The organism is Kitasatospora sp. NE20-6, from assembly GCF_045862635.1.
The window spans coordinates 1-112,469 of record NZ_BPRL01000011.1 but is presented as its reverse complement, the minus strand read 5'-3'; the positions used below and the strand labels follow the sequence as shown (position 1 = coordinate 112,469).

Below are 112,469 nucleotides of genomic sequence, written 5' to 3'. Positions count from 1 at the left end.
CGGCGTTGCCGAGCTCGGCCGGTCCGGGGAAGCGGGTGCCGGCGAGCAGCGCCGCGGGGACGAGCACCGCGGCGGCGCCGCCGAACAGCACGGCGAGCGACACCCCGCCGTGCGCGCCGAGGCCGGCCACCGCCGCACCGGCGATGCCGCCCAGGCTGAACGCGGCGTGGAAGCCGAGCATGATGCTGCGCCCGTAGCGGTGCTGCAGGCCGACGCCGAGCATGTTCATCGAGGCGTCCAGGGCGCCCACCAGCAGGCCGAACGCGGCCAGGGCGAGGGCGAGCTGCCACAGCTCCGAGCCGAGCCCGACGGCGGCCAGGGCGAGGCACACGGCGGGCTGCACGACCCGCAGGACGACGCGGGCACCGACGCGCCCGGCCAGCCGCTCGGAGGCGATCGAGCCGGCCCCCGCGAGCACCGGGACGGCTGCCAGGAAGACCGGCAGCAGGGCGTCGCCCAGCCCGTACTGCCGCTGGATCTCCGGGATGCAGGTGACGAGCAGGGCGAAGGCCACGCCCTGCAGCAGGAAACTCGCGGCGAGGGCGGCACGGGCCTGCCGGAGGCGTCCTGCGGTTGCTGCCTGCATCAGAACCCCGCTGCTCATGGGTACGGCGATGTTGGCGAGAGCGTAGGTCCTGCGGCCCGGTTCCGGGAGGGGGTCAGGGCTGCGGGTTTCGGCGGGCCGGCGGCCGGGGGCTCAGCGGTCCAGCAGGGCGAGCACCTGGGCCGGGTCGGTGAACAGCCCGGTGGCGCCCGCGGCGGTGAGGCGCGCCGGGTCGGTGAGGGCGGCGTAGCCGTACACGTCCATCCCGGCGGCGCGGGCGGCGAGGACGCCGTTGGGGCTGTCCTCCAGGACGAGGCAGCGCCCGGGCGGCACGCCCAGCGTGCGGGCGGCGTGCTGGAAGAGGTCCGGGGCGGGCTTGCCGACGCCGACGTCCTCGGCGCTGAAGATCCGCTCCTCGGCGAGGTGCCCGCGCAGGCCGGTGAGGTCGAGGGCGGTGCGGATCCACGTGTGCGCGGCGGAGGACGCCAGGCAGTACGGGACCTCGCGCTGCCGCAGCTCCTTCAGCAGCTCCCCGGCGCCGCGGACCGCCACGAGCTCGGCCTCGAACGCCGCGAAGACGCGGGCGTGGAACAGGTCGTCGAAGCCCTCGGGCAGCCGGGCGCCGTGCCGCTCCAGGATCACGTCGTGCACGCGGTGGGAGGCCGTGCCCATGAAGTCACGGTAGGAGTCCTCGACCGTGGTCGGGTGGCCGAGCTCGGTCAGGTACTCGGCGAGCACCCGGTTGGAGATCGGCTCGCTGTCCACCAGCACGCCGTCGTTGTCGAAGATCACCAGGTCGTAGCTCACCGGGCGAGCCTACCGGGCCGGGCCGGACGGGTGTCCGCCCGCTACTTCCCGCCGGCGGCGAGCTCGCGGGAGCGGTCGCGGGCGGCCTCCAGGGCGCCGAGCAGGGCCGCGCGGACGCCGTGGTTCTCCAGCTCGCGGATGGCCGCGATGGTGGTGCCCGCCGGGGAGGTCACCGCCTCGCGGAGCTTGACGGGGTGTTCGCCGGAGTCGCGGAGCATGACGGAGGCGCCGATCGCGGACTGCACGATGAGGTCGTGCGCGACGTGCCGGGGCAGGCCGAGCAGGATGCCGGCGTCGGTCATCGCCTCGACGAGGAAGTAGAAGTACGCCGGGCCGGAGCCGGACAGCGCGGTGGCCGCGTCCTGCTGCGACTCGGGCAGGCGGATCGCCTTGCCGACCGAGCGGAAGATCTCCTCGGTGCGCAGCAGGTGGGCCTCGGAGGCGTGCGAGCCGCCGGAGATGACGCTCATGCCCTCGTCCACCAGCACCGGGGTGTTCGGCATGACGCGGACCACCGGGGTGCCGGCGGCGAGCCGCTCCTCGAACCACGCGGTGGGGATGCCGGCCGCGGCGGAGACGACCAGCCGGTCGGCGGCGACGTGCGGGGCGAGCTCGTCGAGCAGGGTGCCCATGTCCTGCGGCTTGACCGCGAGGATCAGGGTGTCGGCGAGCTTGGCGGCCTCGGCGTTGGTGACGACGGTGACGCCGTGACGGGCGGCGAGCTCGACCGCGCGCTCGGGGCGGCGGGCGGTCACCAGGACGTCGGCCGGATCCGTGCCGGCCCGCAGCAGGCCGGAGAGCAGGGCCTCGCCGATCTTGCCGGTGCCGAGGAAGGCGATCTTCTGTCCGGGTGCGCTGGCCATGGGTCCGCTCCTTCGTACGGTGCTTGCGGCCATCCTCGCACCGGCACCCGCGGGCGGGCCGAGCCGTCCGAACGGTGGGCAATGTGGCGCGCCGCCACCCGGCGCGGCCCGCGGTGTCCGCCGGTACCGTGCCGGGCGGTCCGGCCCGGCTCGTACGGTCGCCTCCCCCCACCTGTGAGGAGCCGCACGACCATGACGACGTACGACGTGAGACAACGGTGGCGGGCGGCGCTGGCGCTGCTCGCCGTGGCCGCCGCGGCGGTGCTCGGGCTCGGCCACGGCACGGCCCGCGCCGCCGGCACCGTCCAGGTCACCGGGTTCGGCTCGAACCCGGGCAACCTGCTGATGTACCGCTACACCCCGGCCGGTCTGCCGTCGGGGCGCCCCGTCGTGGTGGCGCTGCACGGCTGCACGCAGAGCGCCTCGTACGGCGACGCGGCCGGCTGGACGCGCTGGGCGGACGCCTGGGGCTTCGCGCTGGTGACGCCGCAGCAGCAGGCCGCCAACAACTCGTCGCAGTGCTTCAACTGGTTCCAGCCGGGCGACTTCTCGCGCGACCAGGGCGAGGCCCTGTCGATCCGTCAGATGGTCGCGAAGACCGTCGCCGACCTCGGCAGCGACCCGGGCCGGGTGTACGTGACCGGGCTGTCCGCGGGCGGGGCGATGACCGCCGCGCTGCTCGCCGACTACCCGGACGTGTTCGCGGGCGGCGCCGTGGTCGCCGGCCTGCCGTACCACTGCGCCACCTCGACGGTCGAGGCGTCGGTGAACTGCATGACGCAGGGCACGGTGAAGACCCCGCAGCAGTGGGGCGACCTCGCCCGGCAGGCGTACCCGTCGTGGACCGGCGCCCGGCCGAAGGTCTCGATCTGGCAGGGCACCGCGGACTCGGTCGTGAAGCCGGTCAACCTGACCGAGCTGATGAAGCAGTGGACGGACGTCACCGGCACCGGCCAGACCCCGGCGGTCAGCGAGACCGTCGGCGGCTTCCCCCACCAGGTGTACCGCGACGCGTCCGGCGCCGACCGGGTCGAGACGTACGCGATCACCGGCATGAACCACGGCCAGCCCGTCGACCCGGGCAGCGGGGCGCAGCAGTGCGGCACCGCGGGCGCGTACGTGCTGGACGTCGACCTCTGCGCCTCGTACCGGATCGGGCGCTTCTGGGGCCTGGACGGCGGCACCTCCTCGCCGTCCCCGTCGCCGTCGCACTCCCCGTCGCCGTCGCCGACCGGTGGCAGCGGCAGCGTCACGCTCACCGACGACACCGCCCGGGACGGCTACGTGAAGGCCGCGGCCGACGGGAGCTCCCCCGCCCTCGGCACGCTGGCGGACAGCCTGGGCCTGGCCGTCGGCCGCGGCACGGACGGCAGGCAGAACCGCGCGCTGTTCTCCTTCGACACCTCGGCCGTCCCGGCCGGCGCCACCGTCACGGGGGCCCGGCTGACCGTCGGCTACGGCAGCGGCAGCGGAAACCCGTGGGCGTCGGCGCAGTTGGCGGTCGACGTGCGCAACGGCTGCTTCGGCGCGGCCTGCACGACCGGGACGGACGACTGGTCGGCCGCCGCGAGCGCCGCGTCGGTCGCCACCGTCGGGGCGTTCGGCTCCGGCAGCACGGTGTCGAGCGGCTTCACGGCGGCCGGTCTGGCGGCGATCACCCCGGGGTCGACGGTGCAGCTGCGGCTCGCCTTCGACCAGGCGCCCGCCTCCACCGCGTACGTCTTCCTGAAGCGCGGTGCGGGCGCCACGCTGACGGTGGACTGGACGCTCTGATCCGGCGCGGCCGCCCGGGGAGCGGACCCCGGGCGGCCGGCGCGGTCAGCGCTTGGTGCCGTCGACGATGACCGGGCTGCCGACGGAGCCGCACGGGCTCGCGTAGACCGGGTTCTTCTCGGCGGCGGCCTTGAAGGCGTCGATGCACTGGCTCATGAGCATGCGGTCGGTCAGCGAGTCGGCGATGGCCCGGTTGGCGGCGGCCGTGCTCTCGGAGTCGATCTTCCGCTTCTCGGCCTCGGCCTTGGCGGTGCGCACCGCGGCCTCGGCCTGGGCGGTCGCCTGGTCCTGCTGGATCTTCTGGTCGATCGCGTGCTGCAGGCTGTCGCTGGGCTTGACGTTGCGCAGGTTGACGCCGTTGACGAGGATGCCGCGCGGGGCCAGGCGGGCGGTGACGAGCCGCTCTATCTCGGCGCTGATGGCCTCGCGCTGGGAGCTGTACCCCTCGACGCCGGTGTGCCGGGCGAAGACGTTGCGGACGATCTCCCGGGTGTCCGGGTAGACGAGGCGCTGCTGGACGGCGTCCGCGCTGCCCGCCAGCCGGTAGAGCGCCAGGGTGTGCTGCGGGTCGATGGACCACTTCACGGTGAGGTCGGCGTAGAGCACGCCGCCCTCGGAGGAGCGGACCTCCACGGTGTCCTTGCCGGTGAGGTCGAGGTCGGCGGGCCGGGTCGAGAAGGTGGTGACGCCGGTCAGCGGCGACTTCAGGTGCAGCCCGGGCTTCCAGGTGCCCCCGACCTTGCCGAGCGTGGTGGGCACGGCCACCTCGTACGGCGCGACGACGTGCACGAGGGTGGTCAGGCCGAGGACGAGGCCGACGAGCGCGCAGACCACGCCCGACACGGTGGCGGCGAGCGAGTCGACGACCCGGCGCCGGCGCAGGACGAGCAGGACGACGCCGGCGAGCAGCAGCAGGACGGAGAGGTAGAGCATCAGGGTTGGTCCCTCGGGCCGTAACAGCAGGACGGCCGGAGCCTAGGGGCCCGCGGGCCGCCCGGAGCCTTCGTTCGAACGATGTTCGGCCGGAGTTGGCCGGACGTCCACCGACGGGGTGTCACCGCTCCGCCCCGCCGGGCCTGCAGACGCACCACACGACCTTGCCGACCCCGCCCGCCCGGGCCCGCACGCCCCACTCCGCGGCGAGCGCCTCGACCACCCGCAGGCCGCGGCCCGACTCGTCGGCCTCGCCGGGCGTGCGGAGCACCGGCTCGTCGGCGCAGGCGTCGTGCACCTCGATGCAGAGGGCGCCGCCGGTGTACTCGAAGGCGACGAGGACGAGCCGGCCGGGCGGGACGCTGCCGTGCCCGACCGCGTTGGCGACGAGCTCGCCCACCAGCTGCTCGGCGGCGTCGGCCAGCGGCCCGCTGCCGGGGCGGGCCGCGAGGTAGGCGCGCAGCCGCCGCCGCGCCGCACCCGCGGACTTGCGGTGCCGGGGCAGCCAGCACTCCTGGCGCGCGGCGCCGGGCAGGGCGGGGGCCGCCGGGGCGGAGGTCGACGGGGCGGGCGCCGGGCAGGGCGTCGGGCAGGGCAGGGGCGGGGTGAGCGTTTCGGGCATGGCACGGCCCCTCTGGGTCACGCCGGGATGCGGCCCGGCGGCACGGCGGTCGGTCATGAGCATGATCGACCCCGCGCCGCGCCCGGCGCGCCGCTTGTCGTGTTCCGCTGCCGCACGGCCCGCCGGGCGGGTACGGTGGCGGGCTGCCCGCCCGCGCCCCTGCGCCCCCGCGGCACCGCGGGTGCCGCGTGCACACCCGCCGGCCGCCCCCGGCGTCCGGGGAAACTCGGGGATGACCCCTATGGATTTCCAGGGCCCCACGGGCGCACCGTGGAGGTATGACCAACGGAGATTTGTCGCGAAGTGAAAGCCGTCAGGTCGCCGTCGCCGCGGCGACCCTGGGTCCGTGGCGCACGGCCGCGGCCGTGGGCACCGTGGTCGGCGGAGCCGCCCTCGGGGTGAACGTCGTCACCGGCAACTGGTCGCTGGACATCCTGGCCGGTCCGGTGGGCCTCGGCCTGTTCTTCTTCTTCCTCGTCGGCACGGTCGGCGGCCGGCTCCGCCGGGACACCGGCGACCGGCGGCTGCAGCGCTGGGCCGACGCCCACCCGTGGGAGTCCGCCCTGCCCGCGGCCGGGGCGCTGTGGGTGACCACCACGCTGGCGATGACGCTGCTCGGGAGTTCCGGATTCTTCGGGGCGCTGTTCGCGTCGCTGCTCCCGGCCGGGCTGCTGCTGGTGATCGCCGGCGTGGTCGGCTCGGTGAAGCGGTCCCGGAAGCGCGCCTGACGGACGGACGTACGGGGTGAAATCCCCCCGGACCGGCGGCGGTCCGGGGGCCCGTGCGGCACCCCCCGGGGAACGTGTCGGCGCGGCTCTGCATACTGGCGCGCGTGCCGATAGTCGATGAGCCCGGGCCGCGCCCTGACGACCCGTTCGAGAACCTCGTGCTGGACGAGGACTTCGTCCGCGGGGCCGACGTGAAGGAGCAGTCGGGCCGGGCCCGGATGCTCGCCGCCCGCTGGAAGCAGCAGCCGCCGGACCCCGAGCCGTGGCGGGCGTCCGCCGACCGGGCACCGGCCCCCCGCCGGCGCTTCGGGCGGCGGCCGAAGCCGGTCGACCCGTGGGGGCGCCGCCGGAAGCGCACCTGGCAGACGCCGGTGTTCGTCGTGCTGGCCGCCGCGGTCACCCTGGCCGCGCTCAACGTCGACCGGCTGAACGGCTGGTACGAGGGACGCCGGGAGTCGTCCGCGCTGCCCGCCGTCGCCCCGGAGACCGCCTCGCCCACCGCGGCGCCGCCCGCCGTCGACCCGGACACCCCGACCGCCGACCGCCCGTGGGCGGGCTCGCCCGCCGAGGCGTGGCCGTCCGGCGCGAACGGCATCGAGCTGCCCCCCGCCCAGGCCCTCGGGGTGTTCGACAGGACCCAGGTCGCCGCCCAGCTCAAGGCGGTGAAGGACTACCTGGTGCTCGCCCACCTCGACCCGGCGACGCTGGCGGGCGGCACGCCGGCCGCCGCCCTGGCCCTGCTCGACCGCAAGGACCGCGCCGAGCTGGAGGCCGCGCTCGCGCACCCCACCGCGGAGCACGACCCGGTGGTGTGGCTGAGCCGCTTCGACCCGCGCCTGGCCGTTCCCGTCACCGAGGTGGTCAAGGTGCTGGGCCGGACGACCTTCGAGAGCGACGGCGACCGCGGCGTCCTGGTGCACACCGACTACACCTACGTCTACGCGCTGCGGCCGGGCCCGGACGTCGGGCGGGCCCCGGCCTCGCCCGCCGCGGGCGCCACGGCCAGGCCGGTCGGCTGGACGACCGCGGGCGGCGACGTCCGGGTGGAGCGCGAGATCGTCCGGCGTCAGCAGGACTTCCGCTTCTACAACCCGGCGCGCTACCAGGTGCAGCGCGGCAAGCTGGTCCTCGACAAGGGGCAGAGCGCCTTCGGCAACAACGTCTGCACGATGGGCAGCGGCTACCTGGTGACCAGCTTCCCCGGGTCGGCCGAGGACGACGGGCCCTCGGGCGCCCCGACGGGCGGCCCGACGACGGACCCGTACGACCGCAGGACGCCGCTGGAGGAGGGCGACGGCGGCTGCGGCGCGCTGTCGCGCACCTGAGGCCGCCGGACGGCGGTCAGGCCCCGGCGGTGGCCGGCGCGTCGCCGCGCAGGTGCCCGAAGATCAGGCTGGTCTCGGTGTGCTGCACGGCGGGGTGCGCGGTGAGGTGGTCGAGCACGAAGTCGCGCAGCGCGTCGGTGTCGGCCACGGCGACGTGCAGCAGGTAGTCGTCCGGCCCGGCCAGGTGGTAGGCGGCGACGACGCCCGGCATCCGGGGGATGCCGCCGGCGAAGCTGCGGATCTGCTCCTTGGTGTGGGCGTGCAGGCGCACCGCGATCATGGCCTGGATGCCGAGCCCGACGGCGGCGGGCTCGACCTCCGCGTGGAAGCCGCGGATGACGCCGCGCTCGCGGAGGGCCCGGATCCGGCCGAGGCAGGTCGACGGCGCGATGCCGACCGCCTCGGCGACGGCGTTGTTGGGCATCCGCGCGTCGGCCACCAGCAGGCGCAGGATGGCGCGGTCGACGGGGGCGAGTTCGCGTTGCGGATTCTTCGGCACGGCGCCCACGATCGTGCGCCGGTCCGCACATCCACAAGGTCTACCGGCCGGTAGCCGAATGTTCTGCGGACCGGTGGCCCCGGCCCGGCCGGGTCTTCACGATGGGGCCACCCCCCACCCCGCCGAGGAGGCCACCCATGCCCCACGCCGACACCCGGGCCGTGCACGCCGGCAGAACCGACCTGCGCGGCCTCGGGACGCACGTCCCGCCGATCGACCTCTCCACCACCAACCCGCTCCCCGGTGTGGAAGCCGGCGGCGACAGCTACGAGGCGCTGGCCACCGGCGGCCTGCTCCCCGAGGGCGGCAGCGCCGTCTACCAGCGGCTGTGGAACCCCACCACCGCCCGCTTCGAGCAGGCCCTCGCCGAGCTGGAGGACTGCGCGCAGGCGGTGGCCTTCGCCTCCGGCATGGCCGCCCTCTCCGCCTGCCTGCTGGCCGCCCGCGCCGAGGGCCGGGGCCACGTCGTCGCGGTGCGCCCGCTGTACGGCGGCACCGACCACGTGCTGGCCACCGGCCTGCTCGGCACCGAGGTGACCTGGGCGGCCGCCGGGGAGGTCGCCGCGGCCCTGCGCCCCGACACCGGGCTCGTCGTGGTGGAGACCCCCGCCAACCCGACCCTCGACCTCGTCGACCTCGCCGGCGTCGCCGCGCAGTGCGGCGGGGTGCCGCTGCTGGTCGACAACACCTTCGCGACGCCCGTCCTGCAGCAGCCGGTGCACCACGGCGCGACGCTCGTCCTGCACAGCGCCACCAAGTACCTCGGCGGGCACGGCGACGTGCTGGCCGGCGCGGTCGCCACCGACGCGGAGTGGGCGGCGCGCCTGCGCCGGGTCCGGGCGGTGACCGGCGGCATCCTGCACCCGCTGGCGGCCTACCTGCTGCACCGCGGGCTGCAGACGCTGCCGCTGCGGGTGCGCCACCAGGCCGCGAACGCGGCGAAGCTCGCCGCCTGGCTGGGCGCCCGGCCGGAGGTGGAGCAGGTCTTCTACCCCGGCCTGCCGGAGGGCGACCCGCTGGGCCTGGTCGGCCGTCAGATGACGGGCGCGGGGTCGGTGCTGGCGTTCTCGCTGCGCGGCGGCCACGAGGCGGCGGCGCGCGTCGCGGACGGCTGCGCGCTCGTCACGCACGCCGTGTCGCTGGGCGGCGTCGACACGCTGATCCAGCACCCGGCCTCGCTCACCCACCGGCCGGTCGCCCCGGAGGCCCGGCCGCACCCGTCGCTGCTGCGGCTGTCGGTCGGCCTGGAGGATCCCGAGGACCTCTGCGAGGACCTCGGCCGGGCCCTCGCGCGGAGCTGACGGCGCGGGCGGCCCCTTTTCAGCGGCGCCCGCGGCGGGCGCGCTCGTACGCGGCCCGGTGCACGGCCTCGCCGGGCGCCTCGACGAGGCTGCGGAAGAAGTACGCCGCGAGCGCGCCGACCCCGCCGATCAGCCAGACCGCGCCGAGCGAGCGGTCCTCGGCCATCCAGCCGTCGAGGGACTCCCGGCCCTCGGTGAGGCTCTTCCAGGTGCGGATCCCGGCGAGGCAGGTGCAGACCGCCACGGCGCCGATCAGCAGCACGTCGACCAGCCGGCCCGCCTCGGAGAGCGCCACCCCGGCGACGGCGAAGCGCAGCAGCAGGGCGCCGGCCGCCGTGCAGAGCAGCGCGCCGAGCGAGACCAGCACCCGGCGGAGCCAGTAGCCGCCGCCGTGGTCGACCCAGGTCGTGCCGAAGAACCGGATCGGCTCCGGTCCGGGGCCGCCGGGGGGCTGTTCGCGGGGTCTGCGCTGCTCGTCCACGGCCCGATTATCGCCCGGCGGCGGCGTACGACGACGCAGGGAGCCGCCCCGGCGTGACGGGGGCGGCTCCCTGCGGTGGCTGCGGCCGGATCAGCCGAGCTTGGAGACGTCGCGGACGGCGCCCTTGTCGGCGGAGGTCGCCATCGCCGCGTACGCCTTCAGCGCCTGGCTGACGTGGCGCTCGCGGTTCTTCGGCCGGTAGCCGCCCTCGGCCTCCAGCTTGAGGCGCCGCTCGTGCAGCTCCTCGAAGGAGACCTGGAGGTCGATCGTACGGCCGGGGATGTCGATGGCGATGATGTCGCCGTCCTCGACCAGCGCGATGGTGCCGCCGGACGCCGCCTCGGGCGAGGCGTGGCCGATGGAGAGGCCGGAGGTGCCGCCGGAGAACCGCCCGTCGGTGACCAGCGCGCAGGCCTTGCCGAGGCCGCGGCCCTTGAGGAACGAGGTCGGGTAGAGCATCTCCTGCATGCCGGGGCCGCCCTTGGGGCCCTCGTAGCGGATGACGACGACGTCGCCCTCCTTGATCCGCTTGGCGAGGATCGCCTCGACGGCGTCCTCCTGCGACTCGACGACGACGGCCGGGCCGCTGAACGTCCAGATCGACTCGTCGACGCCCGCGGTCTTCACGATGCAGCCGTCCTCGGCGAGGTTGCCGTACAGCACGGCGAGGCCGCCCTCGACGGAGTAGGCGTGCTCGACGCTGCGGATGCAGCCCCGGGCGGCGTCGGTGTCGAGGGTCTCCCACCGCTCGGACTGCGAGAACGCCTCGGCGGAGCGGACGCAGCCGGGGGCCGCGTGCCACAGCTCGACCGCCTCGTCGGACGGCGAGCCGCCGCGGACGTCCCAGGTCTTCAGCCACTCGTCGATCGAGGCGGAGTGCACGGTGTGCACGTCCTCGTGGAGCAGGCCGCCGCGGTAGAGCTCGCCGAGGATCGCGGGGATGCCGCCGGCCCGGTGCACGTCCTCCATGTAGTACGAGCCGTTGGGCGCGACCTTGGAGAGGCACGGCACCCGGCGGGACACCGCGTCGATCGCCCGCATGTCGAAGTCGACCTCGGCCTCCTGCGCGGCGGCGAGCAGGTGCAGGATCGTGTTGGTGGAGCCGCCCATCGCGATGTCGAGCGCCATGGCGTTCTCGAACGCGGCGCGGGTCGCGATGTTGCGCGGCAGCACGGACTCGTCGTCCTGGTGGTAGTGCCGCTCCGTGATCTCGACGACCGTCCGCCCGGCCCGCTCGTAGAGCGCGCGGCGGGCGGTGTGGGTGGCGAGCACCGAGCCGTTGCCGGGCAGCGACAGGCCGATCGCCTCGGTGAGGCAGTTCATCGAGTTGGCGGTGAACATGCCGGAGCACGAGCCGCAGGTCGGACAGGCGTTCTCCTCGATGATCGCGATGTCCTCGTCGGAGACGTTCTCGTTGACCGCCTGCGAGATCGCGTCGACCAGGTCGAGCTTGCGCACGGTGCCGTCGACGAGGGTGGCCTTGCCGGCCTCCATCGGGCCGCCGGAGACGAAGACCGTCGGGATGTTCAGCCGCAGCGCGGCCATCAGCATGCCGGGGGTGATCTTGTCGCAGTTGGAGATGCAGATCAGGGCGTCCGCGCAGTGCGCGTTGACCATGTACTCCACCGAGTCGGCGATCAGGTCGCGCGAGGGCAGCGAGTACAGCATGCCGCTGTGCCCCATCGCGATGCCGTCGTCGACGGCGATCGTGTTGAACTCGCGCGGGATGCCGCCGGCCTCCTTGATCGCCTCGGAGACGATCCGGCCGACCGGCTGCAGGTGGGTGTGGCCCGGCACGAACTCGGTGAAGGAGTTGGCCACCGCGATGATCGGCTTGCCGAAGTCCTCCCGGGCTACGCCCGCCGCCCGGAGAAGGGCACGGGCGCCCGCCATGTTGCGGCCGTGGGTGACGGTACGGGACCTCAGCTCGGGCATGCGCTCCACTCCTTCGGGGCCGGCGTGCGGCCGCTGCGCTGGGCAGAGGGTGCAGGGCCGCTGTCCTACCGAGGTTACGCCTCCCGGTCCGGGCCGCGGACGCGATGTCCGCGATGCGGTCAGGCCGGTCCGTCAGGCGGAGGGCGCCCGGGCGACGAAGAGGTCGAGCACGTACGGCTCGGTCAGCACACCGTCCGGATGCCCGGCGAGCAGGGCCTCGCGCTCCGCGGCGAGCACCGGCGCCTGCCGCTCGGCGGGCAGCACCGCGAAGTACGACCGCGAGCCGAGGTCGGCGAGGTGGCTGTCGACGCCGACCTGCCGCTCCCAGCGCAGCCTGGCCGTGCCGACCTCCAGGCCGCGGGCGGCCAGCGGCTCGGCGAAGGCCGCCAGGCTGCTGCCGTAGAAGTGGTACGAGGGCAGGGCCGCGGAGAGCCGCCGCTCCTGTGCGGCGATCCAGTCGGCGGCGCGGTCCTTGACGTTCCACCAGAGGGCGAGCGCCCCGCCGGGGCGGAGCACCCGCAGCGCCTCGGGCACCGAGCGCTCCGGGTCCGTCCAGTGGAAGGCCTGCGCATAGGTGACGAGGTCGGCGGAGCCGTCGTGCAGCGGCAGTTCGTCGCCGACGCCCTTCACCACCGGCACGTCCGGGGAGACGGCCCGCAGCCGCGCCGCCATGCCGGGGCTCGGCTCCACCGCGAGCACCCGGGCGCCGCGGGCGGCGAGCAGCCGGGTCGCGATGCCCGTGCCGGCACCGACGTCGACCACGTCGGCGCCGCGGAGCGGGCGGCCCGCGAGGCGCTCCAGCGCGTCGAAGAGGGCGTCGGGGTACGAGGGCCGGGCCGCGTCGTACTGCTCGGCCACCGGACCGAAGGACAGCGCGTGCGCCTGCTGCTGAAGATCCGTCATCGGTTTCCCTCCGCGTACGACCTGGCGCCGCTCAGCCTACGCCGCCGGGCCGGTGCAGCCGGGCGGGGGTCGCGAGGTGCAGCCGGGTGAAGGCCAGCGCCTCCGCGAGGTCGGCCTCGCGTTCGGCGGGCGACCCGGAGCGCCGGGTGTTGACCTCCAGCACCACGTGGCCGTCGAAGCCCGTGCGGGCGAGCTGCTCCAGCAGCACCGCGCACGGCTGCGTGCCGCGGCCGGGGATGAGGTGCTCGTCCTTGCCCGAGCCGGAGCCGTCCGCGAGGTGCACGTGGGCGAGCCGGCCGCCCATCCGGGCGACCATCTCCAGCGCGTCCACGCGGGAGGTCGCGGCGTGCGACAGGTCGACCGTGAAGTGCCGGTACTCCTCCTCGGTGACGTCCCAGCCGGGCGCGTAGGCGAGCATCTCGCGGTCCTTGTACCGCCACGGGTACATGTTCTCCACGGCGAAGCGGACGTCCGTCTCCCCCGCCATCCGGCCGATGCCGGCGACGAACTCCCGCGCGTACTGCCGCTGCCAGCGGAACGGCGGGTGCACCACCACCGTGTCGGCGCCCAGCTTCTCGGCCGCCGCACGGGCCCGCACGAGCTTCGTCCACGGGTCGGTGGTCCACACCCGCTGGGTGATCAGCAGGCAGGGCGCGTGCACGGCGAGGATCGGCATCCGGTGCGCGTCGGAGAGCCTGCGCAGCGCCTCGACGTCCTGGCTCACCGGGTCGTTCCAGACCATCACCTCGACCCCGTCGTAGCCGAGCCGCGCGGCGAGCTCGAAGGCGGTCGCCGTGGTCGACGGGTACACCGAGGCGGTGGAGAGCGCCACCTTCGTGTCCGGCACGTGCACGCCCGGGTGCGGGGGCAGCACGAGGCGGTCGGTGGTGCGCAGCAGCGGTGCCGGGCGGGACTCCTTGCGGCGGGTCTCCTTCACCGCCCGGGCCACCTTGGCGACCTTGGCCACCTTCGCGGTCTTCGCGGCGGTAACCGACCGGACGGTCCTGGCTGAGCGGGCGGCCGCGCCCTTCGCGGTGCGCGACGCGGCGCCCCGGGCGGTGCGGGGGCCGTCGGCGGCCTGCTCCGCGGGACCGCCGTCCTGATCCTCCGTACGGCGCCGGGGCGGGGTGCCGGCCTTGGCCCGGCGCGTGCGGGGGGCCCGCCGTGCCGCGCCCTCGGCGGCGCGGCCGGCCGGCGCCGCGTCGTCGTCCGCTGCTTCCGCCACGGGAGACAGGGTATGCGGCGGGGCGGACGAATGGTGGCAGAGGCGGAGGAAGCGTGGCCCGGATCTCACCCCGGGCGGGCCGGCGACCGCCCGGGGAGGGTTCAGGGGGCGAGCGCGGGGCGGCGGTCGGCCGGGCTGTCGAGGGCGTCGAGGCGGCGCAGGATGATGCCCTCGCGCAGCGCCCACGGGCAGATGTCGAGCTGCTCCAGGCCGAAGAGGTCCATCGCGGCGTCCGCCACGACGGCCCCCGCGAGGAGCTGCCGGGCGCGGCCCTCCGACACGCCGGGGATCCTGGCCCGCTCGGCGACGGTCATCGCGGCGAGGCGGGGCAGCCACGCCGCGAGGCCGCTGCGGGTGAGCCGCCGCGGCACGCGGGGCCCGGCGTCGGCGGGGGCGGCGCCGGTCATGCGGGCCAGCTGCTTGAAGGTCTTGGAGGTGGCGACCGCGTGGTCGGGCGCGCCCTGTCTGGCGAACTCGCCGACCACCCGGGCGATCTCGGCCCGGACGTGGCGGCGCAGCTCCCGGACGTCCTCGGGGTCGGCGGTGTCGCCGGGGAGGCGGGCGGTCAGCCGGCCGGCGCCGAGCGGCAGGGAGGCGGCGATGTCGGGCTGCTCGTCGCGGCCGCAGGCGATCTCCAGCGAGCCGCCGCCGATGTCCAGGTTGAGGAGCCGGCCGGAGGACCAGCCGAACCAGCGGCGCACGGCGAGGAAGGTCAGCCGGGCCTCGTCCTGCCCGGCGAGCACCCGCAGTTCGATGCCGGTCTCGTCGGCGACGCGGCGCAGCACCTCCACGCCGTTGGCGGCCTCGCGCACGGCGGAGGTGGCGAACGGCAGTATCTCCACGACGCCCTTGTCCTCGGCGACGGCGATCGACGAGGCGACCATCGACACGAGGCGCTCCACACCCACCGGGGAGATCGCCCCGGTGTCGTCGAGCAGCTCGGCGAGCCGCAGCTCGGCCTTGTGCGAGTACGCCGGGAGCGGGGCCGCACCGGGGTGCGCGTCCACCACGAGGAAGTGGACCGTGTTGGAACCTACGTCGAGGACACCGAGTCGCATAGCGGTCCACGCTACGCGATGCGGGCCGCTCACCTGCCCGGATCGGGCGGGACGGGCGCCCGCCGCGGTGCCGTCCGGGCGGCCCGGTTCCGGCGCCGGGTCACAGCAGGCCGTGCCAGAGCTGTTCGACGATCACCGCCCACCAGTTCTCCGGGTCGGTGAAGACGGTGCGGTCGATCGCGGCCAGCGCCCACTGGAGTTCGGCGACGGCCGGGCCCGCGGCGTGCGGGTGGAGGCCGCGCAGCGCCGGGAGGCGCTCGGCGAGCAGGGCGAGGCTGCGGGTGAAGGCGGTGAGGTCGGCGTTGCAGTAGCGCGCCCCGGCGGTGTCCGGGTCGATCGCGCGGACCCTGCCCTGCAGGGTGTCGACGGTGATCAGGGCCCGGCCGTCGGTGCCGAGCACGACCTGGCCGAGCAGGCCCTGCCGGGCCGCCGCGGTGGCCCGGGTGCCCCGGCCGAGGGCGGCGAGGTGGCCGGCGGCGTCGGGCAGCACCGGGGCGGTGCGGACGCCGTCATGGACGCCGTCCGGTCCGGGGTGGTGGAGCGTGAAGAAGCCGTCCAGGGCGACCGGCAGGCCGACCTGGAGCAGCGGCCGGGCCAGCGCCTCCGGCAGGTCGGCCAGCACGACCGCCTCGGTGTCGAAGCGGCGGACGCCCTGCGGCCCGAACCGCTCCGCCAGCCGGGCGGCGAGGGTGCGGCCGTCCTCGGGCTGCGCGGGCGGCACCGCCCGCGGGAAGGGCACCCGGTTGGGCCGGACGCCCGCCGGTGCGGGCAGGGCGCGCACCGCCCGGGCGCGGAGGTCGAACCACGGCCCGTACGCGTGGTCGTGGGTGACCGGCACGCCGGGCAGGGCGGCGGCGACGGCGTGCGCCGCGTAGCCGCCGGGCAGGTCGGAGAGCTGCAGGTCGGTGTGCACGCCGAGGACGTCCTCCGCCGGCACGCCCTGCTCCCGGAGGCGGTCCCAGGCCCGCAGCACGGGGTGCGGCAGGCCGGTGACGGAGTGCACGACGAGGCTCTGCGTCCCGCCGAGGGCGTCGCGGTGGCGGAGTTCGGCGCGGAGGCCGGGTCCGGTGGCGGGCGGCAGCGCGGGGTCGTGGTCGCCGGCGCCGAGGAAGTCCCGGTACATCCGGACGACGTCGGGCACCGGGACGGACGGCCAGACGGTGAGGCCGCCGCCGAGGCGGTCGACGACGCCGCAGGCGGCGCCGATCTCCTCCGGCGCGCGGCGCACCCCGGTGAAGGGGTCGACGTGCACGGGCGGCGGTTCCGGCCAGACGACCCAGCCGTGCTCGAACTCGAAGCTCCGGACCTGGCGGACGCCCTCCGCGGGGAGGCCGCCGTTGATCCAGTGGTGGGCGGCCTCCAGGGCCTGCTCGCGGGTGGTCATCGGCGGGTGCTCCCGGCAGCGGTGCGGTGGACGGTGAGCCGCGACCGGGGCGGTACGGGCTCGGCAGGACGGGCGGGCTCGGGGACGGCTTCGGGTGCGGTGGCGACCGGCTCGGGGACGACCGGCTCAGGAGCGGCCGGCTCGGGGACGACCGGCTCGGGGGCGGGCGGCTCGGGGGCGGGCGCGGCGGCCGGCCGGACGGCCGGGGCCGGGCGGGTGTCCGCGAGGTCGAGCGGCCGGCAGCGGGCGTCCAGGGCGATCGCCCACAGGCCGTGCTCGGCGCTGTGCAGCGGCTCGGCCGCGGCGGCGCCGGTCTGGTGGTCGAGCCAGGTGAGGCGGTCGGCGTGGTGCACGACGTTCCACAGGTGGGACCGGCGGAAGGCGTCCAGGGTGAGCAGGACGGCCTGCGCGCCGGGGCCGGAGCGCCGCAGCGCGTCGGCGATGCGCGCGAAGGCGCCCTCGCCGTCGCCCAGGTCGAGGAAGTGCGTGCCGAGTTCGCGTTCGGCACGGTCCCGGCCGCCGTACTCGCCGAAGGGGCCGTCGGGCAGCCGGGGGGCCGCGCAGACCGGCAGGCCGGCGAACGTGTCGACGCCGGAGAGGGCGAGGTCGACGCCGGTGTTGGCGCGGCCCGGCTCGCGCGGGCCGCCGCCGTTCAGGGCCTGCGCCCAGCCGCCGGCGGACGGGTCCGGGTGCGGCGCGGGGGTGCCGTCCGGCTGCCGGGGCACCAGCCGCTCCACCTCCGCCTGGTGCGCGGGGTCGACGGGCCCCAGGCCGCCGGGGCGCCCGTAGGGGCGGCCGTCGGCGAGGCTGCGGACCGGCACGTGCGCGCCGGGGTTGTCGGCGGGCCGTCCGGCCCGCGAGGCGAGGTAGGCGGCCGCGACCTGTCCGGGGTGCAGCACCGCCACCACCGCGGGTCCGGTGTGCGGCTCGGCGCCGAGGGCCTCGGGGCGGCGCCGGAGGTCCGCGGTCGGCTCGCCGAGGCGGACCGGCAGCGGCACCGCACCGGCTCCCGGGGCGGCGGGCGTTCCGGGGGCACCGCCCGCGGGGGTGCGGGAGGCGGCGCCCGGTGTGCCGACCACGGCGCCGACGACCCCGGCGGAGCCGCCCTGCGCGCCGGGCTGGCCCGCCGCGCCGGGGACGGCCGTGCCGCCCGGTGCGCCCGGTGCGCCGGACGCGCCGGACGCGCCGGGGCCTCCGGCGGGGGCACCGGCGACAGGTGCGCCGCCGACCGGGCCTGCGGCGGGAACGCCGGCCGTCGGGACGGCCCCGACCGGTGCGGCACCGGTGGGGGCCCCGCCGACCGGGCCGAGCGGGAACCCGGCCGCCGTGCCGCCGGACACCGGCCCGGCGGGCTCGCCGCCGTGCCGGACACCGGGCACCGGCAGACCGGGATCGGCGGTGCCGCCGTAGGAACCGCCGGAGGAGGGCTGCGGCGCGAGGATCACCGAGTCGGTGTGCACGCTGACCGGGCCGGAGGGCCTGGAAACGGAGGGGGGCAGGTCGTGGACCGGCTCGTACGCGGGCGCCTGGGAGAAGTGGCCGGCCGACGGGGCCGGGAGGTGGCCGACGGCCGGGCCGCGGTGCCCCGCGCTCTCGTGGGCGGCCGGCAGGGACGGGCCGGGCGCGGCGGCGGCCTGCACGGTGACGGGGCCGGCCTGCACGGTCACCGGTCCGGTGGCGCCGGGGCCGGTGACGGCGTCGGGCAGCGGGTCGCCGCCGGGACGGCCGTGCCCGCCGTGCCCGCCCGGGACGGCCCCGGGGCCGGTCGCTTCCCCGAGGTCGGCGGCGGCCACCGGGAGGCCGTCCACGCCGAGTCGGACGCCGTCCGGGCCGACGGCCGCGTCGACGAGCGGGCGGCCGTCGCGGCCGACGCCGGCGACGACCGGGCGGCCCTCGCCGTCGGTGAGGATCCGGCCGTCGGTGCCGACGGCCAGGCCGGCGGCGGGGTTGCCCTCGGCGTCGAGCATGACGGGCCGGCCGTGCCGGTCGAGGAGGGGGTGGCCGTCCTTGCCGACGGCCAGGGTCAGACCGGTGTCGCCGACCGCGCCGTCGGCGGTGACGGTCAGGGGCTTGCCGTCGGCACCGGTGAGGAGCTTGCCGTCGGCGCCCAGGGCGAGGCCGGCGATCTCCTTGCCGTCGGCGCCGACGACGACGGGCCGGCCGTCCTCGCCCAGCAGCGGTTTGCCGTCGGCGCCCACCGCGACGGTGACGCCGTCGAGGCCGCCGAGCGGCTTGCCGTCGGCGCCGAGCAGCACGGGCCGGCCCTCGGCGTCGGTGAGCACGGTGCCGTCGGGGCCGACGGCGGCGGAGAGGGTGCGCACCCCGGCCACGGCGGTGGCGCCGCCGACGGCGCTGCCGACGAGCTCGCCGGTGAGCGTGCCGCCGGAGCGGGCCGCGCTCAGGGTGCGGAGTTCGCCGTGCCGGCCGGCGCCGTCGGCCTGGGCGATGCGTTCGAGGGCGGTGACGGCGGGCTCGCGGAGCGCCGCCTGCAGGCCGTCCTTCATGGCGCGGCCGAGTTCGGCCAGCAGGGCGGTGACCCTGGCCTTGGCGGCTTCGACGGCGACGGCCTCGCCGGCCTCGGCGACGGCCCCCTTGACCGTGCCGGCGACCCGGCCGACGAGGCCGGTCAGGCCGTCGTCCGCGGCGGCCTTCACCTGGGCGTCGGCGGCGGCCTCGGCGGCGTCGGCCTTCCTGATCTCCTCGGCGAGTTCGGTGAGCACGGCGACGATGTCGGCCTTGCAGCTGTCGGTGGCGGCGGCGGCGCGGTCGAAGGCCCCGGCGACGGCGTCCGCGGCGGCGTGCGCGTCGTCGAGGTGGCCGCGGCCGCCGCCGGAGAAGCCGCGCCAGTGGTCGGCGAAGGCCTCGACGGCGGGCCCGGAGTTCTCCCCGGTGACGCGCTGCGCGGCGGCGACGCCGCGCCGGCCGATCTGCTCGGCCTCGGCGCCGAACTCGCGCCAGAGGCAGGCGGCGCGGCGCAGCGCGTCCTCGTCGGCCTCCGGCCAGTGGCGGCCGAGCCGGGCCATGACCGGGGCCAGCTCCTCGGGCAGGTTCCTGGGCATGTGGTCCCCCTTCGGTGGTGCGGCTTGACGGTCCGTCGGATCAGACCGCGGACGGGCCGGGGCCGGTTCCCGGGCGGATCGCCCGGAAGGCGTCGCGGTTGCCCCGGTCGGTGTGTTCGGCGTTGTCGGCCATGGTGTGGAGGCCGGAGCCGACACCGCCGAGACGGTCGGCGAGGCCCTGCAGGCCGGCGAGGACGCCTTCGCGGGCGCCTTCGTAGGCGGTGCCGAAGCCCTGGCCGGGCTCGTCCCGGCCCCAGGGGGTGCCGAGGGCCGCGAGGCCGTTCTCCAGGTCGAGCGCGGCCCGGGCGAACGCGTTCGAGACGGTCTCGAACTCCCGCCCCTCGCCGTGCAGTTCCCAAGGATTGATCAGGACCTTGTCGGTCATCGCCGTCCCCCGTCGTCCGTTGCGTCCCCGTACGCGCCGTCTGCAGCCCGTCATCCTAGGGCCCGCGGGTGAGGCCGCCGCGGGCGCTGCGGGCGTTTTCACCCTGCCTTCACGAGCCGCCGCGGGCCTGCGCACACCGGGCCCGGGCGGTTCCGGGCCCCGGTACTGCGGGGATGCCGCTGCAAGGCCATACCCTTGCAGCGTGGCAGCAGCAGAGACCGAGAAGCGCAAGAAGCCGGGAAAGAGCGGTCCGGGGGCCGCCCCGGCGGTCGTCGACCTGGCGATGCCGACCGTGCGGCCGGAGGTTCCGCTGGACTTCCCGCGGGCCTGGGCGGAGTTCACCGACCCGGCCGACGACGAGCAGGTGTTCCGCTGCGACCTCACCTGGCTGACGTCGGGCTGGGGCTGCATCTTCGGCAAGGGGTGCCACGGCATCCGGGAGGGCCGCGGCGCCTCGGACGGCTGCTGCACGCTGGGCGCGCACTACTCCGACGAGGACGACGAGCAGCGCGTGGCCGGGCACGCCGCCCGGCTGACCCCGCAGATGTGGGAGAACCACGCGCACGGCACCGACGCCAGGGGCCGGATCAGGCTCGACGGCGGCATCACGATGTTCGACGAGGACGGCGACCGGCAGACCCGCCGGATCGACGGCGCCTGCCTGTTCCGCAACAGCCCGGACTTCGCCGGCGGCGCGGGCTGCGCGCTGCACATCCTGGCGCTGGCCGAGGGGCGCGAGCCGCTGGAGACCAAGCCGGACGTCTGCTGGCAGCTGCCGGTACGGCGCACCTACGACTGGATCGACCGCCCGGACGACACCCGCTACCTGCAGGTGAGCATCGGCGAGTACGACCGGCGCGGCTGGGGGCCGGGCGGCCACGACCTGCACTGGTGGTGCACCGGCAGCCCGGAGGCGCACAACGCGCCCGACCCGGTGTACATCGGCTACCGCGCCGAGCTGACCGAGCTGATGGGCCCGGAGGCGTACGCGGTGCTGGTGGGGCTCTGCGAGCAGCGGATCGCCTCGGGCGGCCACCGGAACCTCGCCCCGCACCCCGCCGACTGACGGGCGGGCCGGGCGGGGGCGCCGCCCGGCCTGCTTGTCGGTCTACTTGTCGATGTCGCCGACGACGAAGAACATCGAGCCGAGGATCGCGACCATGTCGGCGACCAGGGTGCCGGGCAGCAGTTCGGTCAGCGCCTGGATGTTGTTGTACGACGCCGAGCGGAGCTTGAGCCGCCACGGCGTCTTGTCGCCGCGCGAGACCAGGTAGTAGCCGTTGACGCCGAGCGGGTTCTCCGTCCACGCGTAGGTGGCGCCCTCGGGGGCCTTGAGCACCTTGGGCAGCCGCTGGTTGACCGGCCCGGGGGCGGCCTGCGCGAGGCGGTCGAGGCAGGCGTCGGCGAGGGCCAGGGAGTTGGCGGTCTGCTCCAGCAGGCACTCGAAGCGGGCGAGGCAGTCGCCCTCCTCGCGGGTGACGACGGTGAGCACGTCCTGCAGCTCGCCGTAGGCGAGGTAGGGCTCGTCGCGGCGGAGGTCGAAGTCGACGCCGCTGGCGCGGGCGATCGGGCCGCTGACGCCGTAGGCGTGCACCTGCTCGCGGGTGAGGGCGCCGACGCCGGCGGTGCGGCCGCGGAAGATCTCGTTGCCGAGCACGAGGTCCTCGTAGACGGGCAGCTGTCCGCGGACGGCGGTGACCGCCCGGCGGACCCGGCCGAGCCAGCCGGCGGGGAGGTCCTCCTTGAGGCCGCCGACCCGGTTGAACATGTAGTGCATGCGGCCGCCGGAGGCCTCCTCCAGCACGTGCTGGAGCTCCTCGCGGGCGGTGAAGGCGTGGAAGATCGGCGTGATGCCGCCGAGCTCCAGCGGGTACGAGCCGAGGAACATCAGGTGGTTGAGCACCCGGTTGAGCTCGGCGAGCAGGGTGCGGGTCCAGACGGCCCGCTCGGGCACCTCCATGCCGAGCATCCGCTCGACGGCGAGCACCACGCCGAGCTCGTTGGAGAAGGCGGAGAGCCAGTCGTGCCGGTTGGCCAGCATGATGATCTGGCGGTAGTCGCGGGCCTCGAAGAGCTTCTCGGCGCCGCGGTGCATGTAGCCGATGACCGGCTCCGCGGCGACGATCCGCTCGCCGTCCAGCACCAGCTTCAGCCGCAGCACGCCGTGCGTGGACGGGTGCTGCGGGCCGATGTTGAGCACCATGTCGCTGGTGCCGAGCTCGCCCGTGAACTGCTCCGCGCCCGCGCCGATGCCGACCGTCGTCTCCCTCATGGCATCAGAGTCTGCCACCCCGCGGGTGCGGGCAGGCCCGCCAGGCTCCGCGGTACCGGCATGCGGACGGCCTGCACGAGCCAGCCGAACCCGCCCAGGCCGGCCGGGTCGGTCAGCTCCGCCGCCTCCCCGGCGCCGCCGAGGGCCCGCAGGTAGGCCGCGGGGTCGGTGGAGGCGAGGGCGAGCGGCGGCCGTCCGCCGTGCACGCCGAGCGCGTGCAGGGCGGCGCGCTGCGTCGTCCACAGGCTGTGGACGGCGGGCGCGGCCGCGGCGTCGAGGGCGACGTGCGCGGTGACGTCGCAGCTGCCGTCGGGGACGGGCCTCACCTCGCGGCCGGCCCGGAAGCCGGCGAGGGTGCCGAACGGCGGGCGGTCCCCGGCGCCGTGCGCGTAGTCGACGGCGACCGCGAGCCCCTGCGCGAGGCTGCCGACGGCCCGCGCCCAGGCCTCGTCGCGGGGGCGGCCGATCTCGACGCGTCCGCCGCCGGGCCACCAGCGGGCCGCCCACGCGGCGTCGGCGGCGTCCAGCGGGCCGCCCGGGCGCTCCTCCCCCTCCGGCGACACCTCGACGTAGCGCAGCACGCCGTCCCCGCCGGGCTCGGCGACGTCCAGCGGCACGTTGTCGAGCCACTCGTTGGCGAACAGCAGCCCGCGCACCCCCGCCGGCGGCCGGTCCGTCCACACCACCCGCTCCGGCAGGCCGGCCGGGCGGTCGGCGAGTTCCACCGCGTACGGGCGGACCCGCGCGGCCGTCGGCGGGTCGAGGGCGGCGAGCACGCCCGCGGTGAGTTCGCCGCGGCCCGCCCCGACGTCGACGAAGGCCAGCTCCGCCGGGCGGCCGAGGGCCTCGTCCACCTCGGCGAGCAGCCGGGCCACCGCCCCCGCGTACCCAGCCGAGGCGTGCACGGACGTCCGGAAGTGTCCGGCCGGGCCCTCCGGCCTGCGGTAGAAGCCGTCGGGGCCGTACAGCGCGCGTTCCATGGCGGGCCGCCACCGCATCCACGTCATGGGGCAGGACGCTACCTTCCGGAGGGGGCGTCTCCACCCTGCGGCGGATACCGGATCGCCCTCGCGGCGGACCTGGGGCCCTCCGCGACTGCCTACGCTTGAGAGGTGCATCGACTCAACGCCTGGCTCCGCCGCCACCCGATGGTGGTGGACTCCGCCTGGGCACTGGTCGTCCTGCTGCTGGGGCTGCTCTCGGACTTCACCACCTCCGGCTGGCAGCGGTACGGCGGCGTGGCGGTCTCCTTCGCAATCGCGGCCCTGATGGCCGTCCGGCGCCGCCGCCCGGACCTCGCCGCGGCCGGCGGCACCGCCCTGGGGCTGGGCCAGCTCGCCCTGCACATCGAGCCGGGCGGGTCGTCGATCGGCTACCTGGTCTTCGCCTACACGGGCGCCGCCTTCGGCTCGCCGTGGGCGTCGCGGCTGGTGCTGGCGGTGGGGCTGGCGGCCGGGCCGCTGACGCTGTGGCGGTTCGACGGGAGCGGCGGCGGCCCGGCGGAGTCCGTGGACGCGCCGCCCGGCCCCAGCGCGTGGCAGACGGTGTTCATCGGGGTGCTGATGTCGACGCCGTTCGTGCTGTGCTGGGCGTGGGGCCGGCTGACCCGGGTCCGGGCGGCGTACCTGGTCGAGCTGGAGGACCGGGCCGCCCGGCTGGAGCGCGAGCGGGACGCCCGGGCGAAGGTCGCGGTCGCCGCCGAGCGCGCCCGGATCGCCCGCGAGCTGCACGACGTCGTCGCGCACAACGTCTCGGTGATGATCGTTCAGGCCGACGGCGCCGCCTACGTGCTGGACAACTCGCCGCAGCAGGCGAAGGAGGCGCTCGCCACCATCGCCGGCACCGGCCGCCAGGCGCTGGTCGAGATGCGCCGGCTGCTCGGGGTGCTGCGCACCTCCGAGACGGCCGGGGAGTACGTGCCGCAGCCCGGCGTGGAGGAGCTGCCGGAGCTGCTGGAGCAGGTCCGCACGGCCGGCCTGCCGGTCGACTTCGCCACCTCCGGCGACCAGCGGGAGCTGCCGCGCGGGCTGGAGCTGACGGTGTACCGGATCGTCCAGGAGGCGCTGACCAACGTGCGCAAGCACGGCGGTCCGGGCGCCCGGGCGCGGGTCGCCGTCGACTTCGGCGCGCACGACCTGGAGGTGCTCGTCGAGGACGACGGCCGCGGCGCCGTCGGCACCCGGGCCGACGACGGTGGTGGCGACGGCACCGGCCATGGTCTGATCGGCATGCGCGAGCGCGTCGGCATGGTCAGCGGCAGCCTCGACGTCGGCCCGCGGCCCGGCGGCGGCTTCCGCATCCGGGCCGTCCTCCCGCTGAGGGCCGCCAAGTGAACCCGATGGTCCCGCCGACGAAGGAGTGCCCGACCGTGCCCATCCGCGTGATGCTCGTCGACGACCAGGAACTGCTGCGGACGGGCTTCCGGATGGTCCTGCAGTCGCAGGGCGACATCGAGATCGCCGCCGAGGCCGGCGACGGCGCCCAGGCCCTGGAGGTGCTGGCGCACGCCGAGGTCGACGTGATCCTCATGGACGTCCGGATGCCGCGCATGGACGGCGTGCAGGCCACCCGGCAGATCTGCCTGGACGCCACCGGCGCACCCCGCCCGGGGGCGCCGCACGTGCTCATCCTCACCACCTTCGACCTCGACGAGTACGCCTTCGCCGCCCTGAAGGCCGGGGCCAGCGGCTTCCTCCTCAAGGACGTGCCGCCGACCGAGCTGGTCACGGCGATCCGCTCGGTGCACGGCGGCGACGCGGTGGTCGCGCCGACGACCACCCGGCGGATGATCGACCGCTTCGCCCAGGTGCTGCCGACCCCCTCGTCGGTGCCCGGCACACCCGTGCTGGAGCCGCTCACCGACCGCGAGCGCGAGGTGTTCCTGCTGGTCGCCCAGGGCCTGTCGAACAGCGAGATCGCGGCGCGCCTCGGCCTGTCCGAGGCGACCGTGAAGACGCACGTCGGCCGGATCCTCGCCAAGCTCCGCCTGCGCGACCGGGTCCAGGCCGTGGTCCTCGCCTACGAGAACGGCCTCGTCCGCGCCGGCGCCGCCGACTGACCGCGCCCGCCTGCCGCCCGGCCCCACGCGGGCGCGCGGCGGCCGACCCGTACGATGGACCGGTACGTCTGGTACCTGCACAGGACTGGAACGGGAAAGCAATGGCGAGGGCCGAGCGGTGAGCGCGTCCGACAATGCCCCGGCCCTCGGGCCGACCGATCCCTTCGGCGATCCGCTGGACCCGGAGAACCGGCCCGCCCGCCTCGCGGTCGGCGTGGTCGGCACCGGCCGGGTCGGGCCCGCGCTGGGCGCCGCCCTGCAGCTCGCCGGGCACCGGGTGGTCGCCGCGTCCGGGGTGTCCGCCGTCTCCCGGCGGCGCGCCGACGCGATGCTGCCGGGCGTGCGGCTGGTCACGCCGCCGCAGGTGCTGGCCGCCGCCGACCTGGTGCTGCTCACCGTGCCCGACGACGCACTCGCCGGCCTGGTCGCCGGGCTGGCCTCCACCGGCGCCGTCCGGCCCGGACAGATCGTGGTGCACACCTCGGGCGCGCACGGCGTCGCCGTGCTGGAGCCGGCCACCCGCGCGGGCGCGCTGCCGCTGGCCCTGCACCCGGCGATGACGTTCACCGGCACCTCCGTCGACCTGGACCGCCTGGCGGGCTGCCCGTTCGGCGTGACGGCGCCGCCGGAGCTGCGGCCCGTCGCCGAGGCGCTGGTGGTGGAGATGGGCGGCGAGCCGGAGTGGGTGCCCGAGGAGGTGCGTCCGCTCTACCACACGGCGCTCGCGCACGGCGCGAACCACCTGGTCACGCTGGTCGCGCAGGCGATGGAGCTGCTGCACGCCGCCGGCGTCGCCGAGCCGGGGCGGCTGCTCGGCCCGCTGCTCGGCGCCGCCCTGGACAACACCCTGCGCTCCGGCGACGCGGCGCTCACCGGCCCGGTCGCCCGCGGCGACGCCGGCACCGTCCGCCGTCACCTGGGACAGCTGGGAGCGGTGTCGCCGGACATCGGCCAGGCGTACCGTGCGATGGCCCGCGCCACCGCGCAGCGGGCGGTCCGGGGCGGATCGCTCAAGGAAGAGGCGGCGGCGGCGCTGCTGGACGTACTGAACGAGGAGACCACCTGATGGCACGCGGCAAGCAGCCGAAGGCGAAGGCCACCCCCACGACCGTGCTCACCCGCACCGTCACCGAGTTCGAGGCGGCCTTCTGGCCCGACGAGCAGCCGGTGGACAACGCCGTCGTCATGACGATGGGCGCGCTGCACGCCGGGCACGCCGCGCTGATCCGCGCCGCCCGCAAGCAGGTCGGCCAGGACGGCCGGGTCGCGGTGACGGTCTTCGTCAACCCGCTGCAGTTCGGCGCGGGCGAGGACCTGGAGCGCTACCCGCGCAGCCTGGACGCCGACCTCGCGCTCGCACAGGAGTTCGGCGCGGACGTCGTCTTCGCCCCCACCGCCGAGGAGGTGTACCCGAACGGCGAGCCGCAGGTGCGCCTCTCCGCGGGCCCGATGGGCGCCGGCTTCGAGGGCGCCTCCCGGCCCGGGCACTTCGACGGCATGCTGACCGTCGTCGCGAAGCTGCTGCACATCACCGACCCGGACTTCGCGTTCTTCGGCGAGAAGGACGCCCAGCAGCTGGCGCTCGTCCGCCGCATGGTCGCCGACCTGGACTTCGACGTGGAGATCGTCGGCGTCCCGACCGTCCGCGAGGAGGACGGCCTGGCGCTGTCCTCGCGCAACCGCTTCCTCTCCGACGCCGAGCGCGTGCAGGCACTCGCCCTCTCGAAGGCGCTGTTCGCCGGCCGCGACGCGGGCGCACAGGGCCCGAAGGCGGTCCGCGACGCGGCCGCGGGCGTCCTGGACACCGCCGACGGTGTCACCCTCGACTACCTCGCCCTGATCGACCCGGACTCCTTCACCGAGGTGCCGGACGACTTCCAGGGCGAGGCGGTGCTGGCCGTCGCCGCGAAGGTGGGCCCGGCCCGCCTGATCGACAACACCGGCATCATCGTCCGATGAGCAGCACCACCGCACCGCACCATCCGCACCGTCCGTAGTAGGCATGCACTCACAGGAGGCGTGACCAGATGCTCCGCACCATGCTCAAGTCCAAGATCCACCGGGCCACCGTGACCCAGGCCGACCTGCACTACGTCGGCTCCGTCACCGTCGACGAGGACCTGCTCGACGCCGCCGACCTGCTCCCCGGCGAGCTCGTCCACATCGTCGACATCAACAACGGCGCCCGCCTGGAGACCTACACCATCGCCGGGCCGCGCGGCTCCGGCGTGATCGGCATCAACGGCGCGGCCGCCCGGCTCGTGCACCCCGGCGACCTGGTGATCCTCATCGCCTACGGGCAGATGGACACCGCCGAGGCCAAGGGCTACCTGCCGAAGGTGGTCTTCGTGGACGGCGACAACCGGATCACCGGCACGGGCGGCGACACCGCCCACGCACCCGAGGGCAGCGGCCTCGTCCGCGGCGACCTGGTGGCACCCACCCCGACGGCAGGGGGCGCGTACCGTGATGCGGACGGCGCGACCCCCACCGCCGCGCGCTGAAGGAGCATGTGAACGCCATGTCGTACCGCCTGACCGCCCCCGTCCCCGGCTGGACCACGACCACCGACGTCGTCGTGGTCGGCTCCGGGGTCGCCGGCCTCACCGTCGCGCTCAACGTCCGCAAGGCCGGCCTGCGGGCCATGGTGGTCACCAAGGCGATGCTCGACGACGGCTCCACCCGCTGGGCCCAGGGCGGCATCGCCGCCGCCCTGGGCGACGGCGACACCCCCGAGCAGCACCTCGACGACACCCTCGTCGCCGGCGCCGGCCTCTGCGACGAGGAAGCCGTGCGCACCCTCGTCACCGAGGGCCCGGACGCCGTGCACCGGCTGATCGGCATCGGCGCCGCCTTCGACCAGGACGCCGACGGCGCGATCCTCCTCACCCGCGAGGGCGGCCACCACCGCCGCCGGATCGCCCACGCCGGCGGCGACGCCACCGGCGCGGAGATATCGCGCGCCCTGGTCGCCGCCGTCCGCTCCGACCCGGGCATCGAGCTGATCGAGCACGCCCTCGTCCTCGACCTGCTCACCGACGCCGACGGCCACACCGCGGGCCTGACCCTGCACGTCATGGGCGAGGGCCAGCGCGACGGCGTCGGCGCGATCCGGGCCCGCGCCGTGGTGCTCGCCACCGGCGGCATGGGCCAGGTCTTCTCCGCCACCACCAACCCGGCGGTCTCCACCGGCGACGGCGTCGCGCTGGCGCTCCGCGCCGGTGCGGAGGTCACCGACCTGGAGTTCGTCCAGTTCCACCCCACCGTGCTCTGGCTCGGCCCGGACGCCGAGGGCCAGCAGCCGCTGGTCTCCGAGGCCGTTCGCGGCGAGGGCGCGTACCTCGTCGACGGCGCGGGCGTGCGGTTCATGGCCGGGCAGCACGAACTCGCCGAGCTGGCCCCGCGCGACATCGTCGCCAAGGCCATCACCCAGCAGATGCAGCTGCAGGGCGCCGAGCACATGTACCTCGACGGCCGGCACTTCGGCGCCGAGATGTGGGAGCAGCGCTTCCCCACCATCCTCGCCTCCTGCCGCTCGCACGGCATCGACCCGGTCACCGGCCTCATCCCGGTCGCGCCCGCCGCGCACTACGCCTCCGGCGGCATCCGCACCGACCTCACCGGCCGCACCACCGTGCCCGGCCTGTACGCCTGCGGCGAGGTCGCCTGCACCGGCGTGCACGGCGCCAACCGGCTGGCCTCCAACTCCCTGCTGGAGGGCCTGGTCTTCGCCGAACGGATCGCCGCCGACCTGGCCGAACGGCACCGCACCGGTGACCTCCCCGAGCGCTCGGTCGACGTCGCCGCCGCCCGTTCGGCGCGCACCGCACCGCTGCTCGCCCCGGAGACCCGGGCCGAGATCCAGCGGCTGATGACGCACGGTGCGGGCGTGCTGCGCTCGGCCGCGTCGATGGCCGCCACCGCCGAGGGCCTCGCCGCGCTCGGCCGGGAGGCCGGCACCCACCTCGACGAGGGCAAGCCCGCCGACCCCCGGGTGGAGACCTGGGAGGCCGCCAACCTGCACCTGGTGGCGACCGCCCTGGTCGCCGCCGCGGTGCTGCGCGAGGAGACCCGCGGCTGCCACTGGCGCGAGGACTTCCCGGAGCGCGACGACGCGCACTGGCTGCGCCACCTGGTCACCGTCCTCGGCGCGGACGGCACCCCCGAGGCGTCCGCCGGCCGGCCCTGACCTGCCCCGTCCACGACCGACCCGCGCGGCCGACGGCCGCCGCACCCTCCGCCCGGCCCCCGCCGGACGTCAACGCTCAAGGAGCACCCGATGACCCACGACGAACTCCCCCTGGCCGGCGGCTGCGGCGACGGCTGCGCCTGCGGCGAGGGCGAGGCGTACGAGACCGGCCTCGACCCGGCCCTGGCCGGGCTGCTGGAGGAGGCCGGCCTCGACCCGGTCGAGGTCGAGGACATCGCGATGCTCGCGCTCGGCGAGGACCTGGCCGGCGGCGAGGACGTCACCTCCGTGGCGACCGTCCCGGCGGACGCCGTGGCCACCGCCGACTTCACGGCCCGCCAGGCCGGCGTCGTCGCGGGCCTGCGGGTGGCCGAGGCCGTGGTGTCGCTGGTCTGCGAGGAGGAGTTCGAGGTCGAGCGGCACGTCGAGGACGGCGCCCGGGTCGAGGCCGGCCAGGTGCTGCTCTCGGTGCGCAGCCGTACCCGCGACCTGCTCACCGCCGAGCGCAGCGCGCTGAACCTCCTCTGCCACCTCTCCGGCATCGCCACCGCCACCCGTGCCTGGGCGGACGCCCTGGAGGGCACCGGCGCGACCGTCCGCGACACCCGCAAGACCACGCCGGGCCTGCGGGCGCTGGAGAAGTTCGCGGTGCGCTGCGGCGGCGGCGCGAACCACCGGATGGCGCTCTCCGACGCCGCGCTGGTGAAGGACAACCACGTGGTGGCGGCCGGCGGCGTCGCGGAGGCCTTCCGGGCCGTCCGGGCCGCGTACCCGGAGCTGCCGGTGGAGATCGAGGTCGACACCCTGGAGCAGATCCCGCCGGTGCTGGAGGCCGGGGCCGAGCTCGTGCTGCTCGACAACTTCACGGTGCCGCAGCTGAAGGAGGCCGTCGCCCTGGTGGCCGGCCGGGCGAAGCTGGAGGCCTCCGGCGGGCTGACCCTGGCCACCGCCCGCGAGGTCGCCGAGACTGGTGTCGACTACCTGGCCGTCGGCGCCCTCACCCACTCCTCGCCCGTCCTCGACATCGGCCTGGACCTCCGGGCCTGACCCCACCTCGACAGAAAGCCATCCCGTGCTCCTCAGCATCGACGTCGGCAACACCCAGACCACGCTCGGCCTGTTCGACGGCGAGGACATCGTCGAACACTGGCGGATCTCGACCGATCCCCGCCGCACCGCCGACGAGCTGGCGGTGCTGATGCAGGGGCTGATGGGTGCCCATCCGGTCGCCGGCACCCCGCGGGCGGCCGGCACGCCCGCGGGCGACGACCGGGTGTCGGGGCTGGCGATCTGCTCGTCCGTGCCCGCCGTGCTCCACGAGCTCCGCGAGGTGACGCGCCGTTACTACGGCGACGTGCCCGCGGTGATCGTGGAGCCGGGGGTGAAGACCGGCGTGCACGTCCTCATGGACAACCCCAAGGAGGTCGGCGCCGACCGGATCGTGAACGCGCTCGCCGCCAACCACCTCTACGGCGGCCCGTGCATCGTGGTCGACTTCGGCACCGCCACCACCTTCGACGCGGTGAACGCCCGGGGCGACTACGTCGGCGGGGCGATCGCGCCCGGCATCGAGATCTCGGTGGAGGCGCTCGGCATGCGCGGCGCGCAGCTCCGCAAGATCGAGCTTGCCCGCCCCCGCAACGTCATCGGCAAGAACACCGTCGAAGGGATGCAGTCGGGCATCCTGTACGGCTTCGCCGGGCAGGTCGACGGCCTGGTCAACCGGATGGCCCGGGAGCTCTCCAAGGACCCGGACGACGTCCAGGTCATCGCCACCGGCGGCCTGGCGCCGCTGGTGCTCGGCGAGGCGGAGACGATCGACGTGCACGAGCCCTGGCTCACGCTGATCGGTCTGCGGCTGGTCTTCGAGCGCAACAAGGCCTGACGGGCCGGGCGGAAAGCCTGCTGACGGCCGGTCCGGTCCACCGGGCCGACCGTCAGCAGGTCGGATCAGCGGCAGATGCGCCAATCGTGACAACTGCGGCGCCAATCGCCCGAAATCGGACGTACGCCACGTACTGTCACCTCATGCCTACGCCACACGGATCGCGCGGCGGCATGGCCTTCAGCGCCGACGAAGTCCGCGTGCTGCGCCGCGCCCTCGCCCAAGCCCTCCACCCGGCCCTCCACGAGCGGCTGCACCCGCCCGGGCCGTCCGCCGCGCTGTGGGCGGAGGACGTCCAGGACGCGCTGCGGCTCACCGAGTCGATCGACGAGGCCGCCCGGGAGGGCGGACGGCTGCGCAGCTTCCTGCTGGCCGACCTGTCCCGCTACCGCGCCGCGCTGCCCGGCAGCGCCTGCGGCTACCTCGAACGGCTGGAGGAGGCGGTCGCCGACGGCTACCTCCCCACCCCGGACGACCTCTCCGCGCTGCGGTCGCTCTCCCGGCAGCCCTGCGGCCCCGCCGAGCGCTCGCGCCGCTCCCGCCTGGCGGGCCGCTGCCACGCCCTGGCCGAGGCGGAGGTGCGCGAGCGACTGTCCCTCACCTCGGGGCAGCGCCACCTGACGGCCGTCCCGAACCCGGCGTCCGAATCCCTGCCCGCCATCACCGTTGGAGGACGCATCCCCATGAGCACCCCCAAGTCCCCGGCCCCCGCCGAGCGCCCCCAGCCGCGCCGGATGCCGACCCCCGCCGAACTCTTCGGGCGACGCACCAAGGCGAACCCGCAGAACGAGCCGCCCGCCCCCGAGGACGACGACACCGAACTCGCCACCGGCACCGGCTGAGCACCCCGCACCCGGCGGCCCCGGCGCCTCCGCGCGACGCCCGGGGCCGTCGCCGTCATCCCGTGCCGGACCAGGCCGTGCCGGTGGCTACCCTTGTGGGGTGAGCGATCAGAGCACCGTCCTTGCGACCGACGACCTCCCCGAGCAGATGCGCGTCCGGCGCGAGAAGCTGGACCGGCTCCGGGCGGCCGGCGTCGACCCCTACCCGGTCGGCTTCCCCCGCACCTCCACCATCGCCGACCTGCGGGCCAAGCACCCGGACCTCGCCGCGGACACCGCCACCGGCGAGCGGGTCGGCATCACCGGCCGCGTCATCCTGGCCCGCACCGGCGGCAAGCTCTGCTTCGCCACGCTGCGCGACGGCTCCGGCGACCTCCAGGTGATGTTCTCCCTCGACAAGCTCGGCGAGGAGCGGCTCGGCGCCTGGAAGACCGACATCGACCTCGGCGACCAGGTCGGCGTCGAGGGCGAGGTCATCACCTCCCGCCGCGGCGAGCTCAGCGTGATGGTCGACCGCTGGGAGCTCACCGCCAAGTGCCTGCGGCCGCTGCCCGACAAGCACAAGGGCCTGACCGACCCCGAGGCGCGGGTGCGCCAGCGGTACGTCGACCTGATCGTGAACCCCGAGGCGCGCGAGATGCTGCAGCTGCGCAGCAAGGTCGTCCGCTCGATCCGCCGCACCTACGAGGACCGCGGCTACCTCGAGGTCGAGACCCCGATGCTGCAGCCGATCCACGGCGGCGCCAACGCCCGCCCCTTCACGACGCACATCAACGCGTACGACATCGAGCTGTACCTGCGCATCGCCACCGAGCTCTACCTCAAGCGGCTGGTCGTCGGCGGCGCCGAGAAGGTCTTCGAGATCAACCGGAACTTCCGCAACGAGGGCGCCGACGCGACCCACAACCCGGAGTTCACCGCCCTGGAGTCGTACGAGGCGTACGGCGACTACGACACCCAGGCCGAGCTGATCCGCGCGATCGTCGTCAACGCCGCCCGGGACGCCCTCGGCACCACCGTCGTGCGCGGCCTCGGCCCGGACGGCCAGGAGCACGAGATCGACCTGGCCGAGCCCTGGGAGGAGGTCTCCGTCTACCCGGGGATCTCCGCCCGGATCGGCACCGAGATCACCCCGGACACCACGGTGGACGAGCTGCGCCGCCTCGCCGACGGGGCCGGCGTGCCGTGGGAGAAGGAGTGGGGGCACGGCCAGATCGTCCTGGAGATGATCGAGCGGCTGCTGGAGCACCACGCGATCCGCCCGACCTTCATCCGGGACTACCCGACCGAGGTCTCCCCGCTCACCCGGCAGCACCGCTCGGTCCCGGGCGTCGCCGAGAAGTGGGACCTGGTCATCTTCGGCACCGAGATCGGCACCGCCTACTCGGAGCTGATCGACCCGGTCGAGCAGCGCGCCCGCCTCACCGCGCAGTCGCTGCTGGCCGCCGGCGGCGACGTCGAGGCCATGCAGGTCGACGAGGACTTCCTCCGCGCCCTGGAGTACGCGATGCCCCCGACCGGCGGCCTCGGCCTCGGCGTGGACCGCCTGATCATGCTGCTGACCGGCAAGAACATCCGCGAGACGGTGCTGTTCCCGCTGGTGAAGCCGGAGAAGCAGACCACCACCACCTCCGAGGAGGAGTGACCTGATGGACTACGTCAGTGCGATCGTGCCGCCGCTGGTCATGGCGATCGGCTTCGGCTTCCTGGTGCGGGCGATCATCCGCAGCCAGGGCGGCTCCCAGAAGGGCAAGGAGGACGCCGCGGCCGACGCGATGGCCGCCTCGGCGGGCCGTACCGCCGAATAGCCAGGCGCTCCAGGTGCCCCCTCCGGCGCGCCGCCCCCCCGCCCCCCCGGGGCCCCCCCCCCCCCCCCCCCGGGGGGGGGCCCCCGCGCCGGTTCGCTTGCCGAATCGCCAATTTTGTCCGATTCAGTTCCTATCCTGGCCGGACTATGGTGCGGCAACTCGGAGAACTCGAGAACGACATCATGACCAGGGTGTGGCGGTGGAACCGCCCGGTCACGGTTCGCGAGGTTCTGCACGATCTGCAGGCGGAACGCGAAATCGCCTACACGACCGTGATGACGGTGCTCGACAAGCTCCACAGAAAGGGCTGGCTGCGCCGGGAACAGGTCGGCCGGGCCTATCGATATGAGCCGGTCTCCTCCCGCGAGGCGTACACGGCGGCGCTGATGAACGACGCCTGGGCCACCAGCGACAATCCGGCGGCGGCCCTCGTGCACTTCTTCGGGCTGATGTCGCCGGAGCAGCGGGAGGCCCTCCGGGACGCCCTGCGGGTCACCGCGGTCCTCCCCGCGGAACCCGATCCGCCGGAACGGGCCGGTCCTTCCCTCGGAACCGGGGAGACCGGGAGCGGTGCGGCACGATAACGTCCCGGCATGGAGGTCACCATCCGCCGGGCGCGGACCACCGACGTGCGGGCCGTGCGGGCGCTCATCGACGCCTATTCACGTGACGGCATTCTGCTCGACAAGCCGACCGTCACCCTGTTCGAATCCGTGCAGGAGTTCTGGGTGGCCGAGCGCGACGACACGGGGACCGTCGTCGCCTGCGGCGCCCTGCACGTCATGTGGGAGGACCTGGCCGAGGTCCGCACGCTCGCGGTCCATCCGGCCTGCAAGGGGTTCGGCATCGGGCACGCGCTCCTGGAGAAGCTGGTACAGACCGCCCGGTGGCTCGGCGTCCGTCGGATTTTCTGCTTGACGTTCGAGGTGGCCTTCTTCGCGAAACACGGTTTCGTCGAGATCGGCGAGACCGACGACCGCACGTCGGACCCGGCGGCCGTCGCGGCGGAAGTCTATGAAGAACTCCTGCGCTCGTACGATGAAGGTGTCGCGGAGTTCCTTGACGTGGAGCAGGTCAAGCCGAACACGCTGGGCAACTCACGCATGCTGCTGCACCTCTGAGCGCTCCCCCCGTGCGCCCCGCGGACCCGACTCCGCGCGGCAGGGGTTTGTGTTTTCCGGGAAAAGGCGGTTTCCTTTGCCTAGGCAAATGGTCGTTTACTCGGAAAGGGAAGCCCGTGGCACAGAGGGTGCAGGTCATTCTTGAAGACGATCTCGACGGTGGCTCCGCGGACGAGACGGTGACGTTCGCGCTGGACGGCGTTGCCTACGAGATCGACCTGAAGAGCGCCAACGCGGACAGGCTCCGCGATCTGCTGGCCCCGTACGTCGAGAAGGGCCGCAAGCAGAGCGGCCGCATCGCGGGGGCCCGCCGCGCCACGAGCAGCCGGAGCGCGGGTCGTCCCGCCGCCGCGGCCTCGGGGCCGGACACCGCGAAGGTCCGCAGCTGGGCCAAGGAGCAGGGCCTGGAGATCAACGACCGGGGCCGCGTCCCCAGCGAGATCAAGGCGCAGTACGACAAGGCGCACGCCTCCTGACGGCCGGCGGTGCCGGAACCGGGCCCGCCCCGGGAACGGACCGGGCCGATCGCGCACCATTGTCATGGCAGGTGCATGATCGGCCGGTCCGATGACGGGCAGCGGGACCGGGCCGTGCTGTGCAACGCTGTAGGGGAGCGGAGCGGCCGGCGGGACGCGTCCGACCGACGGAACCCGCAGGCCCGGCCGACGCCCCGACCAGGGCTGTCGTCCTGATGCGGCGTCATTCCGGCCGCCGCGGCCGGCCCCTCCCGGGGCCGTGCTCCGGGCGGACTTCTCGCCAGGCGAACAGCGCCACCCGGGAAACAGCGCGAATCTCCCCCGAATACCGGGTATGAATGCAGGTGGGCGGGGTCGACAGGGCCCCCGCCAGGGCAGTTCGCGCGGCCGGCCGTCCCCGCACGGGGGTGCCTGTTCGCCGATGGCGTAGCGGCCATCGGGTGCATCAGGGCCACCTGTGGGAACACCGTCTCCCAACATCAGGTTGGGAATGGTGTCGGCTGGTCGCGCAGCATGATGTCCCCACGCGAGTGGGGCTGTCCGTGGGCCGCGCCGCTGAGCGGGACTAGCATGCGGAAGGACAGGGCGGGGACGGACCCCGCACTGGCCGACCGCTCTGAGGAGCGAAAACGATGTTCGAAAGGTTCACCGACCGCGCGCGGCGGGTTGTCGTCCTGGCTCAGGAAGAAGCCCGGATGCTCAACCACAACTACATCGGCACCGAGCACATCCTCCTGGGCCTGATCCACGAGGGTGAGGGTGTCGCCGCCAAGGCCCTGGAGAGCCTCGGGATCTCGCTCGAGGCGGTCCGGCAGCAGGTCGAGGAGATCATCGGCCAGGGCCAGCAGGCCCCGTCCGGTCACATTCCCTTCACCCCCCGGGCGAAGAAGGTCCTGGAGCTGTCGCTCCGCGAGGCCCTTCAGCTCGGTCACAACTACATCGGCACCGAGCACATCCTGCTCGGCCTGATCCGCGAGGGCGAGGGCGTCGCCGCCCAGGTCCTGGTGAAGCTCGGCGCCGACCTCAACCGGGTGCGCCAGCAGGTCATCCAGCTGCTCTCCGGGTACTCGGGCGGCGGCAAGGAGTCGGCCGCGGCCGGCGGCCCGGCGGAGGGCACCCCCTCCACCTCCCTGGTCCTCGACCAGTTCGGCCGCAACCTCACCCAGGCCGCCCGCGAGGCCAAGCTCGACCCGGTGATCGGGCGCGAGAAGGAGATCGAGCGGGTCATGCAGGTGCTGTCCCGCCGCACCAAGAACAACCCCGTGCTGATCGGTGAGCCCGGCGTCGGCAAGACCGCCGTGGTCGAGGGCCTGGCCCAGGCGATCATCAAGGGCGAGGTCCCGGAGACGCTGAAGGACAAGCAGCTCTACACTCTCGACCTCGGTGCCCTGGTCGCCGGCTCCCGGTACCGCGGTGACTTCGAGGAGCGCCTCAAGAAGGTGCTCAAGGAGATCCGCACCCGCGGCGACATCATCCTGTTCATCGACGAGCTGCACACCCTGGTCGGCGCGGGCGCCGCCGAGGGCGCGATCGACGCGGCGAGCATCCTCAAGCCGATGCTGGCCCGCGGCGAGCTGCAGACGATCGGTGCCACCACGCTCGACGAGTACCGCAAGCACCTGGAGAAGGACGCCGCGCTGGAGCGCCGCTTCCAGCCGATCCAGGTCGCCGAGCCGTCGCTGCCGCACACCATCGAGATCCTCAAGGGCCTGCGCGACCGGTACGAGGCGCACCACCGCGTCTCGATCACCGACGCCGCCCTGGTCGCCGCCGCCACGCTGGCCGACCGGTACATCTCGGACCGCTTCCTGCCGGACAAGGCGATCGACCTGATCGACGAGGCCGGCTCCCGGATGCGCATCCGCCGGATGACCGCGCCGCCGGACCTGCGCGAGTTCGACGAGAAGATCGCCGACGTCCGCCGCGAGAAGGAGAGCGCGATCGACGCGCAGGACTTCGAGAAGGCGGCCTCCCTGCGCGACGACGAGAAGCAGCTCCTCACCGCGAAGGCGAAGCGGGAGAAGGAGTGGAAGGCCGGCGACATGGACGTCGTCGCCGAGGTGGACGAGGAGCTCATCGCGGAGGTCCTGGCCACCGCCACGGGCATCCCGGTCTTCAAGCTCACCGAGGAGGAGTCCTCCCGGCTGCTGCGCATGGAGGACGAGCTGCACAAGCGCGTCATCGGCCAGAAGGACGCCATCAAGGCGCTCTCCCAGGCCATCCGGCGCACGCGTGCGGGCCTCAAGGACCCGAAGCGCCCCGGTGGCTCGTTCATCTTCGCCGGCCCGTCCGGCGTCGGTAAGACCGAGCTCTCGAAGACGCTGGCGGAGTTCCTCTTCGGCGACGAGGACGCGCTCATCGCCCTCGACATGTCGGAGTTCTCGGAGAAGCACACCGTCTCCCGGCTCTTCGGCTCGCCCCCCGGCTACGTCGGCTACGAGGAGGGCGGCCAGCTCACCGAGAAGGTGCGCCGCAAGCCGTTCTCCGTCGTCCTCTTCGACGAGGTCGAGAAGGCCCACCCGGACATCTTCAACTCGCTGCTGCAGATCCTGGAGGACGGTCGCCTGACCGACTCCCAGGGCCGCGTGGTCGACTTCAAGAACACGGTCATCATCATGACCACCAACCTCGGCACCCGGGACATCTCGAAGGGCTTCAACCTCGGCTTCGCGGCCGCGGGTGACGCCCAGAGCGGGTACGAGCGGATGAAGGCGAAGGTCAGCGAGGAGCTCAAGCAGCACTTCCGGCCGGAGTTCCTCAACCGTGTCGACGACATCGTCGTCTTCCACCAGCTCACCGAGGAAGACATCATCCAGATCGTCGACCTCATGATCGACAAGGTGGACGGCCGCCTCAAGGACCGCGACATGGGCCTGGAGCTCAGCATCGAGGCCAAGAAGCTGCTGGCGAAGAAGGGCTACGACCCGCTCCTGGGCGCCCGCCCGCTCCGCCGGACGATCCAGCGCGAGATCGAGGACCACCTGTCCGAGAAGATCCTCTTCGGCGAGCTGCGCGCCGGCCACATCGTGGTCGTCGGCACCGAGGGCGAGGGCAAGGACGCGAAGTTCACCTTCCGCGGCGAGGAGAAGTCGCCCGTGGCGGACACTCCGGCCACGGTCGGTTCGCCCGGCCCGGACCTGACGAAGTAACCCGCAAAACCCGAAAAACGCTCCGGCCCCGACCATCCGTCGGGGCCGGGGTGTTTTCTGTTTCAAAACTGTTTAGACATCCATAACCTGTGATCCCGGCCGCCGCGGGGCCCTCCCGGCGCGACACGCGGGCTGGTACGGGTGCGATGCATGCCCTGAACTGGGGCTCAGGCTTTAGTCTTGACTGATCATCAGTTGATCACGAGCGCCGGAGGATAGCGGTGTGATCATGCATGGTCAAGGTCTTTCTTTTTCATCTGGGCTTGGATCCAATGTCGTCCACCTGTCTTTCATTGGTTCGCCGGCGGGCCAAGAGCCCGGCCGGTAAGGGGAGGACGTCACCACGTTGAAGATATCCAAGAGGGTCGCTGCAGCCACTGCCGCCGTCGCGGTCACGGCCGCGCTCGGCGCGGGCCTGCTGCCCGGGACGGCCACCGCCGCCACGCCGACCCCTGTCTCGAACGACCCTGCCGACGCGCAGGCGCTCAAGGTCGACCACGACCTGCCGGGCCCGCTGACCGAGAAGGTCGAGGCCGAGCAGAAGGCCGCCACCGAGCAGCTCCTGGCGGGCACCGCCAAGATCGAGAAGCACGGCAGCAGCACCTCCGTGAAGCTCGGCCGCGACAAGTACGTCGAGCTCGCCCGCGAGCGCACGGACAAGATCTTCACCATCCTGGTGGACTTCGGCGACCAGGTGGACAACACCACCACCACCGCCGACGGCAAGGTCAAGTACGGCGGCCAGCCCGGCCCGGGGCACAACCAGATCGCCCAGCCCGACCGCGCCAAGGACAACTCCACCGCCTGGCAGGCCGACTACAACCAGGCGCACTACCAGGACCTGTACTTCTCCAAGACCGGCGACTCGCTGAAGACCTTCTACGAGAAGCAGTCCTCCGGCCGCTACTCGGTCGACGGCCAGGTCACCGACTGGGTGCGCGTGCCGTGGAACGAGGCCCGTTACGGCTCGGACTACTGCGGCGCCCACGTCTGCAACAACGCGCAGGACCTGATCCGCGACGGCATCAACGCCTGGGTCGCCGACCAGAAGGCCAAGGGCCAGACGGACGCTCAGATCAAGGCCGCCATCGCGCAGTACGACCAGTGGGACCGGTACGACTTCGACGGCGACGGCAACTTCAACGAGTCCGACGGCTACATCGACCACTTCCAGATCGTGCACGCCGGTGAGGACCAGTCCGCCGGTGGCGGCGTCCAGGGCACCGACGCGCTCTGGGCCCACCGCAGCTACGTGTACGGCGCCCAGGCCGGCAAGACCGGCCCGGACAACAACAAGCTCGGTGGCACCCCGGTCGGCGCGTCCGGCATCTGGGTCGGCGACTACACCATGCAGCCCGAGAACGGCGGCCTGGGCGTCTTCGCGCACGAGTACGGCCACGACCTCGGCCTGCCCGACCTGTACGACACCACCGGCGCCGACGACAACTCGGTCGGCTTCTGGTCGCTCATGTCGTCCGGATCCTGGCTCGGCGACGGCAAGACCGAGATCGGCGACAAGCCCGGCGACCTCGACGCCTGGTCGAAGCTGCAGCTCGGCTGGCTGACCTACGACAAGGCCACCGCCAACAAGCTGTCCTTCCACCTGACCGGTCCGGCGGAGTACAACACCAAGCGCCCGCAGGCCGTGGTGGTCGACCTCCCGAAGAAGACCGTCACCACCGAGATCAACACCCCGTACGCGGGTGCGAACGAGTGGTGGAGCGGCAGCGCCGACGACCTCAACGTCTCGCTGGTGCGCGACGTCGACCTGACCGGCAAGTCGGCGGCCACGCTGACCGCCAAGGCCTGGTACGACATCGAGCAGGACTACGACTACGGCTACGCCGAGGTCTCCACCGACGGCGGCGCCAACTGGACCGCGGTCGACGGCACCTTCAACGGCACCCCGCTGCAGAAGGACGGCGCCGACGCGCCGGCCCTCACCGGCACCTCGGGCGGCGCGTGGGGCGACCTGTCGTACTCCCTCGACGCCTACGCCGGCAAGGCCGTCAAGGTCCGCTTCCACTACACCACCGACGGCGGCCTGCACATGAAGGGCCTCGCGCTGGACAACATCGCGGTCACCGCCGACGGCTCCGCGCTGTTCAGCGACGACGCCGAGCAGGGCGACAACGGCTGGACCGCCACCGGCTTCTCGCGGATCACGGGCAAGTTCTCCAACGAGTACGCCCAGTACTACATCGTCGAGAACCGTCAGTACGTGTCCTACGACACCACGCTGAAGACCGGTCCGTACGTCTTCGGTTCCGCGGCCCGCCCGGACTGGGTGGACCACTACAAGAACCAGGACGGCATCCTGATCTGGCTGTGGGACACCTCGCAGTCCGACAACAACGTCACCAACCACCCGGGCTCCGGTCTCGTCCTGCCGGTCGACTCGCACCCGACCCCGATCAAGTGGGCCGACGGCACCCTGATGCGCTCGCGCATCCAGGGCTACGACTCGACCTTCGGGCTGGAGCGCACCGACGGCCTGCAGCTGCACCGGGCCGACGTCCTCACCAAGATCCCGAGCGCCTCCGCCGTCGGCACCTTCAACGACAGCAAGGCGTACTGGGACGCGTCGACCCCGTACAGCAGCGTGAAGGTCCCGAACACCCACACCGCGATCGACGTGCTGTGGAACAGCTCCAACAAGCTGGAGACCATTCTCATGGTCCGCCCGGTCAAGTGACCCACGAGGTCGTCTGACCGCATCCGTCGGCCCGCTCTCCCCTCACCCGGGGGAGCGGGCCGATCCGCGTCCCGGCCCGTGGCCTGCGGCGGGCGACGGATGCCGGGGAGCGCGCAGGACAGGGTCAGGACAGGGTGCGGACCAGCCCCAGGAACTCCGTCACGGCGTCCGTGACCTCCTGCGCCGACCAGGCCAGCGCAGCACTGCCGACGGTCACCTCGGTGACGGACGTCCCCGGCACGCCCGGCTCGTCCCAGAAGCCGAACAGGCCGGTGCCCCGCTCCTCCGCGAACCGCAGCGTGGCCTCGGTGAGCAGCACCGCCGGGTACGGCAGCCAGAGCCGGAACTGGTGGGTGTGCGGCGGCGCCGGGTGCACCCGGGCGCCGGGCACCTCGGCAAGGGCTGCCGCGACCGTCCGCGCGTGCGCCACGTAGCCCGGCAGGCGCGGCAGTTCGTGCTCCAGACCGGCCAGCGCCGAGAGGGCCGCCGGCCACTGCTGGAAGAGCTGGCCGCCGTACCGGTGGCGCCAGACCCGGGCCTCCCGGACGAAGTCCTCGTCGCCGGCCAGCAGCGCACCGCTCAGCCCGCCGAGGGACTTGTAGCAGGAGACGTACACCGAGTCCGCGAGGGCCGAGATCTCCGCGAGCGTGCGGCCGAGGTGCACGGTCGACTCCCACAGCCGCGCACCGTCGAGGTGCACCAGCGCACCGAACTGACGGACCGTCTCCACGGCCTCCACCAGCTCCTGCCAGCTGGGCAGTACGAAGCCGGCGTCGCGCAGCGGCAGTTCCAGCATCAGGGTGCCGAACCGCTCCTCGCAGGAGCGGAGTTCGTCCGGGGTGGGAAGCCGGGGGGCCGTCGTCGGCCAGACCGTGTGCAGCCCGGTGAGCCGGGAGACCGCCCGCCGCTCGTGCACCTCCGGGTGCGCCAGCGGGTGCATCGCCACCACCTGGCTGCCGGATCGGTCCGCCCAGAGCCTCAGGGCCACCTGCTGGGCCATCGTGCCGGTCGGGAAGAAGGCGGCACCCTCCCGGTCCAGCAGGCCCGCCACACGCTCCTCCAGGGCCCGTACGACCCCGTCACCGTAGACGTCCACCCGGCCGTCGAGGTCGTACATGCCGTCGGACTCGGACACCAGGGCGGCCATCCGCTCCCGCAGGGACTTCGGCCGGCTGCCGGACAGGACCCGCTCGCACGAACGGAACGCCGCGAACCGGCGCTGCTGGATTTCTTCGTTCACCCCCCGATCTTCGCGCAGAACCCCGCCCCGCACGGCGCGGGACACCGCCCGGCGCCGGATCCGCACCGGACCCGCACGCGGCTGTGGCCCGGGTCACGATTGGCCTCCCCCGCCGAGGGGTACCGCGGTGGCAGTGGTCACAGGCCCACCCCGCCCTACGAGGGGCGGTAGTAGCCGCAGGCCCGCCCGCCGCCCCGCCTTCGCAGGGGCGGGGCGGCCCGCAGCGGGCTCCTCCTACGACGGCCCGTCGTACGTCACACCGTTTGGGGCCCGCCGACCCAGCGATTACACCGGAGAAGTCCCCGCCAGGGAGCCCCGCGGCTCCGCTGCGCACCGCCCCCTTCCGCGAGGTTCTGCTCCGATGCCTTCGTTCTCCGACGCCGCCCGTCGTCTCACCCGCACGGCGACCGCCGGCACGGCCACCGCCCTGCTGAACGCCCGCTCGCTGACCTCTCGCGCGTTCTCGGCCCGCTCGCTGACCGGCGTGCTGCCGGGCGCCCCGGTCGTCACCGGCCTGCGGAGCGGCGGCCCGGCCGTCAGCGGCCTGCGGACCGGCGGCCACGGGATGCTGCACCAGCACCGGGCGAAGGTGGCCTCGGGCGGTGTCGCGGCGCTGGCGCTCGGCGTGCTGATGCTGCCCGGCCACGCGGCGGCGCAGACCACCGTCAGCCCGACGGTGCCCGGGAGCTCGGTGTTCACCGCGGCCGCCGCGCCGCACCAGGAGGCCCGCGTGGTGCAGCTGGCCGAGCCCAGCACGTACAAGCAGCCGCGCTCGGCCTCCGCGCAGGACGCCGTCGCGGTGGCGCGCAACCTCACCCAGCCGGCCCCCGAGCAGCCCGCGGCCCCCGCCGCGCCGGAGCAGCAGCCCGCGGCCCAGCCTGCCCAGCCTGCCCAGCCTGCCCAGCAGCAGCCGGCCGCGCCGGCCCCGCAGCCGCAGGAGCAGCCCGCCGAGCAGAAGCCGGCGTGGTCCTCCCCGGCGCCCGGCGCGCGGACCAGCAACCCGTACCACAAGACCAACCACAGCTACGCGGCCGGATTCCACACCGGTGTCGACTTCGCCGTGAAGGTCGGCACCCCGCTGGTGGCCGTCGGCGACGCGACCGTGGTGTCGGCCGGCTGGGCGGGCGCGTACGGCAACCAGGTCGTCCTGAAGCTGGCGGACGGCCACTACGCCCAGTACGCGCACATGTCGAAGCTCGGCGTGCACGCCGGGCAGAAGGTGCAGGCGGGCGACCGCGTGGGCCTCTCCGGCAACACCGGCAACTCCACCGGGCCGCACCTGCACTTCGAGATCCGCACCGCCAACCGGTACGCCGCGGTGATCGACCCGGTCGCCTACCTCTCGGCGCACGGCGCGAACAACTTCTGACCGCACCCGAGCGCCCTCGGGTCGCCCCCGCGCGACCTGTGCGCGCCCTCCGCGCGACCCGCACGTACGGCGGCGCCGGCTCCCCGGGAGGGGTGTCCGGCGCCGCCGTACGTGCGGGGTGCCTCAGGCCGTCGGCTCGACGGCGGGGTCGATGCGGGCGGCGATCTCCAGGGCGAGCTCCACGGCGGCGTCCATCGCCTCCACCAGGGTCACCGGCTGCGAGGCGGGCGCGGCGGGGTCGGCACCGGAGCCGCACGGCTCGGAGTGCTCCTGCTTGAGCAGGAAGAACGCGGAGTTGATGGCGAAGAGCGCCATGGTGGCGCGGAGCCGGTCGTGGAACGTGGCGTCCGGGCCCTGGACGAGCTCGATCATCGCCAGCATCCGGTTCTTGAACTCCAGCCCGGCGGCGGACTCCCGCAGCGCCGGCTGGTTCTCGTGGAAGAAGCGGAGCAGCGGCGCCCGTTCGGCCATGCCCGCCGCGAAGCGGCGCACCAGTTCGTCGCGCAGCTCCGGCGACCAGGCCTGGCCGCGGCCCCAGGCGATGGCTTCGTCTATCGGCGCGGCCATGCTCTCGACGATGCCGTGGACGATGTCGTCCTTCGTCTTGAAGTGGTAGTACAGCGCGGCCTTGGTGACCCCGAGCCGGTCGGCGATCTCCCGCAGCGAGGTCTTCTCGTAGCCCTGCGAGGCGAAAAGTTCCAGGGCGACGTCGATGATCCGCGCGCGGGTGTCACTGCGGGGGCTCTGCGTCGTACTCATCGCTGACTGGCCTGCCTCGTGGCTGCGGTGGTGGCGGGTGGGACCGGCTTCCGGCACACTCCCCAGGTTCATTGTCCCTGTCCCTGAGGTGTCCTCGGAAACCGGCTTGACGCCCGGCTGGGGAACAACTTACCGTGCGACGCGACGGGTAACTAGCCGGTCGACAAGTAAGTAGGTCGCGAACGGCGCGGCCACGCCGCTCTCGGGGAGAAAACCACCCATGTCACAGCAACAGGTCGAAGCCGCTGCGGACGGACCCGCAGCGGAGTCCTCCGACCCCGCCGACCCCGCGCAGCGCTCGCCGCGCGAGATCCGTCTGGTGATGGTCGGCCTCGTGGTCGCCATGCTGCTCGCCATGCTCGACAACCTCATCGTCGGCACGGCCATGCCCACCATCGTCGGAGACCTCGGCGGCGCCGAACACCTCTCCTGGGTCGTCACCGCCTACACCCTCGCGACCGCCGCCTCCACCCCGATCTGGGGCAAGCTCGGCGACATGTACGGCCGCAAGGGCACGTTCGTGATCTCCATCGCGATCTTCCTCGCCGGCTCGGCCCTCTCCGGCCTGTCCAGCACGATGGGCCAGCTCATCGCCTTCCGCGCCATCCAGGGCCTCGGCGCCGGCGGCCTCATGGTCGGCGTCATGTCGATCATGGGTGCGCTCGTGGCGCCCCGCGACCGCGGCAAGTACCAGGGCATGTTCGCCGCCGTGATGGCGCTCGCCACCATCGGCGGCCCGCTCGTCGGCGGCTTCATCACCGACCACCTCAGCTGGCACTGGACCTTCTACATCAACCTGCCGCTGGGCATCCTCGCGCTCGCGTTCATCGTGGTCACCCTGAAGCTGCCCACCACCCGCTCCACCGCGCGGATCGACTACGCGGGCGCGGTGCTCCTCACCGTCGGCATCACCTCGCTCGTCCTCATCACCACGTGGGGCGGCCAGGAGTACGACTGGACCTCGAAGCAGATCCTCGGCCTCGGCGCGCTCGCCGTCGCCACGCTCCTCGGCTTCGGCTACGTCGAGCAGCGGGTCGAGGAGCCGATGCTCCCGCTCGACCTCTTCAAGAACCGCAACTTCGCCCTCGTCTCGGTGATCGGCTTCATCGTCGGCTTCGCGATGTTCGGCGCCGTGACGTTCCTGCCGCTCTACCAGCAGACCGTGCAGGGCGCCTCGGCCACCAACTCCGGCCTCCTGCTCATGCCGATGATGTTCGGCATGCTCGTGATCTCCCTGGTCGTCGGCCAGGCCGTCACCAAGACCGGCAAGTACCGCATCTACCCGATCATCGGCACCGCGGTCATGGCCGGCGGCTCCCTGCTGCTCTCCACCCTCTCGACCGACACCAGCCGCTTCACCTCGGCCTGTTACATGGTCGTGCTGGGCGCCGGCATGGGCTTCCTCATGCAGATCACCATGCTGGTCTCGCAGAACAGCGTCGAGCTCAAGGACATGGGCGTCGCCTCCTCCACCGCCACGCTGTTCCGCACCATCGGCGGCTCCTTCGGTGTCGCGCTCTTCGGCGCGATCTTCAACAACCAGGTCACCTCGACCATGAAGGACCGCCTCGGCACCGCGGGCGGCAGCCAGGGCACCAACCTCAGCCAGATGGGCCCGGACGCGCTGCGCAAGCTCCCCGCCGCCATCCAGGACGCCTACCACCACGCGGTCTCCAACGGCATGCACACCGTCTTCCTGTGGGGCGCGGTGATCAGCCTCATCGCCGTCGCCGCGGCCGTCTTCCTGCACGAGGTGCCGCTGCGCGGCGCCGGAACGCAGAAGCCCGAGCCCTCGCTCGAAGCGATCTGACACCGAGGGCGCGACACGCGCAACCGGCGTGGCGGACGCCGCACCCCGGCCACCGCCGCACCACCACGGAAGGACCCGCCCGGCACGTCCGGGCGGGTCCTTCCGCCGTCCGCGGGGCCGGGCGCGCCACGGCGGGCGACGACGGTGCGGTGCGCGCCGCGTCCCTGCGGGGGCCGTGTCAGCGCGGCAGGCGGTAGACGCCCTGCGCGACGGGCTCGACCAGGCCGTCCGCGACCAGCCCGTCGAGCGCGCGGGCCCGCTGCACCGCGTCCGGCCAGACCTCGTCGAGACGGCTCCGCGGCACCTCGTCGTGGGCGTCCCGCAGCACCGCGAGCAGCTTCCCCCGCACCTGGCGGTCCGTGCCCTCGTACGTCTGGCCCCGCCGCGCCGGCCCCTCGTACGGCGGCCGGCCGGCGCGCTGCCAGGCGCACTCCGCGAACAGCGGGCACGCGCCGCACTCCGGCCCCCTGGCCGTGCACACCAGCGCGCCGAGCTCCATCACGGCGACCGCCCAGGTCGCCGCGGTCTCCGCGGTCGCGGGCAGGTACTCCCCGGCGGTGCGCCGCTCGGCCGCCGTGGTGGCCTGGGCCGGGTACTCCACCCCCGTCACCGCCCGCGCGAAGACGCGGCGCACGTTGGTGTCGAGCACCACGTGCCGCTGCCGGAAGGCGAACGACGCGACCGCCGCCGCCGTGTACTCGCCGACGCCCGGCAGCGCCAGCAGTGCGGCGTGGTCGTCCGGCACCCGTCCGCCGTGCTTCTCCGTGATCGCCACCGCGGCACCGTGCAGCCTCAGCGCCCGGCGGGGGTAGCCGAGGCGGCCCCACATCCGCACGGCCTCACCGGGTGCGTCGGCGGCCAGGTCGGCAGGGGTCGGCCAGCGCTCCATCCACGCGGCGTACGCGGGCAGCACCCGCTTGACCGGGGTCTGCTGGAGCATGAACTCGCTGACCATCACCGCCCACGGCGAGGCGTCCGGGGTCCGCCAGGGGAGGTCGCGGGCATTGGCCTCGTACCAGCCGATGACCGTGGTGTGCAGCGCGGCGGGCAGGGCGGCGGGGGAAGTGGCATCAGTGGCAACCATGGCACCGTCGATCCTCCCACGGCACGGGAGCCGGCCCGGGCCGTACCCGGTCTCCCCGGCCCACGGCCCACGGCCCCGACGCCCGATTCCTGGCGGCGGCCGGGCGGGAAGGCCTCAGAGGCCGAGGTCGTCCAGTTCCTTCAGCAGCGCGGCACGCGGGCTCTCCGGGAGGCCGGCCGCCGGCCGGACCGCCGGGGGCTGGGACGGCACGGCCGCACCCGCCGGCCGGACACCGCCGTCGCGGTCGCCGTGCGTGCCGGGGCCGGGGCCGATGCCGTCGCCGTGGCCCCGGTGGCCCCGGTCACGGAAGACCCAGGCGCCGGCGAGTCCGCCGACCAGCCCGCCGAGGTGCCCGAGCCAGCTGACACCCGGCGTGCCCGGCACGGCGGTGGTCAGGATGTAGGCGAAGGACGCCCCCATGACCAGGCCGATCAGGCTGTCGATCAGGTTGCGGTCGATCAGGCCGCGCAGGACGACGTAGCCGAAGTATCCGTAGATGACCCCGCTCGCCCCGACCGTCACCACGCTCTCGCGCTCGAACAGCCACACCGCCGCGCCGCTGGTCACCACGACGAGGAGGGTCAGGCCGAGGAACTTCTTCACCCCGCGGTAGGCGGCGAGGAAGCCGAACACGAAGAGCGGGCCGGAATTCCCCTCCAGATGCTGCCAGTTCACATGCAGGAACGGCGCGGCGAGGACGTCCGGGAGCCGCTCCACCCGGTGCGAGCGGATGCCGAAGTCGAGCGTGAGCCCGTAGTCGCCGACCCAGTTGACGAGTTGGACCGCCCACACCGCACAGAGCAGGAAGAACATCACGAAGAACGCCCGCCGCGCCTCCGCGATCATCCGGGCCGGGTCGGGATCCGTGCGCTGCGCTCTCGCCATGACGCGACTATAGGGCGCCCCACGCTCTCCGTCACAGGCACCGGGCGGCCGCACGACACGCCGAAGGGCCCTCGCCCGTCCGGAGCAAATGGCGGATCATGTGAAGGAAGTGATACCCGTACAGTGTTGATGCATCAACGGGTGCACACAGTCTCGTAGAGTTTGCCCGTGCCCTCTCTGCGTCAACCCGTGGGACCGTTGCCTGCCTCGATCTACTGGCGACGGCGCGTCGTCGTGCTCTCGGCACTGGCCGTCGTCGTCGTGCTGGTCGCCTGGCTCGTCACCGGATCGGGTGACGGGGGCGCGCAGGGGTCGAAGAAGGGCCCGCAGGCCGCGCCCGTCCAGTCGATCACGCCGGGCGCCGGCCCCAGCGGGTCGGCCATCACCTCACGCCCCGGCGGCACCGGCGGCGGCTCGACCGGCGGCGGGACGGGCAGTGTGTCCGGCTCCAGCGGCGGCGACGTCAGCCTGACCACCGGCGGCACGGGAAGCGGCAGTTCCGGCACGGACGGCACCGAGGGCACCACCGGTACGACCGGTACGACCGGCGACGGTTCGGCCGCCGGCGGCGCGAGCGGCTCGACCGGCACCGGTGGCGGAGGCGGACAGCCGCCGGTCAACACCTCCGCCGTGATGGCACTGCCGGTCTGCAAGGCATCCCAGGTCTCCCTGGAACTCGCGAGCGAACTCAACGCGTACACCGCCAAGGTCAGGCCCCGGCTCGCGCTGACCGTCCGCAACACGTCGGCCTCCGACTGCCGCGTCGACCTCGGCCGCACGGCCTCCACCCTCACCGTCACCTCCAGCGCCGGCGAACGCGTCTGGTCCTCCGGCGACTGCCCGAGCACCCGCCAGGCCACCTGGGTCCGGCTGACCGCCGGCGCCGGACTCACCGAGAACTTCACCTGGGACCGCAGCCGCAGCAAGCCGCTGTGCGCCACCGCCCCCACCACCGCGGCCGAGGCGGGCAACTACCTCGTCCAGGCCGACCTGACCGGCCCCGCCGGCGGACCGGTCTCCGCACGGACCTCCGTCCGCCTGGAGGGCTGAGCCCGCGCACCTGCCCGTGGGCCGGCCGACGGACCGACGGCCGGACCGCAGCAGCCGGGCCGCCGGGTGGCCCGGCCTCCCGCGGAGCGGACTCAGACGTACCGCTCCAGGATGGACGACTCCGCAAGCCGCGAGAGCCCTTCCCGGACGGAACGCGCCCGGGTCTCTCCGACGCCCTCGACCGTCTGCAGGTCGTCGATGCTGGCCGCCAGGAGCTTCTGGAGTCCGCCGAAGTGCTCGACGAGCCGCTCGATGACGGTGTTGGGGAGGCGCGGCACCTTGGCGAGGAGCCGGTAGCCGCGCGGGGAGACGGCGGAGTCGAGCGATTCGAGGGTGCCGGAGTAGCCGAGGGCCTTGACCACGGTCTGCAGGTCGAGCAGTTCGGCGTGGGTCAGTGCTTCGAGGTCGGCGAGGACCTCGGTGACGGTCCGGCCCTTCTTGGCGGCCCGTTCGGGGAAGTAGTCGCGGGCGACGAGTTCGCGCTCGGGCTCCACCCCGGCGATGAGCTCGTCGAGCTGGAGGGAGAGGAGCCGGCCGTCGGTGCCGAGTTCCAGGACGTAGCCGGCGATCTCGGCGGCGATGAGTCGCACCATCTCCAGGCGCTGGACGACGGCGGCGACGTCCCGCACCGTCACCAGGTCCTCGATCTCGAGCGCGGAGAGCGTGCCGGCGACCTCGTCGAGCCGGAGCTTGTAGCGCTCCAGGGTGGCGAGTGCCTGGTTGGCACGGGAGAGGACGGTGGTGGAGTCCTCCAGGACACGGCGGGTGCCGTTGACGTACATCGCGATGAGGCGCATCGAGTGGGAGACCGCGACGACGGGGAAGCCCGTCTGGCGGTTCACGCGCTCGGCCGTGCGGTGCCGGGTGCCGGTCTCGTCGGTCGGGATGTCGGCGTCCGGCATGAGGTGGACGCCCGCTCGCACGATCTTGGTGATGTCCTTGTCGAGGACGACCGCACCGTCGAGTTTGCACAGCTCACGCAACCGGGTGGCGGTGAACTCGACGTCCAGCACGAAGCCGCCGGTGCTGAGCGAGTCGACGCTCCGGTCGAAACCGAGCACGATGAGGCCGCCGGTGTTGGCCCGCAGCACCCGCTCCAGGCCGTCCCGGAGCGCCGTTCCGGGCGCGATCGCACTGAGGGAAGCCCGCAGCAGGGCCTCCTCGCGGGAGGACTTGTCCGCCCGGTCGCTGCCTGCCACGTGACTCCTCCGGTCGAGCCGGACCGCGTGGCGCGGCGCCCGACGATCCCTCGCTTGTTTACTGCACCCATGACCAATTGCCCATTAGACAGGGCAAAGTCTAACTGTGTGCGGCAACAGCGGTGCCGGAGTCATGCGAGTTCGTCCCCGTCGACCGGTTCCCAGCCTTCCATGAGCTCCTCCGGATAGGCGGCGACGGGCCGGTCGGCCGGTGCCCGGCCGGTACCGGCGGCGGCTCCCGCACCGCGGCCGGAGGCCCCCGGACCCGCGGCCGGCTGCTCGCCCCGCGGGCGGGCCGGCGCCCGGCGGCGGCCCGGAATGGCACGCAGGGCCTCGCCGATGTCGGCGACCTCGACGACCTTCATGCCGGCCGGCACCTTGCCCGGGTCCGGCGGGACGAGGGCGTGGGTGAAGCCCAGCCGGTGGGCCTCGGCGAGGCGCCGTTGCACGCCCGTCACCCGCCTGACCTCGCCCGCGAGGCCGACCTCGCCGATCGCGACGAGGTTGCTGGGCAGCGGCGTGTCGGAGGAGGAGCTGGCCACGGCGAGCGCGATGGCGAGGTCGGCGGACGGCTCGGTCAGCTTCACCCCGCCGACGGTGGCCGTGTAGATGTCCTGCTTGCCCAGCTTGACGCCGCCGTGGCGTTCGACCACGGCGAGGATCATCGCGATCCGCGGCGATTCGAGGCCGGAGGTCGTCCGGCGCGGCGACGGGATCTGCGAATCCACCATCAGCGCCTGCACCTCGGCGACGAGCGGCCGGCGGCCTTCCAGGGTGACGGTCAGGCACGTGCCCGGCACCGGCTTGTCACGGCGGGTCAGGAAGAGCCCGGACGGGTCGGCCAGCCCCGCGATGCCCTCGTCGTGCAGCTCGAAGCAGCCCACCTCGTCGGTGGCGCCGTAGCGGTTCTTGACCCCGCGGATGATGCGCAGCCGGGCGTGCCGGTCGCCCTCGAAGCTGAGCACGACGTCGACGAGGTGCTCCAGGAGGCGCGGGCCGGCGATCTGGCCGTCCTTGGTGACGTGGCCGACGAGCAGGGTGGCCATGCCGCGGTCCTTGGAGGCCCGGATGAGGGCGCTCGCGACCTCGCGGACCTGGGCGGGGCCACCGGGGGCGCCGTCCAGCTCGGCGGAGGCGATGGTCTGCACGGAGTCGAGGACGAGCAGACCGGGGTTGACCGCCTCGATGTGCCCGAGCACCGCGCCGAGGTCGGACTCGGCGGCGAGGTAGAGGTGGTCGGAGATGGCGTTGATGCGGTCGGCGCGCAGGCGCACCTGACCGGCCGACTCCTCGCCGGTGACGTAGAGGGTGCGGTGCCGGTCGCTGGCAGCCTTGGCGGCGACGTCCAGCAGCAGGGTGGACTTGCCCACGCCCGGCTCGCCCGCGAGCAGGACGACCGCGCCGGGGACGATGCCGCCGCCGAGCACGCGGTCGAGCTCGGGCACGCCGGTGCTGCGGGCGGTCGCGACCTGGCCGTCGACCTGGCCGATCGGCTTGGCCGGGGAGCTGACCGGGCCTGCCGCGGTCGTCCGGATCGGTACGGCGCCGTACTCCTCGACCGTGCCCCAGGCGTTGCACTCCGGGCAGCGGCCCACCCACTTGGGGAGCTGGTTGCCGCACTCGGTGCAGCGGTAGGCCGAGCGCGGCTTGGCGGTGGTCTTGGTACGGGCTGCCATGCGGCCACCGTAGCGGGTGGGTCCGACAGCCGGCCGCCGTCGGCCCGGACGGCGGGCACGGCGGAAACCAGCCTTAACCCGGATGTTCCGGGCAGGGATCCACCGGCACGGAGCACATCGTGCGCAGGACACGGGTCGCACTGTCCTGTTACCCGAAAGAAGGACAAGTGCGCCGATTTCCCGGGGCGGACGGGCGGTCTCTCTACCGTCGGTGGGGTGACGAGCTTGCTTGAGAACCCGGTGTCCGCGGGATCCCCGGTCCTGGACGCCTACGGACGGCACGTGGACGGGCTGTTCACCTACTGCCTGTCCGTCCTGTGCGAGCACGACGCCGCGGTGGCCGCCGTGGGCGAGGTCAGGGACCTCGCCCTGCGGCACGGCGACCGGCTGGCCGACGCGGGCATGCGGCGGGCCTGGCTGTACGCGCTGGCCCGGCACTGCTGCCTCCGGCGGCTGGAGAACGGCGCGCCGCCCGGCATGGTGTCCGGCGCCGCGGACGGCACCACCCGGGCCGGCGGAACAGGAGACGGCACCGGGGCCCGCGGAACGGGAGGCGGTACGGCCGCCGGACCCGCCGCCGACCCCTCCGGCACGCCGGCCCGTCCTTGGACCACGCCGGGCTCGCCGCGCGCGGCGGTCCCGGCGGGCTCGGCCGTCCTGGCGCAGCGGCGTGAGGAGCTGTCCAGGCTCGCGTGGCCGGAGGCGGCGGGCACCGGCCCGGAGCAGCGGGAGGCGCTGGAGCTGGCCGTCCGCCACCGGCTGACGCCGGGCGAGGTGGCGGCCGTCCTGGGGATGTCCGCACCGGCGGCCGCCGGGCTGCTGGCCGCGGCCGGCGAGGAGGTCGGCCGCACCCGGACCGCCCTGCTGGTGCTGGGGGTGGGCAGTTGTCCGGAGCTCGCGCACCTGGGCGGTGTGGGGGCCGAGAGCTGGCGCGGCTGGGTGCTCGGCCCGGCGCTCCGCCGCGAACTGGTGCAGCACGTGGTGGAGTGTCCGACCTGCCGGGGGACGGCCGACCGGGTGGGCGGCACGCTGGAGCACGGGCTCGACGGCCTGCCGGGGCTTCCGCTGGTGTCGGCGCCGGTGACCGTACGGGTGGGTACGACCCCGTCGCAGGTGCCGGAGGGTGCGGCGGGTGCGGCGTTCCTGGCGGGTGCGGCGGCCGGGCGGCGGCTGGCCGCGGCGGGCGGGAGGCCGCCGGTGCGGTTCGACCAGCGGGGCTTCCCCCGGCACCGTGCGGCCGGCGGCGGCAGGCCGCTGGTCCGGCAGCGGGTGGTGACCGCGGGGGTGCTGGCGGCGGTGCTGACGGCGCCGGTGGTCGCGCTGTGGGCCGCCCACCGGAGCGGGGAGGGCGTGGGCTCGGCGGCGCCGGTGTCGTCCGTCCGGGTGTCGACACCACCGGCCGGTGCGGGTGCGGCCGACGCACCCGGGGCGGGTGGGGCGGACACCGCGGGCCCGGTGGAGGGCCTGCAGCTGGCAGGAGCGTCCGCTGAAGAAACGTTGCTGCCGGTGGTGGAGGGGGCAGCCGTCCCGGTGCCCTCGCACGGCGCGGGGCCGCTGACCGGGGCCGAGGTGGCACCGGTCCCGGTCGGGCGGCCCGCACCGGCCCCCGGTCTGCTGACCGTGGAGGCCAGCGAGTGGGAGAACCGCACCGTGATCACCCTCACCAATTCCGGCGGCACCACGATCGGGTGGCACGCCGTGGTCGGCGCCGACTGGCTCCGCCTCAGCCGGGACGAGGGCACGCTGGAGCCCGGCCGCCGGATCACCCTGACAGTGACCGTCGACGAGGCGCGGGTGCCCGCCGGCCACTGGACGGCACGGATCACGCTGCCGCCGTCCGAGGCCGTGGTCACGCTGGAGGGCGGACCGGTGCAGCGCGGCGGCCGGCCGGGCGACCCGCAGGACGGCACGGGCGGCCCGTCCGGGCCTGCCGGTCCCGGCTCCGGCCCGTCCCGGGGCACCGATCCGGCACCGGGCGGCACACCGACCAGGAGCCCGGACCCGAGCCCGGACCCCGGCCCGGGCGGGACCGGCACCGGTGACCCCGGCAGCGGCGACCCCGGCAGCGGGCCGTCGGACCCGGGCCACGGCGACGACCCCTCTCCGGGGCAGGGCGGGCACCCGTCCGCACCGCCCGCGACGGGCGACGACCGCGCAGGCCGGGGAGACGGCAGCACCGGCGGCGGCCCGGCGGGCGGTCCGGCGACGCCCTGACGGCACGCGCCGGACGGCAGGGCCGCCCGGCGGGCCCTGCTGTCTCCCCGGCCTGCCGGTGACGGGCCTTCCCCGGGCGCGCGGAGCCGGCGGTTCGCCGGCGGCGTCAGCGCTTCGCCGTCGGCTCCCGCCCGGCCGGGACCGGCAGGGCGGCCTCCCAGACGGGGTCGAGCGCGATCGCCTGCAGCCTGTCGACGCCGAGCGGCGGGTCCGTGCGCTCCGCCAGGCCACCCGGCCGGCCCGAGTTCCACTCGGTGACGGAGACCCGCCGGCCCGCCGGCGTGGCCAGCAGGCACGACCAGAACCTCGCCTCGCTGCCGCGGCGACCGGACTTCCAGATCAGCAGGGCGGAGCCGTCCGTCAGGTCCTCCCGGGTGCACTGCATGCCGGTCTCGGCGGGGTCCTCGCAGACCGTCGTCTGCTGCACCGTCCGGTAGGTGTCGCGCCAGACCGCCGTCCGAACGGCGCCGGTGCCCTCGCCGTCCTTCACGGTGACCTCCACCAGCGGGGCCGCCCCGCCCCGCCCCGCACCCGACGACCCGGCGTCCCGGACGTCGACGACGGTCAGGCCCCGCAGGTGGGCCTTGAGGGCGTCGGCCATCTGCTGGTCCGTCATGCCTCCGGCGGTGATCCCGCCGGTGAGGACGGCGCTGTCCGCCGCCGCCCGGTCCTGCTGCGGGACGGGCCCGGGGAGGGCCCCGATCACCGCGGCCCCGCCCGCGATCACCGCCAGGGCGAGCGCTCCGCCGAGCACGGTGGTGACCCATCGCCGGCGCAGGGCCCGCCCGCGTTCGACGGCGCCGATCAGGATCAGCGGCCGGTCGGCCCGGAAGCCGTCGCCGACCTGCCGGAAGAGCTGGGCGAGCTCGTCCTCGGGGAGGCTCTCGCGCGGTTCGGACATGAGCTGGTTCACCGTCTCTGCGTGCGTGGCCGGGCGGGGCCGGGCGGGGTGTCGGCGAGCTGTCGGCGGGCTGTCCCGGTAGGGGGCGGACTCGGGTGGTCGGACGGCCCGGCAGGACCGTCGCGCGGTCCCGGTGCGGGACCGTTCCGGACCGCCGGGCGTCGGTCAGCGCGGCGCCAGGTCGTGGAGGTCGGTGCCGAGCAGGGCCCGCAGCCGGGTGAGGGCGCGTGAGGTGCGCGTGCGGACGGCACCGGGACTGGAGCGGAGCAGCTCGGCCGTCTCCTCCACGCTGACGTCCTCCCAGTAGCGCAGGACGAGCACCGCGCGGTCGCGCGGCGAGAGCCGGCCGAGGGCACCGAGGAGGGTGACCCGGAGCGAGGTGTCGCCGTCCGGGCCCGCGATGTCCGGCAGTTCACCGGTGGGGCGCTCGGTGCTGCTGCGCCGCCGGACATGGCTCAGGAAGTGACGGTAGAGGACGCCCTGCGCGTAGGCGGCGGGATTGTCGATACGCCGTGCCGCGGACCGCAGGCCGATCCCGCCGGGCCAGACGGCGTACATGCGCCCCAGGGTCTCCTGGACGAGGTCCTCGGCCAGGTGGGTGTCACCGCCGGTCAGCAGGCAGGCGGAACGGTACAGATGGCTGGTGCGGGTGGCCGCGAACTCCAGGAAATCCTCGTCCCGGCCGGCCCGCGCCGGTCCTCCCCTGGCCATGACCGCTCTCCCCCGTACGCCGCGCCGTCCACCGGCCCTGCCTCTATGACGCGCCGGCCAGGGTGCGGCGTTACAGGTGCGGCCGACATTCTCCGGCGCCGGGCCGCGCCGCACCGGGGTGCCGGGGCGCCCGGCGCTCCGCCAGGAGTGAAACCGCGTGTACGGACGGGCGGGCGGGGACAGGTGCCCCGGCATGGACATCCTGATTCTCGGTGGCTCGTCGTTCCTCGGCCGGGCCTACGTCACGGACGCGGTCGCCAGGGGCCACCGCGTCACCACCTTCAACCGCGGTGTGAGCGGGCCCGACCACGAGGGTGTCGAGGCCGTGCACGGCGACCGCAACGCGCCGGACGACCTCGCCCGGCTGGTCGCCGACCGCAGCTGGGACGCCGTCGTCGACACCTCCGGCCAGCAGCCGTACGCCGTCGCCCGGGCCGCCCGAATACTGCGGGACCGCGCCGGGCACTACAGCTTCGTCTCCTCCGTCCACGCCTTCTCCGCATGGCCGGCGAAGGCCGTCGACGAGTCCACACCGACCCTCGACTGTCCGGCCGACACGCCACCCGACCAGCCGCCTGCCAACGCGTTGAAGGCGGGGTGCGAGCGCGCGGTGACGGAGCACTTCGGTGACCGCGCCAGCCTGCTCAACTGCGGCCTGCTGATCGGCCCGTACGAGAACGTGGGACGGCTGCCGTGGTGGCTGGAACGGATCGCCCGGGGCGGGCGGGTGGTGCTGCCCGGCGATCCGGGGCGGGCCATGCAGCTGATCGACGCCCGGGACTTCGCCGCCTTCGGCCTCGGGCTGCTGGAGAGCGGCCGGACCGGCCGGTACATCACCACCGGGCCGGCCGGCGGGACCACCATGGGCGGGCTGCTGCAGGCCTGTGTCGATGCCACGGGCTCCGGGGCCGAACTCGTCCCGCTGGACGACGACACGCTCGTCTCGGCGGGCGTCCAGCCGTGGACGGAACTCCCCCTCTGGGCGCCGGACGACCCGGACTGGAACGGCATCTGGCAGGCCGACACCTCCCGGGCCCGGGCCGCCGGCCTGCGGACCCGGCCGGTCGAGGAGACGGTGCACGACACCTGGGCGTGGCTCCGGCGGCGCGGCCCGCGCACGACGCCGTACACCCAGGGCAGCACGCCGCTGGGCATCGCCGCGGAGAAGGAGGAGAAGTTGCTGGCCCAGGCCGTCTGACGGCCCTGGCGGGGGCCGCGGCCCGCGCAGGCCCGGGCCACTCGGGCCCGGGCCTGCACAAGTCCGGGCCTGCGCAGGTCCCCAGGCGCGTCAGTGCGAGCGGCGGGTGACCAGTTCGGCGAGGGCGAGCAGGTCGTCCGCGGCGGACGGATCAGGGATGGCCTCCGCCAGGTGGGCGATGGCCGAGGCCATCCGCTCGCAGGACTCCCCCTGCGCCCAGCTCCGGCCGCCGGCCCGCTCGACCGCCGATGCGGCGGCCTGCAGTTCGGCGGGGCCGAGCGGGCGGTCGAGCGCGTACAGCGCGGCGAGTTCCGCGGCCGCCGGGGTGCCGGACCCGAGCGCGTACACGACCGGGAGCGACTTCTTGCGGGCCGCCAGGTCGGCGCCGACCGGTTTGCCGGTGACGGCGGGATCGCCCCAGATGCCGATCAGGTCGTCGATCAGCTGGAAGGCGAGGCCGATCTCGCGGCCGAAGGCGTCCATGACGTCGGCGACGCCCTCCCCGGCCCCGGCGTAGAGCGCGCCGATCGCGCAGGCGCAGCCGAGCAGTGCGCCGGTCTTGCCCTCGGCCATGCCGAGGCATTCGGCCAGGGTCACGTCGTTGCGCTGTTCGAAGGCGCAGTCGGCCTGCTGGCCCGCGCAGAGTTCGACCACGCAGTCGGCGAGTCTGCGGATGGCGGCCGCGGCGGCCGGGTGGTCGTCGTCCGCGAGCACCCGGAGGGCGAGCGCGTGCATGGCGTCACCCCCGAGGATCGCCTCCGTCGTGCCGAACACCCGCCAGGCGGTGGGCCGGTGGCGACGCGTGCGGTCGCGGTCGATGACGTCGTCGTGCAGCAGGGTGAAGTTGTGGACGAGTTCGACGGCGGCGGCGGCCCGGACGGCGCTGCCGGGGATTCCGCCGGCCGCCTGGGTCGCGGCGAACACCAGGGCCGGCCGGATCGCCTTGCCGGACCCGGCTGCGCCGGGTGTCCCGTCGGCCTCCTGCCAGCCGAAGTGGTAGGCGGCGATGCGCCGCATCATCCCGGGCAGGGATTCGACGGCGGCCCGCAGCGCCGGGTCGACCGTGCTGCGGGCGCGGGCCAGCACCTCGCCCGCCTCGTTGCCGTCGGTGTGGTCGCGTTCGGGCGCGATGATCCCCATTGGTCCTCCCCCTGGGTGTGGTCGGCCCGTGCGGGGGCTGTTTCGGCCCCCGCCGGGCCGGCGGTCGTACTCGTCGGTGCGGCTCGGTGCGGCTCTCGGTACGGCTCGGTGCGGCCCGCGCATGCGGGCCGTGGGCGTGGGGCGTGGGCGTGGGGCGGTGCTTCGGGTTCGGCGGTCGGCAGCGGTCAGCGGCGGGCGCCGAGCTCGACGTTCTCCAGCACGCCGAGGGCGTTCGGCACGAGGATCGCGGCCGAGAAGTACGCCGTGACGAGGTAGGAGATGACGGCCTTCTCGTCGATGCCGGCGAAGCGCACCGACAGGCCTGGCTCGAACTCGTCGGGGATGCCGGTCTGGTGCAGGCCGACCACGCCCTGGTCGTCCTCGCCGACGCGCATGGCGAGGATCGAGCTGGTGTTGCCCTCGGTGATCGGGATCTTGTCGCAGGTGAGGATCGGCACGCCGCGCCAGGCGGTGACCTTGCGGCCCTGCACCTCCGTCGACCCCGGGTACACGCCGCGCCGGTTGCACTCGCGCCCGAAGGCGGCGACGGCACGCGGGTGGGCCAGGAAGAACCTGGTGCCGCGCCGCCGGCTGAGCAGGTCGTCCATGTCGTCGGGGGTGGGCGGTCCGGATCGGGTCTGGATGCGCTGTCCGTGGTCGGCGTTGGCGAGCAGGCCGTACTCGGGGTTGTTGACGAGTTCGTGCTCCTGCCGCTCGCGGAGGGCCTCGACGGTGAGGCGGAGCTGGTGCTCGGTCTGGTTCATCGGCTGGTTGTAGAGGTCCGCCACCCGGGAGTGCACCCGCAGGACCGTCTGGGCGATGCTCAGCTCGTACTCGCGCGGGGCGAGCTCGTAGTCCACGAAGGTGGTCGGCAGTTCGTGCTCGCCGACGTGGCCGGCCGAGAAGGCGATCTCGGCCTCGCCGTGCTTGTTCTGCGGCTTACGGGTGCCCTCGGCGTACGCGCGGATGCGGTCGCGCAGGGCGGGCGAGGCCGCCGCGAGCCGGTCGAAGGCCTGCCGGGGCAGGGCCAGCAGGGTGCCTGCGGTGGTGGCGCGGAGGTCGGCGGGCCAGACGGCGCCGCTCCCGGCGAGCGCCTCGTCGCCGAGGTGGTCGCCGTCGGCGTGGGTGCCGAGGACGGTCGGTTCGCCGTACGGCCCGGTGCCGGCCCGTTCGACCTTGCCGTGGGCGATCAGCAGGACGTCGTCGACCGGGTCGCCCGCGGCGGCGAGCCGCTCGCCGGTCCTGAACTCCCGTTGGACGAACGCCTCGGCGAGGGTGGTGAGGAGGGTGTCGTCCTCGATGCCGTGGAGCAGCGGCAGCTCGCCCAGGGTCGGTGCCAGGACCTTCACCGCGGAGCCCGTCCAGACGAACGCGACGCGGCCCCGGCCGACCGCGTGGCTGAGCCGCCGGTTCACCCGGTAGGTACCGCCCGAGACCGGCACCCAGGGCAGCATGCGGAGCAGCCAGCGCGAGCTGATCTCCTGCATCTGGGGTGCCGACTTGGTGGTACTGGCCAGATTCCGCGCACCGGCCGTGCTCAGGCTGGACTGCTCCCGGGTTTGCGGAGCGCCCCCCTGTGCAGGAATACCAATGCTGGTTTCGGTCGACATGAAGAACCCTTCGCACGGAGCAGGTGCGCACCGGGGGCGCCACCTTGCCAAATCATGCTGACGCCCGTTCAGCCCTGTCCGCAATCACTCGTACGAGTGGTCAATTCGATCCCACATATCGTACGAATGAAGGGAATGCACGATAAACGGGGAAGACGGCCGGACCGGCCGGTCGCATTCGGCCACGCCCGGAAGGCGCCATGCTCACGCCATCGCGACGCCGCGGCCGCGCGTCGCCCCGGGCCGGTCGAGCGGTTGCCGCCTGCCGACCGGTATGGATTTCATCTGATCGCAACATGGCAGGCGCCGCCGTCACAGACATGTCACGGAACACCAACTACCCTGGAGTTCAGGGCGTGTTGACCGACAGGCGCACAGACCCCCCACCCACCGTTCACCCGGCCCGGCCAGAGCGCTAAGGTGCCACCTCAAGAGCGCGGCATGACGCCGGCAGGCAGGCCGCTCCGACCGCGCCCTCCCACCGTTGCGCCCTTTTCCAGGGAGACCCCCGTGAGCGCCCCCGTTCGCGTCTGGCTGAACCGTACCTTCGCCGAGAACGTGTTTTTCATCGACCTGCTGCGGTCCGCCCCGCGCCCGGTCCAGATCCATGCCACGCACGTGGACAACGACTCCCCGGTGCTGGCCGCCGCGGACTTCGGCTCGCTCGAACCCGACGGCCTCTCCCCCGAGGCCTACGTGGAATTCGCCCTCGAATTCTGCGCCCGGCACAGCATAGACGTCTTCGTCCCGAGGCTCGGTCAACTCGCGATTTCCCTGCGCCGCCGGGATTTCGAGGCGATCGGCACCGCCCTCGTGTGCCCGCCGGCCCCGGCCATCGCGGTCTTCGAGAGCAAGGTGGACGGCTACGCGGCGATGGCCGCGGCCGGCCTGCCCGTCCCGCTGTGGCGGCACGTCCGCACCGCCGACGACCTGCTGGCGGCCGTCGAGGACATCGAGGCGGACGGTTCGACGGCCTGCCTCAAGCCGGCCTCGGGCGCGGGCGGCGAGGGCTTCCGGGTGCTCACCCGCGAGCCGTTCAACCTGCGGCGGCTCACCGGCTTCCCCGACGCGCGCGTCCAGCTCGACCTGGTGCTCACCGCGCTCGACAGGAGCCCGGAGCCGGCCGACCTGCTCGTCATGCCGCTCCTGGAGGGGCCGGAGGTCTCGGTCGACTGCCTGGCCTCGCCCGACGGCCGCCTGCTCGCCGCCGTCGGCCGCACCAAGACGCGCCGCCGCCGCACCTTCACCACCGATCCGCGCTACCTGGAGCCCACCCGGCACCTCATCGAGACCTTCGACGTCGCGTACCTCTCCAACGTCCAGTACCGCCACCACCACGGCCGGCCGGTCGTCCTCGACGTGAACACCCGCCCGTCCGGCGGCCTGCACCAGCTCCGGCTGTGCGGGCTCAACCTGCCCTGGCAGGCGGTGCAGCTGGCACTCGGCGAGACCCCGGCCACGGCCTACCCCGCGGACCTGCTCGACACCGAGTACACCCTGGTCTCCGGCATCCAGCCGGTCCTGCCCCGGCAGCACAACCACGACTGGGAGCCTGCTCCGGCCGCCGCCGTCTGACCCCGGCGCGCGCCGAACGGGCCCGGCCGGTCAGCCGGTCGGGCCGTTCCAGTCCAGCGTGGGCGGCAGCACGCCCTCCAGGGTGAGCAGCCACTTCTTGGTCTCGATGCCGTGCGGTCCACCGCCGAACCCGCCCAACCCGTTGGCCGCGACGACCCGGTGACAGGGCACCAGCAGCGCCAGCGGGTTGGCGCCCATCATCTGCCCGACCGTCCGGGCCGCCGTGCCGGGCTCGGTGATGTCGTCGAAGACCCCGCTGCGCGCCGCGAGTTCTCCGTAGGTGATGGTCCGGCCGAAGCCGACGTCGGCCAACAGCCGCTGCAGCACGGTGCGGTGCGGCCCGGCAGCGAACCGCCAGTCGATCGGCAGCCCCAACTCCCGGCGCTCCCCGGCGAAGTACTCGGCCAGCCGGTCGTTGACCACCGCGATCCTGCGCTCGTCGGTGCACACCGGCGCGCCGACCTGCTGCCCTGCCACCGACTCACCCGCGTACGCGACCGTGGCCACCCCCTGCGAGGTGACCGCGAGCCTCATCGGCCCGGTGGGGAGCGGCGTTCGGACGGTGATCCAGGACAGCTGATCCATGCGGCCGAACCTACCCCGCGGCGGCCCGGCGCAGCACCGCTCCGTCGAAGACGACGGTGGATTCCGCCACCAGGCCGTCACGGAGGATCATCCGGTCCACCCCCTCCCACTGCAGCGGCGCGCCGCCGACCGTGGCCGTCGCCCGCCAGGCGACGAAGCTCGTCGCGCCGTTGCGGGCGTGTGCGACCACCGCGAGCCGCAGGTCCGGCAGTTGCTGCAGTGCGCCGGCGGCCTGGGCCCGCCACTGCTCGATGCCACGGATCGGCTCCGCCCGTCCGGGCCAGTGCATCACGATGTCGGGCGCGCTCAGCCCGTCGATCGCGGCCGGGTCGGGTGCCGCCCAGAATGCCGCCCAGCGGGCGACGAACTCCTCGTGCATGTCGGCCATGACGCCCCCATCACATACTCAAAGTACGTACTGTCGGTATGGAACTTACGTACCGCTAGTCTGCGTGTCAACGGGAGGGTCGACGGGAGAGGCGGAACGATGGCGCGGCGCACCCAGGCGGACAGGTCCGGGACGACCACGCGGCAGATCGTCACGGCCGCCGCCGAACGCTTCGGCAGCGCGGGGTACGCGGCCGTCTCGATCGACGACGTCGCCCGGGCCGCAGGCCTCACCAAGGGCGCCGTCTACCACCACTTCGACGGGAAGACCGCCCTGCTCCGGGCCGTGTTCGCGCAGGCCGACGAGGACCGTGCCCGACGACTCGCCGAGGCCGCGGCGGGCCTGGACCCCCGCGCCGCCCTCCGCGCCGGCTGCCACGCCTTCCTGCGGGGCTGCCTCGACCCGGCCGCCCGGCAGATCCTGCTGCTCGACGGCCCGGCCGTCCTCGGCTGGGCCGAGGTCCGGGCGATCGAGGCCGAACACTCCGTCGCCCTCCTGCAGCGCGGCGTCGCCCACACCATGCCCGGGCACGACCCCGGGATCCGCACCCACCTGCTGCTCGGAGCCCTCTGCGAAGCGGGCATGCTGCTGGCCAGGGCCGCGGACGGACCCGCGGCCCTGGCCGGAATCACCGCCGAGATCGACGCCCTCCTCGACGCCCTCCACACCGCAGCCAGGCACTGACCCGGCCGGGCGTGCTCAGAGGTGCGCCGCCAGATACTCCGAGAGCTTCCCGCACCAGGCGGTGAGCTCCTCGCGGGAGTGCTCCCGCCCGGCGCACAGCGCGGCGACCTGCGCGTCGCTCATCCGGTCGATGCCGGGTTCCCCGAGCATCCGCGCCATCTCGCCGAGCATGGCGGACATCCGCTGCGCGTCGTCGTGGCTGAGCATCACCAGGGCATCGGTATGGCTGATCGTGACGGAACCGGGCATCTCGGCCTCCCATGGCCTCAGGCCTTGTCGCAGGCGTTCTCCGGTGACCCCCCGGTCCACCGTACGACCGCCCCGCACCCACCGCCCGGTGGCCCGGGAACGGCCCGGAGCCCACCCGGCCGCCGGCGTCGGAGCGACACGACAGAAAGGCCCCGGACCGGCTCACATCCCGGGTGACTCCGACTTCAGATCCCCCTGACCACCGCACGGTCCCCGCAGAGAAGTCTCATGTCCTCCTCGTCGGATGTGAAGATCGTGACGTCGCCGCGCTGACGCAGCGCCACGGCGGCGAGAGCGGCGTCGATGGCGTACTTGTGCCCATGCAGACCGGCCGCCTCCAGCAGCTCGATCGCATCCCCCGCGATCTCCCTCGTCACCGGCTCAACTGCGATCTTGGAGAGGGCCCATGCCCACGCGGCTTTCTTGACACGTCCGTGATAGGCCTCGATGAGCGTCATCGACGTGGTCACGACCCGGATGCCGGACCGATCCGCATCCTTGAGCCGGGCACCCATCACGCGGTGCCCGAGGACGGCTTGGGACAAGCCCTCGCTGTCGAGCATGTAGACGAGCTCGGACATCAACCCGCCTTGCGGTGAGGCAGAGAACGAGCCTTGCGCTCCGAGTGCTGCCGCTGGAGCGAAAGCCTCTCCGCCTCTGCGAGCGCCAGCTCCGCCTCGCCCACCTCGCCGTGCTCGCCCTCCCACCAGCCGACGAACTCGTGCAGGTGGTCGCGCTCGCGCTGGCGCTCCACAGCCTGGGCGACATAGCGACTGAAGCCACCGGACCCCACCTCGGCGCGGATCTCCTCCGCCAGTTCCTCGGGCAGCGTCACGGTGTACTTCTTCGTTGCCATACCAGTCATCATACCGGTCGACCGCCGGGCTCGGGTCGCTCACGCAAACGGCCCCGGACGAGTCGTCCGAGGCCGGCGGTGGAGCACCCGGAAGGCCGAATCTGCAGCTCGTCCGGGGTGGTGCACGGAGCCCCCTGTCGGGTTCGAACCGACGACCCCCGCTTTACAAGAGCGGTGCTCTGGCCAGCTGAGCTAAGGAGGCACGGTGACCGTCCGCGGCAGGCCACGGCGGCACCACCGGCAGTGTAGCGGGCCGGTGCGGCGCGACGGGGGTGGTTTCCGCCGGTGGGACAGGGTGCGCGCCACGCGATTTGGGCGGTGTGTCCCGGTTGTGATCGGACCGATGCGGAAATCGGCCACCGGCGGGGGCTGACAACCGGATGAACGTACGGGTACCGTCGCGGAGAACCCCCCGACGTGTTCAAGTCCTGAACACCGCACGGGCGGCGACCATCCACCTTTACTCGGATCGTCCGGCACGTTCCTGCCGGTGAAGGAGAGCAGAACCATGGCTTCCGTCACGTTCGACAAGGCGACCCGCCTGTACCCCGGCGGCAACAAGCCCGCCGTCGACGGGCTCGACCTGCACGTCGAGGACGGCGAGTTCCTCGTCCTCGTCGGCCCCTCCGGCTGTGGCAAGTCCACCAGCCTCCGCATGCTGGCCGGCCTGGAGGACGTGAACGGCGGCGCCATCCGCATCGGCGACCGCGACGTGACGCACCTGCCGCCGAAGGACCGCGACATCGCGATGGTCTTCCAGAACTACGCGCTGTACCCGCACATGACCGTCGCGGACAACATGGGCTTCGCGCTCAAGATCGCCGGCGTCAACAAGGCCGAGATCCGCGCGAAGGTCGAGGAGGCGGCGAAGATTCTCGACCTCACCGACTACCTGGACCGCAAGCCGAAGGCGCTCTCCGGCGGTCAGCGCCAGCGTGTCGCAATGGGCCGCGCGATCGTCCGCGAGCCGCAGGTCTTCCTCATGGACGAGCCGCTGTCGAACCTCGACGCCAAGCTCCGCGTCTCGACCCGTACCCAGATCGCCGGCCTGCAGCGCCGCCTGGGCATCACCACGGTCTACGTCACCCACGACCAGACCGAGGCCATGACCATGGGTGACCGCGTCGCGGTCCTCAAGGACGGTCTGCTGCAGCAGGTCGACGCCCCGCGTCACATGTACGAGCGGCCCGCCAACGTCTTCGTCGCCGGCTTCATCGGCTCGCCCGCGATGAACCTGGTCGACGTTCCGCTGGTGGACGGCGGCGTGAAGTTCGGCGGCTCCGTCATCAACATCTCCCGCGAGGACCTGGCCGGCGCCGGCACCGACAAGGTCGTGACCGTCGGCATCCGTCCCGAGCACTTCGAGATCGTCCCCTCGGGCGGCATCGAGGGCGTCGCGGTCACCGTCAACGTCGTCGAGGAGCTCGGCGCGGACGGCTTCGTCTACGGCACCACCAAGATCAACGGCGACGACCACGACCTGGTCGTCCGCGTGCACAGCCGCCAGGTGCCGCAGAAGGGCGAGACGATCCACGTCGTCCCGACCGGCGGCGAGACCCACGTGTTCTCGAAGAGCACGGGCGAGCGCCTGAGCCGCTGACACGGCTGACGGAAGGGCCCCGCCGGACACGTTCCGGCGGGGCCCTTCCGCATGTCCGCCCGGGTCAGCGTCAACCTGATGGACGCGCAGAACAGGACACGTGTCACTCATTGGTGTAACGGAGTGCGTCGCGACAGCCACTCAGCGCTACGCTCCTGTGCGTGAAACAGCTCGTACGCCGCATCGGCCAGACCGTGGCCCTCACCCTGCCCGTGATCCTGGTGACCACCGGCACCCTCGCCGTGACCCGGGTTCCGTGGGCCCCGCCGACCGGGCTCGACCAGCAGGTGGTCGCGGCGTCCAGCAGTGACGGCACCATCGGCCGCACCGCGACCACGCCCGACAGCCCCCAGGACGCGCTCCGGACGGACCTGCTCAACGAGCTGGACGCCCACAACCCGGGCACCGCGCTCGACCTGCTGGAGCGCAGCATGCGGGAGAAGCCCTCGCTGACCCCGTACTGCTCCGAGCTGGCGTCCGAGCTCGGCCGCGCCGCGGTGCGGAAGTACCAGGGCGACGCCCAGCGGGCCCGTTCCTTCGCCCGCCCGGTCTGCGACGGCTCCTTCGCGGCCGGCGCGTCCTGACGCCGGTACGGCGCCCGGCCTGACCTTCGCCTGACTCTTGCCCGACCCCGGTACGACGCCCGGCCCGCCACCGGTGCGGCACCCGGGCGGACGCTCCGGTGGCGGCCGTCCTGCGACGGCGCCCGGAAGTCCGACGTGCCGGAACGGTAGGAATCCGCGCCCCGCGGGTCCTACTGTTCCGGCTATGACCGCCGACGCGATGCCCGCCGACCACGGCGCAGACCCGACAGCCCTCTCCGGTCCCGCCGATCCGGCGCCACCGGCCCCCGCACCCGCCGTCACGCAGGCCGTGATCCTGGCGGGCGGGCAGGGTTCCCGGCTCCGCCCCTACACCGACGACCGCCCGAAGCCGCTGGTGGAGATCCCCGGCACGGGCACGCCCATCGTGGGCCACCAGCTGGCGTGGCTCGCCGCCGAGGGCGTCACCGACGTGGTCATCTCGTGCGGCCACCTCGCGGAGGTCCTCCAGGACTGGCTGGACGGAACCGACCTCCCGCTGAGCGTCCGCACGGTGGTGGAGACCGAGCCGCTGGGCCGCGGCGGCGGCCTGAAGTACGCGTCCGCGGCGCTGCCGAGGCCGGACGAGGCGTGGTACGCCACCAACGGCGACATCTGGACGCGCTTCAGCCTGCGCGAGATGGCGGCGTTCCACCACGAGCGCGCCGCGGTCGCGACACTGGCGCTGGCCCGGCCGCGCATCCCGTGGGGCGCGGTGGAGACGGACCAGTTCGGCAACGTGCTGGACTTCATCGAGGCCCCGCCCTCGCCCTTCCTCATCAACGCGGGCCTGTACGTCTTCGGCCCGGCGTTCCGCTCGCTGCTGCCCGACGTGGGGGACCACGAGCGCACCACGTTCCCGCAGTTGGCGCGGTCCAGGCAGCTGGCCGGGTACCAGCTGCCGCAGGGCTGCTACTGGCGGGCGATCGACACCGCGAAGGACCTCACGGAGGCGGCCAGGGAGCTGGCCGCCGCGGCCGGCCGCCTGCCGGCCTGAGCACGCCCCCGCCGGGCCGGGCTTCCTGGGAGGCAGGTCCGGAAGGCACCGCGGTCCGGAAGGCGCAGCAGGACGCCGGCCGGGGCACAGCACGAGCCCCGGCCCGCCGGGGCGGGCGGGGCGGGGCAGGGAGCAGCGCCGTACCGGGCCGCAGCACCGAAGGGGCCCGCCGCCGTCCTGGACGGTGGCGGGTCCCTTCTCGCTCCGGGCGGGCGGACCGTGGTTCAGACCGCGGGCGCCTCCGCCTGGCGCTCCATCCCGAGGGCCGACAGGCCGCCCAGCGGGCCGCTGCCGAGGACTCCGCCGATCAGTCCGGGGCTGGTGCCCGGCCGGGGCGTGGAGCCGCCCGTGGTGCCCGTGCCGCCCCCGGTGCTGCTGCCGCTGCGGGTGCTGGAGGAGCGTCCCGGGGTGCTGTGGCCGCCGGTGCCGGCCGACTTGGACGACTTCGCCTTCCCGGTCCTGCCCGACGAGGACGACGGCGAGGTCGTGGCCGACGGCGAGGAGGAGCGGCCGTGCGAGGGGGAGGTGCTCGGCTCGGGGCTCGGCGAGGGTGTGGTGGTGGTGCTGTTGCCCGGCCACATCGGGGAGCCGTAGTCGGTCGGCGGCTTGACCGGGCCGGGCCCGGTGGTGCCGCCGGTGCGGACGGCCGCACCGAGCATCGAGCCGGTGAGCAGGGTCAGGCCGACGACCACGGCGGCCACCACGGAGCTGCGGCGCAGCACCCTGCGGCGTACCGCGCGCGGTGCGTCGGGGCCGTACTGCCGCCAGGCGTCGAGGGCGATCCGGCCGTCGAGGGAACCGAAGGGGGCTCCTGCGATGAGGAGGGGGCTCCACGCCGCGAGGAAGATCATGTCGGGGGTGTCGTAGACCGGCACGGACCGCCAGCTCACGGTGAAGAGCAGGGCGGCCGAGAGCGTCATCGCCGCTCCGGCGGCGAAGCGCTGCCAGAGCCCGAGGACGGTCAGCACGCCGACCACGATCTCGGTGAAGGCGACGCCGAGGCCCGCGCCGACCGGGTGGCTCATCGCGAAGGCGAGGAGCGGCTCGGCGACCTTCCAGGGGTGCAGCGAGGAGAGCCAGCGCATCATGGAGCCGCGCTCGCCGCCGTCGAAGTACACCGGGTCGCAGAGCTTGCTGAACCCGGCGTACACCGAGAGCGAGCCGAGCACGATCCGCAGCGGCAGCAGCACGAGTCCTAGGTCGACCCGGCGGCCCGGGTACCAGGCGTGGCGGGCGTCGACGGGGCCGTTCTGCGCGGAGACCTCGGGGAGTTCCCCGCTGGGCGCCCAGCCCGGGCCGACGGGCTCGTACGGCAGCGGGGGCGGCCCGGACTGCCGCGGCACGCCGTGCAGCGGCTGCGTCTCGTCGATCCCCGGGGAGCTCCCGGGCAGGCCGGACATCGGCGAGCCGCGGCCCGCGGCGCCGGCCGGTGCGGGCACCGTGGTGAGGCGCACCGCTTCCAGCAGCCGGGTGGCCGCGTGGTCGCCCGGGGCGGCCTGGCCGCTCCAGGTGACCGTGGTGACGCGGCCCTTGCGCCGCGGGGCCGTCACGCCGCCGCCCGCCATGGCCGGGATCTGCGCGCTCGGCACGACGACCTGCGGGGTGACCAGGGCGCGGGCGCCGTAGCCGGACGCGCCGGACTGCATGCCGTACGGATCCCCGAAGGCGGCGCCGGCGGGCGCGTCGATCATCGGGGCCGTGGGGGCGGAGAGCCTGACGCGGAAGCTGGCCTGGGTGCTGCTGAGCTTCGCGGGGTCGGACGGCACCCTGACCGTGCTGAGGCCGGGACCGGGGTCCATCCCCGCCGTGCCGCCCTGCCCCGGGCGCCGAGGTGTTCTGGTGTCCACACCCCTCTAACCGGGTGACGGGCCCGGAGGACACTCTCCCGGGTGGATTCCCGGCGCGAATTTGAAGTGATCATGGGAAAACCGATCGGGCCCAAGCGGACCCGATCGGTTCCGTCCATGAAGCAGTCCGTTCCGGACCTGCGCCGCCGGACGGCGCACCCGCGGCCTCAGCGGCGGGCGCGGAGCCGGGCGGCCTCGTACAGCACGATGCCGGCCGCGACGCCCGCGTTCAGCGACTCGGTGGCGCCGGGCATGGGGATGCGCACCCGGATGTCGCAGGTCTCGGCGACCAGCCGGGAGAGGCCCTTGCCCTCGGAGCCCGCCACGACGACCACCGGGCCGGTGAGCGCGTCGAGGTCGCCGATCTCGGACTCGCCGTCGGCGGCCAGGCCGACCACCGTGAGGCCGGCCTTCTGGTAGGCCTCCAGGGCGCGGGTCAGATTGGTGGCGCGGGCCACGGGCAGTCGGGCGGCGGCACCGGAGGAGGTCTTCCAGGCGCCGGCCGTCATGCCGGCGGCGCGACGCTCGGGAATGACCACGCCGTGCGCGCCGAACGCGGCGGCCGAACGGACGACCGCGCCGAGGTTGCGGGAGTCGGTGACCCCGTCCAGCGCCATGATGAGCGCGTCCTGGCCGGCGTCGGACGCGGCGGCGACGAGGTCGTCCGGGTGCGCGTACTCGTACGGCGGCACCTGGAGCACGAGGCCCTGGTGGTTGAGGCCGCCGGTCATCTGGTCGAGCTGGGCCCGGGGGGCCTCCATGAGCGGCACGCCGCGCTCGTTGGCGGCCTGGTAGGCGTCGCGGACGCGGTCGTCGGTGTCGATGAACTGCATGACGTACAGCGCGTTGGCGGGCACACCGCCCTTGAGGGCCTCGACGACGGAGTTGCGGCCGACGACCAGCTCGGCCGCCCCGGCGCCGCCGCGGCCGCCGCGGCCCGCGCCGGCCTTGCGCATGCCGGCCCGCGACTTGGCGTCCCGCTCGCGCTTGACGGCCGCGTTGGCCGCACGCTGCTTGGGGTGTCCCTTGCGGGCCTCGCCGGGCGGGGTGGGGCCCTTGCCCTGGAGTGCCTTCCGGCTGTGGCCGCCGGTCCCGACACTCGCGCCCTTCTTCGACTCGGGGTTGCGGCGGTTCCTGCGCTGGCTGTTGCCGGCCATGGCTGTACTTCCTGTCTCTTCTTCGTCTTGAGGTTCGTCATGAGGATGGGCCGTAGCCGGTTCCCACCGACTGCGGCCCACGCTCGCCCCTGCGGGGGCTACTGGTTGTCGATCGTCCAGCGGGGGCCGGACGGGGTGTCCTCGATGGCCAGCCCGGCGAGGCCGAGCTGGTCGCGGATGGCGTCGGAGGTGGCGTAGTCCTTGCGCGCGCGGGCCGCCTGGCGCTGGTCCAGGACGAGCCGGACGAGCGAGTCGACCACGCCGTGCAGGTCGTCACCGTGCCGGGCACCGGCCCAGTGCTCGTCGAGCGGGTCGAGGCCCAGCACTCCGAGCATCGCACGGACCTCGGCGAGTCGCGCCACCGCACTCTCCTTGTCGTCCGCGGTCAGGGCGCTGTTGCCCTGGCGGACGGCGGTGTGCACGACGGCCAGCGCCTGGGGCACGCCCAGGTCGTCGTCCATCGCCTCGGCGAAGGCGAGCGGCACCTCGGGTGCCGCGTCGACCGGGCCGCAGCGCTCGACGACGCGCTGGACGAAGCCCTCGATCCGGGCGAAGCCGGTCTCGGCCTCGCGGAGCGACTCCTCGCTGTACTCGATCATCGATCGGTAGTGCGGTGCGGCCAGGTAGTAGCGGAGCACGATCGGGCGCCAGCGCTGCACCATGTCGGAGACGAGCACCGAGTTGCCGAGCGACTTGCTCATCTTCTCGCCGCTCATGGTGACCCAGGCGTTGTGCACCCAGAAGGCGGCGAAGTCGTCGCCGAACGCCTTCGACTGGGCGATCTCGTTCTCGTGGTGCGGGAAGATCAGGTCGAGGCCGCCGCCGTGCACGTCGAACGCCGTGCCGAGGTACTTGTGCGCCATGGCGGAGCACTCCAGGTGCCAGCCCGGGCGGCCGCGGCCCCAGGGGGTCTCCCAGCTGGGCTCGCCCTCCTTGGCGCGCTTCCACATGGCGAAGTCGCGCGGGTCGCGCTTGCCCGTCTCGCCGGCGCTCTCCGGCTGGCGGAGGTTGTCCAGCTCCTGGTTGGAGAGGGCGAGGTAGTCGGGGTACGTGGTGACGGCGAAGTAGACGTTGCCGTCCACCTCGTACGCGTGCCCCTTCTCGATGAGCGTGCGCATCATCTCGATCATCTCGGGCACGTGGCCGGTGGCGCGCGGCTCGACGCTGGGCGGCAGGCAGCCGAGCGCGGTGTAACCGTCGTCGAAGGCACGCTCGTTGGCGTACGCGATCTGCCACCACGGGGTGCCGAGTTCGCGCTCCTTGGCGATGACCTTGTCGTCGATGTCGGTGACGTTGCGCACGAACGTGACGTTGTAGCCGCGGTAGCCGAACCACCGGCGCATCACGTCGAAGTTCAGGCCGGACCGGATGTGCCCGATGTGCGGCGGCGCCTGGACGGTAGCGCCACACAGGTAGATCGAGACACAGCCCGGTACAAGCGGGACGAAGTCGCGTACCTGGCGGGTGCTGGTGTCGTACAGGCGAAGGCTCACAGCGTCAAGCGTAGTGGGCGACGGGGGGTGCCCCGCCACCTTTCGTGCTCAGGACACCTCTGTCCCCGAGCTGTCGGTGGCGCCGCCCGCCCCGGACGATCTTGGCCGGGCCGTTCCCGCCCCGCGGACGGCACCACCGGGGCACCGGGCGCGGGGGCCTGACCGCCCCTCGGCCGGGTGGGTCCGTCCGGACGCCCGCACGGTCCCACCCGGCGGGCCTCACCCGGTGAGCTCGAACAGCAGCGCGGCGAGGCAGACCGTCGCGACCAGCACCGCCGTACCGGTGATGCCGGTGGCGACCCGGCCGCCGCGCCGTCCGCGGACGACCAGCACGGTCGCCGTCGGGCAACCGGCGAGCAGCGGCACCAGCGGCCAGCCGCCGTTCCCCTTCGCCAGCCCGATCACGGCCATGGCCACCAGCACCACCGAGAGCGCGGTGACCGACCACTGCATGCGGGCGAGGCCGCGCTCGTCCGTCCTCGTGGGGTCGAACGCTCCGCGCGTCACGGTCACACCGTCGCAGCGGGGTGGTCGTAGGCGCCGCCCACCTCGGGGAAGTCCTGCATGACGCCGGTGACGGTGCCGATGATGACCGACTTGGCGGTGAGCACGCCGGTCAGCGCGAGCGACACCTGGGCGAGCTGGGCGGTCATCTCGGCCCACTTGTCGATCGCGATCACGACCTGGGCGACCGCGGCGGCGTAGCCGATCGCGGCTCCGGCCGCGCCGACCACCGTGGAGGCCGCCGCCGTGGCCGCGACCTGCAGGGCGAGGGCGACCAGCAGGCGGTCGACCATGAACGCGAGGCCCGCCTTGAGGAACTCGGCCAGCGAGAAGACGAACTGGGCGATCTCGAAGTAGTGCGCGTCGAGTTCGGTGAAGCCCCGCCCGACCTCCCGCAGCTTGCCCTGGAACCGCTCGAAGTAGGCCCAGGCGGCGTCGGCGGCGTTGCCGTCCCAGGTGGTGGCGAGCGTGTTGTTGCCGCCCTGCACGTTGTCGGCCATCGCACCGCACGCCTTGCCTATGCGCGACCAGGTCGCGCCGCAGGCCGCGTACGACTCCCAGTCGCCCATGATCGCCTTGAGCAGCTCCCCGTACGGGTCGAACCCGAGGAAGAGCTTGCAGGCCTCGTTGATCAGCGCCGACGGGCTGCCCAGGTCGAGGACGGTGCCGACCACCTTGTTGACCGGGGTGAACTCGAACTCGGCGACGTGACCGGCGAGATAGCCGTCGCCGCCGCCCTTCTCGGCCAGCTCGGCGACGGCGTCGCGGCGGTCCGCGAACGACGGGCCCGAGCCGGTGCCGCCGCTCGGGGCGGGGCCGCCGGGCCGCGCGTACGTGGCGTCGAGCCGGGCGGCCTCGCCGGCCTCGGTGCCGCTGTAGCTGGCAGCGACGTTGCCGAGCTCACGCGAGCCCGCCGCCATCACGGCCCGGATCTTCTCCAGGATCTGCGTGCCGGAGTCCACGAACTTCTCGTGCTCGACGGAGCACATCTCCCACAGCTCGGACGCCAGGCCCTTGCCGACCGTCGCCTCGCTCCTGAGGTGGTCCTTGCAGGCGGCGGCGTTCTCGGCGGACCGCCCGACCAGCGTCCCGTAGCCCCGGACGTCCCCGACGTTCACCCGAAAAGACATGCTTCCCGTCCCCGTTCCCCATGACCGCACCGGTCGTCGACGTGCCCCTCCCGGCCGGGCCCGGCCGGCGGCGGGGCGGTGGATGCCCCGTGTTCAGGACCCGCCCGGGCGGTAGTCCCAGCGGACGGCCGGCGGTTCCTCGCCGGCCTCGCGGGCCTCGTCCTCGATCTCCCGGTCCTCCTGCGCGATGAACCGGCGTCCCTGCTCGGCGAGTTCGTCCCGTTCCCGGTCGGACATCGCGGAGAGCCGGTCGTGCAGCGAGTCGGCGCCGGCCAGCAGCTCGGGGCTGTAGGCGCTCTGCGAGAGCGCCTGGCGCAGGCCCGTACGGCCGGCGAGCACGTCCCGGGCCATCTCCTGCATGGCCGGGCCCGCGCCGCCGTCGGCGAGCTGCTTCATCGCCTTGTGCAGCAGCCGGGCCTCGCCGGGGCTCTGCGCGATGTCCTGGAACTCCTCGTAGCCGACCTGGCGGTCCATCGGCGCATCTCCCCCGTCGCGTGGCGGGCGTCCGGCCCGCCCAGTGGCCCTGGCACGTTACCGGCGCCCGGGCCACCCGTCCGGCGAGTCGCGGAACCGGTACCGAAGCTCAACCCACCCGGTACACCAGGGCGGTGGCGATCGCCGCCAGTCCCTCGCCGCGGCCCGTGAGGCCGAGCCCGTCGGTGGTGGTGCCGGAGACGGACACCGGCGCGCCGACGGCGGCCGACAGTGCGGCCTGGGCCTCGGCCCGGCGCTTGCCGATCTTCGGACGGACCCCGATCACCTGGACGGCGACGTTGCCGATCTCGAAGCCCTCCGCGCGGACGATCCGGGCGGCCTCGGCGAGCAGGGCGACACCGGCCGCGCCGGACCACTCGGGGCGGTCCGTGCCGAAGTGCGCACCGAGGTCGCCGACACCGGCCGCGGAGAACAGCGCGTCGCACGCGGCATGGGCGGCGACGTCCGCGTCGGAGTGTCCGGCGAGGCCGTCACCGGCGCCGGGCCAGTCCAGGCCGGCGACCCGCAGCGGGCGGCCGGCCTCGAAGGCGTGGACGTCGGTGCCGATCCCGACGAGCGGGACGACGGGCGGCGCCGCCGGCGCGGCGGGCCCGGGAACGATCGGGTCAGAAACCATCGGAGGCCCTCCTGCGGGCGAGTACGGCCTCGGCGAGCACGAGGTCCAGCGGCCGGGTCACCTTGAACGCCTCCTCGTGGCCGGGCACCACGACGACGGTGCCGCCGAAGCGCTCGACCAGGCCCGCGTCGTCGGTCACCGGCGGCAGCCCGCCCGCGGATTCCTCGGCGAGCGACTTCTCGTGCACCTCGTGGAGGACGGCCCGGCGGAAGCCCTGCGGGGTCTGCACCGCTCGCAGCGTGGCACGGTCCGGCGTGTCGAGCACGGGCTCCGGTACGCCGGCGGCCCGCGGTTCGACGCGCTTCACGGTGTCGGCGAGCGGCACGGCCGGCACCACCGCGTCGGCCCCGGCGCGGACGGCCGCGGCGACCGCGTCCACGACCTCGACCGGCACGAGCGGCCGGGCGGCGTCGTGCACCAGCACGACCTCGACCGTGTCGGGGATCGCGGCCAGGCCGAGCCGGACGGACTCCTGGCGGGTGGCTCCGCCGGCGACCACCCGGACGTCCTTGCCGTCCAGCCCGTGGCTGCCGAGCAGGGCCTCCACCCCGGCGACGCCGTCCGGCGGGGCCGCGACCACGACCAGGCCGATCGCCCGGCTGCGGGCCAGCGCCCGGACGGCGTGGACGAGCAGGGGCACGCCGCCGAGCTCGCGCAGCGCCTTCGGGGCGCCGGGCCCCAGTCGCTCCCCGCGCCCCGCGGCCGGTACCACCGCCGCTGCAACTGCTGCTGACGCGTTCAGGTTTCGCTCCTTCGGCGAAGTGGGTATGGCCCTTGGCGTGCGCCGTCCAGCGTGCACCGCAGACCCTTCCGACTGCACGTTAGCCACAACGCCGGGCCGCCCGCGCGGAGCGGCGGACGGACCCCTTCCGGGCCGCCCGCACCGCAGGGGCCGCGCGTCGCTCCGGCACGCCCGTGCCCGGGCACGCCGAAGCGCCCGAGGTGCCGGAATCGCCGTCCCGTCGGCCGAGCATGACGGGACGGCGCGCCGGCATCGGGCGCTGGGCGTTCTGGAGCCGCTTAGGAGGCGAGGACCTCGTCGAGCAGCGTCTCCGCCTTGTCCTCGTTGGTGTTCTCCGCGAGCGCGAGCTCGCTGACGAGAATCTGGCGGGCCTTGGCGAGCATTCGCTTCTCGCCGGCCGAGAGACCGCGCTCACGCTCGCGACGCCACAGGTCGCGGACGACCTCGGCAACCTTGATCACATCGCCGGACGCGAGCTTCTCGAGGTTCGCCTTGTAGCGCCGAGACCAGTTGGTGGGCTCTTCGGTGTACGGTGCGCGAAGCACCTCGAAGACCCGGTCGAGACCTTCCTGACCGACCACGTCGCGCACGCCGACGAACTCCGCGTTCTCGGCGGGCACACGCAGTGTCAGGTCTCCCTGCTGCACCTTGAGCACCAGGTAGGTCTTGTCCACACCTTTGATCTGGCGAGTTTCGATGGCCTCGATCAGCGCGGCCCCGTGATGGGGGTAGACCACCGTGTCGCCAACCTTGAACGTCATGTGACAGGACCCCTTCCGTGGCTTTCCAGAATAACACGCTTCTCGGCGCACCCGAAGGGCGTTTTCGCAGGTCAGGGCGGGTCTCAGGGCTTGACAAGGACCCCCATGACGTGCTGCGACCGGTGTTCGACGAAGGCTTCCCGCAGGTCGGAGGTGGTGCGACAGCTCGACGAAACCTCTGGCAACACCGCCGAAACCATGATTGGATCTTGAGTTTTTGCCCTGTCGCGTGTCGTGTCCCCCGTCACGACCCGCCGACCGGCCCCGTCCACCCGCACGACCTGCGCCGGTTCGTGGGCGTCCGGAGCCGGGCGCGGCCCCCGCTGCGCACGCGAACGGATGCCGGGGCGCGACACGGGGCCACCCCGTGGGGACCGGGCGTAAGCGGTCGGTAGGCTGACGCCGACCACCGAACGTGATCCACATCGTGCGATCCACGCAGCTCATCCACATCCAAGGAGAAGTCGCCGCCGTGAGCCGGAGCCTTCGACGCGGCGCGATCGCCGCCCTCGTCCTCGCCGCCATCGTCCCGCTGTCCGCCTGCTCGGCCGGCAACCAGGCGGAGACCCTCCAGGTCAAGCCGGACTCCGCGGCCACCTCCGTGGGCCAGAACCTCCGCCTCAACAACATCGTGGTGGTGACCGCCGCGACCGCCTCCTCCGACGAGGCCGGACCGGCGAACGTCACGGTCAACATCAGCAACACCGGTGCCGACCCCGAGATCCTGCAGGCGGTCACCGTGGACGGCGGCGCCGCGCAGCTCACCGACGCCAAGGGTGCGAACGTCACCGAGATCGTCATCCCGGCCGGCGGAGCGCTGCTGCTCGGCGGCGAGGGCCTCCCCGGCGCCCGCGTGGCCTCGGCGAAGCTCCCCGTCGGCGGCTACGCCGACACGGCCTTCACCTTCAAGACCGCCGGCAAGGTGAGCGTCCCGGCCGGCGTGAGTCCGGCGGTCGGCCTCTACGCCTCCTTCGGCCCCAAGGCCGAGCCCGTCCCCGAGGCGTCCCCGACGGCCTCCGCGTCCGCCTCGGGCTCCGCCAAGCCGTCCGGCTCGGCCTCCGCATCCGCCTCGCGCTCGGCGGGCCCCGGCGCCTCCGGCTCCGCGCCGGGCTCCGCCAGGCCGTCCGGCTCGGCCTCCGCGTCGGCGAGCGCCTCGGCCGTGTCGTGGCGTGTCCGGCGGGGTCTACGGCTCGAACTTGTAGCCCAGGCCGCGGACGGTCACCAGGTAGCGCGGCGCACCCGGGTCGGGCTCGATCTTGGCCCGCAGGCGCTTCACGTGCACGTCGAGGGTCTTGGTGTCACCGACGTAGTCGGCGCCCCAGACCCGGTCGATCAGCTGCATCCGGGTGAGCACCCGGCCCGCGTTGCGCAGCAGCATCTCCAGCAGGTCGAACTCCTTGAGCGGCAGGTCGACCTTGGCGCCGTCGACCGTCACCACGTGCCGGTCGACGTCCATGCGGACGGGGCCGGCCTCCAGCGCGCCGGGGCCGCCGCCGTCGCCGTTGCCGTTGCCGTCCTCGCCTCGGCGGCGCAGCACCGCGCGGATCCGGGCGACGAGCTCCCGGGTGGAGTAGGGCTTGGTGACGTAGTCGTCCGCGCCTATCTCCAGGCCGACGACCTTGTCGATCTCGCTGTCCTTGGCGGTCACCATGATCACCGGGACGTTGGAGCGGACCCGCAGCTGACGGCAGACCTCGGTGCCCGGGAGGCCCGGGAGCATCAGGTCGAGCAGGACGAGGTCGGCGCCGTTGCGCTCGAACTGCTCCAGCGCGTCCGGGCCGGTGGCGGCGACGGCCACCTCGAAGCCTTCCTTGCGGAGCATGTACGACAGGGCGTCGCTGAACGACTCCTCGTCCTCGACCACCAGTACTCGGGTCACGATCGGGCCTCCGGGGCAGGAAGGGGGGTGGGTGCGGTGCGTGGGTCATGGCCGTCCGCCGTGGTCGACGGGACGGCGGTGTCGCGGTCCGCGGCCGGGGCCTGCCCGGACGGGAGCCGCAGGGTGAAGGTGGAACCCTGGCCCTCGACGCTCCACACCGCCACGGTGCCGCGGTGGGAGGCCGCGACGTGCTTGACGATGGAGAGGCCGAGGCCGGTTCCGCCGGTCGCCCGGGAGCGGGCCGGATCCACCCGGTAGAAGCGTTCGAAGATCCGCTCGCGGTCCTTCTCCGAGATGCCGATGCCCTGGTCGGTCACCGAGACCTCGATCAGTTCGCCGTCGGCCTCGCCGAGGACGGCGGCGCTGGAGATGCGGCGGGTGGCGATGGCCACCCGGGTCCGCGGCGGGCTGTAGTTGACGGCGTTCTCGACGAGGTTGCCGAGGGCCGCGGCGAGCTGGCCGCGGTTGCCGTGGAGGTAGAGGCCGGACGTGCCGCCCGAGGCGATGAGGATCTGCTTGGCGGCGGCGGGCTGCCGGCACCGGTCGATCGCCTCGGCGATCAGCTCGTCCACCGGGACGGGCTCCGGGTCGACCAGCCGCTCGTCGTCCTGCACCCGGGAGAGGTCGATGATCTCCTGGACGAGGCTGGCGAGCCTGGTCGCCTCGATCTGCATGCGGCCGGCGAAGCGCTGGACGGCCTCCGGGTCGTCGGACGCGTCCGCGACCGCCTCGGAGAGCAGGGAGAGCGCGCCGACCGGCGTCTTCAGCTCGTGCGAGACGTTGGCGACGAAGTCGCGGCGGATGGCCTCGATGCGGCGCCGCTCGGTGAGGTCCTCCACGAGGACGAGGACGAGCCGGGAGCCCAGCGGCGCGACCCGCACGGACACCGCGAGGGGCTCGGCGGCGCGGGCGCCGCCGGGGCGGGGCACCTCCAGCTCGACCTGGCGGATCTCGCCGTCGCGGCGGGTCGCCCGGGCGAGCGACAGCATCGGGTCGACGGCCATCGCCCCGCCCCGCACCAGGCCCATCGCGTAGGCGGCGGAGCTGGCCTTGACCACCTCGTCGGCGTCGCCGAGCACGATGGCGCAGGAGCGCAGCACGGAGAGCACCGTGTCGACCCCGGGCGGGAGCGGGGTGTCGTGCACCGGGAGCCCGCTGCTCCCTGTCCTGCCTGCGTTGCCGATCCTCGGAGCGCCGCCGCGGGCCTGCTCGCGTTCGCTCCAGCGGAAGGCGATGGCGGCCGTGAGACCGACGCCGAGCCCGGCTATGGCGCAGGCAGCGGCGGTGGCCACATTCACGTCCATGTCATTCAGCCTAAGCGCACGGTGGGCGGGCTCCTCAACGGTGCGATCAAGGGATAGGCCGCACGTTGCCGAGAATTCACCTTCAGTCCGCTGCCGGTTCACTGCACGGGTCGTGCGAGGTCGCCCGGACGGCCCAGTGTTGTCGTCGCAAGCCCGTGCGGGCGGTGACGCGGCTACCATTCGCGCCACCAGCAGCGGCCGTCCCCGGACGGACCGGTCGGCACCGCCACCGACACAGCTACTGATGGAACGTCCGTCCCGGCAGCGGGACGGACGGCCAGGAGGAGACAGCATGCGCGACGCGTACCACGAGGAACTCGACTCGATCAGCGACGGCCTCGTCGAGATGGCCCGGCTGGTCGGCTCGGCGATGGGCCGGGCCACCACGGCGCTGCTCGACGCCGACCTCACCCTGGCGGAGAGCGTCATCGCGGCCGACGAGAAGGTCAACAACCTCCACCACGAGCTGGAGAACCGCGCCATCGACCTGCTGGCCCGCCAGCAGCCGGTCGCGACCGACCTGCGCATCGTGGTCACCAGCCTGCGGATGAGCGCCGACCTGGAGCGCTGCGGCGACCTCGCCCGGCACGTGGCGAAGGTCGCCCGGCTGCGCTTCCCCGAGAGCGCGGTGCCGAACGACCTCCACCCGATCGTGCTGGAGATGGGTCAGCTCGCGCAGCGCCTCGTCGCCAAGGCCGGGCTCGTCATCTCGACGAAGGACGTCGACGCCGCCCTGGAGCTGGAGCGGGACGACGACGCCATCGACGCCCTGCACCGGGAGCTCTTCTCGCACCTGCTCGACGACCGCTGGCAGCACGGCATCGAGACGGCCGTCGACGTCACCCTCGTCGGCCGCTACTACGAGCGGTTCGCCGACCACGCGGTCTCGGTGGCCAAGCGCGTGGTGTTCCTGGTGACGGGCGAGCACCCGGACGGGTTCGCGGCCGAGGCCGAGGCCGTTCCGGCCGTCACCGCCGCCGACTGAGCGGAGCGGCCCCGCGGGCCCGGGTGCGCCGCCCGGGCCCGGTGGCGCTTCCGGCGCGGACGGCACTTCCGGTGCGAACGGCGCTTCCGGTGCGAACGGCACTTCCCGGGCCGGGGGCGCACGCGGGCCCGGGTGTCCTACCTCCGCGCGCCCGTTGACGCCCCGTCGCCCGGCGGTCTTCACTCGGAACGGGCATGCCGAGGAGTGCTGCGCATGCCGCCGTGTGCCGTCGATGAGGAGGCCCAGCACGATGAAGGCTCACCGGACCCCGACCACGCCCGCGGCGAGCGCCGCCGAACAGCCCGCCCCGAAGCTCCTGCCGGTCCTCGCCGCGGGTTGCGGCTGCGGCCCGGGCTGCGGCTGCGGCTGCCAGTCAGGGGCGCCCTGCCAGTGCGGCGGCGCCACCGGCGGCTGCTGCGGCCACTGAACGACGGTGCCCCGCCGGGCCGGCTCGGGCCGGTCCGGCGGGGCACCGGTGCGTGCGGGGGCGTCTCCGGGTCAGAAGGTGACGTCCATGCACTGGTAGAAGGCGTTGCTGGTGTCGGCGACGTCCCACACGGCGAGGATCACCTGGTGGCCGGTGCGGCCGCCCGGCAGGGTGCCGACGTGGCTCACCGTGGCCGGCGGCTGGGCGCCGTTGTAGGGCACGGTGAGGAACGGGGTCAGGTCGAGGCTGCTGCGGGTGATCTTCGTGCCCGCGTTGTAGCCCGCCTTGGTCAGGTAGTAGCGGAACTGGCTCGTGGAGTGCCGCGCGGTGAACTTCCAGGTCATCGTGAGCCGCTGCCCGGCGGTGACCCTGGTGGTCGGCCAGGCCCCGCCGCGCGGGTCGTCCAGCTGGGCGAAGCGGCTGTTGCCGCCCGCGCAGAGGGTGCCGTCGGACGGCCCGGTCGACGGGAAGCCCTTCGGGCCCTCGACGCTCTGCGGCTCCCACTGGATGTCGCCGCAGTTGGTGACCGTGCCGGCCGCGCACAGGGCGGCGCGGCTCGGCGGCGTCGTGACGTAGGCGTGCGACTGGGCGGGGACGGCGGTGGCGAACGGGACGGCCGCGGCAGCCGCGACGGCGGCCAGGATGTGACGCTTGCGCATGGTGCTCCCTCCGTGGGGGTGGATGGAGTGCGTGTGCAGGTGCGTGTTCCGTGGTGCGCGTTGTCGTGCGCGAACAGACCGGCGGGGCAGCGCCCTGCGTGGGGTTGGCGTGCTCGCGCCAGGTCTGGACCACCACGCTAGGAGCGGAGGCGGCCGTCCGTCAATGGTCTGAACCAGTTTGAGGACACCGGGAGGTGACGGTGCGTCGGGTCGCGGGCCTCCCCGGAGGCACCCCCCGGAGGCGCACGCCGGGCCCTCCGCAATACTTCCCTGCCATGACGACTGCGCTGATCGTGACCATGACGGTCCTGCTGCTGCTCGGCGCCGCCCAGGCCGTCCACAAGGCGCGGGCCCGCCGCTGGTACGACGCCGGGGCCTCGCTCTGCGGGACGCTCGGCGCCTGGCTCGTCACCGTCGCCGGGACCGCCCGGCACCCCGACCCGCTCTTCTTCTGGGCGGGCCTGGCCATCGTCCTGCTGGGCTTCGCCCTCGAATTCGCCGCCCGGCATGCGGCACGGGTCCGCGACGCCGCCGGAGCACCAGCGGACGGCCCGGCGGAGGGCCCGGCGCAGGGCCCGGCGGACGGCCCGGCGCAGGGCCCGGGAACGGCGAAGGCCCCTCACCGGCACGAGGCGCGCAGGTGAGGGGCCGTATCGCTGTCGGGCTTACTTCTTGCCCTGGTTCTTGACCGCCTCGATGGCCGCAGCGGCGGCGTCGGCGTCGAGGTAGCGGCCGCCGGGGGTGAGCGGCTTGAAGTCGGCGTCGAGCTCGTAGACGAGCGGGATGCCGGTGGGGATGTTCAGGCCCGCGATGTCCGCGTCGGAGACGCCGTCGAGGTGCTTGACCAGCGCGCGGAGGCTGTTGCCGTGCGCGGTGACGAGCACGGTGCGGCCGGCGGCGAGGTCGGGGACGATCGCGTCATACCAGTACGGGAGCATGCGCTCCACGACGTCCTTGAGGCACTCGGTGCGCGGGCGCAGCTCGCTCGGGATGTCGGCGTAGCGGTCGTCGCCGGCCTGCGAGTACTCGTTGTCGTCGGCGAGGACGGGCGGCGGGGTGTCGTACGAGCGGCGCCAGAGCTGGAACTGCTCCTCGCCGAACTCGGCGAGGGTCTGGGCCTTGTCCTTGCCCTGCAGGGCGCCGTAGTGGCGCTCGTTGAGGCGCCAGCTGCGGCTCACCGGGATCCAGTGGCGGTCGGCCTTGTCCAGGGCGATCTGCGAGGTGCGGATCGCGCGGCGCAGCAGGGAGGTGTGCAGCACGTCGGGGAGGAAGCCCTCGGCGGCGAGGAGCTCGCCGCCACGCGCGGCCTCCTTCTCGCCCTTCTCGTTGAGGTCGACGTCGACCCAGCCCGTGAAGAGGTTCTTCTGGTTCCACTGGCTCTCGCCGTGGCGGAGCAGGATGAGTCGGTAGGTCGTGTCAGCCATGGGCGCCAGTTTAGAGGAGGAGGAATTCGGTTGGTCGGGCCGTCTCATCCCAGGTAATGTCCGCCTATCGCCTTCGCCTCTTACCACCGCGCCGGCGGGCCTCACCCGGCCCGGCTGCGCGCGTGGCCGCACGCCCGGGAGCCGCCCATGCCCGCCGCAGTCCGCCTGCGCACCGCCGCCCGGGAGACGGTCGGCGGACTGCCCGGCCCGTTCTGGTGGCTGTGGACGTCGACCCTGGTGAACCGCCTCGGCGGCTTCGTGGTGACCTTCCTCGCGCTCTACCTGACCGCCGACCGCGGCTACTCGCCGGCGTACGCGGGCCTGGTGGCGTCGCTGTTCGGTCTGGGGTCCGCCGTGGCGGCCGTCGGGGGCGGCGTGCTGACCGACCGGTGGGGCCGGCGGCCGACCCTGCTCGCCGCCCAGCTGGGCACGGCGGTGTCGACGGCGGTGCTGGGCTTCTGCGACGGCCGGGTGACGATCGCGGTGACGGCGTTCGCCGTCGGCCTGGCGAGCAACGCCTCCCGGCCGGCCGTCTCGGCGATCATCGCGGACATCGTGCCCGCCGAGCACCGGGTGCGGGCCTACTCCCTGAACTACTGGGCGATCAACATCGGCTTCGGCGTCTCCGCCGCGGTGGCCGGGCTGATCGCCGCGCACGGTTACCTGGCGCTGTTCCTGCTGGACGCCGCCTCCACGCTGGCCTGCGCCGTGGTGGTCTTCGTGCGGATCCCGGAGACCCGTCCCGAGCGGGCCGCCGCCGCCGCTGCCGGGGCGGCACCGGCGGAGCCCCGGGCCGGCCTGGGCACGGTCTTCCGGGACACCCGCTTCATGGCCCTGGTCGCGGTGAACCTGCTGCTGGCCGTCGTGGTGCAGCAGGGCAGCACCACGCTGGCGGTGGACATGGGCCGCGAGGGGATCTCGGCCACCCGGTACGGCCTGGTGATCGGCCTGAACGGCCTGCTGATCGTGCTGCTGCAGCTGCCGGTGACCCGGCTGATGGCGGGCCGCGGGCGGACCGGCCTCCTGGTGGTCAGCTCGCTGCTGACCGGCTGGGGATTCGGGCTCACGGCCCTCGCGGGCGGTTCGGCGGGGTTCTACGCGTTGACGGTCGCGGTCTGGACGGTCGGCGAGATCATGGCCGCCCCCACGATGATGGGCCTCGTCGCGGAGCTGTCGCCCGCCCGTGCCCGCGGCCGCTACCAGGGCGTCTACTCGCTCTCCTGGTCGCTGGCCTCGTTCGTCGGCCCGGCGGCCGGCGGCTTCCTGCTGGAGCACGCCGGCGGCCGGGTGGTGTGGGGCGGCTGCGCGGCCTTCGGCACCGCGGCCGCCGTGGCGTTCCTGTGGCTCGGACGGCGGCCCGCACCGGCGGCCGCGGCGGAGGGCCGGCCGGTCGGGGCCGCCGAGCTCAGCCGCTCGTAGCGGCGTCCGTGCCCGCCTCCGGCGGTCCGCCGTCCGCGGGGGCGGCCAGGTGCGCGAACGCGGCCAGGTTGCCGACGGACTCGCCGCGCTTGGTGCGCCACTCCCACTCGCGGCGGATCGCCGTGGCGAAGCCGAGTTCGAGCAGCGTGTTGAAGGGTTCGTCGGCGCTCCGGAGCACGGTGCCCAGCAGCCGGTCCACCGCGTCGGGGGTGAGCGCCTCCAGCGGCAGCCGTCCGGCGAGGTAGACGTCGCCGAGGCCGTCGACGGCGTACGCCACGCCGTAGAGCCGGGTGTTGCGTTCGAGCAGCCAGCGGTAGACGGCCTCGTGGTTCTCGTCCGGCCGGCGGATCACGAAGGCGTTCACCGACAGGGTGTGGTCGCCCACGCGCAGCGCGCAGGTGGTGGAGAGCTTGCGGGTGCCGGGCAGCGTCGCGACCAGCGTGTACGGGTCGGTCGCCGCCGCTTCCCAGCCCACCCCGGCCTCGTCGAGCGCGGTGCGGAGGAGGGCCAGCGCGTCGTCCTTGGTACGGATTGCCATGGAGCTGACGCTACTCGCCGGTACCCCCGGGGCGCACCGCCCGACCCGCCGCGGGACGGCACCGCGCCGGCCGCGCCCCGGTCAGGCCCGGCGGCGCAGCCGGTCCTCCGGGCGGGCCATAGCCCCCGCGTACACCTCGGCCGTCGCGGCCGCGGCCGTGCCCCAGCCGAAGGCCGCCGCGTGCCGGGCCGCCGCCTCGCCGCGCCGCTGCACGAGATCGGGCAGCGTGACGTACGGCTCCAGGGCCTGCGCCCAGGCGGCCGGGTCGTGGCCGTGCACGAGGGTGCCCGTGAGGCCGTCCCGGACGGCGACCGGCAGGCCGCCCACGGCGGCGGCGACCACCGGCGTGCCGCAGGCCTGGGCCTCCAGCGCGACCAGGCCGAAGGACTCGCTGTAGGAGGGCATGACCAGGGCGGTGGCCGCGCGGTACCAGGTGGCGAGCCGCTCCTGGCCGACCGGCGGGTGGAAGCGGACGACGTCGGAGATGCCGAGCTGGGCGGCGAGCTTGTGCAGGCTCTCGGGCCGGGCCAGGCCCGTGCCGGAGGGCCCGCCGACCACCGGCACGACCAGCCGCTCGCGCAGCTCCGGTCGCCGGTCGAGGAGCACGCCGACGGCCTTCAGCAGCACGTCCGGCGCCTTCAGCGGCTGTATGCGGCCGGCGAAGAGCAGCACGGCGGCGTCCTGCGGCAGCCCCAGCCCGGCGCGCGCCTCGGCGCGGTCGCCGGGGCGGAAGACGTCCAGGTTGACGCCGGGGTGCACGACGGCGAGCTGGTCGCCGCGGGCCGCGTAGTGCTGCGAGAGTTCGCCCGCCTCCTCCGCGGTGTTGGCGATCAGCCGGTCCGCGGCCTCGACGACCTGGGTCTCGCCGATCACCCGGGCGGCGGGCTCGGGCGTGTCGCCCTCCGCGAGCGCGGCGTTCTTGACCTTGGCCATGGTGTGCATGGTGTGCACCAGCGGCACGCCCCAGCGCTCCGCCGCGAGCCAGCCGACCTGCCCGGACAGCCAGTAGTGCGAGTGCACGAGGTCGTAGTGCCCGGGCCGGTGGCCCGCCTCGGTGCGCAGCACCCCGTGGGTGAAGGCGCAGAGCTGCGCGGGCAGGTCCTCCTTGAGCAGCCCTTCGAACGGGCCGGCCGTGACGTGCCGCACCAGCACGCCGGGGGCGAGCTGCACGGTCGGGGCGTCGTCGGAGCTGATCGCGCGGGTGAACACCTCGACCTCGATGTCGAGCGCGGCGAGCCGCTTGGCGAGCTCGACGATGTAGACGTTCATGCCGCCGGCGTCGCCGGTGCCCGGCTGGTGGAGCGGCGAGGTGTGCACGCTGAGCATCGCGATGCGCCGGGGCCGGCGCTGACGTCCCCCGACGAGGGCCTGCAGCCGGGCGAGGCGGGCGGGCGGGGCGAGACCGGCGCCCTGTCCGGCACCTGGGGCCTGGGCAAGGCCCGCCACCTGGGCGAGCCGCTCACGACGGGCCGCGCGTGCGGAGTGCTGCGTCACCTGGCTGAAGCCTCCTCGTGCTCCCGGCCGATCGGTACGTCCGGCCGTACGGGCGGGCCCGCAGGACGGCCGCAGGGCGCGGCCGGGCCGCCCTGCGGGTCGGCGTGCTCCGCCGGGGCCGACAGCTCCGGGCAGGACACACGCCGAGGGTGGCAACCACGGGCCCGCCGTCCGCTATTCCCGTGGCGACGACCGTCACAGCACCGGGCCGCCGCCCGCCCGCCCGCCCCACCGGCGCGCTCCCCCGGGGAGAGGGCCCCGGGGCCGGTCCGGGGCGCCGCGTACGCTGAGGCGTGGCCGCATTCGACCCCTCCCCCGTCCGCCCCTCCCCCGTCCGCGGAGCCCGTACGACCCGCCCGGTCGGGACGGTCACCCGCGGCACCACCAACACCAACCGGCTCCGCCGGATGGACCGCTGGATCACCCACACGATGGCCCGGACCCTGCGGACCGCCGCCCGCCCGCCGGTCGCGGTCGACCTCGGCTACGGCGCCGCGCCGTGGACGGCGGTCGAGCTCGCGACCCGGCTGCGCGCCGTCCGGCCGGACGTGCGGGTGGTGGGGATCGAGATCGAACCGGCCCGGGTCGCGGCCGCCCTCCCCTACGCCGACCCGCCGCGGCTGAGCTTCCGCCGCGGCGGCTTCGAGGTGCCGCTCGACGGCGGGGCCGCCCAGCTCATCCGCGCCGCGAACGTGCTGCGGCAGTACGACGAGGAGACGGTCGGCACGGTCTGGGAGCGGCTCTGCGGGCGGCTCGCCCCCGACGGGCTGCTCGTCGAGGGCACCTGCGACGAGATCGGCCGCCGGCACGTCTGGGTGGCGCTCGGACCCGAGGGACCGCGGACGGTCACCTTCGCCGCACGGCTGGCCGACCTGCAGGCGCCGTCCGACCTGGCGGAGCGGCTGCCGAAGGCGCTCATCCACCACAACGTGCCGGGGCGCCCGGTGCACGCCTTCCTCTCCGACTTCGACCGCGCCTGGGCGTCGGCCGCACCGTACGCGGCGTTCGGGGCCCGCCAGCGGTGGATCGCGGCCTGCACGGCACTCGCGGGGAGCTGGCCGCTGGTGGACGCGCGCGGCCGGTGGCGGCAGGGCGAGGCCACGGTGGACTGGGCGGCGCTGGCCCCGTAGGCCACCACCACCCGCACCTCGCCCACCCGGCCGCCGGCGGCCGTCCGCACCCGCACGGTCCCGGCCGGCCCGGGGCCGTGGCCTGCGCGGCCGGGCCGCCGGGCACGGGCGGCGACCGCAGGCCCGGCAGGGGCGGGCCCGTGTACGGCTCGACCGATTCACTCGAACGAGTTATCGATTTCCTCTGGCGTGTTGACGGCCCGTCACGCCACCATGGGGATGTCGCACCCGTCGTCGCCCGTCACACCCGGCGCCGCCGACCCGCCGCCACGATCCCGCCCGACCGCACGCACCTCCGGGCCCGATCCGCACCGGCGCGGCACCGACGGCCAGGCCCCCTCCCGCCCGACCCTCGTCAGCCCGACCCCACCTCACGCCGCACCCGCTCGAACACCGCGTACGCCTCCGCATCGAACAGCACGAACCGCACCTCCGCCGGCCCCTCGGCCGATCCGTCCGGCGCGACACGCGCCCCCTCCTCCACCACGGTCGTCAGCGCGATCCGCGCGGCGTCCTCCAGCGGCCACCCGAAGATCCCGGCGGAGATCGCCGGAAAGGCCACCGTCCGTGCACCCAGCTCCCGCGCCACGCGCAGCGATTCCCGATAGCAGGAGGCCAGCAGCCCGGTCCGCTCCGTCCGCTCCTCCGGGAGGAACACCGGCCCCACGGTGTGCACCACCCACCGGGCCGGCAGCCGCCCGGCCGTCGTCGCCACGGCCCGACCGGTCGGCAGGCCCTTGCCGTAGTGGGAGGCCCGCAGCCGACGGCAGTCCGCGAGAATCTCCGGACCGCCCCTGCGGTGGATCGCCCCGTCGACCCCACCACCGCCGAGCAGCGAGGAGTTGGCGGCGTTGACCACCACGTCCACCTGCTGATCCGTGATGTCACCCTGGACCAGCGTGATCTGCATCACCGAAATCGACCTCCCGTCAGCCCCCGTGCGCACGGCCGCCACGCTAGCCGTGCACGCCGCCGAGCGCGTGGCGATAACCACAGCCGCGGCTGCCAGTCAGAGAAATCCCCGGAGATCACGTTATGGTCGCGAGAAGCTCCTCGACCCGCGGTGCCAGGCGGGCACTGCAGACGGACATCAGCCGTTGGGCAGTCGGGGAAAGGAAGGACCGACCAATGCCCGCATCGGGAGACGGCCGGGCATCCACTGCCACAGGCAGGTTCGGTGCCGCCGACGCCGCCGACACCGCACGCCGTGCGGGCGCGGTTCCAGTCACGGATCCGGCCACGGACGCGCCCGCCCCCGGTGGCACGCCCGGCCTGCAGGCCGGGCGTGCCACCGGGACGGCGGACGCCCGCCCCGCGGAGCGCCCGCACCGGCCCGCCGCGCCCCGCGAGCCGGCACCGATACCGCATCCCCGGTCGAACTCCGGCGGGCCGGCCGACACCACCGGCGAGGCCCCGTACCGCCTGCTCGTGATCGAGGACGGCGACACCGGGGACTTCGGCCTGATCGAGGCCCTCGTGGCGGACAGCGGCGCCCGCGTGGACCTGCACCGCGCCGGCGGCATCGCCGAGGCCGCCGACCTGCTCGCGCCCACCACGCTGTCGGCACGCCGCGGCCGCGGCCGTCCCGTCGACTTCAACTGCGTGCTCCTCGACCTGGCCGCCCCCGGCCACCTCGTCGAGCCCGCCCACCCGGCCGACGAGGCCTTCCCGTCCGACGGCCTCGACGGGCTCCGCGAGCTCCGCCGCCGCGCCCCGCACGTCGCCCTGGTCGTCCTCACCGACGCCGCGGGCGCCGAGCTCGGCGCCGCCGCCGTCGCCGCCGGCGCCCAGGACTTCCTGGTCAAGCGGGAGACCGACGGTCCCCTGCTGGCCCGCGCCCTGCGGTACGCCGTGGAACGCAAGCGGGCCGACGAGTCGCAGCGCCGGCTCGTCGAGGCCGAGCTCCGCGGCCAGGAGAACGCCCGCCTCCAGCGGCACCTGCTGCCCACCCCGCTGCTCGACGGCGCCGGACTCGCCTTCACCCGCCGGTACCGGCCGGGCCGACGGCGCGCCCTGCTCGGCGGCGACTTCTACGACGCCGTCCGCACCGACGACGGCACCGTGCACGTGGTCATCGGCGACGTCTGCGGTCACGGCCCGGACGAGGCGGCGCTCGGGGTCGCCCTGCGGATAGCGTGGCGGACCCTGGTCTTCGCCGGGCTCACCGGCCAGCAGCTGCTCACCACGCTCCAGCACGTGCTGGAGCACGAGCGGCGCAGCGACGAGATCTTTGCCACCCTCTGCATGCTCGTCCTCACCCCCGGGCCGCGGCCGCAGGGGGCGGACGGTGCGTCCCCGGGCGCACCCGGGGTCGAGCACGCCAGCCTCTTCCTGGCGGGCCACCCGGCGCCCCTGCTGCTGGGCCCCGGCGGCACGCCGCAGCTGCTGCCCGCCGAGCAGGCGGGCCCCGCACTCGGCCTGCTGCCGTGCGACGACGGACTCGCCGCCTGGCCCGCACAGCAGCTCGAACTCCACCCCGGGTGGAGCCTGATGCTCTACACCGACGGGCTGGTGGAGGGCCGGGTCGGCGCCGGGTCGCGCCGGCTCGGGCAGGACGGCCTGATCGAGCTCATCGCCGACCACCAGGCCGGCGGGCTGAGCCGGGGCCGGCTGGTCGACAGCGCCCTCGCCGAGGTCGAGGAGCTCAACGGCGGCGCACTGACCGACGACGTCGCGGTGCTGCTGCTGGAGCGCAACCCGGTGCCCGCCCTCATGGGCTGACGGCCGGGTCCGCAGCCGGACGCGCCGCGGGGGCGGCACCCCCGGTCGGGGTGCCGCCCCCGCGGCACGTGCGGGTCGGACGCCGGGTCACCAGGGCCCGTAGGGGCCGATGTTGCGGCGTCCGCCGCCCCGGCCGTCCGTGAGCTGCTTGATCGCCGGGCGCACGTCGACCATGTACACGATGGCGGCGACCAGGCCGATCAGGGTCAGGAAGTTGCTCAGCACGTACGCGCCGAGCAGGAGGTCGAGGCCGAGGGCCAGCCCCAGCACGATCAGCCAGAATCCCTTGGTCTTCTTGTCCGCGGCCCGGTACGCGTCGTCGCGGCGCAGCGCCGCGTCGACGAGGGCGAACAGCTTGAAGCCGATGATCGCCATGGCGAGCCACCAGAACGGGTTCAGGTAGTCGAAGAGCAGGATGTCGGACACTTCGGTCTCCTCACGGCGGCCTCGGCTCTACCGCCCATCGTGGCACGGCACGCGGCCCGCCTCGGTGACAACGTCCGGATCGTCCCGGACGTCCCCGGAACCCGTCGCACGCACGCGCGCCGACCGAACGGGTGACGGGCGGGCGGCGCGCCGGCGGCGGCGCACCGTCCGGTGCACCGCCGCCGGGGCGCGTGACGGGCTCAGGTCACTTGGTGCTCTTGCGGGCCCGCGGCGCCTTCTTCTCCGTGTCGGGGGCCGGCTCCTCCACGAGCTCGCCCTCGACCGGCTCGGCGTCCAGCGCGACCTCGGTCACCACGGCCTCGGCGACGGGCTCTCCCACCGGGGCCGACCCGGCCGGGGCGGTGCGGCCCTTGTCGACGACGGACTTGCCGCGCACGGCCAGCTCGTCGTACGCCTCCTTGGCCTTGACGGCCAGCTCGGCCGCGCGGGCCACCTGCTGCAGGGCGAAGGTCTGCGCCTTCTCCTGGAGCTCCTTCAGGTCGGTCGGCAGCGTGGCGACGGCCTCGTTCACCTTGCCCTGCGCCCCGACCAGGCGGGCCTGGGCCTCCTGCAGCCGCGCGGCGGCCTTCTCCTGCGTGGCCTTGCGGTCGGCGGCCAGCGCCTCGACCTTGCCCGGCACCACGCGCAGCTTCTCGTACGCGAGGTCGCCGGCCCCGGCGAGGGCGTAGAGCGGCGTGGGGTCGCTGAGGGTCTTCTTGATGTCGTCGGTGATCGGCATGACCGGTCCTCCCGGGCGTTCGGGTGCGTGCGGTGGTCTCGGTGGCGGCCAGGTGCGGCCGGGCGCCGGCGGCGGGTGCGCGGCGGCGCGTCAGCCCTCGGCCGGCGCGGTCGGCGCGGCCCGGGCGGCAGGAGTCCCGGCGGGAGCGTCGGTGCTCTCGCGGTTCTCCTTCAGGAAGGCGTCGTAGACGGCGAGCAGTGCCTGCTTCTGCCGTTCGTTGATCAGGGGGTCGGCGAGGATCGAGGCCCGCAGTTCGAGCCCTTCGCCGTGCCGCTCCTCCAGGATTCCGGCCTGCACGTAGAGCGTCTCGGCCGAGATCCGCAGCGCCTTCGCGATCTGCTGCAGGATCTCCGCGCTCGGCTTGCGCAGCCCGCGCTCGATCTGGCTGAGGTACGGGTTGGACACGCCGGCCGCGTCCGCGAGCTGCCGCAGCGTGAACTGCGCGGTACGCCGCTGCTCGCGGATGTACTCGCCGAGCGAGCCGACGTTCAGTGAGGCCATGCCCTCCAGCATGCCCACCCCTGCTTGCAATTGCAAGCAGGTTGCTAACTGCAGCAACCGTGTCGGCCCGCGGAGGGCGCCGCCCGGGGGTTCAGGCCGGGGGTTCAGGCCCGGGGGTTCACGGGTTCCGCCGGTACGGGGTGCCGGACGCGGTCGGGCGGCCCTGGCCGCCGCGTCGGCGCGGGCCGGGGATCCGGTGCGGGACGCCGACTCCCAGCTGCCGGGCCAGGGCCGGCTCCAGCGGGTAGGGGCGCTCGGTGGGCAGCAGGCGGACGGCCTGGGCGTTGAGACCGGCCCGGATCAGCCCGGAGATCCGGTGCACCCGGGGGGTGAGGTCGGTGACGGAGACCGTCCACTCGTCGACGAACGCGCCGAGGAGGGGCCGCCCCACGCCGACCTGGATGCTGTGGTGGCCGAGCGCCGCACCGGCGGCGGAGCGCTCCGGATCCCACCGGACGTGCGCGGCGGCGTCGGCGGGCGCGGCCTGGTCGTCCGTCGCCGGGACGGCCTCGGCGAGCGCGCGCTCCCAGCCCTCGCGGGTGATCCGTACGGCCAGCACGCGCTCCTGGCCCGTCCTGCGGGCCCAGTTGGTGCGGTGCATGAGCCAGCGGAAGGAGGGCTCGATCCAGATCGTCCGGTGGCCGGCGAACGGCTCGGCGGGGTGACCCGGGGCCCCGGGGGCGTGCGCCTGGTACATCACGATGGTGCGGTCGTCGTAGTCGGCACGGATCCGGCGCAGCTCGGTCACCGCACCACCCTGCCAGTCCGCCGGGAAATCCCGCAGCGGTTTTCCGCCCGGTCCGGCAGCATGGCGGCCATGTCGATCTTCGCCTCGTACGACGGAACCCCGCTCTGGTACGACGTCGCGGGCGACGGACCGCCGTTGCTGGCGCTGGGCGGCGGGCCGGGTACGGACGTCCGGTACCTGGGCGTGCTCGGCGGGCTGGACGGCCGGCGCACCCTCGTCCGGATGGACGGGCGGGCCGCGGGGCGCTCCGGCGTGCCGGCGGACCGGGCGAGTTGCGCGTTCACCGCGCAGGCGGCCGACGTGGACGCGCTCCGCCGCCACCTCGGCCTCGACCGGGTGGACGTGCTCGGTCACTCGGCGGGCGCCCTCACCGCGCAGCGGTACGCGGCGGAATTCCCGGCGGCCACGGGCCGGCTGGTGCTGGTGACGCCGGTCGGCCGGGCCGCGAGGGAGCCGGACGAGGCGGAGCTCCGGACGATCCGCGCCGCCCGTGCGGACGAGCCGTGGTACCCGGACGCGGCGGCCGCGGCATCCGAGGCGGCCGCGGGTACGGGCGACCCGTGGGAGCTCGCGGCGCGCCTCGCGCCGTTCAACTGGGGCCGCTGGGACGACCGGGCCCGTGCCGAGGCGTTCCGTGAACTCCCGCCCGCCCCGGCCTGGCTGCGGGCGGCCTTCTACGCGGGCGGCGCACCGGTGCGGCCGGTGGACGCGCCGGTGCTGGTGGTGGCGGGCGGCCGGGACGGCATGATCGGCACCGTGCCGGCCCGTCTGGTGGCGGGCTGCCACCCGCACGCACGGCTGGAGGTGCTGGCGGAGGCCGGCCACCGCCCGTGGGTGGACGAGCCGGGGCGGTTCCGCACGCTCGTCGAGGAGTTCCTCACCCGGGGACGGCCGGCGGGGCAGGCGCCGGTGGAGGGGGCCGGGGCCGGAGGTCAGTCCGGGGTGGTGAACCGGCGGTAGGCCGGGCCGAGCAGGTCCGCGAGGTCCCGGCCGCGGACGGTGATGCCGGAGGGCCCGAGCGGATCGATCGCGGGGGCCGCCGGGCGGTCGGGGACCTCGTCCCCGCGGAGGGTGAAGTCGCCTTCCCAGTAAGGGTCCGGGGGTGCCGGGCGGGGTCGGTCCGCCGTCGGGTCGGGGTTGCGGGCGTCGGTCACGGTCAGGCTCCGGTCGCGTCGGCGGAGAGGGCCAGCAGGTCGCGCAGCTCGTCCGCGGGCAGTTCGGTGAGCCACCGCTCGCCCGTGCCGACCACGGTGCCCGCCAGGGTGCGCTTGGCCTCGACGAGGTCGGCGATGCGCTCCTCGACCGTGCCGGTGCAGACCAGCCGGCGGACCTGGACGTCGCGGCGCTGGCCGATCCGGTGGGCGCGGTCGGTGGCCTGGTCCTCGACGGCCGGGTTCCACCAGCGGTCGAGGTGGACGACCTGGTTGGCGGCCGTGAGGTTGAGGCCGGTGCCGCCGGCCTTCAGCGAGAGCAGGAACACGCCCGGCCCGTCGGGCTGCTGGAAGCGGTCGACGAGCCGCTCGCGTTCGGTCCGGGGCACGCGGCCGTGCAGGTGGAGCACCTCGGTGCCGAGCCGGCGGGCGAGGTGGGGGCGGAGCCTGACGGCGAAGTCGGCGTACTGGGTGAAGACCAGGGCGCGGTCGCCGGCGGCGAGGGCGGCGGCGAGGATCTCCTCCAGCCGGTCGATCTTGCCGGAGCGGCCGGCCAGTCCGCCGCGGTCGTGCACGAGTTGGGCGGGGTGGTTGCAGACCTGCTTGAGGCGTCCGATCGCGGCGAGCACGGCGCCCTTGCGTTCGACGCCGCGGACTCCCCGGACGCGCTGCAGCAGGTCGGCGACGACGGCCTGGTAGAGCCCGGCCTGTTCGGCGGTGAGGTTGCAGCGCACGGTGAACTCCTGCTTGGCGGGCAGGTCGAGGGCGATCGCGGGGTCGCCCTTGACGCGGCGCAGCAGGAAGGGCCCGCTGAGCCGCCGGAGGCGGTCGGCGACGGCCCGGTCGGCGTTCTGCTCGACGGGGACGGCGAAGCGTTCGCGGAACGACTCGGCGCTGCCGAACAGCCCGGGGTTGGTGAAGTCGAGGATGGCGTGCAGCTCGGCCAGCCGGTTCTCGACGGGGGTGCCGGTGAGGGCGATGCGCGGGCCGGAGGGCAGCGAACGCAGGGCGCGGGAGCGGTCGGTGGCCCCGTTCTTGACGGCCTGGGCCTCGTCGGCGACGATGCGCCGCCACCGGACGGTGCGGAGCGGCGCGGCGTCGCGCTGGACGACGCCGTAGGTGGTGACGACGAGGTCGGTGCCCGCCGCGGCGGCCTCCACGCCCTCGCGGTCGGCGCCGTGGTGGATGTGCACGCGCAGGCCGGGCGTGAAACGGGCGGCCTCGCGCTGCCAGTTGCCGACCAGCGAGGTCGGGCAGACCAGCAGGGTGGGCCCGGTGGCGCCCTCGGCGTGTTCCCGGGCGAGCAGGGCGAGGGTCTGGACGGTCTTGCCGAGGCCCATGTCGTCGGCGAGGACGCCGCCGAGGCCGAGCCGGCCGAGGGCGTGCAGCCAGGCGGCGCCGCGCCGCTGGTACGGGCGGAGTTCGCCGTGGAAGCCGGGCGGGGGCGGGCCGTCGGCGGTGTCGGCGGGTGCGGTGCCGGCCCGGCCGGCCAGCAGGTCGCCGAGGGGGCCGTCGGCGTGCACGGCGGTGACGGGCAGCCCGGCGACGCTCGCGGTGTCGTCGAGGGCGAGGCGGAGGAGTTCGGCCGGGTCCATGGTGCCGGTGGCGTGCCGGAGGAGGAAGGCGTAGGCCGCGCGGATCTGGCCGGGGTCGACCTCCGTCCACCGGCCGCGCAGCCGGACGAGGCCCTGCTGGGCGGCGGCGAGTTCGGTGAGTTCGTCGTGGGTGAGGACGGTGTCGCCGAGGGCGGCCTGCCAGTGGAACGCGACGACGTCGTCGCGGTCGATGCGGGCGGGCTGCTCGACGGCCCCGGGGGTGCCGGTGCGGGTGGTGAGGGCGAGGCCCAGCCGGGGCCGCCGCTGCCACCAGGCGGGCAGCATGACGCCGAAGCCGGCGCCGGCGAGGGCGGGTGCGGCGTCGCGCAGGAAGGCGAGGGCGCCGGCCCGGTCGAGGGCGAGTCCCGTCGGGCGGAGCTGCCGGGCGGTGTCGTGCAGGGCGGGGTGCAGGAGGGCGGCCCGGTCGAGTTCGGCGGCGAGCGCGGCGCCGGGGCTGTCGACCGTGCGGGAGAGCGCGGCGTGGCCGGGGCCGTGCGTCCAGAGGTCCTCGGCGGGGACGAGCAGCGACGGCCGGTCGACGGCCTGGAGCAGGAGGTCGAGCCGCCAGTCGTCGTCGGCGGCACCGGGGGCGTCCTCCGCGCCGGCGACCGGCCCGGCGGCGGCGACCGGTCCGGTGCAGGCGACCGCGTCGGGCAGGCCCGCGTCGTGGCCGAGCGGTTCGGTGAGCCGCAGGACGAGCCGGACGGCGGGGTCGGCCGGCGGGCGGGCGCGCCAGGCGGCGAGCTGTCCGGCGAGTTCCGCGGGGGCGGTGCCGAGGTGTCCGTCCGGGGCGTACCACGCACCGAGCCAGGGGGGCCCGGCGGCCGGGGGCGGGGTGTCGGCGAGGGCGGCGCGGGCCTCGCGGTCGGTGAGTGCCTCCAGGGCGTCGGCGAGCAGCCGGTCGGCCCGGCGGCGGCCGGCGGCACCGTCCGCGTCGGTGGCGAGGAGCGCCCGGGGGCAGCCGGCGGCGAGGGCGGCGGCCTCGGCCCGGTCGGCGGCGTCGGGGGCGGGCCGCCAGGCCGCGTACGCCGTGCCGTCCCGGTCGTCGAGGACGGGCAGGACGCGGCCCCGGCCGACCAGCCGCCACGCGAGGTCGTGGACCGCGGTGAGCCAGCGCAGCGAGCCGCCGTAGCCGAGTTCGGTGGGCGGGGCGCCGTCGGGCTGGCAGTGGGCGCCGCCGTGGTGCGGGTCGAAGAGCGCGCCGAGCAGCTGGGCGGGGTGCGGGCCGTCGAGGACGAGCACGGGCACCCGCCAGGCGGCGGTGGGGGCGGCGCCGGTGCGGGTGCCGCCGGGGAGCTGGGTGGACGGTGCGGGTGCGCCGCCGGTGGTCGGCAGGTGGAGGGTGGTCCAGCGTTCGGCGGCCTGGGCGGCGAGCCAGCCGGGGCCGGGGCCGAGGCCGGCGAGCAGGCGGGCGACCTGCGGGGCCGGGCAGGCGTACGGGTGGGCGGCGGGTCCGTGGCCGGGGGCGGGCGGGGGCTGTGCGGTGTCGGGTGCGGGGCGGGCGGCGGCGTCCTCGGCCCACAGGGCGAGCCGGCCGCCACCCTGCCAGAGCGCGTGCAGGGCGTACATGGGTGCACCTTCCGTGGGCCGACGTCCTCACCTTAGGCACGGGGGCCGACACCTCGGGCACGAGGACCGACGGGGCGGCTGCCGGGGAGCGGAGCGGCGGGCGGAGCCGCGGGCGGCGGCCGCCGGGGGTGTCCGGCCGGGGTGGTGCGGGACTCGCCGGACCAAGTGGTTGAACTTTGAACCATGACGCGTTACGGTGGAGCCAACAAGTTGAAGCCTAAACAAATGGCTTCGGACCAGAGGAGCAAGCCGTGGGTATCTTCAGCCGCAAGAACGACACCACCGTCGCCGTCGCCACCCCGGTCGCCGGCCCCGGCCTCGGCCACCTGACCGGCGGGTACACCATCGACACCACCCACAGCCAGATCGGCTTCGCCGTCCGCCACGCCATGGTCACCAACGTCCGCGGCGAGTTCACCGAGTACGAGGGCAAGCTGCACCTCGACGGCAACGAGCCCGCCAACTCCTCGGCCGACCTCGTCATCAAGGTCGCCAGCATCGACACCAACCAGGCCCAGCGCGACGAGCACCTGCGCACCGGCGACTTCTTCGCGGCCGACACCTACCCGGAGATCCGCTTCCGCTCGACGTCCGCCGAGCGGATCGGCGACGAGTCGTACCGGCTGACCGGTGACCTCACCATCAAGGACACCACCCGGCAGGTCGTCCTCGACCTCGACTTCACCGGGCACGCCACGGACGTCTACGGCGCCGAGCGGGTCGGCTTCGAGGGCAGCACCACCGTCGACCGCACCGCCTGGGGCCTGACCTACAACGCGGCGCTGGAGACCGGCGGCGTGCTCATCGGCGAGAAGGTCAAGCTGAGCTTCGACATCTCCGCCGTCAAGGCCGCCTGACCGGAACCGCAGCACCCGACCCACCTGGCCACGCCCCCGCCGGTCCGACCGGAGGGGGCGCCGCCGCGTCCGGGCCCGGACGCCGGACGCCCCCGGCCCACCGAGGCCCCGGCACCCGGGAGCACGGGCACCCGGGGAGCGCCACCGTCAGCCGCCGCCCGCGGGGGCCCGCCCGGCGGGCAGCAGTGCCGCGTCCTCGGCCGGCAGCCAGCTCCCCGGCGGCCGCACGAGCCAGCCCTCCCGGCCGCCGAGCCGGGCGGCCGCGGCGCCCAGCGCGGCCAGGCCGGGATGCCGCAGGCCCGGCCGGTGCACCAGCCCCAGCAGGGCCAGCGGCAGCGGGTCGACGAGGGGCCGGGTGACGGCGCCGGGGATCCTGGGGCCGCCGGTCGTGGTGAGCACCGGCGCCCGGTGCCGGCCGAGGTAGCGCGCGAACTCCGGCACGCCGACCGGCGGCGTACGCCCCGGCGCGGCCGCCAACCCGTGGTCGCGGACGAGGCGGAGGCCCAGGTCGGTCCACTCGGTGGTCGCCGGGTTCCCCGCGAGGACGTCCAGCGGGTGCCCGGCCAGTGCGGCCACGGGCAGCGGGCCCGGGGCGGCGAGCGGGTGCCCGTCCGGCACGACGACCGCCAGCGGCTCCAGCCGCACCGGCACGTGCACGAGGCGGTCCCGGGTGCGGGCCGGAAGACCGGCGAACCGGCCGAACGCGACGTCCAGCCGGTGGGCGGCCAGTTCCTCGGCCGCCGCGGCCAGTCCGCCGTGGAAGCGGGCGAGCAGTTCGGTGTCCGGCGCGGCGGTCCGGGCGGCGTCGAGCACCCGCGCGGGCGTCAGGTCGTCGCCGTCGACGTCGCTGTTGAGGTCGACGAGCAGGACCCTGCGGTGCGCCGACGCGAGGATCTCGTCGTGCAGGGCGAGCAGCCGCCGGGCCTGGGGCAGCAGCGACTCCCCCACCGGCGTCAGCCGCACGCTGCGGCTCGTACGGTGGAACAACGGCTCGCCCAACTTCCTCTCCAGCGACTGCACATCGCGGCTCAGGGCCTGCTGGGCCACGTACAGGGCGGCGGCGGCGCGGCCGAAGTGCAGGGTCTCCGCCACGGCGACGAAACCGCGCAGCAGGCGGGGGTGGAGGTCCTGGGGCATGGTCCGTGCACCCTAGGCGGACGTCCGGCGGATCGACAACAGGAGTGCGTCGGTGGGCCGCCCACAAGTGTTGGACCGCACACGGACGCTCCGGAAGACTCGGAACGGCCCCTCCCCCCCCCAACCCTGTTGCCGGAGAACCGTGTTCGCCTCGTACCGCCGCATCCTGGCCCTTCCCGGGGCGCTCGCCTTCACCCTCTGCGGGCTGCTCGCCCGCCTCTCGATGTCGATGGGCGGGGTGTCCGCCGTCGCACTGATCGCCGAGCGGCGCGGCTCGTACGCCCTGGCGGGCGGCGTGTCGGCGGCCGGTCTGGCGACGGTCGCCGTCACCATGCCGCTGCTCGGGCGGCTCGTCGACCGCCACGGCCAGGCCCGGGTGGCCGTCCCCACGACGCTGACGGCCGCGGTGCCGTTCGCCGGGCTGCTGGTGTGCGTACGGCTCGGCGCGCCCTCCTGGACGCTGTTCGTCTGCTGGGCGGCCGCCTGCACCGTGCCGAGCGCCGGCGGGATGGTCCGGGCCCGCTGGACCCACCTGCTGCGCGGGGACGACGCCGGCATGCACCTGGCCAACTCCCTCGAACAGGCCCTGGACGAACTCTGCTTCATGACCGGCCCGGTGCTCGCGGTGCTGCTCTGCGGGTCGCTCTTCCCGGAGGCCGGGCTGATCGCCTCCGGGCTGCTCTGCGTGTCCGGCATGCTCCTGCTGGCCTCCTGCCGCGACACCGAGCCGCCCCTGTCCGGCCCCGGGGGCGCTCCCGGCGGCACCGCCGACCCGTACCCGGCCGGGGCCGCGGCGCGCGGCCGCCGTGGCCTGTGGGCCCTGCTGCCGGTCTTCCTCTGCACCTGCGTGGTGTTCGGCGCCCTGGAGGTGACCACGCTGGCCTCCGCCGATGCGGGCGGGCACCGGGCCTGGGCGGGGCTGCTGCTGGGTCTGGTGGCGGCCGGTTCGTGCGTGTCCGGCCTGGCGTTCGGCCTGCTGCGGCCGCGCAGGCCGGCCCGCACCCGGCTGCTCGTCGGGCTGGCCGCGATGACGGGCCTGCTGCTCCCGCTGCCCCTGGCCGGGTCGGCCGGGGCCGGCCCGGCGCTGCTCGCCCTGGCACTGTTCGCGGCGGGCTCGGCGACCGCGCCGACCATGATCAGCGGGATGACGCTCGTCCAGGAGGCCGTCCCGGCGCACCGGCTGAACCAGGGGATGGCCGCGGCGGTGTCCGCGATCCTGATCGGCGTCTCGGCGGGTTCGGCGCTCGGCGGGCTGGTCGCCGGGCGGGGCGACCCGGCCGCCGGCTACCTGGTGCCGGTCGGGGCCGCGGCCACGGCGCTGCTGGTCGCGGCGGGCGGGTCGCGGGTCCTGCGCGGCACCGGGCCGGGAGCGCCGGACGGCCGCGAAACCCGGGAGCCCGCTGTGGGTGCCGCCCGCTAGCCTCCGGGCATGGGAGCGGAAATCACGTACGTGCGCGGGGACGCCACCGCGCCGCAGGGGGCCGGCCTCAGGATCATCGCGCACGGGTGCAACGACCTGGGCGGCTGGGGCAAGGGCTTCGTGCTGGCGCTGTCGCGCCGCTGGCCGGAGCCGGAGGCCGCCTACCGGGCGTGGCACCGGGGCCGGTCGGGCAACGACTTCGCCCTCGGCGCCGTCCAGCTCGTGGAGGTCGGGCCCTACCTCCGGGTGGCCAACATCGTGACGCAGCGCGGCATGCGGACCGGCCGCTCCAGCGGCGTGCCGGTGCGCTACGAGGCGATCGACGCCGGGCTGGCCGCCTTGGGCGACCACGCGCTGCGGCTCGGCGCCTCGGTGCACATGCCGCGGATCGGCTGCGGTCTGGCCGGCGGCAGCTGGACGAAGGTGGAGCCGCTGGTGGCCTCCCGGCTCGCCGGGCGCGGCGTGGCGGTCACCGTCTACGACCGCTGAAGCGCGGCACGGCCGTCACCGCCCACGACCGCCGGGCCGCGTCCCACCGCCCGCGACCACCGCCTACGAGCGGTGGGGCGTGGCCGGCCAGCTGTACTCGTACTCGGGCAGCTCGTACCCGCCGGGGAAGTGGCCGGTCCGCTCGTCCGTCCGCAGGCCGCCCTCGCGCTCGTAGAACGCGACGGCGCGCCGGTTGCCGCACAGCACCTCCAGGCGCAGGACGGCGGGCGCGGCGCGGTCGAGGGCGGCGCGGAGCAGTCCGCTGCCGATGCCGCCGCCGGTGCGGCCGGGGCTGACGTGCAGGTTGTCGAGGAGGACGCGGCCGTCGGGTTCCGGCACGAGGTAGGCGAAGCCGACCGGCCCGTCGGGGTCCTCGGCGACGAGCAGGGTGGGGGTCGCGGCCGGGTCGCCGTAGTCGGCGGTGAGCCGGATCGCCCAGATCTCCTCGCGCTCGGCGGCCAGCCCGTCGCCGAGGGCCTCGTCGGGGACGAGGCCGGCGTAGGCGGTGCGCCAGCTGCGGGCGTGCAGGGCGGCGACGGCGGGTGCGTCGGCGGCACCGCCGGTCCTGATGGCGATCTGTCCGGTCATGGGGCCGAGCCTGCCACACGGCAGATCGCCCCCGATCTACTTGAACGCGTTCAAAACTTCCCGTAGAGTCGTCGCGCCGATCATGGACGCGTCCCTGCCCGGCAAGGGGGCGCACCGGGCGCGGAGGGGATGTCCGGTGCGGCCCCGCCCTCACCCCCGCGGCCCCGGGGCCGCGGCGGGACACGCCGCCGCCCCGCCGGGCTAGGCTCGGGCCCGTGGACGAGCAGAAGGGCAGCACCCTCGACATGGACGAGCCCGCCCAGGAACCCGCACTCGGCGCGGAACTGCCCGGCGGCCGTGCCCGCCCCAAGACCGGCAAGAGCGAACAGACCCGCGCCCTGATCCTCGCCACCGCGATGCGCCTCTTCCAGGAGCGCGGCTACGAGAAGACCACCATGCGGGCCATCGCCACCGAGGCCGGGATCTCCGTCGGCAACGCGTACTACTACTTCGAGTCGAAGGAATTCCTGATCCAGGGGTTCTACGACGGCATGACCCTGGAACACGCGGCCGACGCCGCGGAGCGGATGCGGGGGCACAAGGAGTTCGCCGACCGGCTGGACATCGCCCTGACCTCCTGGCTGGACTGCGCGGCGCCGTACCACGAGTTCGCGGCGCAGTTCTTCCGGACGGCCGCCGACCCGAACAGCTCGCTCAGTCCGTTCGCCAACGAGTCGCACCGGGCCCGCGCCACCGCCGTCGCCCTCTTCCGCGACGTGCTGACCGGCTCGGACGTCGCCCCCAAGCTCGACCAGGAGCTCGCCGAACTGCTGCCCGACCTGCTCTGGCTGCACCTGATGATCATCGTGCTGTACTGGGTCTTCGACCACACCCCTCAGCAGGAGCGCACCCGCGAGTTCGTCCGGCGGTCGACACCGATGGTCGCCAGGGTCGTCGTGCTCTCCCGCTACCGCGTCTTCCGCCCGCTCGTGCGGGACGCGAAGGGGCTGATCCAGGACTTCATCCTGCCCACCATCGGCCGCACGGCCACCTGACCGCACGGCCTCCCGGCTGCGCGGCCACCCGACCTCCCGGCTGCGCGGCCGCGGCCCGCCGGAGCCGGGTCCGGGTCCGGATCCGGTTCCGGGGCCCGTCCTGCCCGCACGCCGTCCCGGTCAGAACTCGTCCGGGTTGAACGGCTCCACCGCCGTCCGCAGCAGCAGGTCGGCGCGCTCGGCGCCGCCCGGGGCGGGCTCGGCGGCCAGCCCCGCGGCGACCAGCCGGACGGCCGACTCGCCGCCCAGGTGGAGGGAGCCGAGGGCGGCGACGTCCAGGGCGAGGTCGGCGGGCCCGTCGGCCGGCCCCTCCACCCGGGTGCAGCGGCCGGTGCCGTCCGCGGCGGCCTCCAGCAGCCAGCGGCCGGCCGTCCAGCCCTCGCGGTCGGCGACGTCCAGGACGAGCCGCCCGGCGGTGCGGTAGGTGCGGGCGCCGAAGGCCGCGGGCAGGTCGAGCAGGCGCAGCCAGAGGAAGTCGCCGCCGCCCCGGCCGGGCACGGCCGCGCGGGGGTCGGTGAGCTGCAGCGGCAGCGGGTCGTCGGCCGCGAGGATGCCGATCGACACGGTGCGCACCCAGTCGACGGAGAAGGCGAGCCGCCAGAGCGCGGTGGCGGTGGGGCCGTCCGTCGCGAGGAAGTCGTGCACGGTGAGGGTGCAGTTCGGGCTGTCGCCCTCCCACGTGTCGTCGACGGTGTAGGCGATCAGGCCGGTGACGGTGCCGTCGGGGGCCCGGTGCAGCGCGACGAACGGTTCCTTCCAGTCGTAGCCCGGGAGGCTGGTCGCGCCGGTGTGGAGCTTCCACCAGAGCGGGGAGCGGTGCAGCGCGCCGGGCCGGGTGCGCCGCCAGCGTTCGTGCAGTTCGGCGCCGAGCTTGCGGACCTCGGCCATGCCGGCGAAGTCGGTGCGGCCGCCGGAGTCCGGCAGGCCGGCGCGGAGGGACGCGCGGGTGAGGTCGACGGTGAGCGGGCGTCCGCGGGTGGCCGGGCCGAAGCCGAAGCGGCCGTAGATGGGGTACTCGGCGGCGATGAGGACGGCGGCGGCGGTGCCGCGTTCCCGGGCGGCGGCGAGGTCGCGGTGCATCATCCGGCTGAGCAGTCCGCGGCGGCGGTGCGTGGAGTTGACGGTGACGGCGGTGATCGCGTCGACCGGCAGCAGCGCGCCGCCGGGCAGGGTCAGTTCGGAGTCGAAGCTGCGGAAGGTCGCGACGCAGCGGGTCGGGTCGTACGGGTCGAAGGCGCCGAGGAAGCGGCCGGGCTCGAACTGCTGCCTCCGGTACTCGGTGCCCTCGTCGAGGTGGGGGCGGAGGAAGCCGCGGGCCACGCCTCGGTCCCACAGCGGGAGCTCGTCCTCGGTGACCGCGCGGACCTCGATGCCGCCGTCGGCCGCCTGCTGCTGTCGGATCGGCCGGCCCGGCCCGGTCTGCGCGTCGTTGCCCATCCAGCCACGGTACGGCGGACCCTCGGCGCGGGCATCCGATTTTCGCCCGCCCGTGCCCGGGGTGGCGGGGGTCCGTGCGGGAGGTGCTCGCGCGGCCGCTCAGGCGGGTCGGCGCTGCTGCGGGTGCGGCAGGCGGGGGTGGCGGTACGGCGGGTGCGGGCCGGGGGCGGCCACCGCCACGGCCGGGGGCGGCCCGGTGGGCCGCAGGGTGTGGACGCGCTGCCGGCCGGCCCGTACGGTGCGGCGGCGGGCGTGGGCGAGGGACTGCGCCCGGGTCCGCCGGGTGGCGTCGCGTCCGTCGGCGGCCCGGCCGGGTCCGGTGTCCGGGCGGCGGCCGGCGAGGACGGCGGCACGCCGGTCGGCGAGCCGGGCGGAGCGGCGGGCGAGCGCCCGGGCGTGCTGGGCGTCGAGGTGGGCGGTGGCCCTGGCGGCCATCTTCTCGGCGACCCGGTGGGTGGCGACGTGGTGCGGCGCCACCTTGTCGGGTGCGCCGGCGATCAGGTCGAAGAGCCAGGTGCGGGCGCGGTCGGCGCGGCCGTGCAGGCGGCGTTCGCGCCGGACGGCGCGGTGGCGGAGCCGGGGGCGGCTCGCGTAGCGCCAGCGGGCCCAGGGGCTTCCGGGCCGGGCGAGCCGGACGGCGCCGATGAGGGAGAGGCCGGGCACCATGATGCCGAGCAGGCCGGTCCAGAGCTTGCCCTTGAGCAGGGCGACGACGGAGGCCAGCGCGTTGGCGGAGATCACCGCGACCAGGCCCCAGCGGCCGGCCTCGACGGCGGACTGACCGGGTACGACGCCGAGCGGCACGTAGCCGGTGAGGAGCAGGGCGGTGACGAGCAGGCCGAGGACGACGGCGTCGACCGACTTGCGGCCCTGCTCGCTCCAGTACACGTCGTCCAGGTGCAGGATCAGCGCGAACTCGTCGAGGACGAGGCCGCAGCCGATGCCGAAGCAGAGCCCGAACCAGTCGATCCACGGGTGCCCGCCGTTGGTGGCGAAGACGCCGATGCCACCGACCAGCAGGAAGCCCAGGCCGAAGACCATGTGGTGGATGTGCAGCCCGCCGGGGGTGATGTTGCCCGGCCACCAGCGCACCTGGGCGCGGATCATGCGCACGCTGACGCGGATGCCGACGAAGGCCGTGATGAACCCGACGAGCAGCAGGAACAGCGGTTGCTTGTGCGCGGCGACGATGTACTCGCGGTAGCTGTCCAGCAGGTGACTGATCACGGGTGGTGCCTTCGTTCTCGGTGGTGCGGAGGTCCGGCCGGGCCGGATCCTGCTCAGAAGCCCCGGGTGCGTTTCGCGGCGCGGCGGGGGACGAGCAGGTACGGGGCGAGGCGTTCGGTCGCGCCGGGTGTCTTGAGGAACAGCCGGGCCACCTCCCCTCCCAGGTTGACGCCGATGGCGAGCGCCAGGGCGAGGGCCGCGGCCCGGGTGACGGAGACGAGCCCGGCCGAGGCGTGGCCCTGGGCGAAGGACAGCATGCCGAGGTAGAGCGCCGAGCCGGGCATGAGCGGGCCGATCGCCGCCGTCACGTACGGCAGCGCGGAGGCGTAGCGGTACCGGGCCATCAGTTCGCCGAAGAGGCCGACGAGGCCGGCCGCGGCCCCGGTGGCGGCGATCGGCGAGACCCCGGCGTTGGTCAGCACGCCGTACGTCGACCAGCCGATGCCGCTGCTGAGCACGGCCATCGGCAGGGTGCGGCGCTCGGTCTGCAGCAGCATGGCGAACGCCAGGGTGAGGACGAGGGCGGCGAGGAGCTGGATCGGCGGGTCGACGGCGCCGCCGAGCGCCTCGTCGGGTCTGAGCGCGGCGTTGTAGTTGACGCCCAGGTAGAGCACCGACATGACGCCGATGACGATGCCGGCGATCAGGTAGAGCACTTCCAGCAGGCGGGCCGCGGCGGTGATGTAGAAGCCGGTGAGGCCGTCCTGGACGGCGGCGACCATGGCGCGGCCGGGCAGCAGGGCGAACAGGCCGCCGGTGATGACGACCGAGCCGCGCAGGTGGAGGTCGTTGAAGGAGAGCACGATGCCGAGCACCGCGGCGGGCATCGCCGCCAGGACGAACTGGTAGAACTCGGGCAGTCCGCGGCGTGCGACGAGGGAGGCGAGCCGGTCGCCGAGGACGGCGGCGACGAACGCCCCGGCGAAGACCAGCCACGCCTTGCCGTCGGCCCGGCCGCCGACGAGGAAGGTCGCCGCGCCCGCGAGCAGGCCGGTCGCCACGGCGAGCAGCCACGCGGGGTACGGGTGCCGGTTGCGGCGGATCGAGGCCAGCCTGCGGTAGGAGTCGTTGACGGTCACCTGCTCGGCGGTGATGTCGGCGACCAGCCGGTAGACGGCGGCGAGCCGGGTGTAGTCGGAGGTGCGGCGGCGCACCGTGCGGGCGGCGCTGACCGGCGGGTCGACCAGCGACGGGTGGTAGGTGATGGAGATCAGGGTGAAGGTGACCTGCGGCTCGCAGCGGTCGAGCCGGTAGGCGTGGGCGATGCCGAGCATCGCGGCCTCGACGTCCTCGGCGGCCTCGCCGCTGGCCAGCAGGAGCTCACCGATGCGCAGGGTGAGGTCGAGGACGCGCGGCACGTGGCGGGCGGCGGAGGGGTGCAGGTCGCGCGGGGTCCGCTCGAAGGCGGGCCGTTCCGACATCGGGGTGCGCAGCAGGGTGCGCATGCGGTCGGGCCAGGGTGCGGTGCCGGGGGCGCCGGCCCGCAGCTCGGTGAGGTCGATGCCGGCGGCGGGGGTGTAGCCGGCGGCGCGCCAGTCCTCGGGGGTGAGGGTGTCCTCGGGGCCGGGGCCGGGCGTGGATCCGGGCGTGGGGCCGGGACCGGGCGTGGGGCCGAGCAGGCCTTCGGTGGGGGTGGGTGCCGGTGCGAGCGGCACCTCGGTGCGTACCGGCCGGGGCGGGGCGGCGGAGCCGAGCAGGCCTTCGGTGGGGCGCGGGGCGGCGGCGCGGCCGGGCGGGTTCGCGGTGGTCCCGGTGCCGGGGGGTGCGGGTCTGGCCGTCCGCCCGCCCCTGGCCTTCTTGCCGCCGCCCGGCCGGCCCCGCTTCGGCACGTCCGCCACTCCTCGCCTCCCCTGGTGGCCCCCTGGCCACGCGCTGATCCTCCCCACCTTGCCCGATCGGCCGGGCGGACGCACATGTACGGAGCGTCGGGTTCCGCGCGTGCGGCGGGTCCCGGACCTCGTGACGCTGGTGCAGGGCCCGCAGGACGTGCTGGTGGCGGCAGAGGTGTCGTACGAGGCGTCGGCGACCGCCGCCGAGGTGGAGGCGGCCTCCGAGCCGGCGGACCGGGCGATCCGGTCCGCCTTCCCGGCGGTCGCCCGGGTGCACCTCGACCCGGCCCCCGACCACGGGGGCCGGGGGCCGGGGGCCGGTCAGAGGCCGTAGCGCCGGACGATGTCCTCGTGCCGGGCGGTGTCGCTCCCTGCGGCCCTGGCCAGGTCGAGCCAGCTCAGCGGGTGCGGCCAGGAGGCGGTGAGGCGCAGCAGCAGGGCGTCCGCGTCGGCGGAGGACGCGGTGGGCGGCACGCCGAGGGCGGCGTAGATGCCGGGCAGGTCCTCGTCGGCGTCCTTCCCGGCGGCGCCCGGGTCGGTGACGCGGTACTGGTTGCCGCTGTACGCCCACAGGCCGTACCCCGCGCCGGCGAGGTCCTCGCGCAGCGCGTACCAGGCGTCGTCGCCGGGCCAGGCGCCGTCGAGCCAGTGGGTGGTGTAGCCGGCCGGGTCGAGGAGGGTGAGCTGCCCGAAGACGGGCTGCCAGTCGTCGTCCTCGCCGTCGGGCCGCTCGTTGAGCAGGGCGGGGCCGAAGACGACGACGTCGCGGTGGTTGAGCGGCACGTCCTCGCCGAGCACGGGGACGATCCGCGCGGTCGCGGGGCCGGTACGGACGGCGGGCAGGTCGACGGTGGCGCCGTTGGTGCGGGTGGCGCGGACGGTGACCATCTGCCACTCCTCCTCCACCGGGCCCTCGGGGGCGTCGAACTCGATGCCGATCAGGGCGCCGGTGCTGCGCACGACGGCCCAGTCCCGGTTGGCGGTGGCGGCGGTGATCAGGTGCCAGAGGTCGGGCTCCTGGACGGTGCGGTGCTCCTCCTCGCCCTCGGTGCCCGCGGGGGCGGCGTGCTCCAGCAGTTCGAGGTAGAGCCGCTGGGCGCGGGCGTGGTCGCCGAGGCGGGTGGCGGCGGTGGCCGCCAGCCGACGGGTGTTGAGGGCGTCGGGCTCGTACGCGAGGAGGCTGTCGCAGTGCTCGCCGGTCTCCTCCCAGCGGCCCTCGGCGGCCGCGTGGCGGGCGCGCAGCCAGTACGCCTCGGAGGGGTGCTCGGGCATCAGGAGCTCGGCGAGCCGGCGGATGCCGTCGGCGTCCTCGGCATCGATGAGCACCTGGCCGAGCATGCCGCGCAGCTGCTCGTCGGCCGGGTCGTCGGCGACCCGGGCCCAGAGCAGGTCGGCGGCGGCCCGGGGGTGGCCGAGCGCGTCGAGCGCGCGGGCCGTCTGCGGGGCGAGCAGGGCGGCGGCCTCGGCGGACTCCTCGCTCGCGGCGGCGAAGTGGTCGAGTGCGGCTTCGTACGTCACCTGCCGGCCGCCGAGCCACTCGGGGAGGTCGGCGGCGGGCACCGGCACCTCCGGGAGCGGCAGGGACTCGGCGGTCTTCCGGAGCTCCGCGAGGCGGTCGGCGACGCCGTCGGTGCGGCGCAGCTGCGCGAGCTTGCGGTCTCCGGTGGCGGCGAGGGTGAGGGCCACGGTGCGGGCGCCGCGGGCGACGGCCAGCCGTCCGGCGATCAGCAGCAGGTCGAGGCAGGGCCGGTGGGAGCCGGCGGTGTCCAGGTGGCCGACCCAGCGGGCGAGCTGCGCGCCGGTCGCGGTGTCGTTGGCGAGGTCGCCGTGCGGCAGGGCGCCCGCGCCGGCGAGGGTCTCGACGGCGGTGGCCCAGCGGTGCCGGATGTCGGGGTACCGGTCGGCCTCGGCGGCGTCAGGCAGCAGGGCGAGCGCCTCGTCGGTGCGGCCGAGCGCGGCCAGGGCGACGGCGCGGCCGGCGCCGAGCTTGCGGCGGTCGTCGTCGTCGAGCGGGGTGCGGGCGGTGTAGGCGCGTTCGGCGGTGTCGTAGGCGTCGAGGGCGTCCTGGTGGCGGCCGAGGCGGCCGAGGGCGCCGGCCCGGCTGTGGCCGAAGGAGAGCGAGACGTGCTCGCCGGCGGCCTGGATGCGGGCCTGGGCGCGGTCGAGGTGGGTGAGGGCGTCCGCGGGGCGGTCGTCGTCCTCCAGCGTGTCGGCGTACTCGCGGGAGAGACAGTCGAAGCAGGCGCGGGAGGGTTCGACCCGGGCGAGGGTCTCCTCCAGCACGGCGAGCCGTTCGGACACGTAGCCGGGGCCGTCGATGTTGGAGTGGCAGATGGTGAAGTCCTGCACGACGCAGACCGACTGCGGGCAGGAGGCGGTCTCCTCGCGGTGCGCGAACTCCAGCAGGTCGACGGCCTCGGCCATGGCGGCCTCGCCCTGGTGGCGCTTGTTCAGGAGGTTCTGCATGCGCCAGTGCCGCAGGAAGACCTCGACCCAGGGCAGGCCGAGCGCGCGGGCGGAGGCGAGCGCCTCCGGGTACATCGCGTCGAGCTGCTCGTTGCGGCCCTCGACGGCGTGGCCGGCGATCTCGACCAGGGCGGTGGCGAGCCGGTGGTGGCCGGCCTCCGAGAGCTGCTCGTGGGTGTCGCGCACCCAGGCCCAGATGTCGGTGCTCATGCGGTCTCCCCCTGCGGGTCGTCGTTCTGCGGTGCGCCGGCCTGCGGGTCGCCGGTGGGGCTGTCGTCCGCGGGCAGTGTGTCGGGCAGGTCGGACAGCCCGTCGGGCACGGCGGCGGTGAGGGCCGCGACGGCGGTGCCGATCCCGGCGAGTGCGGCGGTGAGGTCGCCGGCGGCGGAGCCTCCGGCCGCGGCCATGATGACCTTGAGCGAGCGGAGCAGCGCGGCGGCGGTGGCGCTGCCGGTGTGCCCGGCGCGGTAGGCCGTGAGGATGTCCTGGACGGCGGGCGCGGCGAGGTTGAGGTAGAGCCGGGCCTTGACCGTGCCGTCGGTGCGCGCGGTGAAGGCGCGGGCGAGCCGCAGCGCGGCGGAGGGGATCCGGGCGTCGGCCTGGTCGTCCTCGATGCGGGCCTTGAGTTCGGCCTCGCGGTCGGGCACGAGCACGAGCGGCAGGCCCGGCGGGTCGAAGCGGGCGGCAACGAGCTGTTCGCCGTCGTCGGCGAGCGCGGCGGTCAGCCAGGCGTCCTCGTCGGCGGCCAGCGGCCGGTCGGGGTCGCGGAAGAGTTCGCGGTTGCCGCGCTCGCTGCCGAGCTCGACGATCCGGCAGCTCTTCAGCTGGGCGTAGCGGCGCAGGAACGGCAGCACGGCGTACCGGTCGCCGCGGGCGATGGGCACCTGCATGGCGCGGTACAGCATCTCCTCGAAGCCGCCGCCGGAGCCGAGGGCGACGTGGAGGGCGCCGTGTCCGGCGGCGCGCAGCGCACCGGCCGTCAGGTCGCCCTGGGAGGTGGGCACCGGCACGTCGTCGGCGAGCAGGGAGAAGAGGCGGTCGTCGCAGAGGGCGGCGCCGAGGAGTTCCTGGCCGTGCCGGGCGAGGATGCGGCGCCAGGCGGCGGGGTGCAGCCGGGCGGTCTCGTAGAGGCCGTCGACGACGGCGTCGGCGAGGGCCTTCTGCAGGGCGCGGTAGTGCTCGTCGCGCTGCAGGTCCTCGCGGCTGGCGGTGGGGGTGAGCCGGCTCGACTCGACGACGCCGCCGATGAACCCGGCCCAGCTGGGCAGCAGGTCGCGGGCGTCGTCGGCGAGCAGCATGCCGCGCAGGTAGACGGCGAGGTCGCGGTTGTCGGTGGAGCCGTACGTGCCGCCGTCCTGCACCCAGAGCAGGCCGACGGCGTCGGTGGCGCCGTCGGCGGGGGCGAAGGGGAAGGCGGTGAGGGGTTCGAAGCGGCGGCCGAAGGCGGTGGCGAAGTGCATCCGGGCGGCGTGGAGGTCGCCGCCGGTGTCCTGGCGCCACGGCACGGGGATGTCGTTGACCGGCCGTTCGTCGTCGCCGACGTGCACCGGGACGGCCAGCAGCACGCAGTAGCGGCCGAGCACCTCGCGCAGGGCGCCCTCGTCGGCGAGGTGGCCGTGCTCGGCCTTGAGGTGGAGTTCGACGACGGTGCCGGGGGCGGGGCGCGGCCCGGTCGGTTCGACGCTGTACTGCTCGCCGCCGCGGCTGCGGTAGCGGTGGCCGAGGTGCGGCTCGCGGTGCGAGGTGGTGGTGACGACGACCTCGTCGGCGACGGAGAACGCGGAGAGGAAGCCGAGGCCGAAGGCGCCGATCAGCTCCTGGTTGCCGGTGAGGTCACGCAGCATGCGGGTGTAGCCGGTGCCGACGGTGGCGAGGTAGGCGTGGATCTCGGGTTCGGTGAGGCCCGCCCCGGTGTCCTCCACGGTGACGGTGCGGCGCGCGGCGTCGGCGCGTACCCGGATGACCGCGGGTGCGGTGGAGTCCGGGTCCTCCAGGCGGCGGCGGGTGTGCGAGTCGTGGGCGTTCTGGACGAGTTCGCGCAGTGCGACCAGCGGCGTGGAGTAGAGGTGGGTGGCGAGCACGCTCACCAGACCGCCGAGGTCGACCTCGGTCGTACGCAGATTGTCGGCGGAAGGCAGACCTTGGGACATGGGGTCAGAGTCTGCCAGTACGACTATCCGCCCGACCAGCACTTTTCGGGGGGTTCCGGAGATGCCCGTACGGCGGCGGCCGACTGCCTGGTCAGGCGTCCGGCGGCAGCCCGAGGACGGCCCGGCCGGCGGACTCCAGCAGGGCGGCCCGGCCCGGGCCGGACGCCTCGGCCGGGTGCCGGACCCCGTCGTTGAGCAGGGCGAACATCGCGTGCACCCGGATCCGGGCCTCGGCGGTGTCGTACTCGGGCCGCACCTGCTGGAGGAGCCCGACCCAGACGCGCAGGAAGCTGCGGCGGAAGTCCACCGCCGCCCGGCGGTCGGGCGGGTCGAGGCGCTCGGTCTCGCTGACCATGGCCCCGAGGTAGTGGCTGTGGCGCAGGGCGAAGCCGAGGTACGCGCGGAGGCCGGCCGCGAGGGCGCCGGCCGGGCCGCCGGGCGCCGCGGCGATCGCCCCCTCGACCTCGTGGCGGAGGCGTTCGCGGCTGCGGACGAGGGCGGCGGCGAGCAGTTCGGCCTTGGTCGTGAAGTGGCGGTAGACGCTGGGCCCGGAGATGCCGACGGCCGCGCCGATGCGGTCGGTGGAGACGTTGTCGAAGCCCCGCTCGTGGAAGAGCCGGACGGCGGCGGCGAGCAGTTCCTCGCGGCGCGACTCCGGGACGGGCGGCAGGACGGGCCGCGGGGAGGGCGGGTCGGCGGAGGGCGGGCCGGCGGGGGGCGGGCCGGTCGGGCCGGCGGG

At 74.6% G+C, this 112,469-nt stretch carries 104 protein-coding genes and 1 tRNA gene (1 of these 105 running past the window's edge); 43 read left to right on the top strand and 62 right to left on the bottom strand.

Annotated elements, in window-relative coordinates:
- The 3 genes from SNE206_RS12450 to proC all read right to left on the bottom strand — a co-directional run.
- A protein-coding gene (locus tag SNE206_RS12450; protein WP_407913362.1) for an MFS transporter crosses the window boundary here: on the bottom strand, positions 1-604 show its 5' end (the start). 614 nt of this gene lie to the left of the window's left edge; 604 of the gene's 1,218 nt are visible here — the first part of the coding sequence; its start codon is at positions 602-604; the stop codon falls past the left edge of the window.
- Positions 605-697: 93 nt separating this feature from the next.
- Positions 698-1,351, bottom strand: coding sequence for an HAD family hydrolase (locus SNE206_RS12445; protein ID WP_407913361.1), 654 nt, complete (start codon positions 1,349-1,351; stop codon positions 698-700).
- A gap of 41 nt (positions 1,352-1,392) precedes the next feature.
- Positions 1,393-2,214: a pyrroline-5-carboxylate reductase gene (gene proC / locus SNE206_RS12440; RefSeq protein ID WP_407913360.1), complete on the bottom strand. Its 822-nt coding sequence runs from the start codon at positions 2,212-2,214 to the stop codon at positions 1,393-1,395.
- 192 nt (positions 2,215-2,406) lie between these two features.
- Here proC and SNE206_RS12435 point away from each other — a divergent pair, with 192 nt between their 5' ends.
- On the top strand, positions 2,407-3,987 hold the full coding sequence (locus tag SNE206_RS12435; RefSeq protein WP_407913359.1) for a PHB depolymerase family esterase: 1,581 nt from the start codon (positions 2,407-2,409) through the stop codon (positions 3,985-3,987).
- Between the two features lie 45 nt (positions 3,988-4,032).
- Here the strand turns inward: SNE206_RS12435 and SNE206_RS12430 are convergent, their stop codons facing one another.
- Both SNE206_RS12430 and SNE206_RS12425 read right to left on the bottom strand, forming a co-directional pair.
- Positions 4,033-4,920, bottom strand: a complete 888-nt coding sequence (locus SNE206_RS12430; protein WP_407913358.1) for a prohibitin family protein — start codon at positions 4,918-4,920, stop codon at positions 4,033-4,035.
- Positions 4,921-5,041: 121 nt separating this feature from the next.
- Positions 5,042-5,542 carry an ATP-binding protein gene (locus SNE206_RS12425; protein WP_407913357.1) on the bottom strand — a complete coding sequence of 167 codons (501 nt, stop codon included), beginning with the start codon at positions 5,540-5,542 and terminating at the stop codon, positions 5,042-5,044.
- Between the two features lie 278 nt (positions 5,543-5,820).
- Here SNE206_RS12425 and SNE206_RS12420 point away from each other — a divergent pair, with 278 nt between their 5' ends.
- Together SNE206_RS12420 and SNE206_RS12415 are read left to right on the top strand one after the other, a co-directional pair.
- Positions 5,821-6,270, top strand: coding sequence for a hypothetical protein (locus SNE206_RS12420; RefSeq protein WP_407913356.1), 450 nt, complete (start codon positions 5,821-5,823; stop codon positions 6,268-6,270).
- A gap of 104 nt (positions 6,271-6,374) precedes the next feature.
- Positions 6,375-7,595: a hypothetical protein gene (locus SNE206_RS12415; protein WP_407913355.1), complete on the top strand. Its 1,221-nt coding sequence runs from the start codon at positions 6,375-6,377 to the stop codon at positions 7,593-7,595.
- A 16-nt stretch (positions 7,596-7,611) separates the two neighbouring features.
- Here SNE206_RS12415 and SNE206_RS12410 read toward each other — a convergent pair whose 3' ends face one another.
- A complete protein-coding gene (locus tag SNE206_RS12410; RefSeq protein ID WP_405012753.1) occupies positions 7,612-8,094 on the bottom strand; it encodes an Lrp/AsnC family transcriptional regulator in 483 nt (160 codons plus the stop codon).
- A 137-nt stretch (positions 8,095-8,231) separates the two neighbouring features.
- Between SNE206_RS12410 and SNE206_RS12405 the strand changes: the two genes are divergently transcribed.
- Entirely contained in the window at positions 8,232-9,395 is a 1,164-nt protein-coding gene (locus SNE206_RS12405; protein WP_407913354.1) for a trans-sulfuration enzyme family protein, read from the top strand.
- 19 nt (positions 9,396-9,414) lie between these two features.
- Here SNE206_RS12405 and SNE206_RS12400 read toward each other — a convergent pair whose 3' ends face one another.
- The 8 genes from SNE206_RS12400 to SNE206_RS12365 form a co-directional block, all read right to left on the bottom strand.
- Positions 9,415-9,876, bottom strand: coding sequence for a hypothetical protein (locus SNE206_RS12400; protein WP_407913353.1), 462 nt, complete (start codon positions 9,874-9,876; stop codon positions 9,415-9,417).
- A 90-nt stretch (positions 9,877-9,966) separates the two neighbouring features.
- A complete protein-coding gene (ilvD, locus tag SNE206_RS12395) occupies positions 9,967-11,811 on the bottom strand; it encodes a dihydroxy-acid dehydratase (RefSeq protein WP_407913352.1) in 1,845 nt (614 codons plus the stop codon).
- Between the two features lie 132 nt (positions 11,812-11,943).
- Positions 11,944-12,714, bottom strand: a complete 771-nt coding sequence (locus SNE206_RS12390) for a class I SAM-dependent methyltransferase (protein WP_407913351.1) — start codon at positions 12,712-12,714, stop codon at positions 11,944-11,946.
- A gap of 31 nt (positions 12,715-12,745) precedes the next feature.
- The gene (locus SNE206_RS12385; protein WP_407913449.1) at positions 12,746-13,567 is read right to left on the bottom strand and encodes a sugar phosphate isomerase/epimerase family protein; all 822 of its coding nucleotides are present in this window, start codon (positions 13,565-13,567) and stop codon (positions 12,746-12,748) included.
- A 473-nt stretch (positions 13,568-14,040) separates the two neighbouring features.
- Positions 14,041-14,997 (bottom strand): Ppx/GppA family phosphatase, encoded by a 957-nt coding sequence (locus tag SNE206_RS12380; RefSeq protein ID WP_407913350.1) that lies wholly within the window; start codon positions 14,995-14,997, stop codon positions 14,041-14,043.
- Positions 14,998-15,097: 100 nt separating this feature from the next.
- Positions 15,098-16,381, bottom strand: a complete 1,284-nt coding sequence (locus tag SNE206_RS12375) for an SUKH-4 family immunity protein (protein WP_407913349.1) — start codon at positions 16,379-16,381, stop codon at positions 15,098-15,100.
- Positions 16,378-19,440, bottom strand: a complete 3,063-nt coding sequence (locus tag SNE206_RS12370; RefSeq protein ID WP_407913348.1) for a toxin glutamine deamidase domain-containing protein — start codon at positions 19,438-19,440, stop codon at positions 16,378-16,380. The genes SNE206_RS12375 and SNE206_RS12370 overlap by 4 nt, the downstream gene beginning before the upstream one ends.
- A 40-nt stretch (positions 19,441-19,480) precedes the next feature.
- Complete coding sequence (locus SNE206_RS12365; RefSeq protein ID WP_407913347.1) at positions 19,481-19,825, bottom strand: WXG100 family type VII secretion target; 345 nt, start codon at positions 19,823-19,825, stop codon at positions 19,481-19,483.
- Positions 19,826-20,108: 283 nt separating this feature from the next.
- On the opposite strand from SNE206_RS12365, the gene SNE206_RS12360 reads away from it, so the two are divergent.
- On the top strand, positions 20,109-20,891 hold the full coding sequence (locus SNE206_RS12360) for a hypothetical protein (RefSeq protein WP_407913448.1): 783 nt from the start codon (positions 20,109-20,111) through the stop codon (positions 20,889-20,891).
- Between the two features lie 42 nt (positions 20,892-20,933).
- On the opposite strand, the gene SNE206_RS12355 is transcribed toward SNE206_RS12360, so the two are convergent.
- Together SNE206_RS12355 and SNE206_RS12350 are read right to left on the bottom strand one after the other, a co-directional pair.
- Positions 20,934-22,097 (bottom strand): NADH-quinone oxidoreductase subunit D, encoded by a 1,164-nt coding sequence (locus SNE206_RS12355; protein WP_407913346.1) that lies wholly within the window; start codon positions 22,095-22,097, stop codon positions 20,934-20,936.
- Positions 22,094-23,104: an SAM-dependent methyltransferase gene (locus tag SNE206_RS12350; RefSeq protein WP_407913345.1), complete on the bottom strand. Its 1,011-nt coding sequence runs from the start codon at positions 23,102-23,104 to the stop codon at positions 22,094-22,096. The genes SNE206_RS12355 and SNE206_RS12350 overlap by 4 nt, the downstream gene beginning before the upstream one ends.
- 141 nt (positions 23,105-23,245) lie before the next feature.
- Here SNE206_RS12350 and SNE206_RS12345 point away from each other — a divergent pair, with 141 nt between their 5' ends.
- The 16 genes from SNE206_RS12345 to SNE206_RS12270 all read left to right on the top strand — a co-directional run bounded on the left by SNE206_RS12345 (position 23,246) and on the right by SNE206_RS12270 (position 41,320).
- Positions 23,246-24,430, top strand: a complete 1,185-nt coding sequence (locus SNE206_RS12345; RefSeq protein ID WP_407913447.1) for a sensor histidine kinase — start codon at positions 23,246-23,248, stop codon at positions 24,428-24,430.
- A 35-nt stretch (positions 24,431-24,465) separates the two neighbouring features.
- Positions 24,466-25,155, top strand: coding sequence for a response regulator (locus SNE206_RS12340; RefSeq protein WP_407913344.1), 690 nt, complete (start codon positions 24,466-24,468; stop codon positions 25,153-25,155).
- A gap of 118 nt (positions 25,156-25,273) precedes the next feature.
- Positions 25,274-26,221, top strand: coding sequence for a Rossmann-like and DUF2520 domain-containing protein (locus SNE206_RS12335; RefSeq protein ID WP_407913343.1), 948 nt, complete (start codon positions 25,274-25,276; stop codon positions 26,219-26,221).
- Entirely contained in the window at positions 26,221-27,114 is an 894-nt protein-coding gene (gene panC, locus SNE206_RS12330) for a pantoate--beta-alanine ligase (protein ID WP_407913342.1), read from the top strand. The genes SNE206_RS12335 and panC overlap by 1 nt, the downstream gene beginning before the upstream one ends.
- A 68-nt stretch (positions 27,115-27,182) precedes the next feature.
- Positions 27,183-27,659 carry an aspartate 1-decarboxylase gene (panD, locus tag SNE206_RS12325; RefSeq protein ID WP_407913341.1) on the top strand — a complete coding sequence of 159 codons (477 nt, stop codon included), beginning with the start codon at positions 27,183-27,185 and terminating at the stop codon, positions 27,657-27,659.
- 17 nt (positions 27,660-27,676) lie between these two features.
- Positions 27,677-29,344, top strand: a complete 1,668-nt coding sequence (locus tag SNE206_RS12320; protein WP_407913340.1) for an L-aspartate oxidase — start codon at positions 27,677-27,679, stop codon at positions 29,342-29,344.
- Positions 29,345-29,434: 90 nt separating this feature from the next.
- Positions 29,435-30,391, top strand: a complete 957-nt coding sequence (gene nadC / locus SNE206_RS12315; protein ID WP_407913339.1) for a carboxylating nicotinate-nucleotide diphosphorylase — start codon at positions 29,435-29,437, stop codon at positions 30,389-30,391.
- A 25-nt stretch (positions 30,392-30,416) separates the two neighbouring features.
- Positions 30,417-31,229, top strand: a complete 813-nt coding sequence (locus SNE206_RS12310) for a type III pantothenate kinase (RefSeq protein ID WP_407913338.1) — start codon at positions 30,417-30,419, stop codon at positions 31,227-31,229.
- Positions 31,230-31,372: 143 nt separating this feature from the next.
- On the top strand, positions 31,373-32,071 hold the full coding sequence (locus SNE206_RS12305) for a hypothetical protein (RefSeq protein WP_407913337.1): 699 nt from the start codon (positions 31,373-31,375) through the stop codon (positions 32,069-32,071).
- 100 nt (positions 32,072-32,171) lie between these two features.
- A complete protein-coding gene (gene lysX / locus SNE206_RS12300; RefSeq protein WP_407913336.1) occupies positions 32,172-33,716 on the top strand; it encodes a bifunctional lysylphosphatidylglycerol synthetase/lysine--tRNA ligase LysX in 1,545 nt (514 codons plus the stop codon).
- A gap of 4 nt (positions 33,717-33,720) precedes the next feature.
- Positions 33,721-33,879, top strand: a complete 159-nt coding sequence (locus SNE206_RS12295) for a hypothetical protein (RefSeq protein WP_405012731.1) — start codon at positions 33,721-33,723, stop codon at positions 33,877-33,879.
- Between the two features lie 146 nt (positions 33,880-34,025).
- Positions 34,026-34,463, top strand: a complete 438-nt coding sequence (locus tag SNE206_RS12290) for a BlaI/MecI/CopY family transcriptional regulator (protein ID WP_407913335.1) — start codon at positions 34,026-34,028, stop codon at positions 34,461-34,463.
- A 9-nt stretch (positions 34,464-34,472) separates the two neighbouring features.
- Positions 34,473-35,000: an amino-acid N-acetyltransferase gene (locus SNE206_RS12285; RefSeq protein ID WP_407913334.1), complete on the top strand. Its 528-nt coding sequence runs from the start codon at positions 34,473-34,475 to the stop codon at positions 34,998-35,000.
- Between the two features lie 116 nt (positions 35,001-35,116).
- Positions 35,117-35,476, top strand: coding sequence for an Lsr2 family protein (locus SNE206_RS12280; protein ID WP_407913333.1), 360 nt, complete (start codon positions 35,117-35,119; stop codon positions 35,474-35,476).
- 632 nt (positions 35,477-36,108) lie between these two features.
- The gene (locus tag SNE206_RS12275; protein WP_407913332.1) at positions 36,109-38,625 is read left to right on the top strand and encodes an ATP-dependent Clp protease ATP-binding subunit; all 2,517 of its coding nucleotides are present in this window, start codon (positions 36,109-36,111) and stop codon (positions 38,623-38,625) included.
- A 346-nt stretch (positions 38,626-38,971) separates the two neighbouring features.
- Positions 38,972-41,320, top strand: a complete 2,349-nt coding sequence (locus SNE206_RS12270) for an immune inhibitor A domain-containing protein (RefSeq protein ID WP_407913331.1) — start codon at positions 38,972-38,974, stop codon at positions 41,318-41,320.
- A gap of 124 nt (positions 41,321-41,444) precedes the next feature.
- Here SNE206_RS12270 and SNE206_RS12265 read toward each other — a convergent pair whose 3' ends face one another.
- The gene (locus SNE206_RS12265; protein ID WP_407913330.1) at positions 41,445-42,560 is read right to left on the bottom strand and encodes a threonine aldolase family protein; all 1,116 of its coding nucleotides are present in this window, start codon (positions 42,558-42,560) and stop codon (positions 41,445-41,447) included.
- Between the two features lie 361 nt (positions 42,561-42,921).
- On the opposite strand from SNE206_RS12265, the gene SNE206_RS12260 reads away from it, so the two are divergent.
- Positions 42,922-43,929, top strand: a complete 1,008-nt coding sequence (locus tag SNE206_RS12260) for a M23 family metallopeptidase (RefSeq protein ID WP_407913329.1) — start codon at positions 42,922-42,924, stop codon at positions 43,927-43,929.
- 123 nt (positions 43,930-44,052) lie between these two features.
- Here the strand turns inward: SNE206_RS12260 and SNE206_RS12255 are convergent, their stop codons facing one another.
- Positions 44,053-44,688 carry a TetR/AcrR family transcriptional regulator gene (locus SNE206_RS12255; protein ID WP_407913328.1) on the bottom strand — a complete coding sequence of 212 codons (636 nt, stop codon included), beginning with the start codon at positions 44,686-44,688 and terminating at the stop codon, positions 44,053-44,055.
- A 220-nt stretch (positions 44,689-44,908) separates the two neighbouring features.
- On the opposite strand from SNE206_RS12255, the gene SNE206_RS12250 reads away from it, so the two are divergent.
- Positions 44,909-46,498, top strand: a complete 1,590-nt coding sequence (locus SNE206_RS12250) for an MDR family MFS transporter (RefSeq protein WP_407913327.1) — start codon at positions 44,909-44,911, stop codon at positions 46,496-46,498.
- Between the two features lie 178 nt (positions 46,499-46,676).
- Here SNE206_RS12250 and SNE206_RS12245 read toward each other — a convergent pair whose 3' ends face one another.
- Positions 46,677-47,582, bottom strand: a complete 906-nt coding sequence (locus SNE206_RS12245) for an A/G-specific adenine glycosylase (protein WP_407913326.1) — start codon at positions 47,580-47,582, stop codon at positions 46,677-46,679.
- 114 nt (positions 47,583-47,696) lie between these two features.
- Positions 47,697-48,467, bottom strand: coding sequence for a rhomboid family intramembrane serine protease (locus SNE206_RS12240; protein ID WP_407913325.1), 771 nt, complete (start codon positions 48,465-48,467; stop codon positions 47,697-47,699).
- Positions 48,468-48,656: 189 nt separating this feature from the next.
- On the opposite strand from SNE206_RS12240, the gene SNE206_RS12235 reads away from it, so the two are divergent.
- On the top strand, positions 48,657-49,517 hold the full coding sequence (locus SNE206_RS12235) for a hypothetical protein (protein WP_407913324.1): 861 nt from the start codon (positions 48,657-48,659) through the stop codon (positions 49,515-49,517).
- A 92-nt stretch (positions 49,518-49,609) separates the two neighbouring features.
- Here the strand turns inward: SNE206_RS12235 and disA are convergent, their stop codons facing one another.
- Complete coding sequence (gene disA / locus SNE206_RS12230) at positions 49,610-50,668, bottom strand: DNA integrity scanning diadenylate cyclase DisA (protein ID WP_407913446.1); 1,059 nt, start codon at positions 50,666-50,668, stop codon at positions 49,610-49,612.
- A gap of 179 nt (positions 50,669-50,847) precedes the next feature.
- Positions 50,848-52,392, bottom strand: coding sequence for a DNA repair protein RadA (gene radA / locus SNE206_RS12225; RefSeq protein WP_407913323.1), 1,545 nt, complete (start codon positions 52,390-52,392; stop codon positions 50,848-50,850).
- A gap of 216 nt (positions 52,393-52,608) precedes the next feature.
- Between radA and SNE206_RS12220 the strand changes: the two genes are divergently transcribed.
- Positions 52,609-54,606, top strand: a complete 1,998-nt coding sequence (locus tag SNE206_RS12220; protein ID WP_407913322.1) for a BACON domain-containing protein — start codon at positions 52,609-52,611, stop codon at positions 54,604-54,606.
- Between the two features lie 106 nt (positions 54,607-54,712).
- Here SNE206_RS12220 and SNE206_RS12215 read toward each other — a convergent pair whose 3' ends face one another.
- Complete coding sequence (locus tag SNE206_RS12215) at positions 54,713-55,507, bottom strand: hypothetical protein (RefSeq protein WP_407913321.1); 795 nt, start codon at positions 55,505-55,507, stop codon at positions 54,713-54,715.
- A gap of 165 nt (positions 55,508-55,672) precedes the next feature.
- A complete protein-coding gene (locus SNE206_RS12210) occupies positions 55,673-56,218 on the bottom strand; it encodes a SigE family RNA polymerase sigma factor (RefSeq protein WP_407913320.1) in 546 nt (181 codons plus the stop codon).
- 193 nt (positions 56,219-56,411) lie between these two features.
- Between SNE206_RS12210 and SNE206_RS12205 the strand changes: the two genes are divergently transcribed.
- On the top strand, positions 56,412-57,416 hold the full coding sequence (locus SNE206_RS12205; protein WP_407913319.1) for an NAD-dependent epimerase/dehydratase family protein: 1,005 nt from the start codon (positions 56,412-56,414) through the stop codon (positions 57,414-57,416).
- A gap of 90 nt (positions 57,417-57,506) precedes the next feature.
- Here SNE206_RS12205 and SNE206_RS12200 read toward each other — a convergent pair whose 3' ends face one another.
- Entirely contained in the window at positions 57,507-58,556 is a 1,050-nt protein-coding gene (locus SNE206_RS12200) for a family 2 encapsulin nanocompartment cargo protein polyprenyl transferase (protein ID WP_407913318.1), read from the bottom strand.
- 185 nt (positions 58,557-58,741) lie between these two features.
- The gene (locus SNE206_RS12195) at positions 58,742-60,166 is read right to left on the bottom strand and encodes a family 2B encapsulin nanocompartment shell protein (RefSeq protein ID WP_407913317.1); all 1,425 of its coding nucleotides are present in this window, start codon (positions 60,164-60,166) and stop codon (positions 58,742-58,744) included.
- Positions 60,167-60,676: 510 nt separating this feature from the next.
- On the opposite strand from SNE206_RS12195, the gene SNE206_RS12190 reads away from it, so the two are divergent.
- Entirely contained in the window at positions 60,677-61,741 is a 1,065-nt protein-coding gene (locus SNE206_RS12190) for an ATP-grasp domain-containing protein (RefSeq protein WP_407913316.1), read from the top strand.
- A gap of 30 nt (positions 61,742-61,771) precedes the next feature.
- On the opposite strand, the gene SNE206_RS12185 is transcribed toward SNE206_RS12190, so the two are convergent.
- Positions 61,772-62,326, bottom strand: coding sequence for a methylated-DNA--[protein]-cysteine S-methyltransferase (locus SNE206_RS12185; RefSeq protein ID WP_407913315.1), 555 nt, complete (start codon positions 62,324-62,326; stop codon positions 61,772-61,774).
- Between the two features lie 10 nt (positions 62,327-62,336).
- Positions 62,337-62,714, bottom strand: a complete 378-nt coding sequence (locus SNE206_RS12180) for a nuclear transport factor 2 family protein (protein WP_407913314.1) — start codon at positions 62,712-62,714, stop codon at positions 62,337-62,339.
- Between the two features lie 99 nt (positions 62,715-62,813).
- Here SNE206_RS12180 and SNE206_RS12175 point away from each other — a divergent pair, with 99 nt between their 5' ends.
- Positions 62,814-63,398: a TetR/AcrR family transcriptional regulator gene (locus SNE206_RS12175; protein WP_407913313.1), complete on the top strand. Its 585-nt coding sequence runs from the start codon at positions 62,814-62,816 to the stop codon at positions 63,396-63,398.
- Positions 63,399-63,413: 15 nt separating this feature from the next.
- On the opposite strand, the gene SNE206_RS12170 is transcribed toward SNE206_RS12175, so the two are convergent.
- From SNE206_RS12170 to SNE206_RS12155, 4 genes are all read right to left on the bottom strand, one after another.
- Positions 63,414-63,647: a hypothetical protein gene (locus SNE206_RS12170; RefSeq protein WP_407913312.1), complete on the bottom strand. Its 234-nt coding sequence runs from the start codon at positions 63,645-63,647 to the stop codon at positions 63,414-63,416.
- 185 nt (positions 63,648-63,832) lie between these two features.
- Entirely contained in the window at positions 63,833-64,228 is a 396-nt protein-coding gene (locus SNE206_RS12165; RefSeq protein WP_407913311.1) for a PIN domain-containing protein, read from the bottom strand.
- A complete protein-coding gene (locus SNE206_RS12160; RefSeq protein WP_407913310.1) occupies positions 64,228-64,503 on the bottom strand; it encodes a hypothetical protein in 276 nt (91 codons plus the stop codon). The genes SNE206_RS12165 and SNE206_RS12160 overlap by 1 nt, the downstream gene beginning before the upstream one ends.
- A gap of 128 nt (positions 64,504-64,631) precedes the next feature.
- Positions 64,632-64,705: transfer RNA gene (locus SNE206_RS12155), tRNA-Thr, on the bottom strand.
- A 306-nt stretch (positions 64,706-65,011) separates the two neighbouring features.
- On the opposite strand from SNE206_RS12155, the gene SNE206_RS12150 reads away from it, so the two are divergent.
- The 3 genes from SNE206_RS12150 to SNE206_RS12140 all read left to right on the top strand — a co-directional run bounded on the left by SNE206_RS12150 (position 65,012) and on the right by SNE206_RS12140 (position 67,681).
- A complete protein-coding gene (locus SNE206_RS12150; RefSeq protein ID WP_407913309.1) occupies positions 65,012-66,103 on the top strand; it encodes an ABC transporter ATP-binding protein in 1,092 nt (363 codons plus the stop codon).
- 161 nt (positions 66,104-66,264) lie between these two features.
- Complete coding sequence (locus tag SNE206_RS12145; RefSeq protein ID WP_407913308.1) at positions 66,265-66,687, top strand: hypothetical protein; 423 nt, start codon at positions 66,265-66,267, stop codon at positions 66,685-66,687.
- 184 nt (positions 66,688-66,871) lie between these two features.
- Positions 66,872-67,681 carry an NDP-sugar synthase gene (locus SNE206_RS12140; RefSeq protein ID WP_407913307.1) on the top strand — a complete coding sequence of 270 codons (810 nt, stop codon included), beginning with the start codon at positions 66,872-66,874 and terminating at the stop codon, positions 67,679-67,681.
- Positions 67,682-67,905: 224 nt separating this feature from the next.
- On the opposite strand, the gene SNE206_RS12135 is transcribed toward SNE206_RS12140, so the two are convergent.
- From SNE206_RS12135 to SNE206_RS12085, 11 genes are all read right to left on the bottom strand, one after another.
- The gene (locus SNE206_RS12135) at positions 67,906-69,447 is read right to left on the bottom strand and encodes a DoxX family protein (RefSeq protein ID WP_407913306.1); all 1,542 of its coding nucleotides are present in this window, start codon (positions 69,445-69,447) and stop codon (positions 67,906-67,908) included.
- A gap of 248 nt (positions 69,448-69,695) precedes the next feature.
- On the bottom strand, positions 69,696-70,685 hold the full coding sequence (gene rlmB, locus SNE206_RS12130; protein WP_407913305.1) for a 23S rRNA (guanosine(2251)-2'-O)-methyltransferase RlmB: 990 nt from the start codon (positions 70,683-70,685) through the stop codon (positions 69,696-69,698).
- 98 nt (positions 70,686-70,783) lie between these two features.
- Entirely contained in the window at positions 70,784-72,178 is a 1,395-nt protein-coding gene (gene cysS, locus SNE206_RS12125; RefSeq protein ID WP_407913304.1) for a cysteine--tRNA ligase, read from the bottom strand.
- Positions 72,179-72,397: 219 nt separating this feature from the next.
- Positions 72,398-72,685 carry a hypothetical protein gene (locus SNE206_RS12120; RefSeq protein WP_407913303.1) on the bottom strand — a complete coding sequence of 96 codons (288 nt, stop codon included), beginning with the start codon at positions 72,683-72,685 and terminating at the stop codon, positions 72,398-72,400.
- Positions 72,686-72,687: 2 nt separating this feature from the next.
- Positions 72,688-73,812, bottom strand: a complete 1,125-nt coding sequence (locus SNE206_RS12115; protein WP_407913302.1) for a hypothetical protein — start codon at positions 73,810-73,812, stop codon at positions 72,688-72,690.
- A 93-nt stretch (positions 73,813-73,905) separates the two neighbouring features.
- On the bottom strand, positions 73,906-74,286 hold the full coding sequence (locus SNE206_RS12110; protein WP_407913301.1) for a hypothetical protein: 381 nt from the start codon (positions 74,284-74,286) through the stop codon (positions 73,906-73,908).
- 109 nt (positions 74,287-74,395) lie between these two features.
- The gene (gene ispF, locus SNE206_RS12105; RefSeq protein WP_407913300.1) at positions 74,396-74,923 is read right to left on the bottom strand and encodes a 2-C-methyl-D-erythritol 2,4-cyclodiphosphate synthase; all 528 of its coding nucleotides are present in this window, start codon (positions 74,921-74,923) and stop codon (positions 74,396-74,398) included.
- On the bottom strand, positions 74,913-75,692 hold the full coding sequence (gene ispD, locus SNE206_RS12100; protein ID WP_407913445.1) for a 2-C-methyl-D-erythritol 4-phosphate cytidylyltransferase: 780 nt from the start codon (positions 75,690-75,692) through the stop codon (positions 74,913-74,915). The genes ispF and ispD overlap by 11 nt, the downstream gene beginning before the upstream one ends.
- 251 nt (positions 75,693-75,943) lie before the next feature.
- Complete coding sequence (locus tag SNE206_RS12095) at positions 75,944-76,426, bottom strand: CarD family transcriptional regulator (RefSeq protein ID WP_014136563.1); 483 nt, start codon at positions 76,424-76,426, stop codon at positions 75,944-75,946.
- Between the two features lie 1,183 nt (positions 76,427-77,609).
- Entirely contained in the window at positions 77,610-78,305 is a 696-nt protein-coding gene (locus SNE206_RS12090) for a response regulator transcription factor (RefSeq protein WP_263104752.1), read from the bottom strand.
- Entirely contained in the window at positions 78,302-79,609 is a 1,308-nt protein-coding gene (locus tag SNE206_RS12085) for a sensor histidine kinase (RefSeq protein WP_407913299.1), read from the bottom strand. Before SNE206_RS12085 ends, SNE206_RS12090 begins: the two co-directional genes overlap by 4 nt.
- 292 nt (positions 79,610-79,901) lie before the next feature.
- Here SNE206_RS12085 and phoU point away from each other — a divergent pair, with 292 nt between their 5' ends.
- A complete protein-coding gene (phoU, locus tag SNE206_RS12080; protein ID WP_407913298.1) occupies positions 79,902-80,594 on the top strand; it encodes a phosphate signaling complex protein PhoU in 693 nt (230 codons plus the stop codon).
- A 250-nt stretch (positions 80,595-80,844) separates the two neighbouring features.
- Complete coding sequence (locus tag SNE206_RS12075) at positions 80,845-81,021, top strand: hypothetical protein (protein WP_407913297.1); 177 nt, start codon at positions 80,845-80,847, stop codon at positions 81,019-81,021.
- Between the two features lie 71 nt (positions 81,022-81,092).
- On the opposite strand, the gene SNE206_RS12070 is transcribed toward SNE206_RS12075, so the two are convergent.
- Positions 81,093-81,680, bottom strand: a complete 588-nt coding sequence (locus tag SNE206_RS12070) for a lytic polysaccharide monooxygenase (protein WP_407913296.1) — start codon at positions 81,678-81,680, stop codon at positions 81,093-81,095.
- 275 nt (positions 81,681-81,955) lie between these two features.
- Here SNE206_RS12070 and SNE206_RS12065 point away from each other — a divergent pair, with 275 nt between their 5' ends.
- Positions 81,956-82,324, top strand: coding sequence for a hypothetical protein (locus SNE206_RS12065; protein ID WP_407913295.1), 369 nt, complete (start codon positions 81,956-81,958; stop codon positions 82,322-82,324).
- Positions 82,325-82,345: 21 nt separating this feature from the next.
- Here SNE206_RS12065 and SNE206_RS12060 read toward each other — a convergent pair whose 3' ends face one another.
- Entirely contained in the window at positions 82,346-83,104 is a 759-nt protein-coding gene (locus tag SNE206_RS12060) for a phosphoglyceromutase (protein ID WP_405012688.1), read from the bottom strand.
- Between the two features lie 147 nt (positions 83,105-83,251).
- Here SNE206_RS12060 and SNE206_RS12055 point away from each other — a divergent pair, with 147 nt between their 5' ends.
- On the top strand, positions 83,252-84,523 hold the full coding sequence (locus SNE206_RS12055) for an MDR family MFS transporter (RefSeq protein WP_407913294.1): 1,272 nt from the start codon (positions 83,252-83,254) through the stop codon (positions 84,521-84,523).
- Here the strand turns inward: SNE206_RS12055 and SNE206_RS12050 are convergent.
- Both SNE206_RS12050 and mshA read right to left on the bottom strand, forming a co-directional pair.
- Positions 84,510-85,061, bottom strand: a complete 552-nt coding sequence (locus SNE206_RS12050) for a YbjN domain-containing protein (protein WP_407913293.1) — start codon at positions 85,059-85,061, stop codon at positions 84,510-84,512. The genes SNE206_RS12055 and SNE206_RS12050 overlap by 14 nt on opposite strands.
- Positions 85,062-85,142: 81 nt before the next feature.
- Entirely contained in the window at positions 85,143-86,435 is a 1,293-nt protein-coding gene (mshA, locus tag SNE206_RS12045; protein WP_407913444.1) for a D-inositol-3-phosphate glycosyltransferase, read from the bottom strand.
- 413 nt (positions 86,436-86,848) lie between these two features.
- Here mshA and SNE206_RS12040 point away from each other — a divergent pair, with 413 nt between their 5' ends.
- On the top strand, positions 86,849-87,685 hold the full coding sequence (locus SNE206_RS12040; RefSeq protein ID WP_407913292.1) for a class I SAM-dependent methyltransferase: 837 nt from the start codon (positions 86,849-86,851) through the stop codon (positions 87,683-87,685).
- 355 nt (positions 87,686-88,040) lie between these two features.
- Here the strand turns inward: SNE206_RS12040 and SNE206_RS12035 are convergent, their stop codons facing one another.
- Positions 88,041-88,595, bottom strand: a complete 555-nt coding sequence (locus SNE206_RS12035; protein ID WP_407913291.1) for an O-acetyl-ADP-ribose deacetylase — start codon at positions 88,593-88,595, stop codon at positions 88,041-88,043.
- A 218-nt stretch (positions 88,596-88,813) separates the two neighbouring features.
- Here SNE206_RS12035 and SNE206_RS12030 point away from each other — a divergent pair, with 218 nt between their 5' ends.
- Positions 88,814-90,406 carry a PP2C family protein-serine/threonine phosphatase gene (locus tag SNE206_RS12030; RefSeq protein ID WP_407913290.1) on the top strand — a complete coding sequence of 531 codons (1,593 nt, stop codon included), beginning with the start codon at positions 88,814-88,816 and terminating at the stop codon, positions 90,404-90,406.
- A gap of 87 nt (positions 90,407-90,493) precedes the next feature.
- On the opposite strand, the gene SNE206_RS12025 is transcribed toward SNE206_RS12030, so the two are convergent.
- From SNE206_RS12025 to SNE206_RS12010, 4 genes are all read right to left on the bottom strand, one after another.
- Entirely contained in the window at positions 90,494-90,823 is a 330-nt protein-coding gene (locus SNE206_RS12025) for a DUF2516 family protein (RefSeq protein ID WP_407913443.1), read from the bottom strand.
- Positions 90,824-91,037: 214 nt separating this feature from the next.
- Positions 91,038-91,571 carry a hypothetical protein gene (locus SNE206_RS12020; RefSeq protein ID WP_407913289.1) on the bottom strand — a complete coding sequence of 178 codons (534 nt, stop codon included), beginning with the start codon at positions 91,569-91,571 and terminating at the stop codon, positions 91,038-91,040.
- A gap of 90 nt (positions 91,572-91,661) precedes the next feature.
- The gene (locus tag SNE206_RS12015) at positions 91,662-92,072 is read right to left on the bottom strand and encodes a helix-turn-helix domain-containing protein (protein ID WP_405012681.1); all 411 of its coding nucleotides are present in this window, start codon (positions 92,070-92,072) and stop codon (positions 91,662-91,664) included.
- Positions 92,073-92,190: 118 nt separating this feature from the next.
- Positions 92,191-92,820, bottom strand: coding sequence for a DUF4291 family protein (locus SNE206_RS12010; protein WP_407913288.1), 630 nt, complete (start codon positions 92,818-92,820; stop codon positions 92,191-92,193).
- Positions 92,821-92,889: 69 nt separating this feature from the next.
- Here SNE206_RS12010 and SNE206_RS12005 point away from each other — a divergent pair, with 69 nt between their 5' ends.
- The gene (locus SNE206_RS12005) at positions 92,890-93,780 is read left to right on the top strand and encodes an alpha/beta fold hydrolase (protein ID WP_407913287.1); all 891 of its coding nucleotides are present in this window, start codon (positions 92,890-92,892) and stop codon (positions 93,778-93,780) included.
- Here the strand turns inward: SNE206_RS12005 and SNE206_RS12000 are convergent.
- On the bottom strand, positions 93,753-93,974 hold the full coding sequence (locus tag SNE206_RS12000; protein WP_407913286.1) for a hypothetical protein: 222 nt from the start codon (positions 93,972-93,974) through the stop codon (positions 93,753-93,755). The two genes, SNE206_RS12005 and SNE206_RS12000, sit on opposite strands and share 28 nt — an antisense overlap.
- Positions 93,975-93,976: 2 nt before the next feature.
- Positions 93,977-97,135, bottom strand: coding sequence for an SNF2-related protein (locus SNE206_RS11995; protein WP_407913285.1), 3,159 nt, complete (start codon positions 97,133-97,135; stop codon positions 93,977-93,979).
- A 251-nt stretch (positions 97,136-97,386) separates the two neighbouring features.
- Here SNE206_RS11995 and SNE206_RS11990 point away from each other — a divergent pair, with 251 nt between their 5' ends.
- On the top strand, positions 97,387-97,992 hold the full coding sequence (locus SNE206_RS11990; protein ID WP_407913284.1) for a YceI family protein: 606 nt from the start codon (positions 97,387-97,389) through the stop codon (positions 97,990-97,992).
- Positions 97,993-98,139: 147 nt separating this feature from the next.
- Here SNE206_RS11990 and SNE206_RS11985 read toward each other — a convergent pair whose 3' ends face one another.
- Positions 98,140-99,129 carry a LysR family transcriptional regulator gene (locus SNE206_RS11985; RefSeq protein WP_407913283.1) on the bottom strand — a complete coding sequence of 330 codons (990 nt, stop codon included), beginning with the start codon at positions 99,127-99,129 and terminating at the stop codon, positions 98,140-98,142.
- A 142-nt stretch (positions 99,130-99,271) separates the two neighbouring features.
- Between SNE206_RS11985 and SNE206_RS11980 the strand changes: the two genes are divergently transcribed.
- Positions 99,272-100,549 (top strand): MFS transporter, encoded by a 1,278-nt coding sequence (locus tag SNE206_RS11980; RefSeq protein ID WP_407913282.1) that lies wholly within the window; start codon positions 99,272-99,274, stop codon positions 100,547-100,549.
- 9 nt (positions 100,550-100,558) lie between these two features.
- Positions 100,559-101,038, top strand: coding sequence for a macro domain-containing protein (locus tag SNE206_RS11975; RefSeq protein WP_407913281.1), 480 nt, complete (start codon positions 100,559-100,561; stop codon positions 101,036-101,038).
- 63 nt (positions 101,039-101,101) lie between these two features.
- Here SNE206_RS11975 and SNE206_RS11970 read toward each other — a convergent pair whose 3' ends face one another.
- A complete protein-coding gene (locus tag SNE206_RS11970; RefSeq protein WP_407913280.1) occupies positions 101,102-101,626 on the bottom strand; it encodes a GNAT family N-acetyltransferase in 525 nt (174 codons plus the stop codon).
- 215 nt (positions 101,627-101,841) lie between these two features.
- Here SNE206_RS11970 and SNE206_RS11965 point away from each other — a divergent pair, with 215 nt between their 5' ends.
- A complete protein-coding gene (locus tag SNE206_RS11965; protein WP_407913279.1) occupies positions 101,842-102,621 on the top strand; it encodes a TetR family transcriptional regulator in 780 nt (259 codons plus the stop codon).
- Positions 102,622-102,741: 120 nt separating this feature from the next.
- On the opposite strand, the gene SNE206_RS11960 is transcribed toward SNE206_RS11965, so the two are convergent.
- The 3 genes from SNE206_RS11960 to SNE206_RS11950 form a co-directional block, all read right to left on the bottom strand.
- Entirely contained in the window at positions 102,742-104,058 is a 1,317-nt protein-coding gene (locus tag SNE206_RS11960; RefSeq protein WP_407913278.1) for a GNAT family N-acetyltransferase, read from the bottom strand.
- Positions 104,059-104,157: 99 nt separating this feature from the next.
- Positions 104,158-105,285: a hypothetical protein gene (locus tag SNE206_RS11955; protein WP_407913277.1), complete on the bottom strand. Its 1,128-nt coding sequence runs from the start codon at positions 105,283-105,285 to the stop codon at positions 104,158-104,160.
- A gap of 53 nt (positions 105,286-105,338) precedes the next feature.
- Positions 105,339-107,123: a threonine/serine exporter ThrE family protein gene (locus SNE206_RS11950; protein ID WP_407913276.1), complete on the bottom strand. Its 1,785-nt coding sequence runs from the start codon at positions 107,121-107,123 to the stop codon at positions 105,339-105,341.
- Positions 107,124-107,223: 100 nt separating this feature from the next.
- On the opposite strand from SNE206_RS11950, the gene SNE206_RS11945 reads away from it, so the two are divergent.
- On the top strand, positions 107,224-107,448 hold the full coding sequence (locus tag SNE206_RS11945) for a hypothetical protein (RefSeq protein ID WP_407913275.1): 225 nt from the start codon (positions 107,224-107,226) through the stop codon (positions 107,446-107,448).
- Here the strand turns inward: SNE206_RS11945 and SNE206_RS11940 are convergent.
- From SNE206_RS11940 to SNE206_RS11930, 3 genes are all read right to left on the bottom strand, one after another.
- Entirely contained in the window at positions 107,436-109,790 is a 2,355-nt protein-coding gene (locus tag SNE206_RS11940) for a hypothetical protein (RefSeq protein WP_407913274.1), read from the bottom strand. The two genes, SNE206_RS11945 and SNE206_RS11940, sit on opposite strands and share 13 nt — an antisense overlap.
- Positions 109,787-111,730, bottom strand: coding sequence for an ATP-binding protein (locus tag SNE206_RS11935; RefSeq protein WP_407913273.1), 1,944 nt, complete (start codon positions 111,728-111,730; stop codon positions 109,787-109,789). The genes SNE206_RS11940 and SNE206_RS11935 overlap by 4 nt, the downstream gene beginning before the upstream one ends.
- A gap of 91 nt (positions 111,731-111,821) precedes the next feature.
- On the bottom strand, positions 111,822-112,469 hold a 648-nt coding region (locus SNE206_RS11930; protein WP_407913272.1), incomplete at its 5' end, for a TetR/AcrR family transcriptional regulator.

Coding starts and splice junctions, on each gene's coding strand:
- proC (WP_407913360.1), bottom strand. CDS start 2,214: ATGGCCAGCGCACCCGGACAGAAGATCGCCTTCCTCGGCACCGGCAAG.
- SNE206_RS12435 (WP_407913359.1), top strand. CDS start 2,407: ATGACGACGTACGACGTGAGACAACGGTGGCGGGCGGCGCTGGCGCTG.
- SNE206_RS12430 (WP_407913358.1), bottom strand. CDS start 4,920: ATGCTCTACCTCTCCGTCCTGCTGCTGCTCGCCGGCGTCGTCCTGCTC.
- SNE206_RS12425 (WP_407913357.1), bottom strand. CDS start 5,542: ATGCCCGAAACGCTCACCCCGCCCCTGCCCTGCCCGACGCCCTGCCCG.
- SNE206_RS12420 (WP_407913356.1), top strand. CDS start 5,821: ATGACCAACGGAGATTTGTCGCGAAGTGAAAGCCGTCAGGTCGCCGTC.
- SNE206_RS12405 (WP_407913354.1), top strand. CDS start 8,232: ATGCCCCACGCCGACACCCGGGCCGTGCACGCCGGCAGAACCGACCTG.
- ilvD (WP_407913352.1), bottom strand. CDS start 11,811: ATGCCCGAGCTGAGGTCCCGTACCGTCACCCACGGCCGCAACATGGCG.
- SNE206_RS12390 (WP_407913351.1), bottom strand. CDS start 12,714: ATGACGGATCTTCAGCAGCAGGCGCACGCGCTGTCCTTCGGTCCGGTG.
- SNE206_RS12380 (WP_407913350.1), bottom strand. CDS start 14,997: ATGCGACTCGGTGTCCTCGACGTAGGTTCCAACACGGTCCACTTCCTC.
- SNE206_RS12375 (WP_407913349.1), bottom strand. CDS start 16,381: ATGACCACCCGCGAGCAGGCCCTGGAGGCCGCCCACCACTGGATCAAC.
- SNE206_RS12370 (WP_407913348.1), bottom strand. CDS start 19,440: ATGCCCAGGAACCTGCCCGAGGAGCTGGCCCCGGTCATGGCCCGGCTC.
- SNE206_RS12365 (WP_407913347.1), bottom strand. CDS start 19,825: ATGACCGACAAGGTCCTGATCAATCCTTGGGAACTGCACGGCGAGGGG.
- SNE206_RS12360 (WP_407913448.1), top strand. CDS start 20,109: ATGCCGACCGTGCGGCCGGAGGTTCCGCTGGACTTCCCGCGGGCCTGG.
- SNE206_RS12355 (WP_407913346.1), bottom strand. CDS start 22,097: ATGAGGGAGACGACGGTCGGCATCGGCGCGGGCGCGGAGCAGTTCACG.
- SNE206_RS12350 (WP_407913345.1), bottom strand. CDS start 23,104: ATGACGTGGATGCGGTGGCGGCCCGCCATGGAACGCGCGCTGTACGGC.
- SNE206_RS12345 (WP_407913447.1), top strand. CDS start 23,246: ATGGTGGTGGACTCCGCCTGGGCACTGGTCGTCCTGCTGCTGGGGCTG.
- panC (WP_407913342.1), top strand. CDS start 26,221: ATGGCACGCGGCAAGCAGCCGAAGGCGAAGGCCACCCCCACGACCGTG.
- panD (WP_407913341.1), top strand. CDS start 27,183: ATGCTCCGCACCATGCTCAAGTCCAAGATCCACCGGGCCACCGTGACC.
- SNE206_RS12320 (WP_407913340.1), top strand. CDS start 27,677: ATGTCGTACCGCCTGACCGCCCCCGTCCCCGGCTGGACCACGACCACC.
- nadC (WP_407913339.1), top strand. CDS start 29,435: ATGACCCACGACGAACTCCCCCTGGCCGGCGGCTGCGGCGACGGCTGC.
- SNE206_RS12305 (WP_407913337.1), top strand. CDS start 31,373: ATGCCTACGCCACACGGATCGCGCGGCGGCATGGCCTTCAGCGCCGAC.
- SNE206_RS12295 (WP_405012731.1), top strand. CDS start 33,721: ATGGACTACGTCAGTGCGATCGTGCCGCCGCTGGTCATGGCGATCGGC.
- SNE206_RS12290 (WP_407913335.1), top strand. CDS start 34,026: ATGGTGCGGCAACTCGGAGAACTCGAGAACGACATCATGACCAGGGTG.
- SNE206_RS12285 (WP_407913334.1), top strand. CDS start 34,473: ATGGAGGTCACCATCCGCCGGGCGCGGACCACCGACGTGCGGGCCGTG.
- SNE206_RS12275 (WP_407913332.1), top strand. CDS start 36,109: ATGTTCGAAAGGTTCACCGACCGCGCGCGGCGGGTTGTCGTCCTGGCT.
- SNE206_RS12260 (WP_407913329.1), top strand. CDS start 42,922: ATGCCTTCGTTCTCCGACGCCGCCCGTCGTCTCACCCGCACGGCGACC.
- SNE206_RS12255 (WP_407913328.1), bottom strand. CDS start 44,688: ATGAGTACGACGCAGAGCCCCCGCAGTGACACCCGCGCGCGGATCATC.
- SNE206_RS12250 (WP_407913327.1), top strand. CDS start 44,909: ATGTCACAGCAACAGGTCGAAGCCGCTGCGGACGGACCCGCAGCGGAG.
- SNE206_RS12245 (WP_407913326.1), bottom strand. CDS start 47,582: ATGGTTGCCACTGATGCCACTTCCCCCGCCGCCCTGCCCGCCGCGCTG.
- SNE206_RS12240 (WP_407913325.1), bottom strand. CDS start 48,467: ATGGCGAGAGCGCAGCGCACGGATCCCGACCCGGCCCGGATGATCGCG.
- radA (WP_407913323.1), bottom strand. CDS start 52,392: ATGGCAGCCCGTACCAAGACCACCGCCAAGCCGCGCTCGGCCTACCGC.
- SNE206_RS12215 (WP_407913321.1), bottom strand. CDS start 55,507: ATGTCCGAACCGCGCGAGAGCCTCCCCGAGGACGAGCTCGCCCAGCTC.
- SNE206_RS12210 (WP_407913320.1), bottom strand. CDS start 56,218: ATGGCCAGGGGAGGACCGGCGCGGGCCGGCCGGGACGAGGATTTCCTG.
- SNE206_RS12205 (WP_407913319.1), top strand. CDS start 56,412: ATGGACATCCTGATTCTCGGTGGCTCGTCGTTCCTCGGCCGGGCCTAC.
- SNE206_RS12200 (WP_407913318.1), bottom strand. CDS start 58,556: ATGGGGATCATCGCGCCCGAACGCGACCACACCGACGGCAACGAGGCG.
- SNE206_RS12195 (WP_407913317.1), bottom strand. CDS start 60,166: ATGTCGACCGAAACCAGCATTGGTATTCCTGCACAGGGGGGCGCTCCG.
- SNE206_RS12185 (WP_407913315.1), bottom strand. CDS start 62,326: ATGGATCAGCTGTCCTGGATCACCGTCCGAACGCCGCTCCCCACCGGG.
- SNE206_RS12180 (WP_407913314.1), bottom strand. CDS start 62,714: ATGGCCGACATGCACGAGGAGTTCGTCGCCCGCTGGGCGGCATTCTGG.
- SNE206_RS12175 (WP_407913313.1), top strand. CDS start 62,814: ATGGCGCGGCGCACCCAGGCGGACAGGTCCGGGACGACCACGCGGCAG.
- SNE206_RS12170 (WP_407913312.1), bottom strand. CDS start 63,647: ATGCCCGGTTCCGTCACGATCAGCCATACCGATGCCCTGGTGATGCTC.
- SNE206_RS12165 (WP_407913311.1), bottom strand. CDS start 64,228: ATGTCCGAGCTCGTCTACATGCTCGACAGCGAGGGCTTGTCCCAAGCC.
- SNE206_RS12160 (WP_407913310.1), bottom strand. CDS start 64,503: ATGGCAACGAAGAAGTACACCGTGACGCTGCCCGAGGAACTGGCGGAG.
- SNE206_RS12150 (WP_407913309.1), top strand. CDS start 65,012: ATGGCTTCCGTCACGTTCGACAAGGCGACCCGCCTGTACCCCGGCGGC.
- SNE206_RS12140 (WP_407913307.1), top strand. CDS start 66,872: ATGACCGCCGACGCGATGCCCGCCGACCACGGCGCAGACCCGACAGCC.
- rlmB (WP_407913305.1), bottom strand. CDS start 70,685: ATGGCCGGCAACAGCCAGCGCAGGAACCGCCGCAACCCCGAGTCGAAG.
- SNE206_RS12115 (WP_407913302.1), bottom strand. CDS start 73,812: ATGTCTTTTCGGGTGAACGTCGGGGACGTCCGGGGCTACGGGACGCTG.
- SNE206_RS12110 (WP_407913301.1), bottom strand. CDS start 74,286: ATGGACCGCCAGGTCGGCTACGAGGAGTTCCAGGACATCGCGCAGAGC.
- ispF (WP_407913300.1), bottom strand. CDS start 74,923: ATGGTTTCTGACCCGATCGTTCCCGGGCCCGCCGCGCCGGCGGCGCCG.
- SNE206_RS12095 (WP_014136563.1), bottom strand. CDS start 76,426: ATGACGTTCAAGGTTGGCGACACGGTGGTCTACCCCCATCACGGGGCC.
- SNE206_RS12085 (WP_407913299.1), bottom strand. CDS start 79,609: ATGGACGTGAATGTGGCCACCGCCGCTGCCTGCGCCATAGCCGGGCTC.
- phoU (WP_407913298.1), top strand. CDS start 79,902: ATGCGCGACGCGTACCACGAGGAACTCGACTCGATCAGCGACGGCCTC.
- SNE206_RS12075 (WP_407913297.1), top strand. CDS start 80,845: ATGAAGGCTCACCGGACCCCGACCACGCCCGCGGCGAGCGCCGCCGAA.
- SNE206_RS12070 (WP_407913296.1), bottom strand. CDS start 81,680: ATGCGCAAGCGTCACATCCTGGCCGCCGTCGCGGCTGCCGCGGCCGTC.
- SNE206_RS12065 (WP_407913295.1), top strand. CDS start 81,956: ATGACGACTGCGCTGATCGTGACCATGACGGTCCTGCTGCTGCTCGGC.
- SNE206_RS12060 (WP_405012688.1), bottom strand. CDS start 83,104: ATGGCTGACACGACCTACCGACTCATCCTGCTCCGCCACGGCGAGAGC.
- SNE206_RS12055 (WP_407913294.1), top strand. CDS start 83,252: ATGCCCGCCGCAGTCCGCCTGCGCACCGCCGCCCGGGAGACGGTCGGC.
- SNE206_RS12050 (WP_407913293.1), bottom strand. CDS start 85,061: ATGGCAATCCGTACCAAGGACGACGCGCTGGCCCTCCTCCGCACCGCG.
- SNE206_RS12035 (WP_407913291.1), bottom strand. CDS start 88,595: ATGCAGATCACGCTGGTCCAGGGTGACATCACGGATCAGCAGGTGGAC.
- SNE206_RS12030 (WP_407913290.1), top strand. CDS start 88,814: ATGCCCGCATCGGGAGACGGCCGGGCATCCACTGCCACAGGCAGGTTC.
- SNE206_RS12020 (WP_407913289.1), bottom strand. CDS start 91,571: ATGCCGATCACCGACGACATCAAGAAGACCCTCAGCGACCCCACGCCG.
- SNE206_RS12015 (WP_405012681.1), bottom strand. CDS start 92,072: ATGGCCTCACTGAACGTCGGCTCGCTCGGCGAGTACATCCGCGAGCAG.
- SNE206_RS12005 (WP_407913287.1), top strand. CDS start 92,890: ATGTCGATCTTCGCCTCGTACGACGGAACCCCGCTCTGGTACGACGTC.
- SNE206_RS11995 (WP_407913285.1), bottom strand. CDS start 97,135: ATGTACGCCCTGCACGCGCTCTGGCAGGGTGGCGGCCGGCTCGCCCTG.
- SNE206_RS11985 (WP_407913283.1), bottom strand. CDS start 99,129: ATGCCCCAGGACCTCCACCCCCGCCTGCTGCGCGGTTTCGTCGCCGTG.
- SNE206_RS11975 (WP_407913281.1), top strand. CDS start 100,559: ATGGGAGCGGAAATCACGTACGTGCGCGGGGACGCCACCGCGCCGCAG.
- SNE206_RS11970 (WP_407913280.1), bottom strand. CDS start 101,626: ATGACCGGACAGATCGCCATCAGGACCGGCGGTGCCGCCGACGCACCC.
- SNE206_RS11960 (WP_407913278.1), bottom strand. CDS start 104,058: ATGGGCAACGACGCGCAGACCGGGCCGGGCCGGCCGATCCGACAGCAG.
- SNE206_RS11940 (WP_407913274.1), bottom strand. CDS start 109,790: ATGAGCACCGACATCTGGGCCTGGGTGCGCGACACCCACGAGCAGCTC.
- SNE206_RS11935 (WP_407913273.1), bottom strand. CDS start 111,730: ATGTCCCAAGGTCTGCCTTCCGCCGACAATCTGCGTACGACCGAGGTC.